This is a genomic window from Neorhizobium sp. T25_27 (genome assembly GCF_002968565.1).
Classification (GTDB): Bacteria; Pseudomonadota; Alphaproteobacteria; order Rhizobiales; family Rhizobiaceae; genus Neorhizobium; species Neorhizobium tomejilense.
Genome location: NZ_PVBJ01000013.1, coordinates 55,686 through 169,649, shown reverse-complemented (window position 1 = coordinate 169,649; position 113,964 = coordinate 55,686). Strand labels below are relative to the sequence as shown.

At 61.9% G+C, this 113,964-nt stretch carries 108 protein-coding genes (1 of these 108 cut by a window edge); 72 read left to right on the top strand and 36 right to left on the bottom strand.

All coding sequences use genetic code 11. The features are described from left to right. Both C5J24_RS27735 and C5J24_RS27730 read left to right on the top strand, forming a co-directional pair. Positions 1-1,037, top strand: the 3' portion of a protein-coding gene (locus tag C5J24_RS27735) for an NADH:flavin oxidoreductase (RefSeq protein ID WP_105422576.1). Its footprint begins 1,000 nt before the window's first position; the window shows 1,037 of its 2,037 coding nt (coding positions 1,001-2,037); its start codon lies beyond the left edge, outside the window; the stop codon is at positions 1,035-1,037. 3 nt (positions 1,038-1,040) lie between these two features. Beyond that, a complete protein-coding gene (locus C5J24_RS27730) occupies positions 1,041-1,646 on the top strand; it encodes a dimethylsulfonioproprionate lyase family protein (protein WP_105422574.1) in 606 nt (201 codons plus the stop codon). A 50-nt stretch (positions 1,647-1,696) separates the two neighbouring features. On the opposite strand, the gene C5J24_RS27725 is transcribed toward C5J24_RS27730, so the two are convergent. Next, a complete protein-coding gene (locus C5J24_RS27725; RefSeq protein WP_105422572.1) occupies positions 1,697-2,782 on the bottom strand; it encodes a hybrid-cluster NAD(P)-dependent oxidoreductase in 1,086 nt (361 codons plus the stop codon). Beyond that, entirely contained in the window at positions 2,772-4,025 is a 1,254-nt protein-coding gene (locus C5J24_RS27720) for an SRPBCC family protein (RefSeq protein ID WP_105422570.1), read from the bottom strand. Before C5J24_RS27720 ends, C5J24_RS27725 begins: the two co-directional genes overlap by 11 nt. Before the next feature lie 110 nt (positions 4,026-4,135). Between C5J24_RS27720 and C5J24_RS27715 the strand changes: the two genes are divergently transcribed. Next, on the top strand, positions 4,136-5,023 hold the full coding sequence (locus C5J24_RS27715; protein ID WP_105422568.1) for a LysR substrate-binding domain-containing protein: 888 nt from the start codon (positions 4,136-4,138) through the stop codon (positions 5,021-5,023). 223 nt (positions 5,024-5,246) lie between these two features. Here the strand turns inward: C5J24_RS27715 and C5J24_RS27710 are convergent, their stop codons facing one another. After that, a complete protein-coding gene (locus C5J24_RS27710) occupies positions 5,247-6,155 on the bottom strand; it encodes an AraC family transcriptional regulator (protein WP_105404259.1) in 909 nt (302 codons plus the stop codon). Between the two features lie 202 nt (positions 6,156-6,357). On the opposite strand from C5J24_RS27710, the gene C5J24_RS27705 reads away from it, so the two are divergent. The 6 genes from C5J24_RS27705 to C5J24_RS27680 all read left to right on the top strand — a co-directional run bounded on the left by C5J24_RS27705 (position 6,358) and on the right by C5J24_RS27680 (position 15,380). Further along, positions 6,358-7,824, top strand: a complete 1,467-nt coding sequence (locus tag C5J24_RS27705) for an alpha-glucosidase/alpha-galactosidase (protein ID WP_105422566.1) — start codon at positions 6,358-6,360, stop codon at positions 7,822-7,824. A 122-nt stretch (positions 7,825-7,946) separates the two neighbouring features. Next, positions 7,947-10,034, top strand: a complete 2,088-nt coding sequence (locus C5J24_RS27700; RefSeq protein WP_105422564.1) for an ABC transporter substrate-binding protein — start codon at positions 7,947-7,949, stop codon at positions 10,032-10,034. 114 nt (positions 10,035-10,148) lie between these two features. After that, the gene (locus C5J24_RS27695) at positions 10,149-11,156 is read left to right on the top strand and encodes an ABC transporter permease (RefSeq protein WP_105422562.1); all 1,008 of its coding nucleotides are present in this window, start codon (positions 10,149-10,151) and stop codon (positions 11,154-11,156) included. Position 11,157: 1 nt separating this feature from the next. Beyond that, the gene (locus tag C5J24_RS27690) at positions 11,158-12,306 is read left to right on the top strand and encodes an ABC transporter permease (protein ID WP_105422560.1); all 1,149 of its coding nucleotides are present in this window, start codon (positions 11,158-11,160) and stop codon (positions 12,304-12,306) included. 10 nt (positions 12,307-12,316) lie between these two features. Beyond that, on the top strand, positions 12,317-13,984 hold the full coding sequence (locus C5J24_RS27685; protein WP_105422558.1) for an ABC transporter ATP-binding protein: 1,668 nt from the start codon (positions 12,317-12,319) through the stop codon (positions 13,982-13,984). A gap of 25 nt (positions 13,985-14,009) precedes the next feature. Then, on the top strand, positions 14,010-15,380 hold the full coding sequence (locus C5J24_RS27680; RefSeq protein WP_105422556.1) for an alpha-glucosidase/alpha-galactosidase: 1,371 nt from the start codon (positions 14,010-14,012) through the stop codon (positions 15,378-15,380). A gap of 145 nt (positions 15,381-15,525) precedes the next feature. Here C5J24_RS27680 and C5J24_RS27675 read toward each other — a convergent pair whose 3' ends face one another. Further along, positions 15,526-17,664 carry a TonB-dependent siderophore receptor gene (locus tag C5J24_RS27675; protein ID WP_105422554.1) on the bottom strand — a complete coding sequence of 713 codons (2,139 nt, stop codon included), beginning with the start codon at positions 17,662-17,664 and terminating at the stop codon, positions 15,526-15,528. A gap of 311 nt (positions 17,665-17,975) precedes the next feature. Here C5J24_RS27675 and C5J24_RS27670 point away from each other — a divergent pair, with 311 nt between their 5' ends. The 8 genes from C5J24_RS27670 (at position 17,976) to C5J24_RS27635 (ending at position 27,950) form a co-directional block, all read left to right on the top strand. Then, entirely contained in the window at positions 17,976-18,986 is a 1,011-nt protein-coding gene (locus C5J24_RS27670; RefSeq protein WP_205836980.1) for an iron-siderophore ABC transporter substrate-binding protein, read from the top strand. Then, entirely contained in the window at positions 18,983-20,026 is a 1,044-nt protein-coding gene (locus tag C5J24_RS27665; protein ID WP_172724167.1) for an iron ABC transporter permease, read from the top strand. Before C5J24_RS27670 ends, C5J24_RS27665 begins: the two co-directional genes overlap by 4 nt. Next, positions 20,023-21,063, top strand: coding sequence for an iron chelate uptake ABC transporter family permease subunit (locus C5J24_RS27660; protein ID WP_105422550.1), 1,041 nt, complete (start codon positions 20,023-20,025; stop codon positions 21,061-21,063). The genes C5J24_RS27665 and C5J24_RS27660 overlap by 4 nt, the downstream gene beginning before the upstream one ends. Further along, positions 21,060-21,896, top strand: coding sequence for an ABC transporter ATP-binding protein (locus C5J24_RS27655; RefSeq protein WP_105422548.1), 837 nt, complete (start codon positions 21,060-21,062; stop codon positions 21,894-21,896). Before C5J24_RS27660 ends, C5J24_RS27655 begins: the two co-directional genes overlap by 4 nt. After that, the gene (locus tag C5J24_RS27650; RefSeq protein ID WP_105422546.1) at positions 21,893-22,957 is read left to right on the top strand and encodes a DUF2218 domain-containing protein; all 1,065 of its coding nucleotides are present in this window, start codon (positions 21,893-21,895) and stop codon (positions 22,955-22,957) included. The genes C5J24_RS27655 and C5J24_RS27650 overlap by 4 nt, the downstream gene beginning before the upstream one ends. A 121-nt stretch (positions 22,958-23,078) precedes the next feature. Further along, the gene (locus C5J24_RS27645) at positions 23,079-24,599 is read left to right on the top strand and encodes an ATPase domain-containing protein (protein ID WP_105422544.1); all 1,521 of its coding nucleotides are present in this window, start codon (positions 23,079-23,081) and stop codon (positions 24,597-24,599) included. Further along, positions 24,586-26,274: an ATP-binding protein gene (locus C5J24_RS27640; RefSeq protein WP_105422542.1), complete on the top strand. Its 1,689-nt coding sequence runs from the start codon at positions 24,586-24,588 to the stop codon at positions 26,272-26,274. The genes C5J24_RS27645 and C5J24_RS27640 overlap by 14 nt, the downstream gene beginning before the upstream one ends. Positions 26,275-26,390: 116 nt before the next feature. Beyond that, entirely contained in the window at positions 26,391-27,950 is a 1,560-nt protein-coding gene (locus C5J24_RS27635) for a bifunctional diguanylate cyclase/phosphodiesterase (protein WP_105422539.1), read from the top strand. An 85-nt stretch (positions 27,951-28,035) separates the two neighbouring features. Here C5J24_RS27635 and C5J24_RS27630 read toward each other — a convergent pair whose 3' ends face one another. The 6 genes from C5J24_RS27630 to C5J24_RS27605 form a co-directional block, all read right to left on the bottom strand. Then, entirely contained in the window at positions 28,036-29,412 is a 1,377-nt protein-coding gene (locus tag C5J24_RS27630; protein ID WP_105422537.1) for an LLM class flavin-dependent oxidoreductase, read from the bottom strand. Positions 29,413-29,485: 73 nt separating this feature from the next. Further along, positions 29,486-30,235, bottom strand: coding sequence for an ABC transporter ATP-binding protein (locus C5J24_RS27625; RefSeq protein ID WP_105422535.1), 750 nt, complete (start codon positions 30,233-30,235; stop codon positions 29,486-29,488). Next, positions 30,211-31,092: an ABC transporter permease gene (locus C5J24_RS27620; RefSeq protein ID WP_105422533.1), complete on the bottom strand. Its 882-nt coding sequence runs from the start codon at positions 31,090-31,092 to the stop codon at positions 30,211-30,213. The genes C5J24_RS27625 and C5J24_RS27620 overlap by 25 nt, the downstream gene beginning before the upstream one ends. 33 nt (positions 31,093-31,125) lie before the next feature. After that, the gene (locus C5J24_RS27615; protein WP_105422531.1) at positions 31,126-32,151 is read right to left on the bottom strand and encodes an ABC transporter substrate-binding protein; all 1,026 of its coding nucleotides are present in this window, start codon (positions 32,149-32,151) and stop codon (positions 31,126-31,128) included. 187 nt (positions 32,152-32,338) lie between these two features. Then, positions 32,339-34,288 (bottom strand): adenylate/guanylate cyclase domain-containing protein, encoded by a 1,950-nt coding sequence (locus tag C5J24_RS27610; protein WP_105422529.1) that lies wholly within the window; start codon positions 34,286-34,288, stop codon positions 32,339-32,341. Next, the gene (locus C5J24_RS27605; protein ID WP_105422527.1) at positions 34,288-37,947 is read right to left on the bottom strand and encodes a FecR domain-containing protein; all 3,660 of its coding nucleotides are present in this window, start codon (positions 37,945-37,947) and stop codon (positions 34,288-34,290) included. Before C5J24_RS27605 ends, C5J24_RS27610 begins: the two co-directional genes overlap by 1 nt. A gap of 112 nt (positions 37,948-38,059) precedes the next feature. Here C5J24_RS27605 and C5J24_RS27600 point away from each other — a divergent pair, with 112 nt between their 5' ends. Then, complete coding sequence (locus tag C5J24_RS27600; protein ID WP_046605963.1) at positions 38,060-38,602, top strand: Pycsar system effector family protein; 543 nt, start codon at positions 38,060-38,062, stop codon at positions 38,600-38,602. A gap of 144 nt (positions 38,603-38,746) precedes the next feature. On the opposite strand, the gene C5J24_RS27595 is transcribed toward C5J24_RS27600, so the two are convergent. Then, entirely contained in the window at positions 38,747-39,643 is an 897-nt protein-coding gene (locus tag C5J24_RS27595; protein ID WP_105422525.1) for a helix-turn-helix domain-containing protein, read from the bottom strand. A 117-nt stretch (positions 39,644-39,760) separates the two neighbouring features. On the opposite strand from C5J24_RS27595, the gene pobA reads away from it, so the two are divergent. Continuing rightward, positions 39,761-40,933, top strand: a complete 1,173-nt coding sequence (pobA, locus tag C5J24_RS27590; RefSeq protein WP_105422523.1) for a 4-hydroxybenzoate 3-monooxygenase — start codon at positions 39,761-39,763, stop codon at positions 40,931-40,933. 63 nt (positions 40,934-40,996) lie between these two features. Here the strand turns inward: pobA and C5J24_RS27585 are convergent, their stop codons facing one another. Together C5J24_RS27585 and C5J24_RS27580 are read right to left on the bottom strand one after the other, a co-directional pair. After that, positions 40,997-41,245: a WGR domain-containing protein gene (locus tag C5J24_RS27585; protein WP_105422521.1), complete on the bottom strand. Its 249-nt coding sequence runs from the start codon at positions 41,243-41,245 to the stop codon at positions 40,997-40,999. A gap of 85 nt (positions 41,246-41,330) precedes the next feature. Continuing rightward, on the bottom strand, positions 41,331-42,086 hold the full coding sequence (locus tag C5J24_RS27580) for an IclR family transcriptional regulator (protein WP_105422520.1): 756 nt from the start codon (positions 42,084-42,086) through the stop codon (positions 41,331-41,333). Positions 42,087-42,290: 204 nt separating this feature from the next. Here C5J24_RS27580 and C5J24_RS27575 point away from each other — a divergent pair, with 204 nt between their 5' ends. The 4 genes from C5J24_RS27575 (at position 42,291) to C5J24_RS27560 (ending at position 45,550) form a co-directional block, all read left to right on the top strand. Further along, complete coding sequence (locus tag C5J24_RS27575; protein WP_046632417.1) at positions 42,291-43,013, top strand: 3-oxoacid CoA-transferase subunit A; 723 nt, start codon at positions 42,291-42,293, stop codon at positions 43,011-43,013. Continuing rightward, positions 43,010-43,699, top strand: coding sequence for a CoA transferase subunit B (locus C5J24_RS27570; protein ID WP_105422518.1), 690 nt, complete (start codon positions 43,010-43,012; stop codon positions 43,697-43,699). Before C5J24_RS27575 ends, C5J24_RS27570 begins: the two co-directional genes overlap by 4 nt. 11 nt (positions 43,700-43,710) lie before the next feature. Further along, positions 43,711-44,916 carry a 3-oxoadipyl-CoA thiolase gene (gene pcaF, locus C5J24_RS27565; protein ID WP_105422516.1) on the top strand — a complete coding sequence of 402 codons (1,206 nt, stop codon included), beginning with the start codon at positions 43,711-43,713 and terminating at the stop codon, positions 44,914-44,916. 166 nt (positions 44,917-45,082) lie between these two features. Further along, positions 45,083-45,550, top strand: coding sequence for a group III truncated hemoglobin (locus tag C5J24_RS27560; RefSeq protein ID WP_105422514.1), 468 nt, complete (start codon positions 45,083-45,085; stop codon positions 45,548-45,550). A gap of 21 nt (positions 45,551-45,571) precedes the next feature. Here C5J24_RS27560 and recX read toward each other — a convergent pair whose 3' ends face one another. Together recX and C5J24_RS27550 are read right to left on the bottom strand one after the other, a co-directional pair. Beyond that, entirely contained in the window at positions 45,572-46,126 is a 555-nt protein-coding gene (gene recX / locus C5J24_RS27555; RefSeq protein ID WP_105422512.1) for a recombination regulator RecX, read from the bottom strand. A 106-nt stretch (positions 46,127-46,232) separates the two neighbouring features. Continuing rightward, positions 46,233-46,955: a L,D-transpeptidase gene (locus C5J24_RS27550; RefSeq protein WP_105404352.1), complete on the bottom strand. Its 723-nt coding sequence runs from the start codon at positions 46,953-46,955 to the stop codon at positions 46,233-46,235. Between the two features lie 200 nt (positions 46,956-47,155). Here C5J24_RS27550 and C5J24_RS27545 point away from each other — a divergent pair, with 200 nt between their 5' ends. Then, complete coding sequence (locus tag C5J24_RS27545) at positions 47,156-47,524, top strand: hypothetical protein (protein ID WP_105422510.1); 369 nt, start codon at positions 47,156-47,158, stop codon at positions 47,522-47,524. A 15-nt stretch (positions 47,525-47,539) separates the two neighbouring features. Here the strand turns inward: C5J24_RS27545 and C5J24_RS27540 are convergent, their stop codons facing one another. Continuing rightward, positions 47,540-49,084 (bottom strand): S10 family peptidase, encoded by a 1,545-nt coding sequence (locus C5J24_RS27540; RefSeq protein ID WP_105422508.1) that lies wholly within the window; start codon positions 49,082-49,084, stop codon positions 47,540-47,542. Positions 49,085-49,344: 260 nt separating this feature from the next. Here C5J24_RS27540 and C5J24_RS27535 point away from each other — a divergent pair, with 260 nt between their 5' ends. The 6 genes from C5J24_RS27535 to C5J24_RS27510 all read left to right on the top strand — a co-directional run bounded on the left by C5J24_RS27535 (position 49,345) and on the right by C5J24_RS27510 (position 54,136). Next, positions 49,345-50,253 carry a DUF1403 family protein gene (locus C5J24_RS27535; protein ID WP_245446811.1) on the top strand — a complete coding sequence of 303 codons (909 nt, stop codon included), beginning with the start codon at positions 49,345-49,347 and terminating at the stop codon, positions 50,251-50,253. 2 nt (positions 50,254-50,255) lie between these two features. Beyond that, positions 50,256-50,900, top strand: coding sequence for an SMC-Scp complex subunit ScpB (locus C5J24_RS27530; RefSeq protein WP_105422504.1), 645 nt, complete (start codon positions 50,256-50,258; stop codon positions 50,898-50,900). Positions 50,901-50,975: 75 nt separating this feature from the next. Further along, complete coding sequence (locus C5J24_RS27525; RefSeq protein ID WP_046632432.1) at positions 50,976-51,344, top strand: antitoxin Xre/MbcA/ParS toxin-binding domain-containing protein; 369 nt, start codon at positions 50,976-50,978, stop codon at positions 51,342-51,344. Then, positions 51,337-51,840 (top strand): RES family NAD+ phosphorylase, encoded by a 504-nt coding sequence (locus C5J24_RS27520; protein WP_105422502.1) that lies wholly within the window; start codon positions 51,337-51,339, stop codon positions 51,838-51,840. Before C5J24_RS27525 ends, C5J24_RS27520 begins: the two co-directional genes overlap by 8 nt. Before the next feature lie 176 nt (positions 51,841-52,016). Continuing rightward, complete coding sequence (locus C5J24_RS27515; RefSeq protein WP_245446809.1) at positions 52,017-53,723, top strand: ATP-binding protein; 1,707 nt, start codon at positions 52,017-52,019, stop codon at positions 53,721-53,723. A gap of 11 nt (positions 53,724-53,734) precedes the next feature. Beyond that, positions 53,735-54,136 carry a response regulator transcription factor gene (locus C5J24_RS27510; RefSeq protein WP_037084919.1) on the top strand — a complete coding sequence of 134 codons (402 nt, stop codon included), beginning with the start codon at positions 53,735-53,737 and terminating at the stop codon, positions 54,134-54,136. 274 nt (positions 54,137-54,410) lie between these two features. Here C5J24_RS27510 and C5J24_RS27505 read toward each other — a convergent pair whose 3' ends face one another. Together C5J24_RS27505 and C5J24_RS27500 are read right to left on the bottom strand one after the other, a co-directional pair. Then, the gene (locus C5J24_RS27505; RefSeq protein ID WP_105404297.1) at positions 54,411-54,902 is read right to left on the bottom strand and encodes a MarR family winged helix-turn-helix transcriptional regulator; all 492 of its coding nucleotides are present in this window, start codon (positions 54,900-54,902) and stop codon (positions 54,411-54,413) included. 87 nt (positions 54,903-54,989) lie between these two features. Then, positions 54,990-55,796, bottom strand: coding sequence for an IclR family transcriptional regulator (locus tag C5J24_RS27500; RefSeq protein ID WP_172724166.1), 807 nt, complete (start codon positions 55,794-55,796; stop codon positions 54,990-54,992). A gap of 94 nt (positions 55,797-55,890) precedes the next feature. Here C5J24_RS27500 and C5J24_RS27495 point away from each other — a divergent pair, with 94 nt between their 5' ends. The 6 genes from C5J24_RS27495 (at position 55,891) to C5J24_RS27470 (ending at position 61,445) form a co-directional block, all read left to right on the top strand. After that, on the top strand, positions 55,891-56,256 hold the full coding sequence (locus C5J24_RS27495; RefSeq protein ID WP_046668926.1) for a Rieske 2Fe-2S domain-containing protein: 366 nt from the start codon (positions 55,891-55,893) through the stop codon (positions 56,254-56,256). Further along, positions 56,243-56,578 (top strand): hypothetical protein, encoded by a 336-nt coding sequence (locus tag C5J24_RS27490; RefSeq protein WP_105422496.1) that lies wholly within the window; start codon positions 56,243-56,245, stop codon positions 56,576-56,578. The genes C5J24_RS27495 and C5J24_RS27490 overlap by 14 nt, the downstream gene beginning before the upstream one ends. 36 nt (positions 56,579-56,614) lie before the next feature. Then, entirely contained in the window at positions 56,615-57,844 is a 1,230-nt protein-coding gene (locus C5J24_RS27485; protein ID WP_105404300.1) for an amidohydrolase family protein, read from the top strand. Positions 57,845-57,924: 80 nt separating this feature from the next. Beyond that, complete coding sequence (locus C5J24_RS27480) at positions 57,925-59,523, top strand: thiamine pyrophosphate-dependent enzyme (RefSeq protein ID WP_105422494.1); 1,599 nt, start codon at positions 57,925-57,927, stop codon at positions 59,521-59,523. Positions 59,524-59,631: 108 nt separating this feature from the next. Further along, positions 59,632-60,606: a 2-hydroxyacid dehydrogenase gene (locus C5J24_RS27475; RefSeq protein WP_205836979.1), complete on the top strand. Its 975-nt coding sequence runs from the start codon at positions 59,632-59,634 to the stop codon at positions 60,604-60,606. Positions 60,607-60,632: 26 nt separating this feature from the next. After that, entirely contained in the window at positions 60,633-61,445 is an 813-nt protein-coding gene (locus C5J24_RS27470) for a class II aldolase/adducin family protein (protein WP_105422493.1), read from the top strand. Positions 61,446-61,550: 105 nt separating this feature from the next. On the opposite strand, the gene C5J24_RS27465 is transcribed toward C5J24_RS27470, so the two are convergent. From C5J24_RS27465 to C5J24_RS27445, 5 genes are all read right to left on the bottom strand, one after another. After that, a complete protein-coding gene (locus C5J24_RS27465) occupies positions 61,551-62,534 on the bottom strand; it encodes a tripartite tricarboxylate transporter substrate binding protein (protein WP_080951282.1) in 984 nt (327 codons plus the stop codon). Between the two features lie 83 nt (positions 62,535-62,617). Beyond that, positions 62,618-63,595, bottom strand: coding sequence for a tripartite tricarboxylate transporter substrate binding protein (locus tag C5J24_RS27460; RefSeq protein WP_105422491.1), 978 nt, complete (start codon positions 63,593-63,595; stop codon positions 62,618-62,620). Between the two features lie 72 nt (positions 63,596-63,667). Continuing rightward, positions 63,668-64,651: a tripartite tricarboxylate transporter substrate binding protein gene (locus tag C5J24_RS27455; RefSeq protein ID WP_105422489.1), complete on the bottom strand. Its 984-nt coding sequence runs from the start codon at positions 64,649-64,651 to the stop codon at positions 63,668-63,670. Positions 64,652-64,687: 36 nt separating this feature from the next. Continuing rightward, positions 64,688-66,193 carry a tripartite tricarboxylate transporter permease gene (locus C5J24_RS27450; RefSeq protein ID WP_105404306.1) on the bottom strand — a complete coding sequence of 502 codons (1,506 nt, stop codon included), beginning with the start codon at positions 66,191-66,193 and terminating at the stop codon, positions 64,688-64,690. Between the two features lie 3 nt (positions 66,194-66,196). After that, the gene (locus C5J24_RS27445; RefSeq protein ID WP_172724165.1) at positions 66,197-66,643 is read right to left on the bottom strand and encodes a tripartite tricarboxylate transporter TctB family protein; all 447 of its coding nucleotides are present in this window, start codon (positions 66,641-66,643) and stop codon (positions 66,197-66,199) included. Positions 66,644-67,113: 470 nt separating this feature from the next. On the opposite strand from C5J24_RS27445, the gene C5J24_RS27440 reads away from it, so the two are divergent. Together C5J24_RS27440 and C5J24_RS27435 are read left to right on the top strand one after the other, a co-directional pair. Beyond that, complete coding sequence (locus tag C5J24_RS27440) at positions 67,114-68,334, top strand: FAD-dependent monooxygenase (protein ID WP_105422487.1); 1,221 nt, start codon at positions 67,114-67,116, stop codon at positions 68,332-68,334. A gap of 79 nt (positions 68,335-68,413) precedes the next feature. Then, a complete protein-coding gene (locus C5J24_RS27435; RefSeq protein ID WP_105422485.1) occupies positions 68,414-69,592 on the top strand; it encodes an alpha/beta hydrolase in 1,179 nt (392 codons plus the stop codon). Between the two features lie 326 nt (positions 69,593-69,918). On the opposite strand, the gene C5J24_RS27430 is transcribed toward C5J24_RS27435, so the two are convergent. Further along, a complete protein-coding gene (locus C5J24_RS27430) occupies positions 69,919-70,452 on the bottom strand; it encodes a VOC family protein (protein ID WP_105422483.1) in 534 nt (177 codons plus the stop codon). A 124-nt stretch (positions 70,453-70,576) separates the two neighbouring features. Here C5J24_RS27430 and C5J24_RS27425 point away from each other — a divergent pair, with 124 nt between their 5' ends. The 9 genes from C5J24_RS27425 to C5J24_RS27385 all read left to right on the top strand — a co-directional run bounded on the left by C5J24_RS27425 (position 70,577) and on the right by C5J24_RS27385 (position 80,550). Then, positions 70,577-71,368: a LuxR C-terminal-related transcriptional regulator gene (locus tag C5J24_RS27425; RefSeq protein WP_172724164.1), complete on the top strand. Its 792-nt coding sequence runs from the start codon at positions 70,577-70,579 to the stop codon at positions 71,366-71,368. A gap of 27 nt (positions 71,369-71,395) precedes the next feature. Beyond that, a complete protein-coding gene (locus tag C5J24_RS27420; protein WP_105422479.1) occupies positions 71,396-72,124 on the top strand; it encodes an SDR family oxidoreductase in 729 nt (242 codons plus the stop codon). 114 nt (positions 72,125-72,238) lie between these two features. Continuing rightward, the gene (locus C5J24_RS27415; protein WP_046599283.1) at positions 72,239-73,102 is read left to right on the top strand and encodes a p-hydroxycinnamoyl CoA hydratase/lyase; all 864 of its coding nucleotides are present in this window, start codon (positions 72,239-72,241) and stop codon (positions 73,100-73,102) included. A 12-nt stretch (positions 73,103-73,114) separates the two neighbouring features. Continuing rightward, positions 73,115-75,256 carry an acetate--CoA ligase family protein gene (locus C5J24_RS27410; RefSeq protein ID WP_205836978.1) on the top strand — a complete coding sequence of 714 codons (2,142 nt, stop codon included), beginning with the start codon at positions 73,115-73,117 and terminating at the stop codon, positions 75,254-75,256. A 188-nt stretch (positions 75,257-75,444) separates the two neighbouring features. Further along, positions 75,445-76,887 carry an NAD-dependent succinate-semialdehyde dehydrogenase gene (locus C5J24_RS27405; RefSeq protein ID WP_105422477.1) on the top strand — a complete coding sequence of 481 codons (1,443 nt, stop codon included), beginning with the start codon at positions 75,445-75,447 and terminating at the stop codon, positions 76,885-76,887. A 26-nt stretch (positions 76,888-76,913) separates the two neighbouring features. Further along, the gene (locus tag C5J24_RS27400; protein WP_105422475.1) at positions 76,914-77,756 is read left to right on the top strand and encodes a p-hydroxycinnamoyl CoA hydratase/lyase; all 843 of its coding nucleotides are present in this window, start codon (positions 76,914-76,916) and stop codon (positions 77,754-77,756) included. 197 nt (positions 77,757-77,953) lie between these two features. Further along, positions 77,954-79,111: an acyl-CoA dehydrogenase family protein gene (locus tag C5J24_RS27395; protein ID WP_105422473.1), complete on the top strand. Its 1,158-nt coding sequence runs from the start codon at positions 77,954-77,956 to the stop codon at positions 79,109-79,111. A gap of 10 nt (positions 79,112-79,121) precedes the next feature. Beyond that, positions 79,122-80,324: an acyl-CoA dehydrogenase family protein gene (locus C5J24_RS27390; protein WP_105404316.1), complete on the top strand. Its 1,203-nt coding sequence runs from the start codon at positions 79,122-79,124 to the stop codon at positions 80,322-80,324. Between the two features lie 67 nt (positions 80,325-80,391). Continuing rightward, positions 80,392-80,550, top strand: a complete 159-nt coding sequence (locus tag C5J24_RS27385) for a YqaE/Pmp3 family membrane protein (RefSeq protein WP_046605997.1) — start codon at positions 80,392-80,394, stop codon at positions 80,548-80,550. 47 nt (positions 80,551-80,597) lie between these two features. Here the strand turns inward: C5J24_RS27385 and C5J24_RS27380 are convergent, their stop codons facing one another. Then, positions 80,598-80,834 (bottom strand): hypothetical protein, encoded by a 237-nt coding sequence (locus C5J24_RS27380; RefSeq protein ID WP_007771449.1) that lies wholly within the window; start codon positions 80,832-80,834, stop codon positions 80,598-80,600. A gap of 153 nt (positions 80,835-80,987) precedes the next feature. Then, entirely contained in the window at positions 80,988-81,386 is a 399-nt protein-coding gene (locus tag C5J24_RS27375; protein ID WP_105422471.1) for a GFA family protein, read from the bottom strand. 206 nt (positions 81,387-81,592) lie between these two features. On the opposite strand from C5J24_RS27375, the gene C5J24_RS27370 reads away from it, so the two are divergent. The 3 genes from C5J24_RS27370 (at position 81,593) to C5J24_RS27360 (ending at position 83,788) form a co-directional block, all read left to right on the top strand. Then, positions 81,593-82,378 carry a DUF1194 domain-containing protein gene (locus C5J24_RS27370; protein WP_105404318.1) on the top strand — a complete coding sequence of 262 codons (786 nt, stop codon included), beginning with the start codon at positions 81,593-81,595 and terminating at the stop codon, positions 82,376-82,378. 176 nt (positions 82,379-82,554) lie between these two features. Further along, positions 82,555-83,364, top strand: coding sequence for a TIGR02587 family membrane protein (locus C5J24_RS27365; protein ID WP_371674844.1), 810 nt, complete (start codon positions 82,555-82,557; stop codon positions 83,362-83,364). Between the two features lie 13 nt (positions 83,365-83,377). After that, entirely contained in the window at positions 83,378-83,788 is a 411-nt protein-coding gene (locus C5J24_RS27360) for a TIGR02588 family protein (protein ID WP_105422467.1), read from the top strand. 13 nt (positions 83,789-83,801) lie between these two features. On the opposite strand, the gene C5J24_RS27355 is transcribed toward C5J24_RS27360, so the two are convergent. From C5J24_RS27355 to C5J24_RS27345, 3 genes are read right to left on the bottom strand one after another with little or no spacing between them, the layout of a single operon-like run. Beyond that, entirely contained in the window at positions 83,802-84,362 is a 561-nt protein-coding gene (locus C5J24_RS27355) for a putative glycolipid-binding domain-containing protein (protein WP_105422465.1), read from the bottom strand. A 37-nt stretch (positions 84,363-84,399) separates the two neighbouring features. Beyond that, the gene (locus tag C5J24_RS27350) at positions 84,400-85,107 is read right to left on the bottom strand and encodes a phosphatase PAP2 family protein (RefSeq protein WP_105422463.1); all 708 of its coding nucleotides are present in this window, start codon (positions 85,105-85,107) and stop codon (positions 84,400-84,402) included. Between the two features lie 19 nt (positions 85,108-85,126). After that, on the bottom strand, positions 85,127-85,954 hold the full coding sequence (locus tag C5J24_RS27345) for a DUF1206 domain-containing protein (RefSeq protein ID WP_105422461.1): 828 nt from the start codon (positions 85,952-85,954) through the stop codon (positions 85,127-85,129). Positions 85,955-86,224: 270 nt separating this feature from the next. Here C5J24_RS27345 and C5J24_RS27340 point away from each other — a divergent pair, with 270 nt between their 5' ends. Further along, on the top strand, positions 86,225-86,758 hold the full coding sequence (locus tag C5J24_RS27340; protein ID WP_105422459.1) for a DUF992 domain-containing protein: 534 nt from the start codon (positions 86,225-86,227) through the stop codon (positions 86,756-86,758). Between the two features lie 189 nt (positions 86,759-86,947). Then, the gene (locus tag C5J24_RS27335; protein ID WP_105404325.1) at positions 86,948-87,853 is read left to right on the top strand and encodes a S1C family serine protease; all 906 of its coding nucleotides are present in this window, start codon (positions 86,948-86,950) and stop codon (positions 87,851-87,853) included. Positions 87,854-87,899: 46 nt separating this feature from the next. Here the strand turns inward: C5J24_RS27335 and C5J24_RS27330 are convergent, their stop codons facing one another. Then, positions 87,900-89,156 (bottom strand): glycerate kinase, encoded by a 1,257-nt coding sequence (locus C5J24_RS27330; RefSeq protein ID WP_105422457.1) that lies wholly within the window; start codon positions 89,154-89,156, stop codon positions 87,900-87,902. A gap of 153 nt (positions 89,157-89,309) precedes the next feature. Here C5J24_RS27330 and C5J24_RS27325 point away from each other — a divergent pair, with 153 nt between their 5' ends. After that, positions 89,310-89,642 carry a hypothetical protein gene (locus C5J24_RS27325; RefSeq protein ID WP_046668891.1) on the top strand — a complete coding sequence of 111 codons (333 nt, stop codon included), beginning with the start codon at positions 89,310-89,312 and terminating at the stop codon, positions 89,640-89,642. Positions 89,643-89,739: 97 nt separating this feature from the next. Further along, on the top strand, positions 89,740-90,162 hold the full coding sequence (locus C5J24_RS27320) for a hypothetical protein (RefSeq protein ID WP_245437461.1): 423 nt from the start codon (positions 89,740-89,742) through the stop codon (positions 90,160-90,162). Here C5J24_RS27320 and pcaQ read toward each other — a convergent pair. Next, positions 90,146-91,072, bottom strand: coding sequence for a pca operon transcription factor PcaQ (gene pcaQ / locus C5J24_RS27315; protein WP_105404355.1), 927 nt, complete (start codon positions 91,070-91,072; stop codon positions 90,146-90,148). The two genes, C5J24_RS27320 and pcaQ, sit on opposite strands and share 17 nt — an antisense overlap. A gap of 93 nt (positions 91,073-91,165) precedes the next feature. Between pcaQ and pcaD the strand changes: the two genes are divergently transcribed. From pcaD to C5J24_RS27280, 7 genes are all read left to right on the top strand, one after another. After that, positions 91,166-91,960 carry a 3-oxoadipate enol-lactonase gene (gene pcaD / locus C5J24_RS27310; protein ID WP_105422598.1) on the top strand — a complete coding sequence of 265 codons (795 nt, stop codon included), beginning with the start codon at positions 91,166-91,168 and terminating at the stop codon, positions 91,958-91,960. 2 nt (positions 91,961-91,962) lie between these two features. Beyond that, positions 91,963-92,379 carry a 4-carboxymuconolactone decarboxylase gene (gene pcaC, locus C5J24_RS27305; protein WP_105422453.1) on the top strand — a complete coding sequence of 139 codons (417 nt, stop codon included), beginning with the start codon at positions 91,963-91,965 and terminating at the stop codon, positions 92,377-92,379. After that, positions 92,376-93,116 carry a protocatechuate 3,4-dioxygenase subunit beta gene (gene pcaH / locus C5J24_RS27300; protein WP_105422451.1) on the top strand — a complete coding sequence of 247 codons (741 nt, stop codon included), beginning with the start codon at positions 92,376-92,378 and terminating at the stop codon, positions 93,114-93,116. The genes pcaC and pcaH overlap by 4 nt, the downstream gene beginning before the upstream one ends. Position 93,117: 1 nt before the next feature. Next, a complete protein-coding gene (pcaG, locus tag C5J24_RS27295; protein WP_105422449.1) occupies positions 93,118-93,735 on the top strand; it encodes a protocatechuate 3,4-dioxygenase subunit alpha in 618 nt (205 codons plus the stop codon). 33 nt (positions 93,736-93,768) lie between these two features. Beyond that, positions 93,769-94,839 (top strand): 3-carboxy-cis,cis-muconate cycloisomerase, encoded by a 1,071-nt coding sequence (locus C5J24_RS27290; protein ID WP_105422448.1) that lies wholly within the window; start codon positions 93,769-93,771, stop codon positions 94,837-94,839. Positions 94,840-94,914: 75 nt separating this feature from the next. After that, positions 94,915-95,169 (top strand): type II toxin-antitoxin system Phd/YefM family antitoxin, encoded by a 255-nt coding sequence (locus C5J24_RS27285; RefSeq protein ID WP_105422446.1) that lies wholly within the window; start codon positions 94,915-94,917, stop codon positions 95,167-95,169. Next, the gene (locus C5J24_RS27280; protein WP_105422444.1) at positions 95,170-95,592 is read left to right on the top strand and encodes a type II toxin-antitoxin system VapC family toxin; all 423 of its coding nucleotides are present in this window, start codon (positions 95,170-95,172) and stop codon (positions 95,590-95,592) included. Positions 95,593-95,613: 21 nt separating this feature from the next. On the opposite strand, the gene C5J24_RS27275 is transcribed toward C5J24_RS27280, so the two are convergent. After that, complete coding sequence (locus C5J24_RS27275; RefSeq protein ID WP_105422442.1) at positions 95,614-95,994, bottom strand: VOC family protein; 381 nt, start codon at positions 95,992-95,994, stop codon at positions 95,614-95,616. A gap of 198 nt (positions 95,995-96,192) precedes the next feature. Here C5J24_RS27275 and C5J24_RS27270 point away from each other — a divergent pair, with 198 nt between their 5' ends. Together C5J24_RS27270 and C5J24_RS27265 are read left to right on the top strand one after the other, a co-directional pair. Beyond that, positions 96,193-98,004: a methyl-accepting chemotaxis protein gene (locus C5J24_RS27270; protein WP_105422596.1), complete on the top strand. Its 1,812-nt coding sequence runs from the start codon at positions 96,193-96,195 to the stop codon at positions 98,002-98,004. Positions 98,005-98,109: 105 nt separating this feature from the next. Further along, positions 98,110-98,616 (top strand): TIGR02444 family protein, encoded by a 507-nt coding sequence (locus C5J24_RS27265; RefSeq protein WP_105422440.1) that lies wholly within the window; start codon positions 98,110-98,112, stop codon positions 98,614-98,616. A 22-nt stretch (positions 98,617-98,638) separates the two neighbouring features. On the opposite strand, the gene C5J24_RS27260 is transcribed toward C5J24_RS27265, so the two are convergent. After that, positions 98,639-99,223: a UbiX family flavin prenyltransferase gene (locus tag C5J24_RS27260; protein WP_105422438.1), complete on the bottom strand. Its 585-nt coding sequence runs from the start codon at positions 99,221-99,223 to the stop codon at positions 98,639-98,641. Positions 99,224-99,640: 417 nt separating this feature from the next. On the opposite strand from C5J24_RS27260, the gene C5J24_RS27255 reads away from it, so the two are divergent. Then, positions 99,641-100,132, top strand: a complete 492-nt coding sequence (locus C5J24_RS27255) for a (2Fe-2S)-binding protein (RefSeq protein WP_041363791.1) — start codon at positions 99,641-99,643, stop codon at positions 100,130-100,132. A 17-nt stretch (positions 100,133-100,149) separates the two neighbouring features. Beyond that, positions 100,150-100,965, top strand: a complete 816-nt coding sequence (locus C5J24_RS27250) for a xanthine dehydrogenase family protein subunit M (protein WP_105422436.1) — start codon at positions 100,150-100,152, stop codon at positions 100,963-100,965. 90 nt (positions 100,966-101,055) lie between these two features. Here the strand turns inward: C5J24_RS27250 and C5J24_RS27245 are convergent, their stop codons facing one another. Continuing rightward, positions 101,056-101,556, bottom strand: a complete 501-nt coding sequence (locus tag C5J24_RS27245) for a MarR family winged helix-turn-helix transcriptional regulator (protein ID WP_105422434.1) — start codon at positions 101,554-101,556, stop codon at positions 101,056-101,058. A gap of 231 nt (positions 101,557-101,787) precedes the next feature. Further along, on the bottom strand, positions 101,788-103,185 hold the full coding sequence (locus tag C5J24_RS27240; protein WP_105422594.1) for an MFS transporter: 1,398 nt from the start codon (positions 103,183-103,185) through the stop codon (positions 101,788-101,790). Between the two features lie 129 nt (positions 103,186-103,314). Here C5J24_RS27240 and C5J24_RS27235 point away from each other — a divergent pair, with 129 nt between their 5' ends. Both C5J24_RS27235 and ggt read left to right on the top strand, forming a co-directional pair. Continuing rightward, positions 103,315-104,277 (top strand): LysR family transcriptional regulator, encoded by a 963-nt coding sequence (locus tag C5J24_RS27235; protein ID WP_105422432.1) that lies wholly within the window; start codon positions 103,315-103,317, stop codon positions 104,275-104,277. Positions 104,278-104,406: 129 nt separating this feature from the next. Further along, positions 104,407-105,999, top strand: coding sequence for a gamma-glutamyltransferase (ggt, locus tag C5J24_RS27230; protein ID WP_105422430.1), 1,593 nt, complete (start codon positions 104,407-104,409; stop codon positions 105,997-105,999). A 354-nt stretch (positions 106,000-106,353) separates the two neighbouring features. Here ggt and C5J24_RS27225 read toward each other — a convergent pair whose 3' ends face one another. Further along, positions 106,354-107,265 (bottom strand): helix-turn-helix domain-containing protein, encoded by a 912-nt coding sequence (locus tag C5J24_RS27225; protein WP_105422428.1) that lies wholly within the window; start codon positions 107,263-107,265, stop codon positions 106,354-106,356. 85 nt (positions 107,266-107,350) lie between these two features. Here C5J24_RS27225 and C5J24_RS27220 point away from each other — a divergent pair, with 85 nt between their 5' ends. From C5J24_RS27220 to C5J24_RS27200, 5 genes are all read left to right on the top strand, one after another. Then, the gene (locus tag C5J24_RS27220) at positions 107,351-108,625 is read left to right on the top strand and encodes an ABC transporter substrate-binding protein (protein WP_105422426.1); all 1,275 of its coding nucleotides are present in this window, start codon (positions 107,351-107,353) and stop codon (positions 108,623-108,625) included. Between the two features lie 62 nt (positions 108,626-108,687). Then, on the top strand, positions 108,688-109,548 hold the full coding sequence (locus tag C5J24_RS27215; protein ID WP_105404344.1) for a carbohydrate ABC transporter permease: 861 nt from the start codon (positions 108,688-108,690) through the stop codon (positions 109,546-109,548). After that, on the top strand, positions 109,545-110,381 hold the full coding sequence (locus C5J24_RS27210) for a carbohydrate ABC transporter permease (RefSeq protein ID WP_105422424.1): 837 nt from the start codon (positions 109,545-109,547) through the stop codon (positions 110,379-110,381). Before C5J24_RS27215 ends, C5J24_RS27210 begins: the two co-directional genes overlap by 4 nt. A 13-nt stretch (positions 110,382-110,394) precedes the next feature. Continuing rightward, positions 110,395-111,477 (top strand): ABC transporter ATP-binding protein, encoded by a 1,083-nt coding sequence (locus tag C5J24_RS27205; protein WP_105422422.1) that lies wholly within the window; start codon positions 110,395-110,397, stop codon positions 111,475-111,477. Between the two features lie 30 nt (positions 111,478-111,507). Continuing rightward, positions 111,508-113,517 carry an aldo/keto reductase gene (locus tag C5J24_RS27200; RefSeq protein WP_105422420.1) on the top strand — a complete coding sequence of 670 codons (2,010 nt, stop codon included), beginning with the start codon at positions 111,508-111,510 and terminating at the stop codon, positions 113,515-113,517. The last annotated feature ends 447 nt before the right edge of the window (positions 113,518-113,964 follow it).

Genomic DNA, 113,964 nt, shown 5'->3' with positions numbered 1-113,964 from the left:
TTATCGAAAAGCGTGAGGAGGACATACGCCCTTGCGTCGGCGCGAATTATTGTCTCGACCGCATCTACCAGGGCGGGATGGCCTTTTGCATCCACAATGCCGCGACGGGTCGCGAGCAGACCATGCCGCATACCATTGCAAAAGCAGACATCCGCAAGAAGGTCGTCATTGTCGGAGCCGGGCCGGCTGGCCTCGAGGCGGCGCGCGTGGCCGCCGAGCGGGGGCATGCGGTCGTGGTTTTCGAGGCGGCCAACAATCCTGGCGGACAGATCCGCCTCACCGCGCAGAGCGAACGCCGCCGCGAGATGATCAGCATCATCGACTGGCGGATGAGCCAATGTGAGAAGCTTGGTGTCACGTTCCATTTCAACAACTGGGCGGACGCCGATATGATCGCGGCTGAAGAGCCCGATGTGGTCATCATCGCAACTGGTGGATTGCCGCATACCGAAGTTCTATCGAAGGGAAATGAGCTCGTCGTCTCCTCCTGGGATATCATTTCGGGTGACGTCAAGCCGGGCACCAATGTGCTCATCTTCGACGATGCCGGCGACCATGCCGGCTTGCAGGCCGCGGAATTCATCGCCAAGACAGGCGCCAAGGTCGAGATCATGACGCCCGACCGTTCCTTCGCGCCGGAGGTCATGGCGATGAACCTTGTTCCCTACATGCGCTCGCTGCAGAAATTCGACGTGACCTTCACCGTCACCTACCGGTTGCAATCGGCCGAAAAGAGCGGCAACCAGATCATTGCCCATGTCGGCAGCGACTACGGCGGTGTTGAAAAGCAACGGACCGTCGACCAGATCGTCGTCAATCACGGTACGATTCCATTGGACGACCTTTATTTCGAGATGAGGCTCGGCTCGAGGAATCTCGGTGAAGTTTCCTACGACCAGCTGATTTCCGGCGTGCCGCAAACGGCCGAGCGCAATCCCGCTGGCACCTACCAGCTCTTTCGGATTGGCGACGCGGTCGCTGCTCGCAACACGCATGCAGCGATCTATGACGCATTGCGGCTTGCCAAGGATATTTGAGCAATGGCCCGCAGCGAAGCCTTGCAGGATTTTCTGAATGCCGCGTTCGTTGCGTTCGACCGGGTTGCCAAGGATTCACGGGCCCGGCAGTCACTCATGCAGATATTTGCGCACCTGCAAACATCGCGGCCGGAGCGGGTGAATATCGCAAAGCGGCTTCCGGTTTGTGGGTTTCATTTGCAGAGTGTCTTGGCTGCAAAGGCGGAGCAATCCTCGTTGAACATCTTGCTCCACCGCTTCGCCGCGCTGGAGACAAAGCTCGAATGGAACTGTCGCTCGACCTATGACAATTCGGCCAGTGCAAATTTCCCGATGAGCCACGCCAATACCATGATCGTCGGGCCGGGCGGCCTCGAGGACCGTTCGGACGTGTGGCTCGGCGCGACCCTGATTGCGCCGAACGTGCGGTATCCGGACCACGATCATGCACCGGAGGAAATCTATCTTGTCCTGTCGGATGGCGAATTCATGCAGGGCGATTCCGGTTGGTTCACGCCCGGCATGGGTGGCTCCTTTTACAATCCACCTGGAATCCGGCACGCGATGCGCTCGGGCGAGGGGCCTCTCTTCGCATTCTGGGCACTTTTACCCGACCAGCGGAAACACTGAGGCAAGGCGATCGATCGTTTCTCCGGTCATCCCTGTAATTGTTTTAAGTCCTACCGATCGACCACGAGGTCACTGAGTGGCTTCGAACAGCACGGCAGGAATAACCCGGCGTCGATCTCTCGCTGGCGGATCCCGCCATTGTGGTTCATGTCGACGGATCCGGACACCAGTTTTGATTTGCAGGTGCCACACACTCCGTTTGAACATGAAGAGGGGAGTTTCACGCCAGCTTTTTTCGCGCAGGACAGGATGGTCTGCTCGCCTGAAACATCGATTTTACGGACCTGCTTGGCAAACTCCACCGTGAACGTTCGCGTGGCTGTTTCTAGGACAACCGGAAGGTCGATGTCGTCGATGACGGCAGCGTCGAAGCTTTCCTCGATATAACGGGACGACGGAACGCCGAGCTCTGCGGCAATCACGCGGGCAGCAGCCATGAATGGGGCTGGGCCGCAGCACATGATGACACGCTCTGCAATGTCAGGTACGGCCAGCTTCATGTAGTCTGCCGAGATGCGCCCGGTAAGGCCAGGCCAATGGGCTTCGCCGGCGGTGATCTCAGGTAGGAAATGCAGGCGGAGCTGCTTTCCTTTATTCGCCAGGCAGGCGAGCTCTTCCCGAAAGATCAGGTCTTTGGGGCTTCGCGCAGCATGCATGAATACGACGTCGATGGGCTCAAAGGTATCCGCCAGTTCGCGGACGATCGACATGACTGGCGTGATCCCCGACCCGCCAGACAGAAGCAGCAGTTTCTTGGCATTGGGCCGGATGAAATGTCCGAGCGGTCCATTGCCCTTCATCGTTGAGCCAGCTGTGACATTGTCATGAAACCAGTTGGAAATCTTACCGCCAGGCACGTGTTTCACGGTGACTGAAAACGCGTTGGCACGCTGCGGCGAGGAGGATATGCTGTAGCAGCGGCTTTCGGGCTCGGCGTCAATCTCGAGATCGAACAGGAAATACTGGCCGGCCTTGAAGGCGAACTTTTTCCCAAGCGAAGACGCGAACGTGAATGTTTTTACATCGTGCGTTTCCTGGTGGACGTCGATGCAAACCAGATCCTCGTCCAAATCCCGGTCCCAGAATTCAGTGTTCTCGATCTGATCGACAGCTGCGAAGGCGCTCCTAGTATCCATGCGCACGCATCCGATCGATGTACCAAGAGGCGAACTTGTCGAGATTCGTCTCTGAGAATGGCGAATAGGGGCCGGGCACATAGGCAGGGTCTTCGACACCGGCATGGGAGCGGGCGACGAGTTCTGCGTCCTGATCCGTGGTCGCCACCCAGACGTTCGTCAACTTCTCAAGATCGTAGTGCACGCCCTCGACGGCGTCCTTGTGAACGAGCCACTTCGTGCGCACCAGCGTCTTGTCGGGCGAAATTGGAATGACTATTGCCACGATGGCGTGGTCACCCATGAAGTGGTTCCAGCTGTTATGGCCCCACAGATGCACATCACCAAGATCCTTGCGGGTCATCGTTCCCAGAAGTTTGGATGAGGCCGCCGTGGCGTCTGGGGTTTGGGATTCGCCCGCACCAGAAATGATAAGGCGCTGCGTCCTGAAATTTGTCTCGCAATCGACGAGTTGTTCGATGGCGGCGGATGGATAGCCGTCTGCTGTCCACTGAAGTGTGCGCTCTTCGTAAAGCGCAAGATGTTCTTCGGCCTGCGCCCTGTCCTCCGGGCTGAGTGTCTCGGGATCGAAACCGAAATCCAGATCGACAAACGAGACGCAAAGCTCCGGGTGGTTTGCCGAACAATGGTAACACTCACGATTGTTCTCCATCGTCAGCTTCCAGTTGCCGTGTTCGATCACATCGGTTTCAAATGCGACTATGGAATTGCGAATATCGTAGGGTGCCAGGCGCTCGGTCATCGCCAACTCGAGGCGAGCAATATCCTTCGGCGGATTGTCGGCAAGGCAGACATAGATGAGGCCGCCGATCGACTTGAAGGTCACAGGCTTCAGGCTATGGCATTTTTTGTCGAAGTTCTTGCCCATATGGGGTGCATAGCTCAATTCCCCGCTGAGTTCGTATGTCCAGGTGTGATAGGGACAGACCAGCTTCGAGACGATCGTCTTGCCGGGATTGAGGAGGCGCGAGCCCCTGTGGCGACAGACGTTATGCACGACGCGGATTTCGCCGTCATCGTCGCGCAGCAGGATCAGGCTGGTTTTGCCGATGTCGATAACCGCAGCGTCGCCGGGCTCGGGCACGTCGCATTCAAGTCCGACGCAGATCCAGTGCCGACGAAAGAAGACGTCGACATCGGCTTCGAACACGTCTGACCGGGTATACAGGCCGGCTGGAAGAGCATGCCCGTCGGCACGCGCGTCCAAAAGTGAAGAGATCGAGGACGCAAGTTTGTTCAGCATGAAGAACCTCTTTGCCTGCTTTCAGGCAAGGTGCGCTTGCCATGCAATCGGTTCAACGGCATAAATTGTTACGTTGGCATAATGAAAAGTAATGGATTGAGGGCGGGAGCATGCAGTTTCGTAGACGACTCCCATCCTTGACCGCGCTGCTGATGCTTGAAGCAGTTTTGCGCAGAAAGAGCTTTACTGCGGCCGCGACCGAACTTGGCGTCACACAGGCGGCCGTAAGCAGGCAGATTGCTTTGCTTGAGGAAGAACTGGGGCAGCCAATGTTCGTGCGAAAACATCGCGCGATCGAACCTACGCCTGCCTGTCGCATTCTGGGGGCGTCGCTGGCGCAGAGCCTTGCCAATATTGCGGAGACGGTCGAGGCGATCAAAACATCCGGCCAGGATGTCGTCACGATCGGCGCGACGATCGCGTTTTCGTCTTTCTGGCTGCTTCCGCGTCTGGCCGACTTCCGTTCCCAAAACCCTGGTATCCAGGTGCGTGTTGTATCCCAGGATGAAAAAATCGATCTCGATAGTGGTGAGATAAACATCGCCATTCGTTATGGAATACCGCCGTTTAACGATGGGACGGTCATTGCTTCAAAAGACGATTTCATAACGCCCGTGTGTTCGCCCGATTATCTCAAACGCAGACAACCAGGCCCTCTATCATCGGCAGACGAGTATATCGAAACTCACAGTTCCGACCCGTTGTGGTTTTCGTGGGCCCAATGGCTTGACCAGATCGGAGCCTCCTTCGATCTCAAGCCATCCCTGAGATTCAGCCATTATACCGAAACGATATTCGCTGCGTGTAATGGCCAGGGAGTCGCACTCGGCTGGGGCGCCCTCGTTCAGGCTTTTCTTGATGCCGGAACGTTGGTCGCGCTGCATGATCTGACGTACAAGGCTGACGGGCGATATAATATCCTGCTGCCACTCAAGGCGCGACGAACGATTGCCAATGACAGAGCCGTTGCCTGGCTCACGGCAGCACTGCACGCATAACCAGCAGTATTGGCACCCGGACCAGTTCCCATGTCGTTCGAGACTCCCATAGGTAGGGTTTTACGCTCTCACCAGCAACGGATGAGATCGGCCCGGCTATCCTCGATCCAGGTCAGCAGCGGCGCCCAGTTGTCCTTGAACTGCGATTTCTCCGAGGGCTTTGAGGCGCCCGGACGGCCTGGTATCCGAAGCTCTCCTACGAGGCGGAAAAATAGGTCGTCGGTCACCGCCGCAGCGTGGTGTCAGCGCCCCTGCCGACGCTCGCATACATGCCGGTCGTGCGGAATTCGGTGGGGTTGGTGCCGTAGGCACGGCGAAAGACCTTGGAGAAGTAGTTGGCGTCCCGGAAGCCGGAGCGGATTGCCACCTCCTTCACCGGCATGCTGTCGGTCTTGGTCAAAAGCTTGATGGCGCGCTCCAGGCGTTTTTGCAGAACGAACTCGGCCGGAGGAACGCCTTCGCTGGCGGCGAAGATGCGCGAGAAATGCGCTCGGCTGAGACCCGCGACCTTGGCCAGCTCCTCGACCGGCAGCGGATGTTCGAGATTGCTCACGATGTGGCCGATGACATGCTGCATCGTCCGGTATTCTTCGCTGAAGATGGGATGCGAACCGAAGACGTCGTCATAGAGCGCCATGGCCGCTTCGTAGGCGATGGCCGATGCGCGGCCCGGGGTCTCCGCGCCATCGATGAGACGCAGGCTGCAATCGGCCAGATGCTCGATGGTGCGCGGCTGCAGCTTGAGGATCGGGCCTGTCACCGCGAGAACGGCGCGGTGAATGCGAAGCGCTTCGTCGCCATTCATCGAGATCCAGAAGAACTCCCATCGGCCGCCATCCTCCAGCCAATAGCGATGGTTATGCGGGACGAGAACCAACAGGGTTTCGCCCTCCTTCACCCGCAGCTCCCGGTTGTCGTATCTGAGGTTGCCGGCGCCGCCGATCGTGTGCTGAAGCACAGTGAACGGCGTTTGGCCGCGCTTGCGCCCATCCCAATCATAGGTTGCATCCGTGCGGATTTCATAGCCCGTGCTGGTCGGCATCGTGTGCAAAGTCTGTCGGCCCCGCGGCAACGAAACGGTCCGCATGACCGGCCCCCGCTCGATTAATTCCTGCAGCATAGAATTACCCATGAAAGCATAATCCTTCTCTGGCGGCCCCGCCGAATTTGCGCATAATCTGCCCCCGAGAGAGAGGACACCGCCAGCATCGAGGAGCGGCGGGGAGGGGAATAGGCCGGATTTCTGGCCTTTTTTGCCGCAGTGCGCAAGCCCGGCGGCTATTCTTCTTCCCATCCCCCGGCGCCGGTATTTTCATCGCATCGAGGTTGAAATCATGAGCTTCAAAATCGCTATCATTGGCGCAGGCAGCGTCGGCTTCACGAAAAAGCTGTTCACCGACATCCTGTGCGTTCCGGAATTCAGGGATATCGAATTCGCGCTCACGGACATCAACGAGCATAACCTCCAGATGATCAAGGCGATCCTCGACAAGATCGTCGAATCCAACCGGCTGCCGACCAGGGTGACGGCAACCACCAGCCGTCGCGAGGCGCTGACGAGTGCTCGCTACATCATCAGTTGCGTTCGCGTCGGCGGCCTGGAAGCGTATGCCGACGATATCCGCATCCCGCTGAAATACGGTATCGACCAGTGCGTCGGGGATACGATCTGCGCCGGCGGCATTCTCTACGGCCAGCGCAACATCCCGGTGATCCTCGATTTCTGCAAGGACATCCGCGAGGTCGCCGAACCCGGTGCGAAATTCCTGAACTACGCAAACCCGATGGCGATGAACACTTGGGCTGCGATCGAATACGGGAAGGTCGATACCGTCGGGCTCTGCCATGGCGTCCAGCACGGCGCAGAACAGATCGCCGATGTTCTCGGCGCCAAATCCCGCTCGGATCTCGACTATATCTGCTCGGGCATCAACCATCAGACCTGGTTCATCGATCTGCGCCTCAACGGCCGAAAGATCGGCAAGGACGAACTCGTCGCCGCCTTTGAGGCGCACCCGGTTTTCTCCCAGCAGGAAAAGCTGCGTATCGACGTCCTGAAGCGCTTCGGCGTGTATTCTACGGAGAGCAACGGCCACCTGTCCGAATACCTGCCCTGGTATCGCAAGCGGCCGGAAGAGATCACCAGGTGGATCGACATGTCCGACTGGATCCACGGCGAGACCGGCGGCTACCTCCGGCACTCGACGGAAACCCGCAACTGGTTCGAAACGGAATTCCCGCAGTTCCTCGCCTCGGCCGAAAAGCCGATCGATCCATCCAAGCGCTCGAACGAGCATGCGAGCCATATTCTCGAAGCGCTTGAAACCAACCGCGTCTATCGCGGCCACTTCAACGTCAAGAACAACGGCGTCATCACCAACCTGCCGGCCGACGCGATTATCGAGTCGCCGGGTTTCGTCGACCGCTTCGGTATCAATATGGTCTCCGGCATCACGATCCCGGAAGCCTGTGCCGCGACCTGCATCGCCTCGATCAACGTGCAGCGCATGTCGGTGCACGCAGCCATCAGCGGCGATCTCGACCTCCTGAAGCTGGCGGTCCTGCACGACCCCTTGGTCGGCGCCATCTCAACTCCGGAGGAAGTCTGGCAGATGGTCGATGAGATGGTTGTCGCCCAGGCCGGTTGGTTGCCGCAATATGCCGATGCCATTCCTGCGGCCAAAGAGCGGCTGGCAAAATCGACAGTGAAGACCCGCGACTGGGCCGGGGCGGCGCGCCGCAATGTCCGCTCGATCGACGAGTTGCGCGCCGAAAAGGCGGCGCTCAAGCAGGCTGTCTGAGATTTCGGGAGGACGGGTGGCGATCGGGCTCCGGGAGGGAGCCTGTCGCCGCAAGCCCGCATCCGGATCGTTTGAGGAGAACCGGGGCATTGCAAAGTGCTCCGCAACAGGAGGGAGAAACGATGACAAATTTCCGCAACCTTGGCCGTCTTGCCGGACTGGCGCTGAGCGTCTCGGTCTCGGCTTTGAGCGCCTATGCCTCAGAACCCACTGCTCCGCCCGTTCCGGCGCAGTTCCCGGCGGAAGGCAAGATCAAATACGTGTCCAGGGATTCCATTGAAGAGTTCAAGGCACTGCCCACCTATCATGAGCCCGACTGGGTCACGAAGAAGTTCGTCGCCAGCGGCAAGCTGCCGCCCGTCAAGGACCGCCTGCCCAAGGTGCCGCTTGTCTTCAAGACGGAGAACATGGTGGATGGCCCCGGCGTCTACGGCGATACCCTGCGGCATGTCATCGGCGGTCGGCCTGAAGGCTGGAACTATGGTGCCGGCCAGACCCAGGGATGGGGTGGCATCGATATCGGCCTGTCCGAGTGCCTCACGCGCACCGCGCCGCTCTTCCAGGTTGAAGCCAAGGATACCGAGCCGTTGCCGAACCTTGCCAGGAGCTGGGACTGGTCGGAGGACGGCCATAAGCTGACCATGCATCTGGTCGAAGGCGCGAAATGGTCCGACGGCGTCCCCTTCAATGCGGACGACATCATGTTTTACTGGGAAGACGAGGTCATCGACCCGAATGTCTCGCCGCTCGGCGGCGGCGCATCGCCTGAAGCGTTCGGACAAGGGACAACACTCAAGAGGCTCGATGACCATACCGTCGAATGGACCTTCAAGGAGGCTTTCCCCAAACAATATCTCTATACGATGGCCTATCCGGGCTTCTGCCCGGGCCCGTCGCATATCCTGAAGCCGCAGCATCCGAAATATTCGAAAAACACCTACGATCAGTTCAAGAATGCGTTCCCGCCGGAATTCGCGAACATGCCGGTGATGGGCGGCTGGGTGCCGGTCGAATACCGTCCCGACGACATCATCGTGATGCGCCGCAATCCATACTACTGGAAAGTCGACGAGAAGGGCAATCAACTCCCTTATCTCAACGAACTGCATTACAAGCTGTCGACCTGGGCCGACCGTGACGTGCAGGCCGTCGCCGGATCCGGCGACATTTCAAACCTCGAGCAGCCGGAAAATTTCGTGGCATCGCTGAAGCGCGCCGCTGAGAAGACCGCCCCGGCCCGTCTTGCCTTCGGCCCACGCCTGATTGGCTACAACATGCGCCTGAACCTCTCCGGCAACGGCTGGGGTGAGCCGGACGCACGCGGCCAGGCCGTTCGCGAGCTGAACCGCAACGAGGATTTCCGCAAGGCGATCACCATGGGCCTCGACCGCAAGGCGATCGGCGATTCGCTGGTCAAGGGTCCGTTCACGGCGATCTATCCGGGCGGCCTGTCCTCGGGCACCAGCTTCTACGACCGCAATTCCGTGGTCTATTATCCCTTCGACCTGAATGGCGCCAAGGCACTGCTGGCCAAAGCGGGCCTCAAGGATACCGACGGCGACGGTTTCGTGAATTTCCCCACAGGGACCGCAGGCGGCAAGGATGTCGAGATCGTGCTTCTGGTCAACAACGGCTACGCGACGGACAAGAGCCTCGCGGAAGGCGTCATCGGCCAGATGGAAAAGCTCGGGGTCAAGGTCATCCTCAATGCGCTCGATGGTCCGAAGCGCGACGACGCTCACTATAGCGGCCGTTTCGACTGGCTGATCCAGCGCAACATGCCGGAACTCGCCTCCGTGGTTCAAAACACCGAGCAGCTTGCGCCTGTCGGTCCGCGCACGAGCTGGCACCACCGCGCCGGCAAGGACGGCAAACTCGACCTGATGCCCTACGAAGAAAAGCTGGTGGCTATCGTCACCAAATTCCAGACCAGCCAGGACAACAACCAGCGCGTCGACCTGATGAAGCAGTACCAGAAGGTCGCAACCGAGAATGTCGATACGGTCGGATTGACGGAATATCCGGGTGCGCTGATCATCAACAAGCGCTTCTCGAACGTGCCGGAAGGAACTCCGATCTTCATGTTCAACTGGGCCGAGGACTCCGTCATCCGCGAGCGCCTGTGGGTCGCTGCCGACAAGCAGGGCAAATATGAGCTGTTCCCCGAACAGCTGCCCGGCAAACCGGGCGAAAAGGGCCCGATCAACTAAGAGCTCCCCCTCCCAACCAAGAACTCCGGCCGCGCGTGAAGCGCGGCCGGGCAAGATCAACAAGCCGGCCGCACCGACAGGCGCGACAGGCGGCAAGGAGAAGCGAACCGTCCGATGTTACGATTCCTGCTCGTGCGCATAGCGTCCGCGATTCCCGTCCTGCTCATTCTGAGCATCGTGACCTTCGCGATCATCCAGGCGCCGCCGGGTGACTATGCCGATTACATCCGCTCGCAGCTGATCAACCAGAGCGGCGCGTCCTTCGCACAAGCCGACGAACAGGCTCGGGCCTACCGCATTGCCCACGGCCTCGATCAACCGATGGTCATCCAGTATTTCACCTGGATCAAGGGCATCGTCACACAGGGCGATTTCGGCTACAGCATGTTCTACAACAAACCGGTAGCAGACGTCGTCGGCGAACGCCTGCCGCGCACGCTGCTGCTGGCGCTGGTCTGCCACATCCTTGCCTCTTTGCTCGGCATCGGATTCGGCATCTGGGCGGCAACCCGACAATATTCCTGGATCGACAGCCTGCTCTCCGGCATCTCATTTCTCGGCATGACGGTGCCGCGCTTCCTGATGGCGCTGATCATCGTCTACCTCCTGGTCTTCCAGCTCAACGTTTCTGAAATAGGCAGCTTCTTCTCGCCGCAATATGGCGGGGCACCGTGGTCCTGGGCGAAATTCGTCGACCTCGTCAAACACGTCTGGCCGGTCGTCGCCATCGCCACCTTCGGCGGGCTCGCCTACAACATGCGCGTCATGCGCGGCAATCTGCTCGATACGCTGAACGCCCAGTATGTCGAGACGGCAAAGGCCAAAGGGCTTTCGGGCGGTGCGGTCGTGATGCGTCATGCCGTGCCCAATGCCCTGCATCCACTCGTCATGTATCAGGGCGTCGTGCTTCCCTACATGCTGACCGGCGAGATCGAGACGGCGATCATCTTTTCGCTTCCCACCGTCGGGCCGGCGATTGTCGGCTCGATGGCCGTCGGCGACGTCTATGTGACGGCGACCTTCATGATGGTGCTTTCGGCCACGCTCATTGTCGGCAACATCATCGCCGACATGCTGCTGGCCATGCTGGACCCGCGCGTCCGTGCCTATGGAGGGGCCTGATATGCTCGCCTTCGACTCCTCTTCGCCACGGCCCCACGAGCAGATGTCCCTCGAACAGACGGCCACGAACGCGCCGCGAGGCAATGAAAGCTACACGGCGCTGGTCTGGCGCCGGCTGCGGCGCTCCTGGACCGGAATGATCGGCCTCATCCTCGTCGGATTGTTGCTCGTTATGGCGATCTTTGCGGAGTTCTTCGCGCCGATGGATCCGAAGGCGACGGACGTGGGCTTTGCTCCGCCGCAGATAATGAGCTTCCACGACAAGGACGGCAACATCGTCTTCCAGCCGCGCGTCTATGGACAGACCGAATCCGGGGAGCTCGACCCCGTGACCTTCCAGCCCGTCGTCGGTCCCGACTACGACAACCCGAACCTTCTCGGCTTCTTCGTGGCGGGCGCCGAGTACCGGCTGTTCGGACTGATCCCGACGAACCGCCATTTCTTCGGTTCCACCACCGGCCAGCCGGTGCATTTCCTCGGCACCGACAAGTTCGGCCGCGACGTGCTGTCGCGCGCCATCATCGGCTCGCGGATTTCGCTGACGATCGCGCTCACCGTCGTTTTCATCGTCACGGTGATCGGCACCACGGTCGGCATGGTATCGGGCTATTTCGGCGGTTCCTTCGATACCTGGGTGCAGCGCTTCGTCGAAGTCGTCCTCGCCTTTCCGCAGCTGCCGCTCTATCTGGCACTGACCTCGCTGATCCCGGTGACGGCGCCGACCAATGTTTTCCTCGGCTTCGTTGTCGTCGTGATGTCGGCGCTCGGCTGGGCGCAGATGTCGCGCGAGGTGCGCGGCAAGACGCTGGCGCTGGCCCGCATCGATTATGTTCGGGCGGCCATGGCCGTCGGGGCGAGCGACCGGCGGATCATCTTCCAGCATATCTTTCCGAACGTCATGAGCCACGTGATCGTCGCTGTCACGCTGCATATCCCGAGCGTCGTGCTGCTCGAATCCTTCCTCGGCTTCCTCGGTTTCGCCGTGAAGCCGCCGCTGATCTCCTGGGGACTGATGCTGCAGGACACGGCAAACTACTCCGTGATCGGCACCTATCCCTGGATCCTGGCGCCGGTCGGTTTCGTGCTCATCACAGTTTTTGCGTTCAATGCGCTCGGCGACGGGCTGCGCGACGCAGTCGATCCTTATTGAGGTGGTCCAGATGGCTCTCGCACTTGCCAACAGCTTCGCCCCGCCCATCCGCCTCGACCATGCCGGCCGCACGGAAGAGCCGATCATCGATGCCCGCAACGTCGCCGTGAGCTTCAAGGTCGAGCACGGCACGGTGGAGGCCGTGAAGGATATTTCCTTCCAGCTCTACCGCGGCGAGACGATCGCCATCGTCGGCGAATCCGGATCGGGCAAGTCGGTAACCGCACGCACCGTCATGGGGCTGCTGTCGAAGCGCGCCGTGGTGTCGCCGCAATCGACGGTCGCCTATGAGGGCGCCAATATCCTGAAATTCTCCGAGCGTGAGCGCCGCAAGCTGCGCGGCGATCGTATCTCGATGATCTTCCAGGAGCCGATGAGCTCGCTGAACCCGATCTACACGATCGGCAGCCAGATCATCGAAGCCATCCGCGTGCATCGCCGAATGAGCCGGAAACAGGCTGAGGCCCGCGCGCTTGAACTGCTGAGGCACGTGCAGATTCCTGACCCGGAAGCCCGCCTGCGGCAATATCCGCATCAGCTTTCCGGCGGCCAGCGCCAGCGGGTGATGATCGCCATGGCGCTGTCGAACACTCCGGACGTGCTGATCGCCGACGAGCCGACGACGGCACTCGACGTTACCGTGCAGGCGCAGATCCTCAACCTGATCCGCAACCTTCAGAAGGAATTGCGGATGGCGGTGATCCTGATCACCCACGACCTGACCGTCGTGCGGCAGTTCTCGGATTATGTCTATGTCATGCAGCACGGCGAGATGTGCGAGCACAATACGACCGAAAAGCTCTTCGCCAGTCCGCAGCATGCCTATACCAGGCACCTGCTCGCCTCCGAGCCCCGCGGCCAGGTCAATCCGCTGCCGGAGGGCTGCGACGTCATTCTCGATGCCAAAGGCGTGCGCGTCTCCTTCATGCTGCGCCATGGCACCTTCTTGAAGCCGGAACTGAAGGAGCTTGTTGCGGTCGACAGCCTCGATCTGACGCTTCGCCGCCACGAAACGCTTGGAATCGTCGGCGAGTCCGGTTCGGGCAAGACAACGTTCGGCCAGGCGCTGCTGCGGCTGAACGACACCGACAGCGGCGAGATCTATTTCGACCGGCAGCCGATCCACGGCCGTTCGCGCGTCGAAATGCGGCCGTTGCGCTCGCGCATGCAGGTGGTCTTCCAGGATCCGTTCTCGTCGCTCAATCCGCGCATGACAATCGGCCAGATCATCGAGGAGGGGCTTGTCGTCAACAGGCTCGGGGCGACGAAGGCCGACCGGCTCGACCGCGTGCGCGAGGCGCTCATCGCAGCTGGCATGCCGGGCAACATCCTGTCGCGCTTCCCGCACGAGTTTTCGGGCGGCCAGCGGCAGCGTATCGCCATTGCCCGCGCCATCGCGCTCGAGCCTGAATTCATCCTGCTCGACGAACCGACCTCGGCTCTCGATCTCTCGGTTCAGGCGCAGATCATCGAGCTCTTGCGCAAGCTGCAGGACGAACGCGGCCTCAGCTACCTTTTCATCTCGCACGATCTGAAGGTCGTGCGTGCCCTCTGCCACCGGGTCATCGTCATGCAGCACGGCAAGATCATGGAAGAAGGGCCTGTCGACGAAGTTCTATCCCACCCCAAGACCGCCTACACCGAACGGCTCGTCAAGGCCGCTTTCGAGGTAGCATAATGATTGTCGAATGCCGGAGGTTGTAATGGCACGAAATCCCAGGATCGCATTTATCGGAGCAGGCTCGACCGTTTTCATGAAGAACATCATCGGCGACGTCCTGCAGCGCCCGGCGCTGTCGGGCGCCACCTTCGCCCTGATGGACATCAATCCGCAGCGTCTCGAAGAAAGCGCGATCGTCGTCAACAAGCTGATTTCAACACTCGGCGCCAAGGCGAAGGCCGAGACCTATTCCGACCAGCGCCAGGCGCTGGCGGGTGCGGACTTCGTCGTTGTCGCCTTCCAGATCGGCGGTTACGAACCCTGCACGGTCACCGATTTCGAGATCCCCAAGAAGTTCGGCCTGCGTCAGACGATCGCCGACACGCTCGGCATCGGCGGCATCATGCGCGGCCTGCGCACCGTGCCGCATCTGTGGAAGATCTGTGAGGACATGCTCGCCGTTTGCCCCGAGGCGATCATGCTGCAATACGTCAACCCGATGGCGATCAACATCTGGGCGATTTCGGAGAAATATCCCACGATCAAGCAGGTCGGCCTCTGCCACTCGGTGCAGGGCACGGCAATGGAATTGGCGCATGACCTCGACATTCCCTACGAGGAAATCCGCTACCGCTCGGCCGGCATCAACCACATGGCCTTCTATCTGGAGTTCGAGCATCGCCAGGCGGATGGATCCTACAAGAAGCTCTATCCGGATCTGGTCCGTGCCTACCGCGAAGGTCGCGCGCCCAAGTCCGGCTGGAACCCGCGCTGCCCGAACAAGGTGCGTTACGAGATGCTGACCCGCCTCGGCTATTTCGTCACCGAGAGCTCGGAGCATTTCGCCGAGTACACGCCTTACTTCATCAAGGAAGGCCGCGAGGACCTGATCGAGAAATTCGGCATCCCTCTCGACGAATATCCGAAGCGCTGCATCGAGCAGATCGCCCGTTGGAAGGGGCAGGCGGAAGCCTATCGTTCGGCCGACAAGATCGAGGTCGCGCAGTCGAAGGAGTATGCCTCGTCGATCATCAATTCGGTCTGGACCGGCGAACCCTCCGTCATCTACGGCAACGTGCGCAACAATGGCTGCATCACGTCGCTGCCCGGCAATTGCGCAGTCGAGGTTCCCTGCCTGGTCGACGCGTCGGGTATTCAGCCGACCTTCATCGGCGACCTGCCGCCGCAGCTCACGGCACTGATCCGCACCAACATCAACGTCCAGGAGTTGACGGTTCAGGCATTGATGACCGAGAACCGCGAGCACATCTACCATGCTGCGATGATGGACCCGCACACGGCGGCAGAACTGGATCTCGACCAGATCTGGGCGATGACAGACGAACTGCTCGCCGCTCACGGCGACTGGCTGCCGGCCTGGGCCCGCACCGGCCGCAAGGATCAGGCCGCCTGACCAACTCTCCCGGTCTTGCGCCTCAAGAAGTCTCGCGGCCGTGCCGCGGGACTTCTTGCCCTTCATCCAAAGCGGTCTTGGCTGCAGATCGCCGGTGTACCGAAATGTTGTCCCGACCGGCGAAATTGCGGATGGGACGGGAGGATCACCAGGTCTGGCGCAGCGTTGCATAGATTGCGCGGCCGGGATTGTACCAGTCGGCGCCGAAACCACCATTGGCCACGTGCTTTTCGTCGAACAGATTGCTGACGTTGAGCTGGAACGTCGTGTTTTCCTGGATCTTGTAGGTGAATGCCGCATCGAAAACGACGTTCGGGTCCGACTTCACCGTGTTGGCGTTGTTGACGAAATACGAACTCATGTAGCGCGCGCCGAGCCCAAACGTCATGTCGCCGCGTGGCCCATTCCCCTCCAGCGTGTAGTTGACCCAGGCCGAAGCCGTGTGTTCCGGCACCATGGCAAGACGGTTGCCTTCATTGGCGCCCGCGTTTTTGACGATCTCGGTATCAATATAGGAATAGGCGGCGGTCAGGCTGAGGTTGTCCGTCACCTCAGCCTTGGCTTCGAAGTCCACCCCGCGGGACTTGACCTTGCCAACCGGCGTTGCCACGGGCGGGGCGCCGATGTTGAGTGTGATGTTTTCCTTGGTCAGATCGTAGACCGCGATGCTGAACAACGCCGGAATCTCGGATGGCCGATATTTCACGCCGACCTCCCACTGTTCGCCACGCTCAGGCTCCAGGCCAATCGTGGCCGGGACAGCCGACTCGGCGTAGCTTATATAGGTGGCGATTTCGTCGGTTATCTTATAGCTGAGCGCCGCCCGTTTCGTAAACTCGCTGACATCGGCCCGGGTGATGGGATTGGCTGGAGCAACAGCAAGGTTGTTCGTCTGTTCGAGATCGAGCCAGTCGTTTCGCAGCCCCACTGTCGCGGTCAGTTTTTCCCAGAAGGTTAGTTCTTGTTGAAAATAGATCGCCTTGGTCTTCTGGTCGTTGACCAGGCTCTGATAGAGTGGGACCGAGGAAGGCCGCCCAGTATAGACCGGATTTGTATAGTCGATGTCCGGTGCGTCGCCGTAGTAATTGTTGGTTGTGCCGTGATAATCGTTATATTCGACGCCAAACAGGCTGCGACTGTCCACATTCTCAAAGCTGGCGTCATATTGCAGGTGGGCGTCGATAACGAAGTTTTCGGACGTCGAGTCGTTTGCGAAGAAGTCCCGGTCCACGATTGTCGTGCCGGCCGCCGGTGCTGCCGCTACATAAGCATAGCCGAAATTACTCCTGGTGTTGCTGTATCGCGCGCTTGAGTTGAACGTCAGGCCGGAGCCGAAGTCATGGTCGAACATGACGCTGAGCGTATTGCGGTTCACATCGCGATAATTGTAGTCCGGTTCGCCCAGGAACAGGCTTCGGTCGAAGTCCGAGCCCACAGGGTGCCCGCCGCCTCCGGGTACTCCCTGGCGGTCCAGATGATCATAAACGATGGACAGGCTGGTGTCGCCACTCGGGCGCCAGGTCAGTCCGCCCATAATGAAGTTTTCGTCGTCCTGAGAATAGTCGTATTCTTCCTCGGCTCGTTTGAATTTGCCGGTCAGGCGATAGGACAACGTGTCGTCCTCGGTAATGTTGTCACCGAAGTCGAAGCCCGTTTCGGCGTGGTCGAAGGAGCCGCCCGTGACGTAGGCTTCGCCGAAACGCTCGCTCTTCGGCCGTTTGGTGACAAAGTTTACCGAACCGCCGGGGTCGGAGACGCCAAAGCCAGTTGAGTTGGCGCCTTTGAGCACTTCCACGCGCTCAAAGGCGTAGGCTTCTTCCCGAAGTCCCCCGAACGGCCGGCCGATGAGTAGTCCATCGCGGTACATGTAGGCGTCGAAGCCGCGGATCTTGAAATAGTCGAAGCGGTCGTCGGAGCCGTAGAAGTCGGCGGTGACACCTGCCGTGTATTGCAAGACCTCCTCAACGCTGCTTGCACCACGCTCCTGGATTTCCTTGGATGTGATGACGGAGACGGAGGCGGGCGTGTCCAGAATATCGGTCACCATCTTGCCGCCCCCGGTCGTCTTCGTCGCGACGATCGACTTCGAATCGTTGTCGGTGTCGAGGCCGGTGCCGCTGCCCTGGATGACGATCGGTGCGAGTGTCGTATCGGCGTTTAAATTTTCCTGGCCAAGCACGACGGTCGGCGTGAAGGCGACAAGCGCCGTGCAAGCCAGAAGGGCCGCATTCCGATAGCGGATAAGGGCCGGTCTCGAGCGAGCGCTTGTTCTTTTGTTGTCCATATTCACGTTCCAGAAGTTGATTCGACGAGAGATCGCCGAGACTGATGCCAGGTCTGGGGGAACCATCCCGAATGACATCCCGCGGCCCGCCCGGGAGTGGTCCTCCCGGTCATGCGGCCGCAATGGCTTGGTCTGACATGCCCCGAGACGGCTATTAACTTGAGCATGTTTGTCCAGTATTGTAAATTCTCCGCGCTTTGTAGGATCCCACGGAAATCTCAGTGGTCTTGTCGGTGCAGGTCTGGAGGGTGGTTGACGGGGCTGCCTTAACCTGAAAGTGGAAGTCTACTTAAAGTCTGCGGAGTTTGACGATGCTGCGGTTATTGCTTTCGGCCGTAAAAATGGCGGCGATATGCATTTGGATTGTTACGCTCGGCATCGCCGGGGCAGGCGCCCGGGCGGCCGAAGGAACGACCTATCCCGTCACCATCAAACATGCGTTCGGCACGACGATCATTCCCCAAAAGCCTGCGCGGGTAGCGACCGTCGCCTGGGCAAACCATGAAGTGCCGCTGGCGCTCGGTGTCGTGCCCGTCGGCTTTGCCAGGGCCAATTTCGGCGACGACGACGGCGATGGGGTATTGCCTTGGGTCGCCGAGAGGCTGGCAGCGCTCCATGCCACCAAGCCTGTGCTTTTCGATGAAGGGGACGGCATCGATTTCGAGGCGGTCGCCGCCACCAGGCCCGATGTGATCCTGGCCTCCTATTCCGGCTTGAGCCAATCGGATTACGACACGCTCAGCCAGATCGCCCCGGTCGTCGCCTATCCCGAGGCGCCTTGGTCGACCGACTGGCGTGACATGATCCGCTTGAACAGCGCCGGGATGGGCATGGCCCCGCAAGGCGACGCGTTGATCGCCAGGATCGAAGCCGACATCGCCAAGGTGGTTGGCGGGCATCCCGAGCTCCGGGGTAAATCGGCGATGTTCATTACCCATCTCGATGCGACTGACCTGAGCACCGTCAACTTCTATACGGCGAACGATACCCGGGTGAGGTTCTTCGAGGATCTTGGTTTGAAGTCTCCCAGAAGCGTCGTCGAGGCTTCGAAGTCCGGAAAATTCGCAGGCTCTGTCAGCGCCGAGCGTATCGATGTCTTCGACGACGTCGATATCGTCGTCACCTATGGGAACCAGAAACTGCTCGATGCGCTGGCGGCCAACCCCTTGATGTCCAGAATGCCGGCCGTGGACAAGGGCGCCCTCGTCATGCTGGGCCGCAACCCGATCGGCACGGCGGCAAATCCGACACCGCTTTCGATTTCATGGGTCTTGAAGGACTATGTGGATCTGCTTGCGGAAGCGGCCAGAAAGTCCAAATGACGGCCGGCAACATACGTTCGTTCTCTCGGCCGCTCGTCTCTCGACGCTCGAACCGGACCCGCGGCCTCTGGCTGGCCGGATTGGTCGCGGCCCTTTCCGCCCTCTGTGCGCTCTCGGTCACGGTCGGCACCCGTGAAGTGGCCTGGAGCGATGTCGTGGCGGCGCTCGCGGGGCAGGTCGACAGCATCGGCCAGGCAGCGGTGAGCGTGCGTATCCCGAGGACGGTACTTGCCGTACTTGCCGGAGCCGCGCTCGGACTTGCCGGGGCGATCATGCAAGGCGTGACCCGCAATCCTCTCGCCGATCCGGGCATTCTCGGCGTCAATATGGGTGCGTCGCTGGCCGTCGTGACCGGCGTCGCCTTGTTCGATATGTCCTCCGCGCACGCCTATATCTGGGCCGCGATCCTCGGAGCGGGGTGTTCGGCAGTTTTCGTCTATACGATAGGATCGCTCGGGCGCGGCGGGGCAACCCCGTTGAAGCTGGCGCTGGCGGGAGCCGCAACGTCGGTTGCCTTCTCCTCCATGGTGATCGCCCTGGTGCTGCCGCGCGCCGATATCGCGGGCGGCATCCGCTCCTGGCAGATCGGCGGCGTGAGCGGAGCGACCTTTGAGCGCATTGGCCCGGTGCTGCCGTTTCTCGCCATCGGTTTCGCGGTCAGCCTTCTGTCGGCGCGAAAGCTGAACTCGCTGGCTTTGGGCGACGATGTCGCGGCAGGACTGGGGGAGCGCGTCGCCGTGGCCCGCGCCGTCGCCGCATTCGGCGCCATCTTGCTGTGCGGGGCGACAACGGCAGTTTGCGGCCCGATCGGCTTTCTTGGATTGGTCGTGCCGCATGCCTGCCGTCTGCTGGTCGGGATCGATCACCGGTGGTTGCTGCCGTTTTCCGCGCTTGGCGGCGCTTGCCTGCTGCTGGCGGCAGATGTCGTCGGCCGTATCGTCACCAGGCCAGCCGAGATCGAGGTCGGAATCATCACGGCCCTCGTCGGGGCGCCGTTCTTCATCTGGATCGTCAGACGGCAGCGGGTTCGAGAACTGTGACAGTGTTTTCCCCAACCATTGATCTCATCGCCCAAAATTGCCGCCGCCGAGCGCGCCGGCACGGTCTCTTGACCGTCATTCTGCTGGCTATCGTGGTCACCCTCTTTGCGGTGACCTTGTCGCTCGGCCAGTCCTTCACGCCGCCCGGTGACGTCATGCGCGTCCTGCTCGGGGAGGATGTCGCAGGCGCCACCTTTACAGTCGGCAAGCTGCGGCTGCCGCGCTCAGTCCTTTCGGTCCTCGCCGGACTGGCCTTTGGGCTCGGCGGCGTCACGTTCCAGCTCATGTTGCGCAATCCCCTTGCCAGCCCAGACATCATCGGGATCACCTCGGGCGCAAGTGCTGCGGCCGTGTTCGCCATCGTCGTCCTCTCCTTGAGCGGGCCGATCGTCTCGGTCCTGGCGGTTGGCGCAGGCCTCGGCGTGGCGTTGCTGGTCTACGCCCTGTCATTCCGCAGCGGAGTGGCCGGGACGCGGCTCATCCTCGTCGGCATCGGTATCTCGGCCATGCTGGAAAGCGTCGTCGCCTATATCCTCTCCAGCGCTCCGGCCTGGAACCTGCAGGAGGCCATGCGCTGGCTGACCGGCAGCGTCAACGGCGCGCAGCTCGGCCAGGCGCTTCCGCTTCTTCTGGCACTGGCGACGTTCGGTGGGCTGCTGCTCAGCCGGGCACGCGACCTGGAGGCGCTTCGCCTGGGCGATGACATGGCTGCGGCCCTGGGGGTCAAGGTGGCGAGGACCCGCATGCTGGTGATCGTTGCAGCCGTCGGCATGATTGCATCCGCGACGGCGGTGACGGGGCCGGTTGCCTTTGTGGCTTTCCTGTCAGGGCCGATCGCCTCCCGGGTCGTCGGACGCAACGGATCGTTGCTGATACCGGCGGCGTTGATCGGAGCGATACTTGTGCTGGGCGGCGATTATGTCGGTCAATTCCTTTTGCCTGGCCGTTATCCGGTGGGTGTGGTGACCGGAGCACTGGGGGCGCCCTATCTGATCTACCAGATCGTGCGCGCCAACCGGATGGGAGGTTCGCTATGACCGTTCGTTCCACTCACTCTCTTACCGCCTGCGAGCTTTCGGCCGGATATAACCATGCCGAAATCCTGCACGCGCTCGATCTTGCCATTCCGCCCGGTAGGATTACCGCAATCGTCGGCGCCAATGCCTGCGGCAAGTCCACGCTGTTGCGCACCATGTCGCGGCTCATCTCGCCCAGCCACGGGCATGTGTTGCTGGACGGCAAATCGATCCACCGTATCCCCTCCCGGGAACTGGCTCGAACATTGGGTCTACTTCCTCAGTCGCCGATCGCGCCGGAGGGAATTACCGTCGCAGACCTGGTCAGCCGGGGGCGGCATCCGCATCAAAGCCTGTTTTCGCGCTGGACGCGCAAGGACGACGAAGCCGTCGAGAGCGCGCTCGCGGCGACCAAGACCGTCGAACTTGCCGAACGGCCGGTGGACGAGCTTTCGGGCGGGCAGCGCCAGCGTGTCTGGATCGCCATGGCTCTGGCGCAACAGACGGATGTTCTGCTGCTGGACGAACCGACGACGTTTCTCGACATCAATCACCAGGTCGAAGTTCTCGATCTGCTGACCGATCTCAACCACGCACGGGGAACCACCGTCGTCATGGTCCTCCACGACCTCAATCTCGCGGCGCGCTACGCGGACTACCTCGTCGCGATAGCCGAGGGATCCGTGCATGTCGCAGGCAGTCCCGAGGACGTGCTGACGGAAGAGAACGTGCGGCAGGTCTTCGGGCTCGAGAGCCGCGTCATTACCGACCCGACATCGGGCCGGCCGATCATGCTGCCGATCGGCCGTCATCGGATGGCGGAGGAGCAAGATCTAAAGGAGAATCGGTCATGAATGCAGTTCAGTCGCTCAAATTGTCCGGCGTCGCACTGCCAAGGGATCCCGAACGCATGCTCGACGAAATCTGCGAGCACTTCATCGAGCATGCCGACGTGCAGCGGAGCAAGGACCACGCCCTGCTGAAGAGCAAGAACAGCACGACGAGCATTCGGCTGGCAGGCAGCAAGCTTCTGATCGAACTGGCATGCGAGTCGCAAGCGGCGTTGCAGCTGAATCAGACGATGATTGCAGAGCACCTGTTCTATTTTGCAGGAGAGGATCCTCTTGAATTGACGTGGTCGGAGCATTCGTCCCTCGCGGTGCTGCCGAATATCCACGAGGTGACGGTCGTTTCGGCGGAGGATGTGACCCCTCACATGCGGCGCGTGAAGTTTGCCTGCGCCGATGTCGCGCCGTTCGTCGGCGGCGACATGCACGTTCGCCTTCTGGTCCCCCCGAAGGGCAGGCCGCCGGTATGGCCGGGAATCCGCCAAGACGGCCGCGTCGCATGGCCCGAGGGAGAAGACGAGATTCTGGTTCGCATATACACGATCCGCTCTGTCGACATCGAACGCCGGGAATTGTGGATCGACTTCCTGCAACATCCATCGTCCCCTGTCGCGACACCTGGAGCCGACGTCGCCCGCGACGTGCAGCCCGGAGAAAAGGTAGCGCTTCTCGGGCCCGGCGGCGGCAGTCTGCCGGCAGCACAGTCCATTCTTCTGGTCGGCGACGAAAGCGCTCTTCCCGCCATCGCCCGGATCGCGGCCGAAGTGGCGCCGGGCACCCGGATGCAGGCGATCATCGAAGTGCTGGATGAGGCGGAGGAACAGCGGCTTCCGTCAGCGGGTTGGTTGGATGTCCGCTGGCTGCATCGGCGGAGCTATCCGGCAGGCGCGAAAGGCATTCTCGCCGAGGAAGCCAAGAAGGCGGTCGCCTCCATCGAGGACGGTACCTTCGTCTGGGTCGCCTGCGAAAAGGAGGACGTGCGCTCGATCCGCGCCTTCCTGAAAAGCCGCGGGCACGACAAAAAGATGATGTATGTGGCCTGGTACTGGGAACAACATTCCGCCTGATGCTTTGTTGGGCGGGCAAGCCTTTCGAAAGCCGTCCGGCATGCCGTCGGTGGCCCTCTTGAGGCTTGTCGGCCGCAATCTATATGATCTTGTTCAAGGGTTTCCACTGCAAAGGTTGAACATGGCAGAACGGTTTGAAGAGGCGGAGTTTATCGACCCTCCGCGTATCTCGAGCGGCGTGCCCGGTCTCGATACCATCCTCGACGGGGGCCTCGATGAAAACCGGCTTTATCTCTACGAGGGCCGGCCTGGGACGGGCAAGACCACGATCGCCCTGCAATTTCTGCTCGAAGGTGTCCGCCAGGGTGAGCCGGTGCTTTACATCACCCTTTCCGAGACGGAACGCGAGCTGCAGCTTGTGGCCTCCCGTCACGGCTGGTCGCTCAAGGGTATCGAGGTATTCGAACTCGTCCCTCCGGAAACCACGCTCGATCCCGACCGTGAACTGACGGTCTTCCATCCGGCGGAAATGGAGCTCAACGAGACGACGAAGCTCATTCTCGATCGCGTCTCCGAACTCAACCCGAGGCGCGTGGTCATCGACAGTCTTTCCGAGTTGCGCCTCCTCGCTCACAGTCCGCTGCGTTACCGGCGCCAGGTCCTGGCGCTGAAGCACTTCTTCGCCAGCCGGCAGTGCACCGTCATTCTTCTTGACGATCTGTCGTCTCAACAGAATGACCTGCAACTCCATTCTATTTCCCATGGGGTTGTGCTGCTGGAGCAGCTTGCCATCGACTTCGGCGCCGAACGGCGCCGCATGCGGGTCGTCAAGATGCGTGGCATCAAGTTCCGCGGCGGCTACCATGATTTTACGATCGAGAAGGGCGGTCTCCACATTTTTCCCCGCCTCATCGCTGCGGAGCATCATCAGGCCTTCGACGACGAGTTCACCTCCAGTGGGAACAAGGAAATCGACGACATGTTGGGCGGCGGGCTGGAGCGGGGTACCAATGTCCTGTTCCTGGGTGCTGCCGGAGTGGGAAAGTCGTCGCTTGCCCTGACCTATGCCTTGGCGGCGGCGAACCGCGGCGAACATGCCGTCATTTATGCCTTCGACGAGGGGCGTGGAACGCTGCAGGCTCGGGCCAGGAATTTGGGTTTCGATCTTCAAACCCACCTGGACAGCGGGCTGATCCGGTTGCAGCAGATCGATCCTGCAGAACTTTCCCCGGGGGAATTCACCGCCAACGTCCAGAAAAGCGTGGAGATCGACGGTGCGCGCGTCGTCGTCATCGACAGTTTGAATGGTTACATGAATGCGATGCCGGACGAACGTTTTCTGGTCCTGCAGATGCACGAACTGCTGACCTACCTTGGCCAGCGTGGTGTGCTGACCATCCTTGTCCTTGCCCAGCATGGGCTCGTGGGCCCGCTCGAGGCTCCGCTCGACTTGAGTTATCTCAGCGATTCCGTCGTCATGCTGCGGTATTTCGAAGTGCAGGGCACCGTGCGCCGAGCGATATCCGTCGTGAAAAAGCGAAGCGGCAGGCACGAGCACAGCGTGCGCGAGTTCAGCCTGTCCGACAATGGCATCAAGCTCGGACCACCAACCCTGGAGTTCACCGGCGTGCTGGCCGGCTCGCCGTATTTTTCAGCCGCTCCTGTAACGAGTTCAGCAGACGGAAATAATGGCGCAAGGTGAAGACCGACTGGAACCGGTTATTGTCTTTGCACCGGTCGGCAGGGACGCGGCCGCTTCGGTCGGCTTGCTCAGCCGGAGCGGCATAGCGGCAAAGACCTGCGGCGATCTTCAAAGCCTTGTGGCAGCGCTGCAGGCCGGTGCTGCAGCCGCGTTTATTGCTGAAGAAGCCCTGTTTGGAAAAGACGCGAGCCTCCTGTTCAAATGGGTTGCGGACCAGCCGCCGTGGTCGGATCTTCCCTTCATCCTGCTGACCAGCCGCCAGGAGCAGACCGGTATCGAGACGTGGCGGCAGAGGCTGATCAACTCTTTGCGCAACGTGGCGCTTCTGGAGCGGCCGGTCCAGGCCCAGACCCTGGTCAGCACGATACAATCGGCACTTCGCGCGCGAGCCCGGCAGTTGGAGTTGCGTGGGCTGCTGGCGGAGCGCGAGCAGGCCGCGCAGGAACTGGAGAAGCAGGTCGTTTTGCGGACCCAGGAGCTCAAGGCCGCCAATGAGGCCCTGCGCGACCAGATGACGGTGCGTGCGCATGTCGAGGAAAAGCTTCGGCAGGCTCAGAAGATCGAAGCGATCGGTCAGTTGACCGGCGGCGTCGCTCACGATTTCAACAATCTGCTGATGGTCATTTCCGGAGGTCTGGAAATGCTCGACCGCCAGACGGACCCGGCCAGGCGCAAACGGTTGATGGACGGGATGCGTCAAGCCGCCGAACGCGGATCCGGCCTGACACGGCAGCTTCTGGCTTTTTCCCGGCGTCAGGAACTGCAGCCGCAGACAATCGATCTGGCCCGCCAGATCGGAGGGATGCGCGAACTGCTCGACCGCAGCCTGAGGGGCGATGTCCATGTGACGCTCGAATTCCCACCCGGCCTTTGGCCGGTCGAGGTTGACGCAAGCGAGCTGGAACTTGTTGTTCTCAATCTCGCGGTCAACGCCCGCGACGCGATGCCGAGAGGCGGCACGATCGAAATCCGCGCGGAAAATGTTCCGCTCCTGGATCAAAGCGGTTCCGGCAAAGACTTCGTCCGCCTTTCCGTCAGCGACAACGGCTCCGGAATGACGCGCGAGGTGCAGGCGCGCGTGTTCGAACCGTTCTTTACCACGAAGGATATCGGCAAGGGGTCCGGCCTTGGCCTTGCGCAGGTTCACGGTTTCGCCCAGCAATCCGGCGGCAGGATAGAGATCGAAAGCGAAGTCGGCCGAGGGACGAAAATAATCCTGATGTTGCCCCGTTCCTCGAAGGAGCCAGGCCCGGATCAGCACCACCTGGTCGATCTGCACGTCGCGCGCCGCCGTCCAGCGTCGGCGGGCAGCATTCTGCTGGTTGAAGACGACGACGAAGTCGCGGCTCTTGTCAGAGAGATGCTGGAAGATCTCGGTTTTCAGGTCGTGCGGGCTGCAACAGCCGCCGCCGCTCTGGGCGCTCTGGCTAACGGGCGGCGGATCGACTTGGTATTCTCGGACATCATGATGCCCGGAGGAATGAACGGCGTGGAGCTGGCAAAGGAAATTCGCTCGCGCCGCATGGACCTGCCGATCCTGTTGACGAGCGGATATTCCGAAGCCGCCAAGCAAGCGGCAGAGGTGCAAGGCATCAAGATCCTTCGCAAGCCCTACCAACTGGCCGAGCTGTCAGAGGCGCTCAGAGGCGCAATAGCCCGGCACGACCTCAATTGATGCCGCCGGACCCGTAATTCTTTCGGCCGTCGTTTCGGCTGTAAAGCGCTCCCGTACAACTCTGAATAACAAATCCTTTAATCATTTATCCTAGGATCGCCGGGTTGGAGGGGTAGATGAAGGATTTTCTGGAAAGCAAGGCCGGCAGACAGCTGGCGGAGGTAGCGGCAGTCGCGATGCTGCTGCTCGTCGGTTGTATAGCCTATGACGATCTGCTGCTGAGGCTGGTTCAGTCGGTCAGTGCGGGAAAAACCCACCTCATCATCATCGGCCTGATCGTTGCCGGTCTCGCGAGCTTTGCCTATTCGGTGCTGCGCATTCTCGACATGCGCAATGAAATGATGAGCCGCCGGAAGGCCTTCGATGCGGCTGACCATATCGCCACGCACGATCATCTGACGAAACTTCCCAACCGCTATGCCTTCGACAGGTTCGTCCTGTCGCACCCGGATGAAAGGCAGCAGGAAACGGACGAGGATAACGGGCCGCAGACCGCAACGGTGTTTTCGATAGATCTCGACGGCTTCAAGAAGGTCAATGACCTTCTTGGCCACCAGGGGGGCGATATCCTGTTGAAGGAGGTGTCGCGGCGCATCTGCGCATTGGCTGAATACGAATGCGTCTTCCGTTTCGGCGGCGACGAGTTCGTCGCCGTGGCTCGCAACCTCTCGCCGGAAAAGGAGGAGCTCTTCGCGCAGCTGCTCATCCATTCAGTTTCCCGGCCGGTCCGGATCGGGACCCTGCTGACGGAGGTCGGTGCCAGCGTCGGTTATGCGCGCCTGCCGGACCACGGTAGCTCGCTCGAGGAAGTCTGCCACCGGTCGGACGTCGCGCTGTACGAGGCGAAGAGCCGGGGTCACAATCAATATTCCCTGTTCCAGCCCGAGATGCAGGAGAAGGTCTCCGAGCGGGCCAAGCTCGAAGGCGACCTTCGCCGCGCCATCGACGAGGGCAAGATCGACCCGTTCTACCAGCCGCTGATCAATCTCAGAACGGGGGAGATCTGCGGTTTCGAAGCGCTTGCCCGGTGGAACAAGGACGGCGTATTCGTCTCACCGCAGCATTTCATTGCCGTGGCCGAAGAGACCGGGCTCATTACCACCCTCTTCGAGCAGCTTCTGTCGAAAGCCTGCCGCGATGCGCAGCTTTGGCCGGGAACATTGTCGCTCTCCTTCAACGTCTCGCCTGTCCAGATGGAAGATAGGTTACTCGTAAGCCGTGTTCTCCACATCCTGCAGCAGACCGGCCTGCAGGCGTCGAGGCTGGAAATCGAGATCACCGAAAACGCCCTGATCGACGACCCGGACCTTGCCGCCGCAACGATCGAGCAATTCCACGCCGCCGGCATCCAGGTGGCGCTCGATGATTTCGGAACCGGATATTCAAGCCTGGCGCAGTTGGCGCGCTTCAAGTTCGACAAGATCAAGATCGACAAAAGTTTTGTGTCGAGCTTCACCCATAACGACAAGAACGCCAAAATCATCGACGCCGTGCTTGGCCTAAGCCGCAGTCTCAACCTCAAGACCACCGTCGAAGGGATCGAGGAGAACGCCCAGCTCGCCTACTTCCTTGGCCAGGGCTGCGATATCGGTCAGGGCTATATCTTCGGCAAGGCTATGCCGCAATCGGAAGTGATCGGTTTCGTCAACGACCGCAAGCGGGCACTGAGCGCCTGAAGAGACCAACCAGAGGCCCTGGCCGAGAAGTAATGGCGGTGTCGCCATCCATCTTCACGGCCAGGAGATTTAATGTGGCGCGGAGCTATACGGCTGCCCGTGCCTCCGGCTCAAGCTGTGACCGAAGCACGAAGCCGTTCTGCGGCCGCTTGAGACCGAGGTTCTCCCGCAGGGTGGTTCCTTCATATTCATGCCGGAAAAGGCCACGCTTGCGCAGGATCGGCACGACCTGATCGACGAAGTCAGTCAATCCGGCGGGCAGGATCGGCGGCATGATGTTGAAGGCGTCGGCAGCGCCGTTCTCGAACCATTGCTGCATCGCGTCGGCAATCTGCTCCGGGGTGCCGATCACCGTGCGATGGCCGCGGGCGGTCGCAACGGCCAGATAGAACTGGCGCAGCGTCAGGTTGTTTCGCGATACCAGATCGGTGACCAGCTTGAGGCGGCTCTTGTTGAGTTCCGTATCCTGCGGCAGAGGCGGAGCGGGATCGTCCAGCGAATAGCCGGAAAGGTCGACGCCCTTGTAGTGGCGGGCGAGGATGTTCCAGGCGATGGAGGGATGAACGAGCGACTGGATATAGTCGTAGTTCTCCTGTGCTTGCCTTTCGGTGCCGCCGAGAACGGGGAATATGCCGGGACTGATCAAGAGGTCGTCCTGGCTGCGCCCGTAGCGGGAAAGCCGTCCCTTGACGTTGGAATAGAATTCCTGGGCGTCCTCGAGCGTCTGGTTGGCGGTGAAGATCATCTCGGCGGTTCGGGCGGCCAGTTCTCGGCCGGGTTCCGATGCGCCGGCCTGGACGATGACGGGATAGCCCTGCACGGGACGGCCGACATTGAGCGGACCGGTGACCGAGAAGAACTGGCCCTTGTGGTCGACCAGATGCACCTTGTCCGGGTCGAGATAGACGCCGCTTTCCTTGTCGCGGATGAAGGCATCGTCCTCGTAGCTATCCCACAGCCCTTTCACCAGGTCGACGAATTCTTCGGCGCGCGCGTAGCGGTCGGCATGGGCGGGATGGCCCGGGATGGAGAAGTTCTTGGAAACGTCCGCGCCCGTCGTCACCACATTCCAGGCCGCCCGACCCTTGGAGATATAGTCGAGCGAGGCGAATTTGCGCGCCAGAAGATAGGGGTCTTCATAGGTGGTGGATGCGGTGGCGACGAAGCCGATATGGCTGGTGGCCTGCGACAGGGCGGCCCACAGGGTCACGGGTTCGAAGTGGGCGCCCTGCGAGGAACGGCGAAGCGCCTCCGGATCTTTGGCGCGCTCCCAGCCGGCCGGGCTGTCGGCCACGAAGACCAGATCGAACTTGCCCCGTTCCGCCGTCTGCGCCAGCTCGCGGTAGTGATCGATATTCAGGCCAGCGTCGGCCTGCGAAGCCGGATGGCGCCAGGCTGCCACATGATGGCCGGTCGCCATGATGAAGGCCCCAAGCCGCATTTGTCTCTTCTGTTTACTCATTGACGTATCCCCCGTTCGAGGCGTTGAGATTGAACTGAACCTTGCTGGTCACGATGACAAGTTCCGTTGGATTTCAGGCGGCGCGCCGTCCGGGAGTTTCCACCCCGAGCCGGCTCAAAAGCTGGGTGCGGATTTTTGCAAAGCGCGGATCACCGTGATCGCGCGGCGTCGGCAGATCGATCCGCAGGTCCTCGATCAGATGACCTTCGTCGAGAACCAGTATCCGGTCGGCAAGCGAGATTGCCTCGTCGACGTCATGGGTGACGAGCAACACGGCTGGCCGATGCCTTGCGCACAATTCCCGCAGCAGGTCGTGCATCTTCAGCCGCGTCAGTGCGTCGAGGGCGCCGAACGGCTCGTCGGCGAGAAGCAGGGACGGCTGGCGGACCAGCGAGCGAGCAAGAGCGACCCTCTGCTGCTCGCCGCCCGAGAGCTGGTTTGGCCAGGCCGCCTCGCGCCCCTCAAGGCCTACCTCGGCCAGTGCCTTTCTGCCTGCTTCCTGCCCGGCAGCCCCCGGCAGGCCGAGCGTGACGTTCTGGATGACTGTGCGCCAGGGCAGAAGACGGGCATCCTGGAAAACCACCGAAAGATTGTCCGGTGTTTCCAGCGTGCCGGTTCCCTCGACATCGTGATCGAGGTCGGCGAGCGCCTTGAGGAAAGTGCTTTTGCCGGAGCCGCTCCTGCCGAGCAGGGCAACGAATTCCCCTTCGGCGATATCGAGATCCACGCGATCCAGGATCGTCTTGGTGGCGAACCGGCGCATGAGGTTGCGGACATGCACGGTTCTGGATGCGGATTTCAGTTGGCTAGAGTGCGGCGCCATGAGAGGACCCTCCGTTCGAGCAGGCGGACGAGACCGTCCGAGACGAGGCCGAGCATCACGTAGACGACCAGGCCGACGAGAATGACATCGGTTTGCCCATAGTTGCGGGCGAGTTCGATCATGTAGCCGAGCCCGCTGGTGGCGTTGATCTGCTCGACCACGACAAGGGAAACCCAGCAGAGCGTGACGGCAAACCGCAGGCCCAGGAGAAAGCCGGGCAATGCGCCGGGCAGCACTACCTGGAAGATGAAGTCCTTCTGGCTCATGCGCAGGGTCTCGGCCAGCTCGACATAGCGGCTGTCGATGCTGCGCAGGGCATTATGGGTGTGGATGTAGATGGGTATGATCACGGCAAGGGCGATCGTCGTGACCTTCATGCCCTCGCCGATGCCGAACCACAGGATCAGCAGGGGGATCAGAGCCAGCGTCGGGATGGCGCGCTTGATCTGGACGGGACCGTCGATCAGCGCTTCGCCGATCCGCGAAAGGCCGGCGGTGACGGCAAGGATCGTGCCGATGACCAGACCGATGCTGAGCCCAAGCAGGGCACGCGTCGCCGACGTCACAAAATTGTCCTGCAGCCGCCCCTGTTCGATCAGCCTTCCAAAAGCCTCGATGACCGTCCATGGGGCGGACAGGATCCGGGGGTCGATCCACCCGAATGCCGAGCCTGCCACCCAGAGCAGCACCAGCAATGCGGGCCCGATCTGCAGTCCGAAGGGTATTGCCGGTCCCGGTCCCAGTCTCCGGCGGCTCCGGGACGTGACGGGTCTCGCCACGGCTGGAACGGTAAATGCACTTTCACGGCTGGACGTCCGGGATGATTTCGCCTCATCCGCATCCCAAATGGTTGCCATGCTTCAGATCTCCTCTTGGATGATGCGGGGGGATTACTGGCTCTTCGCCAAGGCGGCGGAGGCGGTCTTTTCGAACCGGTTGTCGAAGATCTTTTCCACGTCGAAGGGCTTGTAGCCGAGCTCCGCCGCCAGCAGATTGATCGTCTCCTGGTGGCGCTTTTTGACCTCGCTCCAATCTCCCGAAACAACCTGCTCCCCAGTCAGCTTGACGAGATATTCGCCGTCATCCTGGCTCAGACCCTGCTGCCCGACGTAATATGTCTTGATCCAGATCTCCGGGTTCTTGTTCACCCACTCGGTGGCACGTGCCCAAAGCCCGACATATTCGGCAAGAGCCGCCGCCTTTGCCGGATCGTCCAGCACCCATTGCGGCGCATAGAGATGACCCGGATCATCGCGCAGTCCGTGTTCGACAAGCGTGGCGCCATCGGAACCGTATTGCGCGATATAGCGCCTTATATAGACGCCCCCGAGCGGTGCGACATCGACCTGTTTGCTGGCCAGCGCCTTCGGATAGACGTCGCCGGTGCTTGGCAGTTCTACCAGCGTGACGTCGCTTTTCTTGAGGCCCGCGGCATGGAGTGCGCGAAGGACGAGTGCTCCCTGGGCCTGGCCCGGGCTGAACGCGATGCGTTTGCCGCGGAAATCGGCCAGCGTCTTGATGCCGGCGCCTGGCGCCACGCCGAAGCGATAGATGGGATTGGCAATCGGGTCGCGGCGTTCGCGATAGGCGATGTTGCGAACGGGCAGGTTGTTCCAGTTGGCGAAGATCGAGGGAATTTCCGCAACCGATCCGACGTCGAGCGCCTTGGCGCGGAATGCTTCCGACGTCTGCGGGCCGCCACTGATATTTGCCCATTTGACTTCGAACGACAGCTCCTTGATCAAGCCTGAGACTTCCAGCGCCTTTTGCGTCACCGGATCCCCGACCGTCAGGACCGTCCCCGGCGGCACCTTCGGAAGAAGGGGCGCGTTCGTCTGGGCCGCGACCACCCCGCCCATGGTGCCGAAGGCAAGCAGGCCGAACAGCACGGTTCTCATTGTCTTCACCAATGTCATCGTTGATTTTCCCCTTGTCGTTGCAGGACACGAAAGTCGATGCACGGAAGGGTGAGATATTTTCTACAAAAGAAATAGACTATTTAATTTAAGAATGCGCCGGATAGTGAAATATCGTCCCAACATGTCGATCATCGACATGAGGACCGACGACCTTGATGCGGCATCCCGATTTCTTGCTCTGAGGCTAAAGCGCCTGCCCGTGGTACGCCGAGAGCGCCGGCACATCACGCATGAGCCTCTGGGCCAGAGACCGCTGGAGAGCGATATCACCGCGGTAGCGTGCCTGAAGAAATTGCGCATGGACCTCGCGCGCCGTGTCGGGACTTTCCCGAAGCGCCGTGGCGACGGGAACCTCTTCCGTCTTGCCCTTGACCCTAATACGGTCGAGTTCGAAGACCGCGAACGTTTCGCCCACGGCCTGTGCGGTCCGTTCACCCAATAGCAACGGCACCCCGTAAGCCTTCGACGCGCCTTCAAGTCTCGCTGCCAGATTGACAGCGTCCCCGAGTGCGGAATAGTCGAAACGGCTCGTCGAGCCCATGTTGCCGACCACGCATTCGCCGGTATTGATGCCGATCCCGATCGCCAGCGGATAATAGGTCCGTCCCGTCGCCTCCGCTTCGGCCCTCAGATCGTCGTTCAGCGCCTGCATCGAGTCGAGCATATCAAGCGCGGCTGATACCGCATGGACCGCGTGCGACGGGTCGTCGAGCGGTGCATTCCAGAAGGCCATCAGGCAGTCACCGATGTACTTGTCGATCGTGCCGCCATGTGAAAGCACGATGTCGGACAGCGGCGTCAGCAGCCGGTTGATCAACATCGTCAATTGTTGGGGATCATCCTTGAGCTGTTCGGCGATGGTGGTGAAGCCCCGCACATCGCAGAACAGGATCGAAAGCTCGCGTGTCTCGCCGCCGAGCTTCAGTTTGGATGGATCGCGGGCGAGTTGATCGACCAGTGCGGGTGCCAGATATTGCGAGAAAGCCCGCGTGATCTGCCGGCGGTTCTTCCGCTCCTGGGCATAATCGAGCGTCGCCTGCGCTGCGGCCATGCCGGCAAAGGCGAGCGACGACGCTATAGGGGACAGGAAGATGCGACCGAAGCGCAAGCTGACATAGCTGCCGACGAACAGTACGACAATCGCCACCGCGCCGAGTGCGACCGTGCGCCAGCCGGTACCCTTCCAGACAAGAACGGAGGCCGCCACGACTGCGGTTAGCAGCAGCAGTTGTTTCATCGGGCCACTGGCTTCGGTGATGGACCTCTTGAGCCGCAGGTTGTCGAGAATGGTCGCCTGAATCTCGGCGCCGGCCGTCAGCTTGCCGTTGTGAACCGTATAGGAGGTCGGAAAGGCGTCGGCCCCGCCGTTGTCGATCGACGGCGAATTTTGCAGGCTCAACCCGACAATGGCGATCCGGCCCTTGAATATCCCTGGCGGCAGGAAGTTTTCGGGATCGAGGGCCTGGTAATAGGACACCGTCGGATAGGTGCGGGGACCGCCGAAAACTTGAACCAGGCTTCCCGGCTCAGGCAAGTCCGCCTTGATGCCCGCAGTTGTCGCGACCATGGCGGCAAAACCGTCCAGATAGTCCGGTATCTCGCGCAGCACGCCGTCCCGGTGCAGGCCGACCGAGGCGATACCGGTCGGCGCCTGCCTATCGGAAAACATCTGCAGCGGTATGACCCGGATGAACTGGTCGGCCTGATCCGAGGTCACGAGCGTCTCGTCGCCCGCCAACACCACGTCGGGCCCAAGTGCTTCGGCGAGTGCTTCGTCCTCGGCCGGCGCCGACGGTTCGGAAAAGATGATGTCGAGGGCGATCACTTTGGCGCCCGCTGCGCGAAGCTGGGTGATCAATCTCGCATGCAGGCTGCGCGGCCACGGCCACTGCATGTTGATCTCCGCCAGCGACGGCTCATCGATCGCCACGATGATCGGTCCATCCTCGGCAAGCGGCTCCGCCCCGACGGTCGAGAGGTAATCGAAAGCTCGATAGTCAATCAGCGGCCAGCCGGGCAGGCGGGCGATGAGTGCCGCCGCCCCGAAGAAAAATGCGGCGAGAACGGCTACCTGAATGCTGCGCGACGAGAAAAAGCCCCGGGCCGAAAAGGAGAAGCCGCGCCCGCCGTCCATCAGAACCGAACTTTGAGCGTGCCTCGGAAGGACCGGCCCCAACCGGGTGTGCCGGTGCTCACTTCGATGTCTTCGTCCAGGAGATTGTAGGCGGTGAGATCCAGCTCGAAACGCTTGTCGAAGGGTTCCCAGGTCAGGCTGGCGTCCAGGGTCCAGTAGTCGTCAAGTTTGATCCCGGCTTCATCGACACGATCGCCCACGTAGTTCGCGGCAAGCGTTGCCTTCACATTCGCTTCGTTGACCCAGGTGAGCGCCACCTGTCCTCCCCATTCCGGTATGAAAGGCAGGGGGCCGCCAAAGGTCGCGGATGCGGGATCGCGGTCTTCGGAATCGGTATATGCAACCGTGGATGAGAGGCCGAAGCCATGGTCGAGCAAAAGATTGGCGCTAAGGCTACCGCGATCGATGCGTCCTTCGGAGGTGGTAAAAGGTATGGCGGAAAGCGGAATACCGATCTGCGGATTTTTCACGTCCTCATGTTGGAATTCCAATGCGGTGAAGAAGTCCGGCGTCCATTCCGCGTCCCACCGAAGCGCTACGGTATTGGTGTAACCCTCAGGGTCAGTCGAGATCTGGTTCGGCTGAATACCGACAATCCCAATCGGCGAGAGCGTCGGCGTGGAAACATCCACGCTGCTGCGTATAAATCCTGCACGCAGCCATTGTTCACTCGCAGGCGACCAAGCAATGCCGATACGCGGATCGAGACGTTGGACATCCACGCCGTCGCCTGAAAGGAGAGTCCCGAAGAGACCATATTCGGCCTTGAGATCGGGATTGATTTCATGGAGCAGGTCGACGTAAACGCGACCAACCCCAATGCGACTGGATGACGAAGCACTTGCTGCACCTGATAGGAGGTCAAATGTGTCTTGCGACTGGTCGCTATCGAGCCATCCGGCCTCAACGCCATACCTCCAGGTGAAATTTCCTGTGCCGACCGTGTGATTGAGCGCGGCGATATAGCTATCCTGCTCAAACTGGCTTGTCGCACTGAGAATCTCGAAGGGGGTACCAAACAGATCAAGCACTTCAGTCCGGTGGCTTCGACTGTCCATGCGGTTAAACAGCAGCGCGGCGTTGATGACGTTTTCGTATTCAACGGTATGGCTCCAGCCGATGCCGCCATTTGTTAGTCGGTTCGTATTCGAGTGCTGAATGGTGTCCGGAACTGAAGCCACGCCAATAACGAAAAGCCGCTGGAAAGCGAATTTGGAGTCTCGCTCCGCAGTATTGTAATAAAGGACAAGTCGATCATGCGCTGTCGGGCTGGCCGTCAGGTAACCATTGGCTCCAATGATCTTGTTTTCCGTATTAAGATCCGTGAACGCACCAATATCACGGCTGTCCGGCTCTCGCTGCCACTGCAAATTCCCATAGAAGCTGATCGGGAACGGCAGGTTGCTATACCCCTGGACCTCTCCCTCCCCAATATAGTCCAGTTCGCCGCCTGCGGTATTGATCCCCCCGCCGATCGAACCTTCGAAGAACGGTCGTCTCATAATGTTGGCGGAGCGCGAGCGGCCGGAGATGATATGCGGTTCGAGCATCAGGCCTTGCAGGAAGGACGAGAAAGCCTGCCCGTTTGGCGTGTTTGTGATGACGTCGTCGCCGTAGAAGTAGTTGTTGACGAACGGATTTGCGCTGCCGCGGATGCTCTGGTCGATATAGGCGGTGCCGGCGAAGGGATCGAAGGCCGCATCGCTGTAATATTCGCCCCAGGCATTCATGCCTTGCAGACGGAACGCGTCGTTCAGCGTCGACCCCGCCTGCTGGTTGGCGCCGAGCGAGGTGAAATCGCCGCCGCGGGCCTTTGAGCGCCGCAGATATTCCTGCGCGTTGCGAATGGCGCCTTCCGAGTCGTAATTGTCGATCGCAACTGCGGTGCGCAGGGCGGAAATCACCGGATCATTGTCATCGAGCCGCTCGGCATTTTCCGTCGCCTGCTCGGCCGGTACCCGGTCGCCCTTTTCATAATTCGCAGCCGCCAGCAGCAGCTGCGCCTGCGAATATCCGGGATTGGCAACGCTTGCTGCGAGCAGATCATCGACCGCCTTGTCCAGCTCGCCCGTCTGCAGATAGTACCGACCGCGCGCGACAAGCGCCGTGTCGAAGCCAGGATCGATGGCAAGCGCCATGTCGATTTCCCGCTTGGCATCCTCGATCCGGCCGATATCGAGATAAAAGAGCGCCAGGTTGGAATGACTGAGCGGATCCTGCGGATCGAGCTCTATCGACTTCTTGAACGCGGCTTCGGCCTCGCGATTGGCGCTCCGCGCCGCGTGGATGTTGCCGATCGCGTTCCAGGTCGTTGAGCCCCCGGGCGCGACCTTGATGGCCGCTTCGAGATCGGCGAGGGCGCCCTGGTAATCACCCTTGAAGCCGGCCCGGAAATGCGAGCGCGCCTCGAGCGCCGTCGGCTCGGCGGGATCAATCGACAGGGACCGGTTGAGCGCCTCTTCCGCCTGGGTGCGATCGTTCAGCAGAATGGCAAGCCAGCCGCGATATGCCGGCAGTTCCGGATCGTCCGGATATTGGCGTTCCGCCTCCTGGAGAACCTTTATGGCCGCGCCCAGATCCTGCAGGAAGCCAAGCGCATAGGCGCGCAGAAATGCGCCGTCCGATCCCCCCACCTGTGGTGGCAGTGCCTCGGCCCGGTTGGGATCGGCAAGCGCGCGGGCATAGTAGCCGCCGTAGAGTGCGATACCCCGCCGTTTCGGGTCGAGCCCGCGCTGCGCCTTCTCGAACAGTTTGGCGGCCTCCGCATAGCGGGTCTCGCTTGCGGCAAGGACCGCCTCGATCAGCGTCACGCGGGCCTGCTGCGCGGCGGAAAGCGGCCGGCCCTTGAGATTTGCGAGCGTCTGTCGCGCCCGCTGCCGGCCCTCGAGCGAAAGCTGGGCTTCGGCAAGCGCGACCCAATCCTCCGCGCTGCGGCGCTCGGGGGGGATGCCGGAGATACGATCGGCGTTGCGGCGCATCTCGGCGACGGGCTGTGCAGACGCCGGCATCCGCTCGAATGCCTCACGTGGCGGCAGGAAGAACAGCATCTGCTCACGGTCGTCGGAATCGACAATCACGATCTTGCGCGGCGCCTGGCCGATAGAAGCAACGGCTCCTTCGCCCTGCCGCACCTCGACGCTGCCCTGTGGATTGCTCAGCTGGACGACGCCCTCGAGAACGTTGAGCGAGGTTTGGTCGTCTTTGACCGTCATCGTCCAGTCGGTGCCGCGGATCGCCGCTGCCGCCGCCGGCGTCTCGACCCGTACGCCAGGCCCACCGCGTTCCGCGCGTGCCCAGATAGTGCCGGACTGAAGCTCCAGCACGGTGTCGGCACTGGTGCTTGCGGTGATCTGCTTGACGACGAGCGAGGAATTGCGGCCGAGCCGGACCTGCGTCCGGTCGGAAAACAGGATCGCCAGCTGGCCGGTCGCGTTGGTGCGCAGCACGTCGCCGGTGAGAAGGTCCTGCTTCAGGTCGACGAACTGCCAGCTGGACACGTCGATAAAGCGGACTTCCTCGCCCACCTTGCGGGCAATGACCGCGCCGGCAGCCGGCCCCGACCGTTGGACGGGCTCTGCCGCTGCCGGGGACATCAGTCCGCCAGCAAGTATAGGCAGCGCGACTGCTGCAACATAAAACCGATTGAACGCCCCCAACATACCTCACAACTGCTTAGAAACACGGCAAGTGTCAAGATGACCTTTAGCAATGCCATTGCTTTTCGGCTGGACTGTATTAACAGGGAAACAGTTCCGAACGAGGGAAAACAAGTTGAGCGACTTCGAAAGCGCACCGACCGAGATGCTCGAAATGCCGATGGCGTCCGGCGAGATCACCGAGGAATACTTCAACCATGTTCGGAAAATCAACGACGTATTCTACGATCAGATCAAGATATCCGATCAGAAGGCCGCATATATCTTTACCTTCATGCTCGCCTTTTTGATCTCGTCGAGCGAGGGGCGAGGGGTATTCACCTTGGCGCGTTATACCGATGGCGCGTGGGCCGCGGTGGTTGTTTCGGCTTTGCTCGCCGTCGCTTCGGTGTCGTCTATTCTCTCCGCGATCCTTGTCGTGCTGCCGCGGCGCGTGGAGAAATCCACCTCGCTTTTCTGGGGGACATGGCCGCAGCACAGAGCAATATTCGAGCATGCGGCGCAGCGTAGCGATGTAGGTTATCTCTTCAAGGAATACCTGGACAATGCCGATGTGCTGTCCCTGATCGCCCGGCAGAAATACCGCTGCGTCTCCTATGCCTTCCGCGGGCTGATGTTCACGGTCGTTGCCTACGTCCTGCTTCTTCTGGTGACCTGACGCGGGGCCAGACGTGCCTCGATAGGCTGCCTGGCATTTCCGGTTGTGAAGGCGGTGCCATAGGCGCCGCCGGCATTCCGACGACATTTGCGCGAATGGATGAACTTCAGCTCAACGTCGGCATCGAAGACGGGCTCGTCGCTCCTAGAAAGTCGCCTTGTCCAGCGACTGGATTTCTCGCAGGCGCCAAGCGCGGGGCGTTTCCCCCGTCTGCTTCACGAAGAAACGCGAGAAGTAGGCGGGATCGGCAAAGCCGAGGCGATGGCCGACCTCCTGCACGGAGGCGAGCGAGAAGACGAGCTCGCGCTTGGACTCTTCGATCAGTTTGGCGGTGAGCAGGTCGTGCGCCGTGCAGCCCGCCATCGACCGGACAATGCGGTTGAGATGCGTCAGCGAGATGCCAAGTTCGCCCGCATAAAAGGATATCGGCTTGTGCGACCGGAAATGCTGCTGAATGAGGCCGTTCAGCATGTCCATCCGCCGTTCGCTTTCGTTCGCGGGGAGTTGGTTGAGGTTGTCGGCGTGAGAGATGCGCGCGGTCAGCCTCAGGGCGAGCTTTACATAGGAAGCCAGAAGTTCGTTGCGTCCGTTGTTGCGGTGATCAAATTCCTCGCCAATTCGTTTAAGCGTTTGCACCACGTAGGCGGCGTCGGCATTCAGCGGATCGAGCGGGGTAAGGTGCGGTGTCGCGAGCCATTCGCCGAAGCGGCTGCGTTCCCCCGGCTGGTGGCCGAGATGGGAGCTCAGGATGGTGATGACTAGGCCCTCGATATCGCGGGAGAAGCGGAAGCCGTGACTGAGGCCGGGAGGGACGGCGATTATCGCCGGTGGCCGGATGGGATGCGTTTCGCTGCCGAAGGTCGCGTCGCCTGACCCCGCCTCGATGTACAGTATCTGAAAGAATGCCTCATGCCGATGAAGGCGGATTTCCCAATGGTGGCGGCTGCTTCTCGACCTGATGGTTTCGCAATGCAGCCAGAAATCATGCCGCTTGCCCGGATCCTCTCCGTATAGCTGGTAGATCGGTATGTGCCTGTTCATCGGGTATCTCCGGCCGCGATGTTCGGTTTGTCCAATTTTTTGGCTCGAATGTCCATTGTCGCCGATGGGGAAGCCGAGCACAATTTGCCAAAACGAAAATACTCGGGAGGGAGATGCTTGAGAACGCAGGTTGCCATTATCGGCTCCGGACCGTCGGGTCTCTTGCTCGGCCAGCTTCTGACGGGAGCCGGTATCGACAACATCATCCTTGATCGTGTCGGCAAGGACTACATCCTCGGGCGGGTCCGTGCCGGCGTGCTGGAGGAAGGCACGGTAGGGCTGATCGATCAGGCCGGAGCCGGAGCGAGGCTTCACGCCGAAGGCCTGCCCCACACGGGGTTCTCGCTCGCCTTCGACGGCCGCGACCACCGGATCGACCTCCGCGGCCTGACCGGCGGCAAGCGCGTCATGGTCTATGGTCAGACGGAAGTGACCCGCGACCTGATGGAGCGTCGCGAGGCAAGCGGAGCCCGGACGATCTACGAAGCCGCCAATGTCACGCCCCATGATTTTGACACCGGCTCCCCCTTCGTCACCTACGAAAAAGACGGCGGCACCCATCGCATCGACTGCGATTTCATCGCCGGCTGCGACGGTTTTCACGGACCGAGCCGCAACGCCGTGCCGAAAAGCGCAATCCGTGTTTTCGAAAAGATCTATCCGTTCGGCTGGCTCGGTATCCTGGCGGAGGTCGCCCCCGTCAGCGATGAGCTGATCTATGCAAACCATCCTCGGGGTTTCGCGCTTTGTTCGATGCGATCGGCGACCCGCAGCCGCTACTATATCCAATGCGCCCTTGATGAGAAGATCGAGGACTGGAGCGACGACCGGTTCTGGGACGAACTTCGCCGCCGCCTGCCTGCGCATCATGCCGAAGCGCTGATCACCGCGCCGTCCTTCGAGAAGTCGATCGCACCGTTGCGCTCGTTCGTTGCCGAGCCGATGCGGTTCGGCAGCATGTTCCTCGTCGGCGATGCAGCTCATATCGTGCCGCCGACGGGAGCCAAGGGGTTGAACCTGGCTGCAAGCGATGTCCACTACCTCTTTGCCGGGCTCAGGGAGCACTATCGGGACGGCTCCGACGCCGGCATCGACGCCTATTCCGAGAAGGCGCTTGCGCGCGTATGGAAAGCGGTGCGCTTCTCGTGGTGGATGACGACGATGATGCATCGTTTTCCAGACACGGGCGAATTCGACCAGAGGATCCAGGAAGCCGAGCTGGACTATCTGACCCATTCGCGGGCAGCTTCGACGGCGCTTGCGGAAAACTATGTTGGCCTGCCCCTCTGACGCTGCATCGATCGGCCACGGATCGGCAATGCCATAACCGTGGCTGCCCGAAATGGAGAGTTGTCAGCCGGCCCCCGCTTTCTGCTGATAACCCCGTTTCACCTTGCTGCGGACAAGTGCGAAAAACCGGCGCTCCGCTTCCTGCCGCGAGCCGAACAGATCGATGCGGAAACGGCCCTTGGTGCCGATGCGGCCCCAGTTGCGGGTGAGCGCCGCGCCGTCGAAAAGATCGGGCTCGACGGTGAGCACGTAGAAGCGGGCCATGTTTCGGGCGGGGTCGCGGCGGGTGAGGAGAAGCGGTTCGCTGGTCATGCCTGCAGAATCGCAAGTCCGGATTCCGCCGTCCAACGACATGATTGAATCGATCCGGCCTCATCGATTCACGGCGCTGATAGGTTCAGCGCAGCAGGGATTTCAAAAGCCTTGCAACGCCCTTCAGCGGTTCCAGATAACGCTCGGCCATTTCAACCGCAGGGACGCTTGCCGCCGGTGCGCCGATATTGATCGCGGCGACCACCCGGCCGCGGTCGTTTTCCAGCGGCACCGCGATCGAGCAGAGACCGAGCTCCAGTTCCTGGTCGATGACCGCGAAACCCTGTTCGCGAACGCGGGCGAACTCCTCCATCAGCCGGACAGGATCGGTGAGGGTGCGAGGGGTGAAGGGTCTCAGGTTGCTCTGTTTCAGGAGCGCCAGGCTCTCGCTATCGGGCATGGCCGCCAGCAGGACGCGGCCCATCGAGGCGCAATAGGCGGGGAGGCGGCTGCCGGGCATCAGGTTGATCGACATCACCCGCTTTTGCGAAGCGCGGGCGATATAAACGACCTCGGTGCCGTCGAGCACGCTTGCGGATGCGCTCTGGTGAACCTCCTCGGCGAGCTTGTCGAGAAAAGGCTGGACGATGTGGGGCAGGGGGGTGGCGGAGAGATAGGCATGGCCAAGCCGCAGAATCTTCGGTGTCAGCACGAAGAATTTTCCATCATAATCAGCATAACCGAGTTCGGCCAAGGTCAGCAGGCAGCGGCGGGCCGTTGCCCGGTCGAGCCCGGTCGCCTTTGCCACGTCCGCGATCGCCAGCCGCGGCGTGGTTTCGCCAAAAGCCTCGATCACCTTCAGGCCTCGCGCGAAGCCGCTGACGAAATCCGTTTCCTGCATGGTCTTCCCTGTGCCCGGTGTCGATGCAATGTGAGGCCATGAGGATGTGCACGCTCCGCATCGCCAGTTCGCACAATATGTGCGATATATGAACAAAGGTCAATTACCGCACATATTTCTTGCTGTCCCTGCCGTGCTGATCTATCTGTTTTCCAGGAGGCACGGCGGGCACGTTCGCCGGGTATAGCGAAGGAGATATCCCGTATGGACAAGACAATCGGGAGCACGGCGGAAGCCGTCTCCGAGATCAGTGATGGCGCGACCATCATGATCGGCGGTTTTGGCGGATCAGGCGCCCCGATCGAGCTGATCCATGCCCTGATCGACAAGGGGATCAAGGACTTAACCGTCATCAACAACAATGCCGGCAACGGCCGCATCGGCATTGCCGCGATGATCGACGCGGGCATGGTCAGGAAGATGATCTGCTCGTTTCCGAAGTCGTCGGATCCGCGCGCCTTTACCGACCGTTATCTCGCAGGCCAGATCGAGCTTGAACTCGTGCCGCAGGGCACGCTTGCCGAGCGCATCCGCGCCGGCGGCGCCGGCATTCCGGCCTTCTACACACCGACCGCCTACGGCACCGAACTTGCCAACGGCAAGGTGATCGCCGAGTTCGACGGCCGCCACTACGTGCAGGAGCGCTGGCTGAAGGCGGATTTCGCCATCGTCAAGGCGCAGCTCGGCGATCCACTGGGCAACCTCACCTACAACAAGGCCGGCCGCAACTTTAACCCGCTGATGTGCATGGCCGCGGCCAAGACGATCGTGCAGGTCTCGAAGATCGTGCCGCCTGGCGGCATCGATCCCGAACATGTCGTAACACCCGGCATCTTCATCGACCGCGTCGTCGAGGTCGCCAACCCGCAGCAGGAAGAAGAGCTCATCCGCGCCGGAGTGGCCTACGCCCCAGGAGCCCAGGCATGACCATCGACACCCGAGAAGACATCAAGCTTTCCAACGCCCAGATCGCCTGGCGCGCCGCCCAGGACATAAAGGACGGTGCCTATGTGAACCTCGGCATCGGTTTTCCGGAAATGGTCGCCCGGTACCAGCCGCCCGGCCGCGAGGCGATCTTCCACACCGAAAACGGCATCCTCAATTTCGGCGAAGCGCCTGCCGAAGGCGAGGAGGACTGGGACCTGATCAACGCCGGCAAGAAGGCCGTGACGCTGAAGCCGGGCGCTGCCTTCTTCCACCATGCCGACAGCTTTGCCATGGTGCGTGGCGGTCATCTCGACGTCGCCATATTGGGCGCGCTCCAGGTGGCCCAGAACGGCGACCTCGCCAACTGGCGTGTCGGCACCAAGGGAGTGCCGGCCGTCGGCGGCGCCATGGATCTGGTGCATGGCGCCAAGCAGGTCTGCGTCATCACCGAACACGTCACCAAGAACGGCGACCCGAAATTAGTTGAAGCTTGTACCTTTCCGCTGACTGGCGTTGCCTGTATCACTCGGGTCTATACGAGCCACGCCGTCATCGACATCGTCGAAAAGCATTTCGTCCTGCGCGAAAAGCTGGCCGGCATGACAGTCGAGGAACTGCAGGCCATGACCGGCGCCCGCCTCCATATCGATGGACCGGTTGCCGATCTCGTCGTGCCGAAACTGTGAGAGAGAAAATCATGACCGAAGCCTATATCTGCGATTATATCCGCACTCCGATCGGCCGTTTCGGCGGCTCGCTCTCCGCTGTCCGCGCCGACGACCTCGGCGCCATCCCCCTGAAAGCGTTGATGGAACGTAACGCTTCCGTCGACTGGGAGGCGGTTGCCGACGTCATCTACGGCTGCGCCAACCAGGCCGGCGAAGACAACCGCAACGTCGCCCGCATGTCGGCGCTGCTTGCCGGCCTGCCGGTCTCGCTCGGCGGCACTACCATGAACCGGCTGTGCGGTTCGGGCATGGATGCGGTCATCACCGCCGCCCGCGCCATCAAGGCCGGCGAGGCCGAACTGATGATAGCCGGCGGCGTCGAAAGCATGTCCAGGGCGCCCTTCGTGATGCCGAAGGCCGACACTGCGTTCTCGCGCAATGCCGAGATCTACGACACCACGATCGGCTGGCGTTTCGTCAACCCGCTGATGAAGAAGCAATATGGCGTCGATTCCATGCCGGAAACCGGCGATAACGTGGCGATCGACTACAAGGTTTCCCGTGAGGACCAGGACGCGTTTGCCGTCCGCAGCCAGGCAAAGGCCTCGGCAGCTCAGGAGAACGGTCGTCTTGCCAAGGAAATCACCTCGGTGACCATCCCGCAGCGGAAGGGCGATCCGGTGGTCGTTTCGAAGGACGAACATCCGCGTGCAACCAACATGGAAGCGCTTGCCAAGCTCAGGGTACTGAACAAGATCGAGGGCGCGACGGTGACTGCCGGCAACGCCTCCGGCGTCAACGACGGCGCCGCGGCCCTGATCATCGCTTCGGAGGCGGCGGCGAAGAAGTACGGATTGACGCCGATCGCCCGCATCATGGGCGGCGCCACTGCCGGCGTTCCGCCACGCATCATGGGCATCGGCCCGGCGCCGGCCACCCAGAAGCTCTGCGCCCGTCTCGGCATCTCGCCGAAGGATTTCGACGTGATCGAGCTCAATGAAGCCTTTGCGAGCCAAGGCATCGCGGTCCTGCGCGAACTCGGCCTCCCGAAAGACGCCGAATACATCAATCCGAACGGCGGCGCGATCGCGCTCGGCCACCCGCTCGGCATGTCCGGCGCCCGCATCTCCGGCACCGCAGCGCTCGAACTGTCGCTCGGCAAGGGCAGATACGCACTCGCCACGATGTGCATCGGCGTCGGGCAGGGGATCGCGGTGGCTTTGGAACGCGTTTAACACCCGTTCCACCTGCTGTCATGAATCGACGCTGGGCGCGCAAATTTGACATTGCCGCCCATTTTCGCCTGACACATCGTCGCAACCGGGCATCAAGCCTTGGGTCCCGCATCCGCTGAGCCTATATAAAGCGGGCCGCAAATGCGGCGGAACCCAAGGTTTTGAGATGAGCGACGAATTGCAGGGACGCGCGGCACATATCGCGGCGATCCGGGAACGCGCGGAAGCGGAAATGAAGGCGATCGGCATCGACGACGCCTTCATCGGCACGTTGGTCGATACGTTTTACGGCCGCATACTGGAGCATCCGGAACTAGGCCCCGTGTTCGACGCACGGCTTTCCGGACGCTGGCCGGAGCATATGGCGAAAATGAAGAGCTTCTGGTCCTCCGTCGCCTTCCGCAACGGTGCCTATGGCGGAAAGCCGGTCCAGGCGCATGCAGGCGTCGCCAACATGAGCCCTGAGCTTTTCCCGAAATGGCTGGAGCTGTTTGCCGCGACCCTGGACGACATCGCTCCGAGCCCGGAGGCGAAAGCCTGGTTCATGGCAACGGCGGACCGGATCGCGCGAAGCCTGACGCTGTCTCTCTTCTACAATCCGGCGCTTGACGACCCGGCGCTCAAACAGGCCTGACAAGCTGCAGGTCGATCCAACCTAGAGGTCGCGGCCCGCATCCAGTGCTTCCTCGGCCTCATCGATCGACATCTCGAAGATCCTCTTGCCGATATCGAAGCTGAAACCTGCCCTGGCGAAGGCGGAAAACTCCTTGACCTTGCGTTTTTCGTCGAGCTCGCTCTTGCGGAACGGCCCGAAGGCGCGTTTGCGGGCCAGGATGAGGGCCGCGTGGAAATCATCCGCCTCGGCAATGGCGGCCGCGACGGTGCTGCTGGCCACGCCCTTCTGCGACAGCTTCTGGGCAATGGCCCGCCTGGACCTGCCGCCGCGCATGCCCGAGCGGGTGCTCATTTCGGCAAAGGCGGCATCATCCAGCGCCTTGTTGTCATAGGCGAATTTAACGGCGAATTCGGCAAGCGCCCTGACCTGGGTCTCACCGATATCCTCGAATTTCTCACGTGCCTTGCGCGCTATGGCGTCGAAGAGCTGCTTTTCCGTGTGCATGCGCCGGTTTATGCGATAGATCGTCGAATTGCGCGCCCAGGAGAGCATGCGCGGCGTCGGCGCATCGGATTGCGGCGTCTCGTCGTCCAGATTCAGTTTAAGCCTCCGACCGCTTTTACCGCCGCTTCCTGCAAGGCAGCGCCGGACTTCTTACATCATGCCGCCGTGGCGAAACAACATCATCGCGGCAGCCGCATCAGACGGTGGGAACGGCCTTCAGCACATCCTGATGCACGACGATCCGGGCGTGATAGGGGACGCGCGTATAGAGGTCCATGACGTCCTGGTTGACCAGGCGCACGCAGCCCGACGACGTCGCCTTGCCGATCGAGGCCCATTCCGGCGAGCCATGCAGGCGGTAGAGCGTATCCTGGCCATTCTGGAAGATGTAGAGCGCCCGCGCACCAAGCGGGTTCTTGATACCCGGATCCATGCCGCCGTTCTCGATGGAGAACTTCTTGAGGCTCGGCTGGCGCGCGACCATTTCGTTTGGCGGTTTCCAGCGCGGCCAGGGCTGGCGCCAGTGGATGACGCCTTCACCCTGCCAGGCAAAACCGTCCTTGCCAATGCCGACGCCGTAGCGCATCGCGGTGCCGCCGGGTTCGACTACGTAGAGGAAACGGCCGGGCGTATCGACGACCACCGTGCCCGGCAGTTCGCCGGTCGGATCGACCACGCGCTGGCGATAATATTTCGGGTCGATCTGCTTGTAGGGGATTGCCGGCAACAAGTGGCCGCTGTCCTCGACGGCGGCGTATCGGGCCTGCAGCTCCGCTTCGCTCGGGGGCTCGATCGGACGGCGGGCCATTTCCGGGACCGGAGCCCGTTCAGCGGTGGTGGCGCAGCCGGCAAGCGTCGCGGTCATCGAGACGGAGCCTATCACGAAGGCGCGCCGCGACATCTGGTATTCGCTGGTCATGGACCGAAGGATCTTTCTGAAAATCAACGTATGTGAGCTAGTAGCGGTTTCCAGCCCAGACCAGCAAGGCGCGACGCATTCACATCACGGTGACCTTTCCGTCATCGGCCGAGAACGGCGGGTCAGCTAAAATTCGAGCTGTTTCGGGAACGTCACCTTCATTGCCTGCATGCCAATAAGCCGCAACCGGAGGTTATTTCATGCGCAAATCGCTCAAGTCGATCACCCTCGCCGCCCTGCTGTTCGCATCGGCGCCCCCTGCCTGGTCTCAGTCGACTCATATGCCCCCAAACCTTCCGCAGCGACCTGAAGGTTACATCAACCTGCAATCGAGTATCAGCGTCGGTCTGCCCTATAACGACGGCGCGCCGGTTGAATCCCAGATCGAAACGGCGCAACGGATGATCTATAGCCTCGCCGCGAAACAATGCGAACTCGTGCTCTCGACGATCGCCAGCGACTGCAAGATGAGCAATCTCAGCAACAACCTCAATTCGCAGCGCCTTCAGCGCGACAATGCGCAGATCACGGTGACGGCTCAGATCACCATGATCGTGAAGCTGAAATGATGGATCGGGCAATCCTCAATCCGTTGCCCTGGCCTCGTAAAACGCCCTGACGTCGCCTGCAAAACTCCTGCGCGAATCCGGCTTGGTGTAGAACATGTGCCCGCCGCGATAGACCTTGAGTTCGGCGCGGCCGGCAGCAAGTTCGGGCGGCAGGTGGTCGATGACGTAGCGGCTGGCGCCGTAAGGTGTCAGCGCGTCGCTGTAGCCATGGGCGATCATCAGCTTGAAGGACGGGATGACCGAAAGCAGGTCGCGGATATCGGTGCTGGCGCTGGCGAGCGAGCGCGAATCCCCGCCATGGCTGCCGTTCCACTCCCAGCGGCGGTTCACCTCCTCGTTCAACAGCGAATAGGTCATTTCGGTCGCAACGCCGAGTTCGTTGCGGGCATAGGCGGCAAAGGTGGCGCCATAGGCGCGCGTGTAACCTTCGAGGATCGGATCGTCGTTGCGGGTCGAGGATTCTTCCGGATAGGCATCCGGCACCCCATAGGAGGCGTCGTAGGGGCTGACGATCTTTCCCGGTCCTCCCATCTGCTTGGCATAGACATCGCCGACGAAACCGCGAGTTCGGGCGACGACGTCCCTTGGAATGCCGGTGAGTTCGGACACCCGACCGTAAAACGCTTCGGCTGCCTGGCCGGTGGGGGAGGGGCCGGCCAGTCCGACGAGATAGTCGCCGCTCGCGAAACGCTCGGCATCGGCAAGCTTTTCCGGCGTGAACTGGTTGCGGCGCTCCAGCTCGGCTGCGGCGAGCGAAGGAAGCTGCAGCGCGGCACTCAAGGGATCGTCGGAATTGGCGAGGAACCGGCCTTCGACCAGTGGCGACAGCATGATGATGCCCGAAGCCAGCATCCCCTGACTATTCTTCAAAGACACGGCGACCTTGGCAGCTCGAAAACCGCCGTAACTCTCGCCGAGCAGGTATTTCGGCGCATCGAGCCGGTTGTTCTTCTGGACGTAGAGCGCGATCGCCTTGGACAGGCTGTCGGCATCCTGCCGCACGCCGTAATAGGCGCCGGCCGCATCATTGCTGGCGGCGCGGCTCCAGCCGGTACCGATCGGATCGATCAGCACGAGATCGGTAAACGCGAGCCAGCTTTCGGGATTGTCCTTCAGCCGGGGCGTCGTGCCGTTGTCGCCGGTCGTGCCGAATTCCAGGATCTTCGGGCCGACCAGGCCGAGATGCAGATAGGCGGAGGCAGCGCCCGGTCCGCCGTTGAAGGCGAAGGTGAGCGGCCGGCCGGGTTCCCGGTTTTTGGCGACATAGGCGGTGTAGAAGATCTTCGCCGAGCGGTTGCCGTCCTGCCCGAAGAGATCGAGCGTGCCGGCCGTGGCGGTATAGGGAAGATCGCCGGAAGGCGACTTGAAGACATGTTCGGTGGTGGAATCGGCCGGAATCAGGCTGAATATGCCGCCACCGGCACCTTGCTCCGCCTGGCGACCGCGCTCGCGGTTCTCGTCACCGCCGCGCGGCTGTTGCGCCCAGGCCGGTCCCGAAAGCACCGGCGCTGAAAGGGCGAGGACTATGGCGAGAGATGCAATCAACCGATGAAACGTCAAAACTGAAATCCTCCTTGGCCAGCCGCACCCTATGTAGGGCGGCGCGCCGATCCGCAAAACTCAACTCCTATTGATCGACGGGGCAGGGGCCTTCGGCTCGCCAATTTTCAATTTTTCTTAGCGGCGCCCTGCAGATAACGGTGCAAATCCGCGGCCGGCGGTGCGGATTTCCACGCGAACGGTGGTCACAAGCGCACATAAAATTTACGCTCGCGCCCATGATTCCCAAGGCCGTATCACCGAAGACGTCGTTTCAGCCCATGCCGGCAGCTCGCTGGGCAAGTCCCCAGACCTTTGCCGCAGACACCGCGGATGCGGCATTCATGGCGGGTGGGGCACTTTATCCGCTCGACCAGATCGTCCGGGCCGAACCGGACTGGGCCGGCGCCTGGCGGCAGCGGCTGGCGCTGAAATGCGCGGCAGCGGCCGTTCGGCTTGCAGGGCGTTCGGAAGACGAGGCGGGGCTGCGCGATGCCTGGCTGTTGCGCAAGCCGGGAGACGATCCCGGTCCGGCCGGGCAGATCCTTTCGGCCTGGAAGCGGCTTGGCTCGCGTTCGGCCGCGCTCGATGCAGAGGTGCTGCAGGCGACAGCCGGCATGCTTGGCATCAAATGGGACGAGCCGCTGGCAACGCTCGCGCAGGTTTTTGACGACCTCGGCCTCACCGGATCAGCTGCGCCGTTCGCGGCTGGGGCGATCATCCGCGAGACGCACGCCATCCGTCCCGACGCCGAAGCGCTCGGCTGGTGGCTGGCCGATCTCCTTCTGGCGCAGAAGCTGCGCTGGCCCGTGCCCGTGCCGCTGTTGATGAGCCAGCGCTTTTCTTCGGTGTTCCGCGCCGAGGGCGGGCGCGGCCGCATCCGGCCCGGCGAAGAAGGGTTCGACCGGGCGATCTGCCTGGCCCTGGTGCATGCCGCGACCGAAGCCGGCCGGCTGGCGGCAGAGATTGCCCGGCGCGCCGAGCGGCTTGCCCTCGTCACGCCAAAGCTGCGTGCAAAAGGGGCGGAGGACGGGCTGCGCCTGCTGCTCTGCGATGACGCCGTTTCCGGCTCCCTGCAGACACCGAACCTTTCCCGTTTCGCGTCGCGCCGGCTGTTCGAGCGGCTGCAGCAGCTGGAAGCGGTGCGCGAGCTTTCCGGCCGCCCCACCTTCCGCATCTACGGGCTCTGAGCATGGCGAAGCGTGCGCGGCAAATCGTCATCGACAAGGAACTTCTCCACCTGACGCAGGAGGAGCGGCATCGCCAATGGGCGGCGCGGGTGGAGGCGGTGATCTTTGCCTCTTCCGAGCCCGTCACCCGGAAAGCGCTGGAGCGCGTCGTCGGAGAGGACTGCGATATCGAAGCGATCATCGTGGAGATTCGGGAGGCACTCGAGGGCCGGCCTTATGAACTCGTCGCGGTCGCCGGCGGCTGGCAGCATCGCACCCGGCCGGAATTTGCGGATGTCATCCATGCTTCCGGCGCCGCAAACGCGCCTCCGGCAGATCTGACCGATCACCAGGCCTTGGTGCTGATGACGATCGGTTACTTCCAGCCGGTGACGCGCGCCGAAATCTCGAAGATTTTCGGGCGCGAGGTAAGCCGCGATACGATCGCAACGCTCCGGCAGCTCGGCTTCCTCGCCTCCGGCCCGCGCAGTCCGACGCCCGGTGCGCCCTATACCTATATCACCACGCCGGCATTCCTCACCGCCTTCGGCTTCGACACGCTGCGCGACCTGCCGGATACGGAAATGCTGGAGGACGCCGGGCTGCTGAGCCGCACGCTGCCGGTCGACGATTTCGTCGAGCCGGAACTGGAAGACGACGACGACTAGCAGCAGTGCTTGAAATGTGCGGAGATTGAGCTCATATTGAGCAGCAGATGATCAAAACCGGATCAGGACTTTCTCATGGCTCATGCTTTTGAAATCGGCGCCGCCGCTTTCCGTGAACCTCAGTCCGCGCTTCTGTCGGCGCGGCGGGTGTCGGATCTTCTCGGCCTGACGCATGCGGAACTGGCGAAACTGATCGGCGTCGCCCGCAACACGCTGACGGCCAAAAGCGGCGCCCGCAAGGTCGACATGGCGCTCTCCCCGGTCGTGCGCATTCTGGCGATGGCGAGCGAGATGGCCGGCGACGAAAATCGCGCCGCGATCTGGTTCAAGCACCAGCCGATCCCCGGCTGGGCCGGCAAGACTGCTTACGACCTCGTCGGCGAGGGCAAGGCCGACAAGGTGCTCGCCTATCTGGAGGCGGTGCGCTCCGGCGTTTATGCCTGAATCGACAATCCTCTGGCGTGCCTATGTGCCGCGCTGGGCGCATGCGCCGCTTTCCGGTGACGGCGCTGCCCGTTTCGGCGGTCGCTGGAACCCGGTCGGCGCAGCGACCATCTATGCCGCACGCGAGCTTTCCACCGCCTGGGCGGAGTACAACCAGGGTTTCGTCCAGCATCCGGCCCTGATCGCCCAGCTTCGACTGGACGGCGCGCGGCTCGCGGATCTGACCAGCCTAGAGGTTCTGGCCGGTCTTGGCATCGGCGAGGCGATCCACCGCTGCGAATGGCGCGATGATCTCGACGCCGGGCGGGTGCCGCCAACGCATCTCCTCAGAGAGAGGCTGCTCCAGGAGGGCCACGACGGCGTCGTCTATCCATCCTTCATGTCGCCGGGCGGAACCTGTGTCGCCCTCTGGCACTGGAACGGCAAGGACCAGCCGAAGCTCACGATCACGGACCCCGACGGTCGGCTGCCGAAAAGCCCGGCTTCCTGGCTATAGTTGGGAAAAGCGACGTAGTTTCTTCCCCGTAGCGTCGGTTCGACCAGCAGGACGACCACAGCCACTCAATGTCACACCCACAGCTGTATGGAAAATGCTCCGTTCAACCTTGGCATTTAAAATTTAGCGGAATGTAATGTTTTGGATGCATGATGGGCCGAGAGAAAGCGGTGCCCATGCAGCAGAACATCCGTATCACATCGCACGTCACAATCGTGCTGACATTGCTGACAGCCCTGACAGCGCTGCTTCTCGCCGGCTTCATGTGGCTTGCCTCGGCCAAGGTGGATGACCTCGCCTTGATCCGCCAGAAGGGTTACGTCGAGCAGGGCCTCGACGAGCAGGTGAAAGCCGTACAGCATGAACTGGAAAGCGTCACGGTGTGGAACGACGCGGTCCTGCTTGTTGCCAGGGACGATCACCCATGGATTGCCGAGAATATCGGCACATGGATGCACAAATATTTCAGCCATGACCGCACCTACGTGTTCAACGAGCGGGACGAACTGGCCTTCGCCATGCGGGACGGCGAGGATATTGCGGCCCTGACCTTCCTCGACGATGAAAAGGCTGCGTCGGCCGTGCGGGAAAGTGTCCGTGCGGTGCTCCACAAACGGATCGCACCGGGCGATTCCAATCCCCCGGTGCTCGCCGAGATTTTCGCGGAGAAGATCCTCTCGATCGCCGGCCGGCCCGCCGTCGTCAGCGCGAGACCGATCGTCCCGAGCAGCGACGAGGTCTTGCTCGAGGCCGGCAAGGAGTTCATCGCGGTTGCAGTCAGGTTTCTGGATGCCAGCGCGGTCGAAAAAATTGCTCGTTACGCGCGGCTCGAAACGCTGCATTTTACCACCGACGCGGCCGAATCGACTGCGGCCATTCCGGTCATGGCCACTGCCGGCCAGACGCTCGGATATATGGCATGGAATCCCATCCGGCCGGGCCTGATGCTCATCGAGCAGATCGCTCCGGTCGGCATTGCCGGCATCATCGTGGCGATGGGCGTGGTGATCTTCCTGGGCCTCGGCCTGCGCAAGACAACCCTCGACCTGTCCGAGAGCCGTCTGGCGCTGATGCGCCACCGCGACCAGCTCGAAGAGAGCGTCAGGCTCCGGACGGCGGAGATCGAGCGCCAGCGGGAGGAACTCGACAGGCTCCTGGCGCAGGAGCGGCATGTGAATGCCCTGCAGCGTCAGTTCGTCACCATGGCGTCCCATGAGTTCCGCACGCCGCTTGCCATTATCGATGCCGCGGCACAGCGCCTGTCGCGCACCAAAACCAATCAGAAGCCCGAATATGTGGAAGAAAAGTCGGCCCAGATCCGCTCCGCCGTGCTGCGTATGGTGGACCTGATGGAGAGCATCCTGTCGGCGGGCCGGCTGGAGACCGGCAAGACGACGCTGAAGCCGGAGCGCCTCTCGCTGGCGGAAATCATCGAAGCCTGCTGTGCCCGACAGATGGATGTTCGCAAATCCCACACGATTCACCGGGACCTTTCGCATCTGCCGCAGGCGATCCTTGCCGACCGCACCACGATCGAACAGGTCTTCACCAACCTGCTTTCGAATGCCGTCAAATATGCCCCCCACGCGCCGGACATCCATATCCGGACCTCGACGAAGAACGGCATGTCCTATGTGTCGATCCAGGATGCCGGCATCGGCATGGATGCCGAAGACCTGCCGAAGCTTTTCCAGCCCTATTACCGGGCCCGCAGCGCGACCGGCATCGCCGGCACGGGCATCGGCCTCAATCTCGTCAAGCAGATCGTCGATCTGCATGGCGGTTCGATCTCCGTCGAAAGCGTGCTCGGCCGGGGAACAACATTCACGGTGGCGCTCCCGAACAAGGGACCGCTCGCAAATCTCATCAAACGTGCAGCTTAGGGAATAGCAGGATGATTACCGTACTATGCATCGACGACGAAGCGGATATCCGCCAGCTCATCGTCGAGGAACTGGCGGACGCCGGATTTGCAACTCTGGAGGCGGCCAACGGGCAGGAGGGTCTCGAAGCCATCCTGGCGTATTGGCCGGACATCGTCATCTGCGACATTTCGATGCCCGTCATGGACGGTCATCAGCTCCTGGCAGAAATCCAGATGAACCATGCCGAGCTTTTCAACATCCCCTTCATCCTTCTGTCGGCCTTGACTGACAAGGACAATGTGTTGACGGGCCTGCGGGCAGGGGCGGCGGACTATCTGACCAAACCGATCGATTTCGATCTTCTGCTGGCAAAGCTCGCCGGCTGCATCGCCCGCCTCGAAAACGACCGGGCCGTCGGCCGGGCGCTCTGATTTCATGGCAAGGCGGCGTGAGCAATCTACAGTGGGCGTCGTGCCTATCGATGCACCGCTGTAGGTCCCGCCGTGATTTCGGGTTGCGACGATTTTCCGGACGAGGCTCGCGGCCCGAGTTCGAGCTGGGTGCGAGCCTCTAACCGTCATCATGGCGGCTGTGGGAACCTAAGAACCGACCCCTATGGCGCCGTCAAATCAACGTTTTGTAAACCATCGACGCCAAAGGCTGGCGCGGTGGTGACGAAGAAGTTTCGCCGGAGGCGAGGTTTTGTCACTCACCCTTGGAGGGTTCGTCGCGTTCGCGAAGATTGCGGGCGACGAGGCGACAGAGGTCGCGGAGTTGCTGGTAGCTCTCTTGCGGCAGGAACGAAAACACTTCGCGCTCGACGGCGTCGGCGGCTGCATCGCAGGCCTTGATCATCCGCTTGCCTTCGGTCGTCAGGCTCATGCGCAGGATGCGGCGGTTGGCCGGATCTTCCTTGCGGGTGATGAGATTGCGGCGCTGCAGCCCGCCGATCAGCTCGTTCATCGTCTGCGGTGTCACGAAGAAGCGACGCGACAGTTCGGCCGAGGAAAGGCCGTCGCGGCTGCCGATCACGCTCAGCACCGTATATTGGATGCCGGTCATCTGCAGCGCCGACAGCGCCGCCTCGAGCCGGCTGCGCACGGCATGATTTGCCTGGTTCAGGAAGTAGATTGCCCGGGGCTGCTGCATCACCCAGTCGCTGGTGCTTGCTTCTTCGGGCTTCATGTCTTCAGCCATCACGATGCGGCGACCTTCTTCAAAACGGTTATATGAGCGGGGTAGCGGAGAAAATGCAGCCGCACAAGCCGGGTTGGACGAAACCCCTCAACTTACTGAGGCGCCGAGCCGGAGCGACAGCGACCTTGCGGCACGCAACGTGGCGGTCAGCGGCGGGCCGGAAGGCGCGATATCGAAACCATCCTGGCGGCCGAGCACGGTGATGACCGCCTTCAGGTGTGCGCGGTGATCGAAGACGGGAGCGGCAACGGCTGAGAAATCCGGAACGGTGGACGGCAGCGTTGCGGCATAACCTTGACGGCGGACATCCGTGAGTTCGGTTATGAAACGCGCGGCCGAGGCCTCCGCTTCGCCATCCTGTTGCATCATGGCGCGCAGGTGGTGTTCCCATTCGACGTTCGGCAGGTTGGCCATGAAGACCCGGCCGGTCGCGGTCGGCCAGAGGCGTACAAGCGATCCGACCTTGATCTCGTAGACGCTGTCGGAGCGGCCCTCGATCTTGTCGACCACGACAGGCGCATCGCCGTTCCACACCGCCAGGGTCACCGTCTCGCCGAGTTCGGCGGCAAGCTGCGAGATTGACGCACGCGCAAGGCTGAGGAAGTCGGTGCGCGAAAGCGAGGCAAGCCCGAGCTGCAGCGCCGAATCGCCGAGATCGTAAAGGCCGGACAGCCGGTCCTGAGCGGCAAAACCGGTGCGCACCAGGCTGACAAGATAACCATGCGCCATGCTGGGCGTCATCCCGGCAGCCGCTGCGATATCGTTCAGCCGCAGCGCGCGGCCGGCATGCTGGATCGCGGTCAGCACCTTCAGGCCCTTTTCAAGCGACTGGATACCGGCGCCCTTTGTTTCCGGCCCCTTGCCTGCCGCCTTCTGTATTACCGCCGCGTCCATGACCTCTCCGCTTGACGTCCTCATTCATCTTTATACAATATAACTGAATGATTTCAAGAATATTGAAATCGACGCGAAGGATAAGGAGGAGACCTTGGCGGAATATCTGGTTTGTTCGGAGGATGAGATCGCCGATGGCGGCCGCAAGGTCGTCGCCTGCGGGGAGCGGGAAATCGGCATTTTTCGGGTAAAAGGCGCTCTGCATGCTTGGCACAACATGTGCCCGCATCGTCAGGGCCCGATCTGTCAGGGACGCATCTATCCTCAAGTCATCGAGCCCGTCGATGAAAGACAGGAGGTGCGGACGCTTCAATACAATGAAGAGAACATGCACGTCGCCTGTCCGTGGCATGGCTGGGAATTCAACCTGGAGACCGGTCGCAACGCCGGGCCGGCCAAATACCGCCTTCACCGAGCCGAACTGGCGATCCGGGAGGGGCAGGTCTATGTCGTCCTCTGAGCCCACATTACGCAACGACCCCTATGGCTGGATCGAGGACGCCACCGCCGAGATCGAGAAGGCGACCGCCGAACTGCTGGAAAACGGCGAGGCATCGCGCGTCTCGGATGAAGCAGTCGCCCGGATGATGACGGCGGCGATCCGGCTTTACGTCGCCAAGAGCGACGGCGAGGAACGTACCTTCCGGCCGCTGACCGGCACCCGCGACGAAACGGTGACCGCCACCGAGGCGCTCTCCACCGTTTCCGAAATCCTGCGCGCCCTGCATCTCGGGCCGATGGAACTGGCGCTCTGGTACCGGCGCCGGCCGGACGAACTCTGAGGCATAAATCCACTCTTTCGCCTGAGGAGAGCGAACATGGATATTTCCAACAAGGATCGCGCCCGCGAATTGCCGGTGCAGCAGATCGATGTCTTCACCGATACGCGCGACATCCTCGCGCATGCCAACAAGGCGGCCAGGAAGCGCGGTTTCGAGGACTGGCTGATCTGCGACGTGGACGCCCACCACACCGAGACGATTTCCTGGCACGAACTGGTGCAATATATCGAGGACCCGGTCATCCGCCACCAGGCGATGCTCTTCCACGACGAGAAGATGGGCACCGCCTCCTACGGTTTGAACGGCGACATGGGCCTCAAATACCAGGATGTCGGCGGCCGCATTCCGCACCAGGCGGGCATCCGCGAAAAGGTCGATGACGGGGTGCATCGCGATGTCACCCTCTCGCGCCGGGCGATGAGCGCGCTCGGCGTCGACTATATGGTGCTGTTCCCGACGCCGATGCTGACGCTCGGGCTGCATCCGCAGCCGGAAATGGAAGTCTATCTCGGCCGCGCCTATAACCGCTGGCTGATCGACAAGGTGCTCTCCAAGGACGACCGGCTGAAGACGCTTGCCTACCTGCCGTTCAACGTGCCCAAGGAAGCGGAACGCACCATCGAGGAATTCGCCGGCCAGCCGGGTGTCATCGGCTTCTGCGTGCCGTCCACCCGCCATAAGCCGGTGCACCACAACGACTATATGCGCGTCTATGCGATGCTCGAGGAGCGCAACCTGCCGATCGCCTTCCATGCCGCCTATCACTGGCAGGACCAGTCGCTGTCGACCATCAACCGGTTCCTCGGCATGCATGCGCTTGGCTTCGTCTGGTGCAATATGGTGCACATGACCAACTGGATCCTGAACGGCATTCCGGAGCGTTTTCCCAAACTGAAAAGCATCTGGGTGGAAAGCGGGCTCGCCTGGATCCCCTTCCTGATGCAGCGGCTCGACGACCAGTACCTGATGCGGCCGTCGGAAGCGCCGCAGCTGAAAAAGCTGCCGAGCGATTACATGCGGGAAAACTGCTGGTACACGACCCAGCCGATGGAAACGGTGAACATGAAGGCGCTGCAGCTGACGCTGGAGATGATCAACGCCGAGAGCCAGCTCCTGTTTGCATCCGACTGGCCGCATTTCGATTTCGACCTGCCGCAGGAGATCTACGACCTGCCGTTCCTGAGCGAACAGGCGAAGCGGAATATTCTCGGGCTGAACGCGGCGAAGTTGTTCAATCTGGACCCGACGCCGCGTAAGACTTTGTAGGCGGGGAGGGTGTGTGGAGCCCCTCAGCACCGCGGCAGTTTTTCATGGTCTTCCACTTCGTCTAACAAGGACATTCCAACATGACCATCACCGGAGGCGATTCCATCGTCGCTTCACTGCGCGCCCACGATGTGGATACCGTCTTCGGCATACCAGGCGCCCAGCTCTACGGCCTGTTCGACGCCTTCCAGCGCGACGGCATGCGGGTGATCACGCCGCGGCACGAGCAGACATGCGCCTATATGGCCTTCGGTTACGCCCGAGCCTCGGGCAATCCCGGTGTCTATTCCGTCGTGCCCGGCCCGGGCGTGCTCAACACGGGCGCTGCGCTGCTGACCGCGTGGGGCTGCAACGAGCCGGTTCTGTGCCTGACCGGGCAGGTACCGACCGCGTTTCTCGGCAAGGGCCGCGGCCACCTGCACGAGATGCGCGACCAGCGCGCCGTTCTCGCCGGCATCGCCAAGTCTGCCGAACGCGCCGACAAGGCAGCGGACGTTTCCGTCGCAATCGCCCATGCGTTTCGCGAGATGCGCTCCCTGAAGCCCGGCCCGGCAACGGTTGAAATGCCCTGGGAACAGTTCGTGGCGGAGGGCGAATTCGAGATTGCCCGGCCGCTCGAAAATCATCCGGATCCGATAGCCGATGTAGCGGTCGGCGAGGCGGCGGCGGCGATCGGCCGGGCGGAACGGCCGATGATCTTCGTCGGGCCCGGCGCCTTCGAGGCCCGTGATGAGGTGCTGCGGCTTGCGGAAATGCTGCATGCGCCGGTGGTCGGCTTTCGTTCCGGACGCGGCGTGGTCTCCAACCGCCACGAACTCGGCCTCACCATCGCCGAGGCGCGAAAGCTGTGGCCGGCGGTCGATTGCGTCATCGGCATCGGCACCCGGCTCGAGGTGCCGAGCTGGCGTTGGAAGCCGAGAGCCGAAGTGCCGGTGGTGCGGCTGGAAATCGACGCGGAGGAGCTGATCCGCACGCCGGAGGCCCTCGGCGTGCTCGGCCGAGCAAAGACCTCCCTCACGGCGCTGCTTGCCGAACTCAAGCCGCCGATGCCTTCCGACGACTGGCAGGAAGCGATCCGAGAGGCGCGCGCGCAAACGGCGCAAGCCATCCAGGAAGTCTCGCCGCATTACGGATATCTGCAGGCGATCCGCGCTGCCCTTCCCGACGACGGCATCCTCGTCGAGGAGGTCTGCCAGTCCGGTTTCGCCTCCTGGTACTGTTATCCGGTCTACGAACCACGCACCTTCATCTCGACCGGCTTCCAGGGCACGCTCGGCTTCGGCTTTCCGACCGCACTTGGCGTCAAGATTGCCCGGCCGGACGTGCCGGTGGTGTCGATCGCCGGCGATGGCGGTTTCATGTTCGCGGCGCAGGAACTGGCGACCGCCGCGCAGTATGGCATCGACGTCATCACCGTTGTCTTCAACAATTCCGCCTTCGGCAACGTGAAGCGCGACCAGAGCGAAGCTTTCGGGGGGCGACTGATCGGCTCGGAACTGAAGAACCCGGATTTCGGCAAGCTCGCCGCCGCCTTCCATGTGGATTTCGCCCGAGTGAGCGCTCCGGAGGATCTCCGCACGGCAATCGATACCGCGATTGCGCGCGGCGGCCCGTGGCTGATCGAAGTGCCGCTGTCGCTCGAAAGCGAAGTGAGCCCCTGGAAATTCATCCACGGGTAATCCGTCGATGACGAATTCCGTTCTACATGGACGAAAAGGCCTATCGTCATGGCAGGGAGCCGTATAAAGTCGGCTCCAAGATTTCGATCCGGGGAGGGCATCGTTTCCGTGACATCAGAGAAGAAAACCATCCGTATCGTTGTGCTGACGGCGGTTCTGCCGGCTTCGGTGGTCTCGACGCTCGAAGGCATGGGCGGGCGGCAAATGTCGCTCGCGGACGTCGCCGCAGGCGGCGAGATGCCGGGCGTGCAGGTGCTGGTCACCGATCCAGGCGTCGGCGCCAACGCGGATATTCTCGCAAAATTCCCCAACCTGAAGCTGGTCGCCTGTTACGGCATCGGCATCGACTCGATCCATATGCCGACCGTCAAGTCGCGTGGCATCGGCATTTGCAACACGCCGGGCCTGCTGACGGAGGATGTCGCCGATCTCGCCATGGCGCTGATGCTGGCCTCCGCCCGCGATATCGTGCCCCAGACCCAATATGTCCGCGACGGCCGATGGACGACGATCGCGGCAAAAGTCCCGCTCGGCCGCTCGCTCAAGAACAAGGCAATCGGCATTGTCGGGCTCGGCAATATCGGCGCAGCGATTGCGGAACGGGCCGCCGCTTTCCGGATGCGGGTTTCGTATCATGGGCCGCGGCGGAAACCTGTCCCTTATACCTACATGCCGGATCTCGTCGCGATGGCGAAGGAGAGCGATTTCCTCGTCGTCGCCAGCCGCGGCGGCGACGACACCAGGAAAATCGTCAACCGCGACGTGCTGGAGGCCCTCGGACCTCAGGGCACGCTGGTCAACGTCTCGCGCGGTTCGATCGTCGACGAGGCGGCGCTGGTGGAGGCGCTCAGGACCGGCAAGCTCGGCTTTGCGGCACTGGACGTATTTGCCAACGAGCCGAGGGTTTCGGAAAAGCTGCTGTGGATGCCGAATGTCATCATGACGCCGCACCAGGGCAGCGCGACTGCGGAAACCCGCCTCGCCATGGCCCTTTTGCTGGTCGAGAATGTCAACGCGTTTTTCAAGGGAACGCCGCTGCCGACGCCGGTGGTCCCGATCGCGATCTGGGCTTTTGAACTCTAGCTTTTGAACTCTGGGGAGGACGTCACATGGCATTTCAACGTCACGTCATCGGACTGGCAGGGCAGGACCAGCCCGGCGAGGTTATCACCGAATTCGACCGCGCCTCGGTCACCGACGAGGAATGGGCCGTCCGCGTCGATCTCGCCGCCGCCTATCGTCTCGCGGCACTCTACGGCTGGGACGACCTCATCTACACCCATATCTCGGCCCGCGTGCCGGGCACCGAAAACCACTTCCTGATCAATCCGTTCGGGATGGCCTTCGACGAGATCAAGGCGAGCAACCTCGTCAAGATCGACCACGAGGCGAAGATCATCGGCAAGTCGGACTATCCGGTGAACGGCGCCGGTTTCGTCATCCACCACGCCGTGCACAAGGCGCGCCACGAGCTCAACTGTGTCATGCACCTGCATACCGAGGCGGGCATGGCGCTTTCCATGCTCGATTGCGGCTTGCTGCCGCTCTCCCAGCATTCGATGTTCTTCTACAACCGCATCGGCTATCACGGCTACGAGGGCCTGGCCCTCAACATGGAAGAGCAGGACAGGCTGATCCACGATCTCGGCCCGCACAAGAACATGATCCTCAAGAACCACGGCACGCTGACATCGGGCGAAAGTGTCGGCGAGGCGTTCGTGTGGACCTTCTGGCTGGAGAAAGCCGCCCGCGCCCAGCTCGCCGCCATGGCCGCCCAGCCGCAGGGTCTCACCGTTCCGGCCGAGAAGATCGCCGAGCTGACCGCGCATATGTACGAGATGTCGCCGGCAAAGCCGGGACTGAAGGAATGGCCGGCGATGCTGCGCAAGCTGGATCGGATCGATCCGAGCTATCGGGCCTGACATCTGATACGACCGCTTGCCGGGAACTGGCGGGCTTTCCTCCTATTCTCCGCAACGAAAAAAGCCGGCGTTTCCACCGGCTTTTTTTATCTGTTTCAGCAAGTCTTACTGCTGCGGGATCTGGGCGATCGCGACGTAGTCCTTCCACTCCGCGATCGTCTTGATCATCAGAGCCTGGGCTTCGGCAGGAGTAGAGATGTAGGCGTCGCCGCCCTGGTCGGCCAGGAACTTCTGGGTTTCCGGCTGCTGCAGAACGGTGTTGAACCAGCCGTTGATCTTGGTGGTGATGTCTTCCGGCGTGCCCTTGGCAACCATGGCACCCCACCAGCCGAGCTGGTCGACGTCAAAGCCCTGTTCCTTCAGGGTCGGAATGTTCGGAGCGCCCTTCATGCGTTCCGGCGAGCCGACGCCGAGAAGACGGAAGCGGCCTTCGCGCTGCTGGGCGAGGGCAAAGACCGGATCGTAGGAGCCGAAGTCCATTGCGCCGCTGGTCATGTCGTTAAGCGAGTCGGCGGCAGTCTTGTACTGGACCGAAACGGTCTCGAGGCCGGCTTTCTGCTTGTAGACTTCGGCCATGACCTTGCCCGAAGTGGCGTTGACGGCATAGGAGCCACCGTCGCCCTTTTCCTTCATCGCGGCGGTCAGTTCCTTCAGGTCCTTGTAGGGCGCGTCCTTGGCGACGGCGATCATGAAGGCCTGCTTGTTGATGGTGGCGATCGTCATCAGGTCCTTGCCGACGTCGATGGGCGGCTTCTTCATGATCCACATGTTGCCGGCGATCGAGTTGCCGGAATGGACGAAGATCGTGTAGCCGTCCGGCTTGGAGCGCGACGTGTATTCAGCGGCGATGTTGCTGAGCGCGCCCGGCTTGTTTTCGACGATGATCGTGGCGCCGGCGACCTTGGACACCTTGTCCGCGAAATAGCGGACGAGAACGTCGGCGCCGGAGCCGGCCGGGAAGGCGCAGACGAAGGTGATCGTCTGCTCCGGATAAGCGGCCTGGGCGGGCGTAACGTTTGCAATCTGTGCGACCGCCAGCATCGCCATGGCGGCGGTGGCTTGTGCGATCTTCTTAAGCCATTTTGTCACTTTTCATCTCCTATGGCGGTTCGTAAGGGTCCCTGCGAAAGAACCTGCCGCACTATGGCGAGAGGGTCTTTCGAATCGGTTGATTAATTCTGCGGAATCTTGGCCATGGCCACATACGTCTTCCACTCCTCGACGGTCTTGGCGAGCAGTGCCTGACCCTCGTCCGGAGTGCCGACATAGACGTCACCGCCGAATTTCGCGAGGAAGGCGACGGTATCGGGCTGGGCCAGGACTTCGTTGAACAGCGCGTTGATCTTGTCGACCACCGGCTTCGGCGTCGCCTTCGGAACGAAGGAGCCCCACCAGCCGAGCTGGTCGATGTCGTAGCCCTGTTCCTTGGCGGTCGGGATGTTGGGCAGCGACTTCAGCCGGATCGGCGAACCGGTCGCAAGGATCCGGACACGCTTCTCGTTGGCCTGCGACAGGGAGAAAACCGGATCGTGGACGCCGTAGTCGAGAGAGCCGCTCAGCATGTCGTTGAGCGAATCCTTGGCGTCCTTGAACGAGACTTCGACCGGATCGACGCCAGCGACCTGCTTGTAGATTTCGCCGAGAACCTTGCCGGATGTCGCAGCCGTTGCGTAGCTGGCGTTGTTGCCCTTTTCCTTCAGCACCTTGGTCAGCTCCTTCATGTCCTTGATCGGGCTGTCGTAAGCCACGACGAACATGAAGGCCTGCTTGTTGATGAAGGAGGTGGTCTGCAGCTCCTTGACGACGTCGATCGGCGGCGCCTTGAACAGCGACATGTTGGCCGCCGTCGAGGTGCCGGAATGGACGTAGATCGAATATCCGTCCGGCTTGGCGCGGGCGGTGTACATGGCGGCGATGTTGCCGGCGGCCCCCGGCTTGTTTTCGACGATCACCGTCTGGCCGGCGACCTTGGCGAACTTGTCGGCAAAGAAGCGGACCAGGACGTCGGCGCCGGAGCCGGCCGGGAAGGCGCAGACGAACGTGATCTGGCCATTCGGATAAGCACCCTGCGCGAACGCACCAAAGGGCGCGAGCGTGGCGGCCGCGGCAGTCGCCATCATCAGGTTTCTGCGTGAGATTTCAGTGGTCATCGGTACAAGTTCCTCCCTTGAACGCCCCAGTCATTCCCGTAGCAAGCTTCCGTCAAGCCCGTTGAACAAGCCTCAGTTTTGCGGGATCTTCGCCAGCGCCACATAGGCACGCCACTCCTCGACGGTCTTTGCAAGAAGCTCGTCGACCTCCTTCGGCGTACCTTTGTAGACGTCCCCACCGAACTTGTTCAGGAAGGCTTCCGTTTCCGGCTGGTCAAGCACGTCCCGGAACAGTGCGTTCAGCTTCAGAACGACATCGTCCGGCGTCTTGGCCGGCACGAACACACCCCACCATCCAAGCTGGTCGACATTGAGGCCATATTCCTTGATGGCCGGAATCTCGGGCGTCGATTTCATGCGCTGCGGCGAGCCGACCGCGAGCAACCGCAGGCGCCCCTCGCGCTGCTGGCTGAGCGCGAAGACCGGGTCGAGTGCCGCGAAATCCAGCTGACCGCTGGTGATGTCGTTCAGGGAATCCGGGCCGGTCTTGTAGGCGACTTCGGTCGCCGAGACGCCTGCCAGCTGCAGGTAGACTTCGGCGAGAACCTTGCCCGAGGTCGCGGTCGAGCCATAGGTGGCGTCGCCGGCCTTGGCCTTCAGGTGCTCGGTGAGCTGCTTCATGTCCTTGATCGGGCTATCTGCGGCGACCGCGATCATGAAGGGCTGCTTGTTGATGAACTGGACCCCTCGCAGCGCCTTGGTGACGTCGATCGCGGGTTTCTTGAACAGCGACATGTTGGCCGCGGTCGAGGTGCCCGAATGGACGTAGACGGTATAGCCGTCCGGCTTGGCGCGGCTGACATATTCGGCGGCGATATTGCCGTTGGCGCCCGGCTTGTTCTCGACGATCACCGTCTGCTTTGAAACGGCCGCCACCTTTTCGGAGAAGAAGCGGACGAGAATATCGGCGCCGCTTCCGGCCGGAAAGGCGCATACGAAGGTGATCGTACCATTGGGATAGCTGGATTGTGCGAACGAGACACCGGGGAGAACGGCGGCCATCGTGGCCGCCGCAATCAGGGTGCGTCTTGTCAGTTTCAAATGTTGTTCAGTCATTGGCTCTTCCTCCAAAAAACCGTTGCAGAACGTCCGTTATTCCTCCTGGAACGCCTCCTCGCGTGTCTTTCGGAACTGCGGGAAGATGATCAGGCAAAGCATCAGGACCGTCGCCACGAGAAGCGTGGCCGAGATCGGACGGTCGATGAATATCGTCGGATCGCCGCGCGAGATGACCAGCGAACGGCGCAGGTTTTCCTCCATCAGCGGGCCGAGAATGAAGCCGAGCACCATGGGCGCGGGCTCGCAGCCGAGCTTGAAGAGGATGTAGCCGAAGACCGTGAAGACGATCATCAGAACCATCATGAACGGCTCGGTGCTCGTCGAGTAGACACCGATCGCGCAAAACAGCAGGATCGCCGGGTAGAGCAGGCGGTAGGGAACCGACAGAAGCTTCACCCAGATGCCGATCATCGGCAGGTTGATGACGACGAGCATCAGGTTGCCGATCCACATCGAGGCGACCATGCCCCAGAAGAGGTCCGGACGGGTGGTCATGACCGCCGCACCCGGCTGGATGCCCTGGATGATCATCGCGCCCATCATGATCGCCATGATCGGGTTCGACGGAATGCCGAGCGTCAGGAGCGGGATGAACGAGGTCTGGGCGGCAGCGTTGTTGGCCGCTTCCGGACCCGCGACGCCTTCGACCGCCCCGGTGCCGAACTTGCGCGGGTTCTTCGAGATCTTCTTTTCGAGCGTATAGCTGGCGAAGGAGGCAAGAACCGCGCCGCCGCCCGGCAGGATGCCGAGGAGCGAGCCGAGGCCCGTGCCGCGGAGGGCTGCCGGATAGGCTTCCTTGAATTCCTTCTTGGTCGGCCACATGTCGCGCATGCGGGTGCTGATCGCTTCGCGCGGCGGCGGCGGGTTCTCGAGGTTGCGGATGATTTCCACGATGCCGAAGAGGCCGAGAACCAGCGGCAGGAAGTCGATGCCCTCCCACAGGCCTGAAAGGCCGAAGGTATAGCGGGTAAGACCCGTGTTGATGTCGGTGCCAACGAGGCCGAGCAGCAGGCCTATCAAGACCATGGCAACGGCCTTCAGGACCGAACCGTGCGCCAGAACGATCGCCATGGTGAGACCGAGCAGCATCAACGCGAAATAATCCGGCGAATTGAACTGCTGGGCGATCGAGGCGAGCGGTGGACCGAAGGCGGCGATGAAGACGGTGCCGATCGTGCCGGCGAAGAACGAGCCGAGAGCGGCGATCGCGAGTGCCGCACCCGCGCGGCCCTTGCGGGCCATCTGATGTCCCTCGATACAGGTCACCACCGAGGAAGCTTCACCCGGCATGTTGACCAGGATCGAGGTGGTGGAGCCGCCATATTGTGCCCCGTAATAGATGCCGGCCAGCATGATCAGCGACGAAAGCGGATCGAGCCCGAACGTGATCGGCAGCAGGATCGCCAGCGCGGGAATGGGTCCGATGCCTGGAAGAACGCCGATCAGCGTGCCGAGCACGACGCCGATCAGACAGAACATCAGGTTCTCGAGCGAGCCTGCAGCCATGAAGCCGGTTGCGAGGTGTTCAAAGACTTCCATGGATTACCTGCCCCACCAGACGGGCATTGGCTGCCCAAGCGCGTATACGAAGATGATAACGACGAACGCCGCCGTGGTGACCGCGAAGACGACGGTCTCGACAGGTTTGACGTCGCGCCGTGCATAGGCAGCGAACATGATCAACAGGATCGAGGAGATCACCGCGCCGATTTCAGCGATCAGGATGCCGAAGGCGGCAATCGCCAGCAGGATGAAGACGATCGGGCGGAGCTGGATGCGTTCGATGGCCGGACCTTCGATCGCCAGCGACTTTACCGTGACGATCAGCCCGATCAGTGCGATCAGGCCGCAAATGATCATCGGGAAATAGCCAGGGCCCATGTTGCGGGCGGAACCGAAGGTGAGGTCCGACCCGACATAGAGGCCGACCGCGCCGAAAAGGATGAACAAGATGCCCGCGCCGAAATCCTGCGGACTTTTGATGACCATGGTTTCCTCCCTGAAAACCCGACTATGAGAACCGGTCTGGCTCCCCTTGGGCGCCGGCCAAACCGTCATTATGCATGTTCCTCGGGCCGCGCCTCGAATTCGCAGCCCTGAATTCGTCTATAGGCAACTAGATTTGACTATATACAAGAGTATTTCTCTTGTCAGTCAATCGAATTCCGTAGTCTCCCCTGTCGATCAGATACCACAGCCGCCCACCGTTTTCGATCCTATCGAATTTATATCAGGAAGCCAGATATCCCAGGTGTAATTTCGTGACATCCTTTCCTGTTTTTGATCTGTGGATTGAAACTTTCAATTGCAGCCGCCGTCTCCCAAGGGCTTGTCCGAAAGCTCCGGCGGGCAGATATGAAATTGGTTTTGAACAAAGTCAATTATACTTTATCAAAAATAGTTGACAGGCGCATGCGCGTCGGGAGAGATTGTCCGTCAGAATTTCAAAGGATAAAAAAATGAAGATTTCTGTCGTGGGAGGAGGGATTGGCGGGCTGACGGCGGCATTGTCGCTGCTCCGCCAGGGGTTTGACGTCGATGTGTACGAACAGGCGGTCGAGCTGAAAGAAGTCGGCGCCGGCGTTCAGGTCAGCGCCAACGGCACGCGGGTTCTGTTTTCGCTCGGGCTCGAAGAAGACATCATGTCGATCGCCTCACAGGCGCAGGGCAAGGAGATTCGTCTCTGGAACACCGGGCAGGCCTGGAAACTGTTCGACCTCGGCCCGCTTTCTATCGAGCGCTATGGCTTCCCCTATATCACCATCCACCGCAACGACCTGCACCAGACGCTGGCAGCCGGCGTGCGCCGCATCAAGCCCGATGCGATCAAGCTGTCCAAGAAATGCGTCGGGATAACCCAGGACGACAAGGGCGCGACCATCACCTTCGCCGACGGCACCACCGCCACTTCGGATATCGTCGTCGGCGCCGATGGGGTGCACTCGAAGATCCGCGAGACGCTGTTCGGTCGAGACGACCCGAAATTCACCGGCATCGTCGCCTGGCGCGGCGTCATCCCGGTCGAGCGCCTGCCGGAACGCATGCTGCGGCCGGTCGGCACCAACTGGATCGGTCCTGGCGGCCACGTCATCCAGTACCTTCTGCGCGGCGGCAAGCTGATGAATTACGTCTCGGTCGTCGAGCGCGCCGACTGGCAGGTCGAATCCTGGTCGGTCGCGGGCACCGTGGAAGAGTGCCTTGCCGACTATGAAGGCTGGCACGAAGACATCCACACGATGATCAAGGCAATCGACGTGCCCTACAAATGGGCGCTGATGCTGCGGCCGCCGATGGACGACTGGACCCGCGGCCGTGTGACGCTGCTCGGAGACGCGTGCCATCCGACATTGCCGTTCCTTGCCCAGGGCGCGGTGATGGCGATCGAGGACGGTTTCGTGCTCGCCCGTGCGCTTGCCGAGAACAATGGCAACTACGAAGCGGCCTTCGCCGGTTACGAGGCGGCCCGCGTTGAGCGCACCGGCAAGATCGTCCGCGGCGCCGAAGGCAATCTCAGCCGCTTCCACAATGCCGCATTGAAGGATCCGAAGCTCGCCGAGGACTACGTCAATGCCGAATGGCAGGAAGACAAGGTCAAGCAGCGATACGAATGGCTGTTTACCTACGACGCCACCTCGGTGCCGGTCGTGGCGGGAACCAGGTCGCCGGAAGCGGCCGCCTGAGGCCGCGATCACATTCATTCTCGAAAGCCCGTTCGCTGGTTTGCCGGCCGAGCGGGCGAAGCATAACGGGTAGGACATCATGACCACCAAGGCGGACTGGCAGCGAATCCCGCTGATCGTCTCCTTTCCGGAGACCGCGAAATACACCGAGACCTACGGCTTTGCCGGCAATTCCGGCAGGGTCAATCTCGAGGGCCAGCTTCTGCGTGGCACCGGTGCGCCGTCGAAGACGGTCTATGTCTTCATGCACCCAACCTCGACGCTCCAGCTCCTGCCGATGCCGACCGCGCTTGCCGATGCCGGCCTGCACGTGCTTTGCGCCGCCAGCCGTTATCCGAAGAACGACACCGCTCTCATCATGGAAAAGGTGGCGATCGACCTCGGCAAGTGGCTCGATCATGCCCGTGGCGAGCTCGGTTACGAGAAGGTGGTGCTGGTCGGCTGGTCGGGCGGCGGGTCGCTGTCGCTGTTCTACCAGGCGCAGGCCGAGAACCCGACGATCACCCATACGCCGGCCGGCGACGAGGTCAACCTTGTCGAAGCGGGGCTCAAGCCCGCAGACGGCGTGATCTTCATCGCCGCTCACCTGTCGCGTGCCGAAACGCTGACCGAATGGCTCGATCCGTCGGTTCTCGACGAACTCGACCCGGATCTCCGCGACCCGGAATTCGATATCTATTCGCCGGACTGCCCGCACCAGCCACCCTATTCGGCGGAATTCATCCAGCGCTTCCGGGCCGCCCAGGTCGCCCGCAACCGCAAGATCACCCATTGGGCGCTCGACATGCTGGCGGAGCTGAAGCGCCGCGGTTCGTTCGAGCAGGAGCGCGCCTTCATCGTCCACCGCACCATGTGCGACGTGCGCTGGTTCGACGGCACCATCGACCCGAATGACCGGCCGATCGGCAAGAGCTATATGGGTGATCCGCGCACCGTCAATGTCGGGCCGGTCGGGCTTGCCCGCTTCACGACGCTGCGTTCGTGGCTTTCCCAGTGGAGCTACGACCTGTCGAATGCCAAGGGGCCGATGAACGCGGCGCTGATCAAGCGCTCGCCGGTGCTGCAGATCGAGAACAATGCCGACGAGGCTGTCCCGGCGACCCACAATCCGACAATCCGGGCAGCCCTCGCCACCGAGAACAAGGAATACATGACGATCCCGCACGCGACCCACTATTACCTCGGCCAGCCGGAACTCTTAAAAGCCTGCATCGACCGGGTGATCGACTGGAGCAAGCGGCAGGGTCTGCTGGCATGAAACCAGTCCGGCGTTCGTCGGGAGCGGGCTCCGGACCATCGGGAGGTTTGACCGTGAGCTTCAAAGAAAAGCACCACCATCCAGGCTGGATCGGTGGTGCCTCTGTTTCTTCCGCATATGCCTTGCAAACAAGGCGATCATACCTGGCTGCGCACCCCCTCATCCGCCTGCCGACACCTTCTCCCCGCTGGGGAGAAGGTGTATGCCGCAGCGTCTCGGATATCCTCTCCCCTCGGGGAGAGGGCCACCGAGCGGAGCGGAGGTGGGGTGAGGGGGACAGTCCTCGTCAGAGGACTGCTTTCTCTCTCAAAGGCAGGGGCCAGGCCTCAGACCGCAGCCGATTTCCTGGCGATCATGCCGGCCTTCTTCTGAACCCATCCCTTCATCGCGTCATGAGCTTCCGAAGCGGCCTGTTCCAGATAGCCGGGCTCTTCTGTGCGTGCGGTGATTTCCAGGCGCAGGCCGTTCGGGTCGAAGAAGTAGATCGAGTTGATGAACTCGTGGTCGATGACATCGGTCGTCTTCACGCCGGCATCCTGCAACCGCTTCTTGAACTTCAGGACCTCCTCGACGGAATCGACCTCCATCGCGAAGTGCTGGACCCAGTCCGGCGTGTTCGGCGAGGGAAGCGGCATGATGTTTTCGCCGAGGTCGAAGAAGGCCATGTAGGAGCCGTCGCCCATTTCGAAGAAGAAATGCGCGTAGGGCTTTTCTTCGCCCGTCGACGGCACCTTGTCGGCGGTCATGCAGTTGACCAGCGGCAGGCCAAGCAGGTCCTCGTAGAACTTGCGGGTCTCCTCGCCATCGCGGCAAGGGTAGGAAAAGTGATAGAGTTTGCGAAGCTTTGGTGCGTCAACCATGGTGGTTCCTCCATATCCAGGCTTGTTGCATTGGCCGTGATGGTAGGCCTTTGCCGACCCTCCCATGTCCACCTTGCAGGTGGACATGCTCACCAGAGATCTGTTCTCGACCCTGGAGGCGTCAATGCCTGCGCTTGATGGAGACAACGTGACCGTCATGGCTGCCCTCATGGACGAGGTCGGCGAGCCCGGCTTCCCCGAAAAATTGCTGGAGACGCTGCGCGGTATCGCCGGCACCGATTTCTGTTCCGCCTTCCAGGCCGAGGAAGACGGATCGCTCACCTATCTCTTCGCCTGCGGTTATCACTCGACCATCCCGGGTTTTGCCGAGCGCGCCTCGCTCGACTATGCCCGCCGCTACTGGCTGCGCGACCGGGTGACCCGCCAGATGCTGAACGCAGGCCCCGGACTTGCCAAGGTGCAGGTCATCCGCCAGGCCTGGAATGGCATCCGCGACCCCGAATACCGCCGCGACTGTTACGAGCGCGCCCATGTGCTCGAACGCCTGACCATCTATCACTCGGAGGAACCGCGGATCTTCGCCAGTCTCTATCGCACCCGCGAAAGCGGTCCGTTCCCGCTCTCCGCGGTCGAACGGCTGGAGTCCTCCGCGCCGCTCTTGATGGCCATGGTCGTCAAGCATGTGCGGCTCCAGGGCAGGCCGCAGACGGCGCCGCTGCATCCGCCACAGCAGGAGATCGCCGGGCGGCTGCTGCAGGCAGGATTTGCGCTTTCGGGCCGTGAGGCAGAGGTTTCCGCCGGCCTGCTGCTCGGCCGCACACATCGGGAAATTTCCGAAAAAGTCGGGCTCGCGCTTTCGAGCATCGTCACCTACCGTCAGCGCGCCTATCGCAAGCTGGGGGTCAGCGACCGGCGCGGGCTCGAGGCGCTTTATGAAGGAATTTCGCGCGTCTAACGCAACAATTCGAGGAGGAATTTTCAGATGATTTCGATCAAGGACCGTATTGCCATCGTTACTGGCGCCAGCTCGGGCATCGGCTGGGGCATCGCCAAGGCGATTGCCGCTGAGGGCGCCGTCACCGTGCTTGCCGCCCGCAGCGCCGACAAGCTTGAAAAACTGGCGGCCGAGATCGAGGCCGAAGGCGGCCGCGCGTTCGTCGTGCCGACCGACGTCACCGACGACGCGCAGGTCGAAAAGCTGTTCGCCACGGTGAAGGAAAAATACGGCCGGCTCGACATCCTGATCAACAATGCCGGCATCGCCGACCATACGCCGGTCGAAAAGCTCACCAACGAGCGCTGGCACGAGGTGATCGGGGCAAACCTGCACTCGGTCTTCTATTGCAGCCGCGCCGCCTTCCTCATCATGCAGGAACAGAAGCGCGGCCGGATCATCAACATGGGCAGCCTGTCGTCGAAGGTTCCGCGCGGCCATACCGCCGCCTATACGGCGAGCAAGTTCGCGCTAGAGGGCCTTACCCGTTCGCTCGCCGTCGACGGCCGCGAGCACGGCATTGCGGTCTCGATGGTACATCCGGGCTCGACGGTCAGCTCGCTGGTTCCCGGCATCACCGACAAGGTCCGGCCCGCAACCATGATGCCTCTCGATGTGGCGCGGATCGTCGTGCTGATGGCGACGCTGCCGGACGACGTGAACCTTTACGAAAGCATCATCCTGCCGGTCGAAATGCCATTTCTCGGCCGTGGTTAAGCATCGGTTCAGCACGACATCAAACGGCTTTCTTTTCGCCAGGCCTGAGATTGAAAGCCGCTTGACGCATATTCGGGTCCCTGATATCCATTTCCCCAGTAGGGAGAATTTGCTATGGAAAACCAGACCGAATCCGCCGCCGCCGGCCAGAATAATGGCAAGTGGGGCGAATATGTTACCGTGGATTTCGACGAGGGCATCGCCTGGGTGACGCTCAACCGTCCGAAGCAGCGCAATGCCATCAACCCGGGCATCGTCTGGGAAATGAACGCGATCATGGACGCGCTGGAAGAAGACGACCGCTGCAAGGTGATGGTTGTCACCGGCGCCGGCGAATCCTTCTCGGCCGGCATGGACCTCAAGGAATATTTCCGCGCCACCGACAAGGTGCCGCCGATCCAGCGCGAACGCCTGTTCCGGGCGAATGCCGCATGGCAGTGGCGCCGGATGATGTATTTCCCGAAGCCGACCATCTCCATGGTCAACGGCTGGTGTTTCGGCGGTGCCTTCCAGTTCCTGGTCGGCTGCGACCTTGCCATCGCCTCGGAAGACGCCATCTTCGGCCTTTCTGAAATCAACTGGGGCATCATCCCGGCCGGCATCGTCACCAAATCGGTGCTGGAGACGATGAGCTTCCGCGACGCGATGTATTACATCATGACCGGGGAAACCTTCACCGGCCAGCAGGCTGCCGACATGAAGCTGGTCAACAAGGCCGTTTCGCCGGACGAGTTGAAGGCCGAGACCCGCAAGCTCGCCATGACGCTGATCGGCAAGAACCCCTTCGTGCTGCGCCAGGCCAAGACCGCATGCCGTTTTACCCGCGATCTCACCTGGGAACAGGCCGGCGAATACCTGATGGCGAAGTCCGACCAGACGGAACTCCGCGACCCGGAAAACGGCCGCAATACCGGCATGAGTCAGTTCCTGGACGAGAAATCCTTCCGCCCGGGCCTCGGTGCCTACCGTCGCGACTAAGAAGTGGCTCCCATGGCTGATACGATGACCACAGCTCCCAAGACGCTCGATCCGGCCAAGCCGTTCGATCTCGACCGTCTGCTGCGCCCACGATCGATCGCGATCGTGGGCGCGTCGCCGGATCCCGCTTCGATCGGCGGCGGCGTGCTCGCCAATCTCGAACTCTTCAAATATGCAGGCGATCTGCATCTCGTCAGCCGTTCGCGCGATGAGATCAATGGCCGCGCCTGCGTGAAGACCATCGCCGACCTGCCAAAGGGCGTCGATGTGGTGATCCTCATCGTGCCGCAGGTGGCGATCAAGGACTCGGTTCTTGCCTGCGTCGAGCGGGATGTGGCGGGCGTCATCGTCTATTCTTCCGGTTTCGCCGAAGCCGGCGAGGAGGGCCGCCGACAGCAGGACGAGCTTGCCGAAATCTGCCGCAAGGCGGGCATGGCGATGCTCGGACCGAACTGCATGGGCTATACCAATTATGTCGACGGCATTCCGCTGACTTTCGAGCCGGTCGACCTGCGCGGCGTCGGCGAGCGCTCGCGCGTCGCCATCGTCGCCCAGAGCGGCGCGACGGCGGCCAATATCCGCTTCGCCATGCATTCGCGGGAAATCGCGGTCTCCTACGTCATCGCCACCGGCAACGAGCCCGTGATCGCCGCCGAGGACCTGGTCGGCTGGCTGATCGAGGACAAGGACAACGCCGTCGTCGCGGTCTATGTCGAACAGGTCAAGAACCCCCAAAAGTTCCTCGCCGTGGCGCGGCGCGCCCGCGAGCTCGGCAAGCCGATCGTCATGCTGCATCCGGGCTCCAGCGAGCGCGGCAAGCAGGCGGCGCAATCGCATACCGGGGCGCTTGCCGGCGACCATGCGCTGATGCAGACGGCCGTGCGCAACGAGGCCGTCGCACTGGTCGAGACCACCGACGAGCTGTTCGACGTCACCGCCATCCTGGCGCGTTATCCGTCGCCGCCGCCGGGCGAGGCGGGCATCGTCACCAATTCCGGCGCCATCCGCGGCCTCTGCTTCGATTTCTGCGAGCGCGTCGGCCTGCCGATCGCAACGCTGTCGGACGAGGTGCATGCCGAGCTTGCGACGCAAGTGCCGCCTTACGTCCATGTCGACAACCCGTTCGACATCGGCACGACCGGCTTCTCCAATCCAGGTATTTTCGGAACGTCCACGGCATCCATGCTGAAGGATCCGAATGTGGGCATCGTATTCCTGTCGCACGCGGGCGGCTCACCGCCGATGCAGATCAAGAAGTCGGACGCCATCATCCCGGTCGCCGCGACCGCGACGAAGCCCGTCATCCTCAACATTGTCGGCGATGACTATCCGCTCGACCCGACCTTCATGAAGGCGGTGCGCGACAGCGGTATCCCATTCTTCCGCTCGCCAGAACGCGCCATGCGCGCCATGGCAGTGGTGATGAACTATGCGGCTGCGCTCGCCGCCACCAAGGACCGGGCGCCGGAAGGCGAACGGATCGCCAAACTGCCACCTTCCGGTCTCGTGGTCGAGTATGAAGGCAAGCGTATCCTTGCCGATCTCGGCATCCACATCCCGAAGGGCGCTTTGGCCAAATCCGCCGACGAAGCCGCGACGATCGCAGCCGATGTCGGTTATCCGGTGGTCATGAAGGCGCAGGCGGCCGAACTCGCCCACAAGAGCGATGTCGGCGGCGTCATCGTCAATATCGCCGACGAGCCGGCGCTGCGGGCGGCGCATGAAAAGATGTATGCCAGCATTGCCAGGCACAAGCCGGGCCTTGAGCTCGACGGCGTGCTGATCGAGGGCATGGCGCGCCAGGGCCTCGAAATGGTGGTCGGCGCCAAGCGCGATCCGCAATGGGGTCCGGTCGTACTGGTCGGCCTCGGCGGCGTCTGGATCGAGGCTCTCGCCGATGCCCGCCTGCTGCCGGACGATATCAGCCGCGAGCGGGCGATCGCCGAAATCCGCAAGCTGAAGGCTTCGAAGCTGCTGGGCGCCTTCCGTGGCCACCCGGCGCGCGATGTCGAGGCGATCGCCGACGTGGTCGTCAAGCTCGGCGCGCTGATGCGCTCACAGCCTCAGATCGTCGAGGTCGATATCAACCCGCTCGTTGTCTATGGCGAGGGGGACGGGGCTTTGGCTCTCGACGCGCTATTCGTGGTGCAGTGAGGATTGGGGGATTTCCCCCTCATCCGCCTGCCGGCACCTTCTCCCCAAGGGGAGAAGGTGAATTGCCGCAATGTCTCAGATCCTCCTCTCCCCAGCGGGGAGAGGCTGGCCGAGCGAAGCGGAGGCCGGGTGGGGGGGGGTGCTACGCCCACTGTTTTATTTTGGCAGTCACGAGGGAGGAAACCGTGATGCAGACCCAATCCTATGGTGAATTGAAGCTGTTTGTGGATGGCGAGTGGCTCGGCGCGGAAGGCCGGATGACGGAAGACGTCATCAATCCGGCAACCGGCGAGCCGATCGGCGCCCTGCCGCATGCAACCGCGGCGGACCTCGAGCGAGCCGTGGCAGCCGCCACCCGTGAATTCAAGGCCTGGAAGGCAACGACCGCCTTCGACCGCGCCAAGATCATCCGCAAGGCAGCCGACATCCTGCGCGAACGGGCCAATGAAATCGGCCGGCGCATGGTGCTCGACCAGGGCAAGCCGCTCGCCGAGGCGATCCCGGAAGTTCATATCTCGGCCGACATTCTCGACTGGACCGCCGACGAGGGCCGCCGCACTTATGGCCGCATCGTGCCGTCGCGCGTGCCCGGCGCCCGCTGGATGGTCACGAGAGAGCCAGTCGGCCCGGTCGCCGGCTTCACGCCCTGGAATTTTCCGGGCGTCATCCCGGCGCGAAAAATTTCGGCCGCGCTCGCCACCGGCTGCACCATGGTCATCAAGCCCTCGGAAGAGACACCCTCGACCGTGCTCGAGATCGCCCGCGCGCTGCAGGATGCCGGCCTGCCGAACGGCGTGCTGAACGTCGTGCACGGCAAGCCGGCGGAGGTCTCCGAACACCTGATCGCTTCGGACGGCATCCGCAAGATCACCTTCACCGGCTCGACCGCCGTCGGCCAGCATCTCGCAGTCCTCGCCGCGAAAGCCGGCGTCAAGCGTGCCACGATGGAACTCGGCGGCCATGCCCCCGTGCTGATCTTCGAGGATGCCGATATCGACCACGCCATCCGCGTCATGGTGCACGCGAAATACCGCAATGCCGGCCAGGTCTGCATCTCGCCGACCCGGTTCTACGTCCATGACAGCGTCCACGACAAGTTCGTCGACGGCTTTGCCAAGGCGGCGTCGGCCCTCAAGGTCGGCGACGGCCTCGACCCGTCGAGCCAGATGGGGCCGCTCGCCAACAGCCGCCGTGTGCCGGCGATGGAACGCATGGTCGCCGATGCCGTGCAGCGCGGCGCCAAGGTGAAAGCCGGCGGCGAGCGCGGCAGCAATCGCGGCTATTTCTTTCAGCCGACCGTGCTGTCCGACGTGCCGCAGGACGCGATCATCATGAATGACGAGCCCTTCGGTCCGGTCGCCGTCACCGCCCGCTTCACCTCCTTCGACGAGGTGATCGAACAGGCCAACCGGCTGCCCTACGGGCTTGCCTCCTATGCCTTCACCCGGTCCAGCCAGACGGCGGCGATGGTCAGCGACGCGCTCGAGGCCGGCATGGTCGGCATCAACAACAACTTCATCTCGATGGCCGAAACGCCGTTCGGCGGCGTCAAGCAGAGCGGTTACGGCTCCGAAGGCGGCACCGAGGGCATGGACGCCTATCTCGTCACCAAAATGACCAGCCTGTCGTAAGGCTCCGGGATCTTTAGGAGAATATGATGACCATAGAAGCAAGCGATCTGGGCGGAGAGAACGTCAAGGTCGAATTCGAAAACGGCATTGCCTGGGTGAAGCTAAACCGCCCGGACAAGCGCAACGCCATGAGCGTCGGTCTTGCCGAAGACATGATCCGGGTGCTCGACGCGCTTGAAATCGACGACCGCGCCGGCGTGATCATCCTCACCGGCGAGGGCGAAGCCTTTTCCGCCGGCATGGACCTCAAGGACTTCTTCCGCGCCACCGACGGTGTGTCGGACGTCAAGCGCATGCGCGCCTACCGCTCCACCCGTGCATGGCAATGGCGCCTGCTGATGCACTACGCCAAGCCGACCATCGCCATGGTCAACGGCTGGTGCTTTGGCGGTGCCTTCACCCCGCTGATCTGCTGCGACCTGGCGGTCGCCTCCGAAGATGCGGTGTTCGGCCTTTCGGAAATCAACTGGGGCGTCATCCCCGGCGGCGTCGTCTCCAAGGCGATCTCGACGCTGATGAACGACCGCAAGGCGATGTATTACGTCATGACCGGCGAAAAGTTCGGCGGCAAGATGGCCGAACAGCTCGGCCTGGTGAACGAGGCGGTGCCGGCCGAACGCTTACGCGAACGCACCGTCGAGATCGCCCGCGTGCTCCTCGAAAAGAACCCGACCGTGCTCCGCCAGGCCCGCATGGCCTATAAGTATGTGCGCGAGATGACCTGGGAGGAGTCGGCGGAATATTTGACCGCCAAGGCCGACCAGACGACGTTCGTCGACCCGGAAAAGGGCCGCGAAAAGGGACTGTCGCAGTTCCTCGACACCAAGACCTATCGGCCGGGGCATGGGGCGTATACGCGCGAGGAGTAGTCTACACCTCCTTTGAGGAAGGCCGTTGCCAGACCCCCTCATCCGCCTGCCGGCACCTTCTCCCCGAGGGAGAAGGTGGATTGCTCCAATGCCTCCGATCTTCCTCTCCCCTCGGGGAGAGGGTGGCCGAGCGTAGCGGAGGCCGGGTGAGGGGGGCGGCACCCGCTGCCTCCAAGACTAAAACGCGAGACCCAGTCATGGACCTGAACTATTCGGACGAGCAGCTTCTGTTGAAGGAAAGCGCCGAGCGGTTCCTGAAGGATCGCTACGACTTCGAGAAGCGCAACAAAATCATCGCCTCGGAGACCGGTTTCGATGCCGGCATCTGGTCCGAGATGGCCGATCTCGGCTGGTTGGCGCTGCCGTTTGCCGAAGAGAATGGTGGGCTTGGTGGCGGCGCGGTGGAAGTCTCGCTGATCATGGAAGCGATCGGCCGCGCTTTGGTGGTGGAGCCTTATCTTGCATCTATCATTCTCGCCGGCGGGCTGGTCGAAAAGCTTGGTTCCGAAGACCAAAAAGCCGAGATTCTCGGCGGCCTGTTTGCCGGCACATCGCGCCCGGCGCTGGCGCATACGGAGCGCCAGACCGGTTTCGACCTCGGCAATATCGCCGCAACCGCGACCCGCAGCGGCGAGAGCTATCTTATCTCCGGCGAAAAGCCGCTGGTTCACGGCGGCGCCTTTGCGGATATCTTTCTGGTCTCGGCCAAGCTTGACGGGGCAGTAAAATTGTTCGCCGTACCTGCGGATGCTGCGGGCCTGACGCGGACCGAGGTGAAACTCGTCGATGGCAGCCGCGCCAGCGATCTCGTTCTCGACAACGTTTCCCTACCCGCGTCGGCGTTATTTAGTGCTGAGGCCGATACGCTCGCCGAAATCGAAGCGGCTTACGACCGCGTCAATGCGGCGCTCGCCTCGGAAGCGGTCGGCATCATGGATGCGCTGATGGATGCGACCGTTGCCTATACCAAGGAGCGCGTGCAGTTCGGCAAGCCGCTCGCCGCGTTCCAGGCACTTCAGCACCGCATGGCCGAGATGGCGGTGAAATGCCAGGAAGCCCGCGGTTCGGCATTGCTCGCCACGCTCTCCGTCGATGCGCCGCGCGCGATGCGCATCCGCGGCGTCTCCGGCGCCCGTGCGAAGATCGGCAAGGTCTCCCGCTCTGTCGCGCAGGAGGCGATCCAGCTGCATGGCGCCATGGGTTTTTCGGAAGAGATGCCGATCGGCGCCTGGTTCCGCCGGCTTTACGCGATCGAAAACACCTTTGGCACCACCGCGGACCACCTGAAGCGCTATGGCGAGATCATCCGCGATCCTGCCACGCTCTCCGGCAGCTTGCTGCGCGAACCCGTCTGAGGAGAGTTCCATGGATCTGTTGATGACGGAAGAAGAGGTTCGGTTCCGCGACGAGGTTCGGACTTTCTTGGACACTCATCTGGACGAGGGCCTGAAGCGCGCAGAGCGGCTGAACCCCAGCTTCCTTGCCGACCCCGCTATCGGCCTCGAATGGCAGGCGAAGCTCAACGACAAGGGCTGGGCCGCCCCATCCTGGCCGAAGCAATATGGCGGCACCGGCTGGTCGCTCGCCGAGCGCTACATTCTCGACCAGGAATGCGAACGCGCCGGCGAGCCGCATTTCCGCGGCGCCTCAATCAAGATGATCGCGCCGGTCATCATGCGCTACGGCAACGACGAGCAGAAAAACTTCTACCTGCCGCGCATCCTGAGTGGCGAGGATCTCTGGGCGCAGGGCTATTCCGAACCCGGCTCCGGCTCCGACCTTGCCTCGCTGAAGACCCGGGCGGTGCTCGACGGCGACCACTACATCGTCAACGGCTCAAAGATCTGGTCGACGCTGGCGCATCATGCCACGCGGATGTTCGCGCTGGTACGCACCGCCGACACGGGCAAGAAACAGGAAGGCATCACCTTCATCCTGATCGACCTGAAATCGCCCGGCGTCACCATCCGGCCGATCCGCTCGATCTGCGGCACGCATGAGTTCAACCAGGTCTTCTTCGACGACGTGAAAGTGCCGGTCTCCGACCGCATCGGCGAGGAAGGCGAGGGCTGGGACATCGCAAAATACCTGCTCGAATTCGAGCGGGGCGGCGCCTTCGCCGGCGGAGTCTTGCGGGCCATGCTGACGCGCCTGCACCGGCTCGCTTCCGAGCCACTGCCGGACGGGCGAACGATGATCGACGATCCGCTGTTCATGGCACGCCTTGCCGAGATCGCCACGGATGTGGACGCCAACGACATGCTGGAGCTTTCCGCCATGTCCAAGGTGCAGGCCGGCGGCAATCCGGGGTCGGTGCCGTCTTCGACGATGAAGATCGAGCGCAGCCGCATCCGCCAGTCGATCGCCGAACTCGCGGCCTCGATCCTTGGCCCAAATGCGTTACGCTTTGAAGAGCATCGGCCGCTGCACGAGTTGCCGGAGGAAAGTGAGATCGACGAGGAGCGCAAGGTTGCCTCCGCCGTCTATTTCAATTCCCGCTCCCAGAGCATTTTCGGCGGCAGCAACGAGATTCAGCTGGAGATCATCGCAAAGACGCTGCTGAGATGAGCGTCTTCTGAAACCATATCCCATCCAGCGCGTTACCGGCCGAACCGATCAACCCGGAGAACGCCCGTTGGATATCATCCGCATTCTGCTCGCCTTCATCCTGCCGCCGCTGGGGGTGTTCCTGCAGGTGGGGCTCGGCCTGCATTTCTGGCTGAACATCCTGCTCACTCTCTGCGGCTGGCTGCCCGGCATCGTGCATGCGCTGTGGGTGATCCTCAAGAAATAACCGGATCGAACCCGCGTCGCCTGTGAAAGAAGCAGCCGGCTCGGGGGCTAGGCAGCGATATCGGCGATTTCGCCCGATTGCCAGAGGATACGCGGATCGGACATGTCGCCGCTTTCCATGTCGACCTGAACCGAATAGGCCGCGACCCCGACGAAGCGGTCGGCCATGGCGCGGGCGATCTTCTCGGCCGAAGCGGCGTTCGAGGCTACGCGCATCTCGCCAGGCGTCACGTTGCCCCGGACTTTCTTGAACGGCAGCACGATGAATTTTTCTGACCTGGACATGGGGTTTCCTTCTTTGCGCCACTCTGTCGATATGCGCGCTGCGAAGTCAACAGCGGCCATCGGAAATAGCCCTGTCCCCCAAGTTGACACGAGTTTGCGCTACCCGAATAGCGGCTCCGTTGGAGCGGGTCCGCGCTGGCCGGTCGGGAATAGCTATTCTCTATGGCCGCGATATTGCGGCAGGTCGTCGGTGATCTCGTGCCACGGCGCCTTGGACGCGACGAAGATATGGTGCGTCGGCCGGATTGTCGGGGCGTCGACCAGCGTGCCCATTGCCACATGCACCCAGGCAGCCTCCCGCACCAGCGAGTAGAGAAGCGAACCACAGGCCCTGCAATGGGCGTTGTGGGTATCGACGTCGCCGAAGATCAGCAAACCGTCGTCGCCTTTCACCATGGCAAACTTCTGCCGCTCGATGCCCGCTAAGGGCTTGAAAGCCGAGCCGGTGGTGCGGCGGCAATCGGAGCAATGGCAATTGGCGGCATAAACGAAAGCGTCTTCCACTTCATAGGCGACTGCGCCGCAATAACATTTGCCGTTTAACCTCGTCATCGCCTGATCCCGTCCAGATACCAGTTGATAGGGGCAGCTCCAGACCAAGGCCGAAGCAGCAGCATCTCCGTGGCAGATTACGCGGGGTGCCCACGGAATAAAGTCCCATCACCGAAAGTTGAAGGCAGGCTCGCGGAGGAGAGTCGCCCTCGGTCGCCTCTGTGTTACAGTTTTAAGAAATCGATAACGCAGTGATTGGATTGGCAATGCTTACAACACTCGCGATGCTCATGAGCCTTTCCGCCGCTGCCACCGCCCCCATGGTCGCGCAGCAAAAGGGAGGCGAAGTCGATGTGGAACTGGTCCTCGCGGTCGATACGTCCCGCTCCATGGACTACGAGGAAGTCCGCGTCCAGCGCGAGGGATATCTCGAGGCGCTCAAGCACAAGGAATTCATCGCGGCGGTGAAGACGGGGCTGAACGGCCGCATCGCCATCAGCTATTTCGAATGGGCCGGTGACGTGGTGCCGGATTCAATCATCGATTGGACAATCATCGAAAACGAGCAGGATGCGATTAATTTTGCCGCCAAGCTCGAGGCCCGGCCCATCAATACCCAGCGCCGCACTTCGATTTCCGCCGCAATCACCCAAGGCGCAACGATGATCGTCGCCAATTCGTATCGTGGCACGCGTCAGGTGATCGACATTTCTGGCGACGGGCCGAACAATTCCGGCAATCCGGTCGTGCCAGTCCGTGGCAAGGCCCTGGAAGCCGGCATCATCATCAACGGGCTGGCGATCATGCTGAGGCCCTCCGGCGCACCAGGCGGGCTCGACAAATATTATGGCGACTGCGTCATCGGCGGACCTGGCTCCTTCGTGCTACCGGTTCACAAGATCGAGGATTTCGCCGTCGCCGTCCGCCGCAAGCTGGTCCTGGAGATCAGCGGGCTCACGCCGCCGGCAACCGTACAGAAGGTGGCGGGCAACCAGCCCTCCAGCGACTGTCTGGTCGGCGAGAAGCAATGGCAGGATCTGTTCGATCGGTGATGCCTTGCCCCGGGTTCTCGTCCGGGTGGAACATTTCATCCGATTTCAGAGTTTCCTTCCGCTTATCGCAAGACGGGAGGGAGCCGGCATTGAACGGGGCCAGGGCGGAACGGGGCAATGACGCGGGCGGAAGCCGAAGTTTTCTGATCGGTCTCGGACGTGGCGCGGCCGGCGCCATGCTGTTCGGTATCCCGATGCTGATGACAATGGAGCTCTGGCAGCTCGGCTTCTACATCGAACGCTGGCGCCTGTTGCTGCTGCTGATCGTCAATATTCCGCTTCTCATATTGCTCGCCCACCGGATCGGTTTCGAGCGCACCTCCACCCTGGCGGAAGCCTGCCGCGACGCCACCATCGCGTATGGCCTCGGCATCGTCATAGGTGCGGCGGTTCTCATCATGCTCGGGGATATCAAGCCCCACATGCCGCCCTCCGAAATGCTCGGCAAGATCGCCATACAGTCCGTGCCGGCAAGCATCGGCGCGCTGCTCGGCCGCTCCCAGCTCGGCGGACAGTCGGGGAATGATGAACACGAGGACGATGGGGAGGAGGACGAGGAGCAAGGCGGTGGCGCAGTGCCCGACGAAATTTCCACCAGCTACAGCCGCGAACTGTTCCTGATGGCGGTCGGCGCCCTCTTTCTCAACCTCAACGTCGCGCCGACGGAAGAAATCATCCTGATCGCCTACAAGATGACGCCCTGGCACGCGCTCGTCACCATCGGCCTATCGATCGCCATCATGCACGGGTTCGTCTATGCGGTCGCCTTCAAGGGCACCCATGAAATTTCGAAGGAAACGCCATGGTGGCACGCCTTCTTCCGCTTCACTCTGCCAGGCTACTTGGTCGCCATGCTGATCAGCTTCTATGTGCTGTGGACCTTCGGCCGGCTCGACGATACGGCGTCGACGCAGATGCTGATGTCGGCGATCGTCCTGAGCTTCCCCGGCGCAATCGGGGCCGCCGCCGCCCGCCTCATCCTGTAACGCGTGAACCTCGATGACGACCACAGCCAACAAACGCCACACCGAAGTCAAGGAGCCGCACTGGATCGAATGGGCGACCGGCATGGTTTCGGCGCTCGTCGTTGTCGCCACCATCGCCTGGGTCGCCTACCAGGCATGGACGCACGACGACATGCAACCGGAATTCTCAATCGCCATCACCGAGAGGCGCCAGACCGAAGGCGGCTACCGTGTCGCCTTCGATATCGCCAACAAGGCGACGGCGACGGCTGCCGCCGTTACCGTACGGGGCGAGATCCTGGATGGCGGCAACCTTGTCGAGGATGCAGACGTCACCTTCGACTACGTGCCGGCGGAATCCAAATCCTCCGGCGCCATCCTGTTTTCCCAAGATCCCGGCACCCGCGAGGTGCGGGTCCGGGCGGTCGGGTATATCGACCCGTGAGGGATCATGGATATCACCCCGGCGTCACCCGTTCGAACAGGTGTTCGTAGGACAAAACCAGCCCGTCGCCGTCGATGACAAGGTCCGCTTCGAAACCTGCCGAAAGGCCGAGGTCGACGTAGCGCACGCGGCCCGGACCCTGGCGGTCGTAGCGCTGGCTCGATCGCGCCACCGTGAGCGCTGGACCATCGATGAATGCCGTATCCAAACTCAGGCTGGCTCCCTTTTCCTCAGCGGTCCTGCGGATCGGGAACGTGTTGCAGAATGGTGTGACCGACAGGTCCGGCTCCTCCGCGCCAAAGAGATCCGGCCGGGCCATGTCGTTCACCCGCCAGCCCTTGCCGACGCGTTCCAGGTGCAGCAGGCCGTAGCCTTGCGCATTCCATCGTTCGACCGTGACCGATTGAGCACGCCAGCCCGGATCGAGCCGCCAGCGATGATCGAGGCGAAAGCCGCCGGCTTCGAGGCAGATGACCGTCGATGTCGCGGTGACGACGTCCGGTTCGACCGAAAGCTCCAGCCTTTCAAATCCTTCAATATCGGTCCGGCACCAGAAAAGTATGGATGTGCTCATGCCAGAAGCTCCTCCCAAAGGTGTCCAAATTACCGGATTACTCCGGCACCGCCGAAATATAGCGTCTTGCGATCATCCAGCACGCCAGTGCCCAGGTTGCGCCGGCGCACCAGCCGCCGAGGACGTCGGTCGGGTAGTGGACGCCGAGATAGACACGGCTGAAACCGATGATGAATGTCAGGAAGATCGCCGCACTGATCAGGAAGATCCGCGTCGAGCGATAGGGCTGGGCGCGCGACAGCAGCGCTCCGAGCGTCAGGTAGGTAACGGCCGACAGCATCGCATGGCCGCTCGGAAAACTGAGGTCTCCGACTTCGACCAGATGCGGCACGATATCCGGCCTCGGTCGTGCCACGCCGAGCTTCAGCAACGAACTCAAAAGCCAGCCGCCAGCGATCGACAGGAACATGAAGAGCGCGATCGCCTTTTGCCGCGACAGCAGGAGGAAGGCCGTCCCCATCACGGTCATCAGGGTCAGCACGGTAACCCCGCCGAGCGCCGTGATGTCTCCCATGGCATGATTGAGCCAATAGGGGCCGAGCGGCGTCGCAAGATCTGCGGCATTGCGCAGGGCGAGAAGGATCTTTTCGTCGAAGGCATGGGTCTCGCCCTCCAGAACCTCGTCGGTCAAGCGGAAGAAGACGAATAGCCCGCCTGCCAGAAAGGCGATCATCATCAGGCCGATCGGCTCGAACGTCATGACCCTTTCGACCACTCTGCGTGTCACGCGCTGATGGAATGCCATCCAAACTCCTTGCTCAATGTCAGTTCACGGCCGACCGCATCGCGCGGAGCGGCCGATCCATCGAAGGCGGCTGCACGATCCTGTACCGGGCCTCGATCAATCCGTAGAGGCCGAACGCGAAAAGCCCGATGGCCGCCAATCCATAGAGAATAGCCCCGAATGGAAGCTGGCGCACCCATGCGAGCGCATCCGCCAGGCCGCCAGCCTGGTTCGGATCGACAGCGAAGGCCGCATAGATGAAGAACCCGCCGATAATGAGGAATATGACGCCGCGCGCCAGAAGGCCGTAGGCGCAGATGCCATTGAGGACGGCTCGCTGCTCGAATCCGCTTTCGAAAAAGCGAAGATACCCGCGTTTGATGCCCTTGGCCGCCTGGGCGCAGCCGGCACCGATGATCGCAAGGCCGACGCCTGCGACAAGATAGCGACCGAACGGCTGCTGCATCAGCCACGCGGTCCAGCTTTCGCGAGCTCCGGACGATCCTGCGCCGAAGCCGAGAAGCAGGGCCTGCCCGACCGCGTAAAAGGCGAGACCGGTATAGGTCGCGGCGCTGACGAGAAGACCCGCCCTGACCAGATACCCTTTCGCATTGTGCTGATGGCGGTCGGTGTTGAGGATCGATTGCGCCACTCGCCAGAGGATGAAGCCGATCAGGCCTATGCCGATCAAGCCGAGCCAGATCTGGCCGAAAGGCTGTTCCAATACGATCTGCAGCGCGGAATTGGAATCCGGCTCTCCACCGCCGAGCGTCGAGAGCGACGCCATGCCGGCGATCAGGACGTATACGATCCCCCTGGTCGCATACCCGGACCTCGCCAGCCATTCCAGTTTTCTATCCTTGTCCATCCCGATCTCCGCGAAAGATCGACAGGAACGTGTCTGGGTGGCCGCGGTTCCGGAAGATCGCCGCTGCCCCCGTTTCGCTTCCCGGCCAATTCCGCGAAACGCTGACGCAGGGGCGGCGGGATGGAGCCACCTCTCGCTTGGAACAATTCGGTGATAATTCGTGTGCAGCGCACGTGGGATCATTCTTCCGCCACATGCGTTTCCCAACGCTACCAAACCCGCTCGGATGAGTCTCAACAAGGGCGGCTGAATAATTAAAGGAGTACAGGGATGAAGAAGATTGTTGCCGTGGCGCTCGCCGCTTTGCCGGTCGTAACCAGCGCCGGAGCCGCCTTTTCCGCCGATGTGATTGCCCGCCGGGATCGTGTCCCGGTTTATGAAGAGCAGGACCTGCGCGGCGGTGTTCGCATCGGTTATCTCGATTGCTCGATCGGCGGCGGTGTCGGTTACGTGCTTGGTTCCGCCAAGGAAGCCGATTGCGTCTTTACGACGGCGATCGGCAGCGAGCCGCTCGACCGTTATACCGGCGTGGTGCGCAAGATGGGTGTCGATCTCGGCTTCACGACCCGTTCGCGGCTGATCTGGGCCGTCTTCGCCCCGACCGCGGGTTATCACCACGGTTCGCTCGGCGGCCTCTATCAGGGCGCGACCGCTGAGGCCACCGTCGGTGCCGGCATTGGCGCCAACATCCTCGTCGGCGGTACCGCTGGTTCCATCCACCTGCAGACGGTGAGCGTTACCGGCCAGCTCGGCCTCAACGTCGCCGCAACCGGCACCTCGGTCACGCTGACGCCAGCGGGCTGAGCATTCCACGCTTCCCCTTCCCGGAAACGGGGAGGGGACCCCATGAGGTAGACACTTTGCAAGCATGCAGTTCTCGCCGGCCTCTTGCTCCACGCCGTCCACATTCATACCTTAAAGGGACGGTATGGTTGGCCTTTGCAGACCCTTGCGGGGTTCCGGACCGCGTATTGCCTCATCAGGATTTGCATCATGGATCTCGAGAAAAGTTTACGGTCGGTCGTGGCCGTGCGTGCTTCCATCCCGGACAACGCCTTTACGGCCAATACTCTCGGCACCCGCCGGGAAGGTAGCGGCGTGGTGATCCGCGAAAACGGATTGGTGCTGACGATCGGTTACCTGATCACCGAAGCAGAAGACGTCTGGCTGACACGCCAGGACGGTCGCGTCGTGCCGGCCCATGCGCTGGCCTATGATCAGGAAAGCGGCTTCGGCCTCGTGCAGGCCATGGCGCCGCTGGATCTGCCGGCGCTTCAGATCGGCGATTCCGCTACCGCGACGCTCGGCGATCCGGTCATCTTCGCCGATGGCGAAGGAGAGTATGTGCGTAGCAATATCGTCGCCAAGCAGGAATTCGCCGGATATTGGGAATATCTGCTGGATGAGGCGATCTTCATCGCACCTGCCCACCCCTCCTGGGGCGGAGCGGCGCTGATCGATACGGAAGGCAAGCTGCTAGGGGTCGGATCGCTGCGCCTGCAGATGAGCCGCGGCGGCGAGATCGCCGACATCAACATGGTCGTGCCGGTCAACCTTCTGAAGCCTATCCTCGACGATCTCCTCAATCGCGGCGAATTCAACCGCCCGCCACGCCCCTGGCTCGGCGCCATGTCGGCGGAAAGCAATGGCGAAGTGGTGGTCATGAGCGTCACCGAAAACGGTCCGGCTGCAAAGGCGGGCCTGAAGCGCGGCGACGTGATTTCGGAAATCCGCGACGGCGAGGTCGACGGGCTCGCGGACTTCTATCGCAAGATCTGGGACAGCGGGCCGCCCGGCGCCGAAATCCCGATGCGGATCCTGCGTGATGGAAGGGAGGCCTGGCTCAGAGTGAAGTCGGCGGACCGGAATGATTTCTTGAGGAAACCGCAGCTGCAGTAAGTGCCGCAATTGGGCGGGAGAGGGCTGCAAGGCCGGCTTCAAGCGGCTATCTCAACAAGATCGCCCGGAAATCATTCACATTGGTGCCGGTTGGGCCCGTTTCGAATATGTCGCCGATCGCGGCAAATCCTGAAAAGCTGTCATTGCCGTCGAGCAGTTTCCGCCCGTCGAGACCCGCGGCCCCCAGGCGTCTCGCCGTCGTGCCGTCCGCGAAAGCACCGGCATTGGTTTCCGATCCGTCGATGCCATCCGTATCGGCGGCCAGTGCGGTGACATCGTGGCCGTCGATCGCCAGCGCCAAGGCCAGCGCGAATTCGCCGTTGCGGCCGCCCTTGCCGCCTTTCGCCCGCAGCGTCACCGTGGTCTCCCCGCCGGACAGCAGAACCGCCGGCTTTGCGAACGGCCGACCGCGGAGCGACACCTCGCGCGCAAGGGCTGCATGCACCAGCGCCACGTCGCGCGCTTCACCTTCCACGGAGTCGGAGAGGATATAAGGCGTCACCCCATGGGCGCGGGCGACCTCGGCGGCGGCCTCCAGCGAGACGCCGGCAGAAGCGATGACGAAATGCTCGTGGCGGGCAAAGACCGGATCGTCCGGTTCCGGTGCGTTGGCGGCTGCCGAGTTCAGATGCGCGATCATCGCCGCAGGCAGCTTCAGTTTATATTGTTCAACGATAGCGAGCGCATCCTGGCGCGTAGTGGCATCCGGAATAGTTGGGCCGGAGGCGACGAAGGCGGGGTTGTCGCCGGGAATATCCGAGACGATCAGACTGACGACGCGGGCCTTGGTTGCTGCCGCAAGCCTGCCGCCCTTGATGGTCGACAGATGTTTGCGAACAACATTCATGGCCGAGATCGGCGCGCCCGAGGCAAGCAGCATCTCGTTTAACGCAATCTCGTCCTCCAGCGTCAAGCCTTCCGGCGGCGCGGGTAGCAGGGCGGAGCCGCCGCCGCAGACCAGCGCGATGACGAGGTCGTTTTCGGAGAGGCCACGGATCGTCTCGACCAACCGTCTTGCGCCGGCAAGGCCGGCGGCATCCGGTACCGGATGCGACGCCTCGACGATCTCGATCCATTTCGTTTCGCAGCCATAACCGTATCGGGTGACGACCACGCCGGTCAGCGGTCCGGTCCAGACGCTTTCGAGCGCTGCGGCCATCTGGGCCGCACCCTTGCCGGCTCCGATGACGACGGTTCGTCCGTTTGCCGGCGGGGCGGGCAGGTGCTTCACGATGCCGGTCAGCGGATCGGCAGCCTTCACGGCAGCATGAAACAGCGCCTCCAGCAGTTCCCGATCCGTCATCGCTTTTCCTCCGCGTCTCCGCCACCCGGGCTCTTTCGATCACGGCAGTCAACAGCCGTCAACCGGGCTTGATCACCCACCGGCCTTTCGAACGGAACAAAGCAAGCGAGTGTCGGTTGTCCCACGGGCTCACCAAAACGAAGGAGCGAGAATATGGGTGAACATCTGAAAGAAGCGGGTTACCCAGGCCAGATCGACATCGGCGGCGACAGGTCTCCCGTGACTTACAAACTGAAGGCCAGCAAGGAAGATGACGGCGCGTTCCACGTGGCGGTGAGCCTCAGCGCCCCGCGCGACTGGCTGCTGAAACATGGTTTCCGCAAGGAGGCCACGCTGGTGCGCCAGGGCGGTGCTGAAACGCCGGTGCATTTTGAGGAAACGCTCAATGTCGCCGACAATATCTCGGTGACGCTGCGCGCCGACGACGCGGTAATAGCCTCGATGGACGAATTGCGCCGGACGTTTCCGGAGTTACGAGCGACTTAAATTCGTAGTTCTCTGTTTGCGCGAAACTACCGCAGCGTATAATCGCAGGCCCGGCCGATCGTTTGGCCGGGCATTTTGCGGTTGAGGCGGCGAGATCTTGGAGACAATTGAAAAGACAGCCCGATCCTGCGGCACCTGCACGCTCTGTTGCCGGCTTCCCGAAATCGCGGCGCTGGACAAACCGCCGGACGCCTGGTGCCGGCACTGTTCGGAAGGGCAGGGCTGCGCAATCTATACCGATCGACCTCAGCTCTGCCGCGATTTCCTCTGTCTGTGGATGACGGATCCGGGTGTTCCAGAGGCCTGGCAGCCGCTGACATCGAAGATGCTCGTCTATGAGCAGGGGCCGCAGCTGACCGTACTGGTCGATCCGGACCATCCGGATGCCTGGAAACAGGCGCCTTTTCTTTCCGATCTCGATAATTGGGCTAGAGCCGCGCAGGCGCGCGGCCACTACGTCATCCTGTTTTGCGGCGACGACGTGACGAAGATAGAGCCGGGCGTCACCGCGCCGGCATGATCTCCGCAGCGGCCTGGCGGATGGTCTGCATCAGGATCGACAGCGGTGTGGAGGGGTTGGCGTCGGCGCGGATGGTGAGGCCGACCGGGCCGCGTGTCTCGCTGGTATCGATCGGCAGCGTCGCCAGAACCCCATCCTCGATATCTGCGGCGACCACACCCGTCGAGATGATCCAGATCGCGTCGCTCGACCGCACGAAGGCACGGCCGAAGGCATCCGAGACGGTTTCCACCTGGGTCGGCAGGCTGGCGACGCCGTTGGCGATCAGGAACTGTTCGACCGAGGGCCGGATGATCGAGCCACGGGTCGGCATCAGCACCGGATAGTCGGCCAAGCCCTCGAATATCGATCGCTTGGCATCGAGCAGTGGATGGCCGGCGCGGACGGTGAAGACGACCTGTTCCGAATAGAGATGTTCGAAGGACAGGCCGGTCATCTTTTCGGGCAAAGCCAGACGGCCCACCACGAGGTCGAGCTCGCCAACCCGGAGCTGCTCCATCAAAACGGCATTATCTCCGGTCACGATCTTGACGCGGCTGCCGGTCTTTTCGGCGAGGAAGAGCGTCATGGCGCGCGGCATCACGCGGGTGGAAACGGTCGGAAGCGCGCCGATCCGGACCGGCGGCGCGGAATCGAACAGTTCCTGCGAGACGGAATCCACGCCCTGCCGGAGTGCCGTCAGTGCCGCACCCGCATGGCGCAGGAACACCTCGCCATAACGGGTGATGCGGATGCCGCGACCGTCGCGCTCGAACATGGCGACACCCAGCGCCTCTTCGAGCTCGCGGATGGTCTTGGTGACGGCCGGCTGGCTGACATGCAGAATTTCGGCCGCCTTGACCACGCTTTTCTGGCGCGCGACCTCGACGAATGTATGCAAGTGCCGAAACTTGACTCGGGAATTGATCAAGATCAAATAACCCTGTGGTTAGGAGATCATGCTGAAATATCATTTTACCTAACCGGAAACTAGTGCAATCTATCAATGCGGGAGGAGGCGCTGATGCAGTTTGTACACATCAACGACATTGTGATCCATTACGACATCCAGCGCGCGGGCGACGGAAAGCCAGTCGTCGTGTTCATCAATTCGCTTGGAACCGACAGCCGCATCTGGCATCACGAACTGCCCAAGCTTGCCGAGGATTATACGGTCCTCACCTATGACAAGCGCGGCCATGGGCTGTCCGGCCTTGGCAATCCGCCCTATTCAATCGCCGACCATGCGGCCGATCTTGCCGGCCTGCTCGACCACCTGCAACTCAGCCAGGTCATCATCTGCGGCCTTTCGGTTGGCGGGCTGATCGCCCAAAGCCTCTATGCCACCCGCCCGGACCTCGTGAAGGCGCTGATCTTCTCCAACACCGCGCACAAGATCGGCTCCGCCGAGTCCTGGGCGGCGCGCATTGCCGCCGTCGAGCAGAACGGCATCGGCAGCATTCTCGACGCGATCATGGAGCGCTGGTTCACAGCGCCGTTCCGCAAGCCGGACAATGCCGCCTACCAGGCTTATTGCAACATGCTGGTGCGCCAGCCGACCTTGGGGTACAGCGGCACCTGCGCCGCGATCCGCGATGCGGATTTCACCGAGGCCGCCAAAAAGATCGCCGTGCCGGCGCTCTGTATCGTCGGCCGCGAGGACGGCTCGACACCGCCCGAACTCGTCAAGTCGTTTGCCGAACTGATTCCCGGCGCACGTTACGAAATCATCGAGGGTGCGGCGCATATTCCCTGCGTCGAGGCGCCCGCTGCCCATGCCGCGCTGATCCGCGGCTTCATCGAACAGCTCGAGGAATAGACATGGCCGATCCTTCCGCGCCATCGGAACGTTATGCTCAAGGTATGAAGACCCGCCGTTCGGTGCTGGGCGATGCCCATGTGGACCGCGCCCAGGCGAACCAGACGCCGTTCGACGGGCCCTTCCAGGAAATGATCACCGAAGGCGCTTGGGGCACGGTCTGGTCGCGCCCGAACTGGACGAAGCGCGAGCGCTCGATGGTGACGATCGCGCTTCTGGCGGCACTCGGCCACCACGACGAAGTCGCCATGCATATCCGCGCAACCGCCAATACGGGTGCGACAAAGGACGATATCTGCGAAGCTTTGATGCATGTGGCAATCTACGCCGGCGTTCCGGCCGCCAACCATGCCTTCAAGATCGCCAAAGCCACTTATGCCGAAATGGACGCGGACAAGGCCGCGGGAGAGCAAAAATGAAGAACACACCCCCAGAAACCACACCCTTTTTCGCCCGTGACCGGGAATGGCATCCGCCGGCATTCACGCCGGGCTACAAGACTTCGGTGCTGCGCTCGCCGCAGCGTGCGCTGATTTCGCTGGAAGGCACCAAGAGCGAGATCACCGGCCCGGTCTTCGGCCACAACATCCTCGGCGAGTTCGACAACGACCTGATCGTCAACTATGCCAAGCCGGGCGAAATGGCGCTCGGCGAACGCATCCTCGTCTACGGTCGCGTCATCGACGAGCGCGGCCGCGGCGTTCCCGGCGCGCTGGTGGAATTCTGGCAGGCCAATGCCGGCGGCCGTTACCGTCACAAGAAGGAAACCTATCTCGCTCCGCTCGACCCGAATTTCGGTGGCTTCGGCCGCACGATCACCGACGAGGACGGCGGCTACGTCTTCAAGACCATCAAGCCCGGTCCCTATCCATGGCCGAACGGCGTCAATGACTGGCGCCCGGCGCATATCCACTTCTCGGTCTTCGGCCATGGCTTTGCCCAGCGCCTGATCACCCAGATGTATTTCGAGGGCGATCCGATGATCTGGATTTGTCCCATCGTGAAGACCATTCCGAACGAGAACGCGATCAAGGGCCTGATCGCCGCGCTCGACATGCAGAACACCATCCCGCACGACATGCGTGCCTACAAATTCGATATCGTCCTGCGCGGCCGTCGCTCGACATTCTTCGAGAACCGTAAAGAGGGCAACTGAGATGGTCCAGCCGCTCACTTACTTCAAGGAATCCGCTTCGCAGACTGCGGGTCCGTATGTCCATATCGGCTGCACGCCGAACTTTTCCGGCATTACCGGCGTCTACGATACCGATCTCGGCTCCGGCCCGATGGTCAACGACCAGACCCGCGGTGAGCGCGTCACCATCCGCGGCTTCATCTATGACGGCACGATGACGCCGCTCAAGGATGCTATGATCGAGATCTGGCAGGCGGATGCCGACGGCTTTTATAATAGCCCGTCGGAAACGCGCGGCAAGGCCGACCCGAACTTCTTCGGCTGGGCCCGTCAGCCGGGCGACATGGCGACCGGCGAATTCGCCTTCGAAACGATCAAGCCCGGCAAGGTGCCGTTCCGCGACGGCCGCCTGATGGCACCGCACGTCACCTTCTGGGTCGTCGCCCGCGGCATCAATCTCGGCCTCAACACCCGCATGTACTTCTCCGACGAGGAAGAGGCCAATGCAGCGGATCCGATCCTGTCGCGCATCGAGCACCGGGTTCGGGTTCCCACCCTGATCGGCAAGCGTGACGGTAATACCGTCACCTTCAACATCTATCTTCAGGGCGAAAACGAAACCATATTCTTCGATATCTGACATTGAAGAATCAGGGTCCGCCCGGGAGTAGATATGAGCGTTTCGGCTTTCGAGCATCCATTCCTGTCCGGTCTCGTCGGTGACGACGAGACCGGACAGCTGTTTTCGGTCAAAGCCGAGATCGACGCCATGCTGGCCTTCGAAACGGGCCTCGCCAAGGCCGAGGCCTCCTGCGGCATCATCCCGGCCGGGGCTGCGGAGCGCATTGCCGCAGCCTTGCAGACATTTCAGCCTGACATGGCTGGCTTGCGAAACGGCACCGCGCGCGACGGCGTCGTTGTCGCCGAACTCGTCAAGCAGCTTCGCGATGCCGTCAAACAGCAGGCGGGCGGCGGCGAGGCCGCCAAGCACGTGCATTTCGGGGCGACCAGCCAGGATGTCATCGACACGGCGCTCATGATCCGCCTGAAGCAGGCCTGCTCTCTGTTCATCGAGCGGCTCGCCGCCCTCGAGAAGGCTTTCGATGACATCGACCGGGCATTCGGCAGCCGGAGGCTGATGGGCCATACCCGCATGCAGGCGGCGATCCCGATCACCGTTTCGGACCGTATCCGTGCCTGGAAGGAACCGTTGACCCGGCATCGCCAGCGGCTGGACTCGTTTTCCGAGACCGGTTTTGCCGTGCAGTTCGGCGGGGCCGCCGGCAGCCTCGAAAAATTCGGCGACAAGGCAGCCGAGGTGCGCAAGGCGCTGGCCTGGGAACTGTTCCTGACCGACGCGCCGCAATGGCAGAGCCAGCGTGACCGGCTGGCGGAGTTCGCAAACATCCTCACAATGATTTCCGGCTCGCTCGGCAAGCTCGGCCAGGACGTGGCGCTGCTCGCGCTGATGGGCGGCGAAATGGAACTCGCCGGCGGCGGCGGCTCCTCCGCCATGGCCCATAAGCAGAACCCGGTTGCTGCCGAGGTGCTGGTATCCCTCGCGCGCTTCAACGCGGTCCAGCTTTCCGGCATGCAGCAATCGATGGTGCATGAGCAGGAACGCTCAGGTGCGGCCTGGACGCTAGAATGGCTGATCCTGCCTTCCATGGTGATAGCGACCAGCGCTTCACTGCGGCTCGCGGCGGAACTTGCCGGCAACGTGAAGTCGCTGGGCAAGGGCTGACGGCATCTGCATTGAAGGACGGGCAATTCTAGTATATTTTCGAAGAAAGATACTAGACATGCTCCGGAGGTCTCGATGACCCTTTCATACATGACCAGTGCCACCTTCAACCAGAACCCGAGCAAGGCCCGGCAGGCGGCGAACGAGAATCCGTTGGTCATCACCGATCACGGCAAGCCGACGCATGTGCTTGTCAGCTACGAGGAATTCGAGGCCAACTGGAAGAAGCGGAAGAGCCTCTACGACGCTTTGCGTGATACCCAAGGTACGGTCGATCAGGATTTCGACCCTCCGCGCCTGAGTTTCGAGGGGCGCGAGGTTGAGTTCTGAATGGCCTTCCTGCTGGATACCAATGTCATTTCGTGCTCGAAGCGGCCGGAAAAGCAAGCGCCTGCCTTTCAGGCTTTCATGCGGAAGTTCAGCATAGACAACGCGTTTCTGTCAGTGATCACCATCATGGAGATTCGTTTCGGCGTCCGACTGGAGCAAAGCCGAAACGCTGTTTTCTCGACCGAACTGGAACGCTGGCTGACCGAGGATGTGCTGGTGAATTTCAGCGACCGCATTCTTCCCTTCGACACGGCGGTTGCCCTTCGCACCGGCGCCTTTCCCACTCCCAACAAGCGGCCGTCACCGGATGCAATGATAGCCGCGACAGCGCTGCATCACGGACTGACCGTCGTCACCCGCAACATCTCGGATTTCGAGCCGCTCGGCGTGCCCTGCCTCAATCCCTGGACTTTTCAAGGCTGAACCGGCCAGGCTTGTGCCGCATCACTCCGTGATCTCGACAGGATTGCCGTCGGGATCCGAGATCACCGCCTCGTAAAACCCGTCGCCGGTCATGCGGGCCGGGGAGACGAGGATGCCCATGGCCGCCGCCTTGGTCGCCATCTCGTCGACCGTCTGCCGGCTGCCGAGCGAAATCGCCATATGTGCGTAACCGGCGCGCTCCCGCGGCGCTTCCGGCGCAATCCACGGGCCGCTCATGATCTCGATCGTCGCGCCTTCGGAAAGGGTGAGAAATTTCGAGGAGAAGCCTGCACGCCGACGGCTCTCATAGAGTGGGCTGGCGGTGGCGCCGAACATATCCTCAAAGAACGCGACGAGCCTGTCGAGTTCCGTTGTCCAAAGCGCGACATGCGCAAGTTTCATAATCCATCTCCCTCATGCAGCTCCCGAACCGTCGCCGCCTGTCTCTCGTCAAACGCGGTCTCAGGTCCGAGCGAAAAGACGCATCTTTGCCATCCCTGGTAGTGCCGTTAAACATATCCTCAGCATTTTCCGCAATCCTTAATCATAGCGGGCCAACAGGATTTGGCCATGACCTCCAATGCAGCAATGGATCTTCCGATGACCATTAAATTGAAGCTTGTCGCCAGCGTCGTCGGCCTCGCGCTCGCACTTGCCGCAACCACGACCGTCGCCTTCATCGGAATGGATACGCTGTCGGCACGCACGCGCTCAATCGTCGAGGATCGGCTCGAGCCCGTGGCGCATATCAAGACGGTCTCCGACGCCTATGCGGTCACCATCGTCGACACCGCCCACAAGACGCGCAGCGGTGCGTTCAGCTGGGAACTGGGCGAGCAGACAGTCCGCGCAGCGCTCGTCACCGCCGACCGCGACTGGGCGGCCTATCAGGCAACCCACCTGACCGACCAGGAAAAAAGCCTCGTCCAGCGTTATCTCGGTGCTCGTACGGAAACCACAAAGGCGGTCGAAGAGCTTCTGGCGATCATGGGCAAGCGTGATCAGGCGGCCCTCGATACCTATGTGACGAAGCGGCTCTACCCGGCGATTGAGCCGCTCGCCGAACCGCTAAACGCTTTGACCAAGCTGCAGCTCGATGTCGCCCACAAGAGTTTCGAGGATGGGTTGGACGACAAGGCCGCTCTCTCGGTTTGGATGACCGTGATCGGCGTGATTTCGCTGATCGTGGTCGGCTTCTCGATCCGGGTCGTGCTGTCAGGCGTCGTCGGCCCGCTGCAACGCCTGCAGGATTGCATGCGGCGCCTCGCGGGTGGCGAACTGACGCTGACCATCTTCGGCATGGACCGCAAGGACGAGATCGGCGGGATGGCGGCGGCAGTGGAGATTTTCCGCCAGGCGGCTATCGGCAACAAGCGGCTGGAAGACGAGGCGCTCGAAGCCCGCAACCGGTCGGAAGGGGAACGCGTCGCCGCGCAGGAACAGGCCGAAGCCGACGCGTCCCAACGGCTCCGCGTCGCGACATCCGGCCTTGGCGGCGGCCTGCGCCGGCTCGCCGCAGGCGATCTCTCCTTCCAGCTTGACGAGACCTTCTCGGCGGACTTCGAAGCTCTGCGCCACGACTTCAACACCTCGATCGCCCAACTCGCCAGCACGTTGACGCAGATCGCTGGCAGCGCCGAGGCGATCGATGGCGGAACCCAGGAAATCAGCCAGTCCGCATCCGATCTGTCGCGCCGCTCGGAGCAGCAGGCCGCTTCGCTCGAAGAGACAGCCGCGGCACTCGATCAGATCACCGCGAATGTCAGCTCCGCATCCAAGAAGGTCGATGAGACCCGGAAGATCGCAGCGGAGGCCAATTCGTCTGCCGCCCGTTCCGGAGAAGTTGTCGCCAACGCCGTCGAGGCAATGCGCCGCATCGAGGAAAGCTCCAACCAGATCTCCAACATCATCGGGGTCATCGACGAGATCGCCTTCCAGACCAATCTGCTTGCGCTGAACGCCGGCGTCGAGGCGGCCCGGGCCGGTGAGGCTGGCAAGGGTTTTGCGGTCGTAGCGCAGGAAGTGCGCGAGCTCGCCCAACGTTCGGCGAATGCGGCGAAGGAAATCAAGGCGCTGATCCAGAACTCGACCGTCGAAGTCGGCCACGGCGTGAAATATGTCCGCGATGCCGGCGAATCCCTGAAGTCGATCGAGGGCTATATCGTCACCATCAACAGCCATGTGGACGATATCGCCCGCTCGGCCCGCGAACAGTCGACCGGCCTTTCCGAGATCAATTCGGCCGTCAACCAGATGGACCAGGTGACCCAGCAGAACGCCGCAATGGTCGAGGAGACGACGGCTGCGAGCTCCGGCCTCGCTGACGAGGCCTCGAAACTGCGCCAGATGGTCGGCCAGTTCCAGCTCGGCGCCGGCTCGCCCCAAGCCGGGCGGCGTCGCCGCGCCGCCTGAGGGACTGCCGGTGAGGTTCCTCACGCCGACAGGTAAAATCCCCATCGAGACTTGCCTGTTTTGCAGCCGAACTGATAAGTCGTGAAAAGGCGATGGAGGGGCTGCATGGCTGCGGAGACCGGGCAGGGACTTTGGGACTTCGCGTTGCGGCTTTATGGTGCGCCCGGTGTCGGCGAAGCCTGCCTGCTGCTTCAGGACGAAAGCAACGTCGACGTGCCGGTGCTGTTGTTCTCCGCCTGGCTGGCAAAAAATTCCGTGGCGCTTTCACCAACCGAGATTGTCCGCATCGACGGCCTCGTCGCCGACTGGCGCAATGAGGTGATCGAACCACTGCGCGCCGTTCGCCGACGATTGAAGAGCGGGCCGAATCCGGCACCCACCCCAGAGACGGAAACCCTGCGAAACGGGGTGAAGGGTGTCGAGCTCAGTTCGGAAAAGATCGAGCTGGCGGTGCTGGAGGCCGAAGGGCAGGCGCTGATGAGAGCCGATGGTTCAACTGGCGATGCAACTGGCAACCTCGGAAATGTCGTGAGGTTTTTCCGTGGAGCGGAGCCGGACGAGAAGACCGCCACGGCGCTTGCCATGATCGAAAACGCGCTCGCGGCCCTTTAGGGTCGACATCCGGAGCACGAAATCAGTGTTGGCCGGGTGAGCCAGGGCCGTCCTTCCAGCGCTTGACCATCGGCAGGTGGATGTCGAAGAGATCGAGCGCCCGGCCGACCGTCTGGGTCACCATCTCGTCCAGTGAGTTGGGCTTCGAATAGAAGGCCGGCACCGGCGGCATGACGATTGCGCCGTTGCGGGTCGCCTGGTCCATCAGCGCGATATGGCCGGCATGCAGCGGCGTCTCGCGAAACAACAGCACGACACGCCGGCGTTCCTTTAGGCAGACGTCGGCTGCGCGCACGATCAGCTCGTCATTGTAGCAGTTGGCGATGCCGCTCAGCGTCTTCACCGAACAGGGTGCGACAAGCATGCCGGCAGTGCGGAACGAGCCGGAGGAGAGCGCCGCGCCGATATCCTTGTGATTATAGAGCACATCGGCCAGGCTCTTGATCTCGTCGGCAGTCATGTCGATTTCGTCGATCGCAGTGCGAAAAGCAGAGGGCGAGATCACCGCATGGGTCTCGATATCCTCGATATCCTTCAAAAGCTGCAGGGCGCGAACGCCATAAACGACACCGGATGCTCCGGTGATGGCGATGATGATGCGGCGCATGGGACTTTTCCCTGAACAATCTACCGCGACGCCTTAGCGCCACTTTCCGATGGGCGCAATGCGGCGATCGTCGGATTGCTCGCATGTGTTCGGCCGCGGCCGCCCGGCGGTCTGATTCCATGGCAAAAACTCGCCGGCGAGTTCTTCGAAAAGCTTGCGACGCGAGCCGTGATGGTTGATCATGTGGCCGATGCCGAAGTAGCAGAGGCTATTGCGACGGCGGCTGTTGCCGCGCCAGTCATGTCAGCTGCGCCATCGGTACCTATTTCCCCTGCGGCTCCCGAAGCTGCCGGACCGTCTGTTGCGCGTGCAGCAACGGCCGGGCGGCATTTCAGCCGTATGCCCCATATCGCGGCGGCATCGTCGCTGTCATTGCCATCGCGGCTCTCGCCGCCCGATTTTTAACAGGAGGGGCTCATGTCCCGCATCACCATCACCGTCAACGGCACGCCCCAGACGCGCGAGGTCGAAGACCGGACGCTGCTCGTGCAGTTCATCCGCGAACATCTCGGCCTCACCGGCACCCATGTCGGCTGCGACACCACCCAGTGCGGCGCCTGTACGATCCATCTCGACGGCGTGGCCGTGAAGAGCTGTACGGTGCTTGCCGTCGCCGCCGACGGTTCGAAGGTGACGACGATCGAGGGGTTGGCCGAAGGCGGCAAGCTGCATGACGTGCAGCAGGCTTTCCGCGAACATCACGGCCTGCAGTGCGGTTATTGCACGCCGGGCATGATCATGGCCTCGGTGGACATGATCCGCCGCCATGACGGCATGCTCGACGAGCATACCGTCCGCCACGAACTCGAAGGCAATATCTGCCGTTGCACCGGCTACCACAACATCGTCAAGGCAGTGCTGGACGCTGCCGAGAAGCATCGCGCGGCGCACGCCGTCGCGGCCGAATAAGCGGGGAGGCTCACGCCATGTACGCAACGACCTACCACAAGCCGAAGACCCTTGCCGAAGCCGTCGAACTCTACGCCAATTCCGACGAGCCCTCCTATCTCTCCGGCGGCCACACGCTGATCCCGACGCTGAAGAGCCGGCTTGCCGCGCCCGCGCATCTGATCGACGTGCGCAGCATTCCGGAGCTTTCCGGGATCGAAGTCACCGCCGAGAGGGTGATCATCGGCTCGGCGACCAAACATGCCGTCGTCGCCGCTTCCAAGGAAATCAAGACCGCCATCCCGGCGCTTTCAGGCCTTGCCGGCTCGATCGGCGACGTTCAGGTGCGCCATATGGGCACGATCGGCGGCTCGACCGCCAATAACGACCCCGCCGCCGACTATCCCGCCGCCGTGCTGGCGCTCGATGCCATCGTCCATACCGACCGCCGCGAAATCCCGGCCACCGACTATTTCCAGGGCCTCTACACGACCGCATTGGAGCCAGGCGAAATTCTCGTCCGCGTCGAGTTCAAGATCCCGGATATCGCCGGTTACGCGAAATTCCGCAATCCGGCCTCGCGCTATGCGATGGCTGCTTCCTTCGTGGCCAAACATCGCGACGGCCATATCCGCGTGGCGATCACCGGCGCCGGCAACGAGGGGGTGTTCCGCTGGACCGAGGCCGAGGCGTTGCTGACCGGGAACTTTTCGGCCGAAGCGCTGGATGGGCTGACGATGGACCCGTCGCGGATGATGGGCGACATGCACGCGCCGGCCGACTACCGCGCCCATCTCGTCGCCGTCATGACCCGCCGCGCGGTGCAGAACCTCGGCGGCACGCATATCCTCTGAGAGCAGATGCTTTGACATCGAAATGGCCGGCGGGACAACTCGCCGGTCAGAAACCGTCGCGGCAGGCCGCGCAACCGAAATATGCTATCTTCAACAATCCTGGGGCATGCCGAATGTCGCGGCGATCCGGCCGAGTACGGCGATCAGAACCGCCTTGTCCTTGCCGGCGATCTCGTCAAGGCGACGGTCGTAGACAACGGCGATCGCGTGCAACTGCTTTTGCATCCCGCGGCCATTTTCGGTGAGCCGGACGCTGTAGCTGCGTTGATCGTCGGGGTTCGGCCGCCGTTCGATCAGTCCGCGGTGGGACAATGCCTTGAGGCTGGACGTGAGTGTCGAGCGGTCGCGGCCACAGATGCGGCTGAGCTCTGACGGCGTCATGCTCTCCCGTTCGGCAAGTACCGTCAGCAGCGAATACCATCCGGGCTTCAAATCCGCCTTGCCCGCCGCCCTGGCAAACGCCTGGAAGGAGGTCTCCTGCGCCACCCGGAGATGATAACCGATCAGATTCTGGAACATGGCCGGGACAAGCATCTCGCCTTCCGCGGATGGCGCATGCGTGTCCGGCCGCGTCGATGTTTCCATCGCCATTTTGCATTCCTCCCCAAATGGAAACTAGTCGGAATGGGGGAGTGCAGCAAGATAGTTTGATATCAAATTACCTTGCTTTGACCGATTGTCCGACAAAGGCGGGCGGACTGCAAGCGAAGCGATGGACATGCGCCTGGCGCGGGACGATCTGCGACCGGGCCGGGGGGATCCAAAAGAAAACCCGCGCCAGGCAGTGGCGCGGGGGAGCGGGATTAAGATCGATGGGCAGATCTATTCGGCGGCCTGGTATCGATCGACGGCTGGAGAAGGTTTCGGCCCAAGCGCGGCGATCAGGGTGATCAGCACCGCGAGCGTCGCGACGAATGCGACAGCCGCGGAATAGGGTTCCCAGCCGAAGCTCGGAGCGCCGCTGAACACGGCAGACGTTGCCGCCAGCACCACCCCGCCGCCGATCTGGAAGGCGGCGAAGAACATGCCGGAGGCAAGGCCCGACTTGTCTTCCTCGATATCGGCCAGCGCCGCGACCTGGATGGACGGGAAGGTCATGGCATAACCGAGGCCGAGCGGGATCTGCGACAGTATGACGAGCAGGATCGGGTCGATATGGCCGACCGACAGGACCCAGAAGATGTAGCTGATCGCCTGCAGCCCGACGCCCGCCGTCATGAAGCCGGTCGTCCCGCGGTTCTGGGCAAGCGTCGCGAAACGAGGTGCGAGGAACATCACGAAGGCGCCGGCGCCGGCAAAGCAGAAGCCGGTGGCAAAGGCCGACCAGCCATAGACGTCCTGGTAATAGAGCGTCGCGGTGAACTGGAAGCCGATATAGGCGCCCTGGTAGAGAAAGCCGACGATATTGGCATGGGTGAGCCTGGCGCGGCGGAACATCGCCAGCGGCACCATCGGGTCCTTGTGGCGGGCTTCGATGGCGAGGAAGGCAATGATCAGCACGATTGCCGCCACCAGCGAGCCCCAGGTGAAGACATCGGCCCAGCCGGCCGAGGCCGCATTGGTGATGCCGAACACGAAAAGCAGCAGACCGGGAGTGATGGTGATTGCGCCGGCCCAGTCGAAGCCGGGACGCGGCCCGGTGCGGCGCGCGTCGAGCGGCAAGGCTATCGGCGCGAGAAGCAGGGTCAGGATCGCGACCGGTGCGCCCATCACCAGCGTTGCCCGCCAGCTGATCAGCGTCGCGGCCCCGCCGAGCACCATGCCGAGCACGAAACCGGCGGCTCCGGTGGAGGCGAAGAGCCCAAGCGCCTTGGCGCGCTGCGGACCTTCGCCGAAGACTGCCAGCAGAAGTGCCAGCGCTGCGGGTGCCGTGAAGGCTGCAGCAATGCCCTTGATAAGCCGGGCCGCGATCAGCGTCGGCCCGCTATCGACGAACCCACCGCCAATGCTGGCCGCCGCAAAGACCGCCAGCGACCAGAGGAAGACGCGGCGATGGCCGAAAATGTCGGCCACCCGGCCGCCGAGCAGCAGGAAGCCGCCGTAACCGAGCACATAGGCGCTGACCGCCCATTGCAGGGAGGTGGCTTGCATGCCGAGCTCGGCCTGGATGGCTGGCAGTGCGACGCCGATTGTGGAGACATCCATCGCGTCGAGAAAATTGGCGGTGCAGAGCAGCAGCAATGCAAGCCCCGCAGCCCCTCGGAATTGAGGATTGCTCATGGGATTGTAATCCTTGTTCATGCTGCCCCCGGAGCGGGGAGGTCGAACCGGGCCGGCAGAGGAACGAGAAAGTGTCCATCTTCGTGACCTATTGCAAATTGATAATTGCCATGTCAGGTATTGCTGACAATGATGAGTGATGCGACCCTTCGAAAGTTCGACCTCAACCTGCTTCTGGCATTTGCGGTGCTGATGCAGGAACGCAACGTCAGTCGCGCCGCCGAGCGGCTGCTACTCGGACAACCGGGCCTGTCGGCGGCCTTGAAGCGGTTGCGCGAAGCGCTGGACGACGACCTGTTCGTACGTGTCGGGCGTGGCCTGCAGCCGACGCCCCGGGCGTTGGCGATCGCACCTGTGATCGAGGACGCGCTTTCGAACATCGAACGGGCGATCCGGCCGCCTGCCGCGTTCAATCCCAAAAGCTGGGAAGGCGAGTTCCGCGTCGGCATGTGCGACAATCTCGAATCGGCTTTCTTTGGCCCGCTCGCCGCCCGTCTGCGGCAGCTCTCGCCCGGATCGCGGCTGATCGGCGTCGCCTCGGAACGGCGTGACGTTTCGCGCATGCTCGATGACGGCGCCTTCGATTTCAGCGTCGCAGTGCATGGCGAGCCGCCCTCCTGGCACGTCCGCGCGCCGCTCTTCACCCAGTCGTCCGTCTGCATCTACGACCCCGCGCAGATCAAGCTCAAGGCGCCGCTCGGTCTTGACGCCTATGCCGATGCGCCACATGTCGCCGTCTCCTTCGAGGGCAATTCCTCGACCAGCATCGACGTGGCACTCGCCGGTCACGGTAAAACCCGCAATGTCGTGGCGACGGTACCGCGTTTCTCGGCGCTGCCGACGGCGCTACGGGCCATGCCGGCCATCGCCACCATTCCGGAATCGATCGCCCGCTGCATGGCGCAGCTCCACAATCTAGCGATCGACCTGCCGCCGATCGACCTGCCGGCCGAGCCCGTGAGCATGCTTTACCGACGCGTCGACCATGCCGACAGCCGTGCCTCATGGTTCCGCACCCTCTTCGTGGAGGTCGCCGGCGCGGCGCTCGAAGCTTCCGGCTGCAAGATGGGAATTTCGCGGATCGCGGCTTGAGCCCGGCAAGCGGCCGGCTTTCGGAAATCAAGACATGACGGCTTGATGCCGGGCGCCCGGCATGGTCTGTTGAGGAAAATGCTGTGCCGCGACAGGGCCTTGAATCCGATTTTTCATTGATGAGGTGATATGAGAGATTTCGAATTACCCGGCCGTTCGCTCGCTGTCGGCCGCACTGCGATGGCCGCCACCTCCCAGCCGCTGGCGACGCTCACCGCCATCGACATCCTGCGGAATGGCGGCAATGCCGTCGATGCGGCGGTTGCCGCCTGCGCCGTGCAGTGCGTCGTCGAAGCCGGCTCGACCGGCATCGGCGGCGATTGTTTCGCTCTTCTCTCGCTCGGCGGCACGGACAAGGTGCTGGCCTATAATGGGTCAGGCAGGGCACCGGCTGCCGCAACCGTCGAACATCTCCGTTCGCTTGGCGTCACCAGCCTCACCCGCACCTCGCCGCACACCATCACCGTGCCGGGGGCGGTGGATGCCTGGACGCGGCTGGTAACCGATCATGGCCGCATGAAGATGGCCGATATTCTCGCCCCGGCCGTCAAGCTGGCGCGCGACGGCTATGTTCTGCCTCCGCGCACGGCACACGACCTTGCCGCCCAGGCGGAGATCCTGAAGGCCGATCCGGCTGCGAGCCGCGTCTTCCTCGTCGACGGCAACGCGCCGCCGGCGGGGTCGGTCCAGTATCAGAAGCAACTTGCCGATACGCTCGAAGCCATCGGCCGGGAGGGCAGGGACGCTTTCTATCGTGGCCCGATCGCGGAAGGCATGGTGAGCTACCTGAACGGCATCGGCGCGCTGCACACGCTCGAAGATTTCGCCAATGCCAAGGGCGAATACGTGACGCCGATCAAGACGACGTTCCGTGGCCACGAAATCCACGAATGCCCGCCCAACGGCCAGGGCATCATCGCGCTGATGATCCTCAATATCCTGTCGCATTTTCCGGGCAAGGGCGATCCGCTGGCGCCTGAGCGCCTGCATGTCGAGGTCGAGGCGACGCGCCTGGCCTATGCGGCGCGCAACCGTTTTCTCGCCGATCCGGCCAAGGTCGGCGTGCCGGTCGATTACCTGCTATCGGAGCAGCTTGCCAGGCAGTTGGCCGGCATGATCGATCCCGACAAGGCGATCACGGACCTGCCGCCGTTCGACGAGGTGCCGCACAAGGACACGATCTATCTCTCCGTCGTCGACAGCGACCGCAATGCCATCAGCTTCATCAACTCGATCTTCTTCGTTTACGGCAGCGGCCACATGGATCCGAAGAGCGGGGTGATGTTCCACAATCGGGGCCTCAGCTTTTCGCTCGCTCCGGACCATCCGAACGCAATCGCGCCGGGCAAGCGGCCGATGCATACGATCATCCCCGGCATGGTGACGAAGGACGGCCGTGCCGTCATGCCCTTCGGTGTCATGGGCGGCCAATACCAGGCCATGGGCCACGCCCATTTCCTCTCAAAAGTCTTCGATTACGGCATGGACCTGCAGAGCGCCATCGACCTGCCGCGACTCTTCCCGCTGCCCGGGACCAATCAGGTCGAGATGGAAGCCCGGCTGCGCAACACGATCGGCCCGGAGTTCACCAAGCGTGGCTTCGAGGTGAAGGCGCCGGAATCGGCGATCGGCGGCGCCCAGGCGATCTGGATCGACTGGGAAACAGGCGTGCTGAAAGGCGGCTCCGACCCCCGCAAGGACGGCATGGCTCTCGGCATTTGAGCTGTCCGTTCAATTTGGTAGGTGACCCTGCCCAGCGAAATGACATTGTCGGCGCGGCAAAGCTCGGCCTTGGCCCCGGCGGGCATATGCGGAGCAATGGCGCAATCAATGGCTCCCGTATCACGGCCTGCCATCCTGTCCTCCGGAAACGACCGCGCTGCACCGACTGCGGATCGTCCTGTAGGCCCGTTCGAATCCTCGACCTTGAGGATGGTAGCCCTTCATCACACGCGAAGACGAAGACAGCACCGGGCAGCATGATGGACATTCGACGACTTAGCTATTCCTGCAGCGCTGCGATGATGCCACCACCGTTCGATAATGTTGGGTCTCTGCCCGAGACGGTATTCCCGCTTAGGACATTGCGTGGGCGGCAAAGCGGCTATCCCGCCGGAAATCGGAGGGCGACATGCCCGAAATATGCCGGAAGGATTTGTTGAACGCGCTGAGCGAGCCGAAGCCGCTGTCCATTGCGACCTGCAGCACATTGGCTCCGTCCTGCATCAGAAGCGCCTGAGCACGGGAAAGCCGCAAGAGGTTGACGTATTTGCCGAGCGTCATTCCGGTCGACCTTCGGAAAATGTTCATCGCATATTTCGGATGAAGATCGGCGGCGCGGGCGATGTCGATCGTGTCGATATCCTGCATGAAATTGGCAGCGATGAAATCGCACATGCGTGCGACGCTTTTGGCCGACTGAGCATAGGGCTGGTCAGGAGCGCTTGGCTCTACTCCGCGCGGAGCCTCGGGGATCAGGTTATAGGAATCGAGGACGATCCGCTCGATCCGAAGCAGCAACTCATCCACGGCATGTTGCCGTTTGGCCGGACTGCCGGAGCTCACGTATTCGAACCAGCGCGCGAAGTTCTCCTTGTCCGCCGCATCGGTGGCCGTCGTCAGCAATGTTGCGCCATGCATGAGCTTGCTCGAGAGGTCCCCCGGCAGCCGCAAGCGAAAGAAATGCACCAGCGGAAGATGCGCGCCGGCATAGAAGGAATCGTCTGAGGATTCCTCCATCCGGTGCGGCTGCCCGCCCCAGAAGAGGCACATCTGGCCGGCGGTCAGCCGGACGTCATGCTCGCCCATACGATAGCGGACCGTGCCACGGATCACGTAATTCACCTCCACCTGCGCGTGCCAGTGCGGCATCAGCATGATCGGCGGGTGGTTGAAAAACATCTGCAAGGCAGTCGGCAGGCCTTCTATGCTGCTTGCGCCCGGGTGGTAGATCGCTTTGCTGACTACCTTACTTTCCGCCAAATCCATGTTCCCTTTTTCGGAGACAGATGTTTCGCAGGCGATAATTTAGGCACGTTCCGAAGGGACAGCAATTGGAAAAGGGAGGTTTTCAATGCGCTTCAAACTCGCAGGCCCGGCGGCCGCGGTCGTATTGCTTGCATCAAGTGCGGCGTTCGCAGAGTCCGGCCAAATCACCATCTGGAGCTGGAACGTCGCGGCCTCGTCTCTCAAGGCGACGCTCGAAGGATTCAATAAGAAATATCCCGACATCAAGGTCACGGTGGAGGATCTCGGCAACGACCAGGTCTACGACAAGACGCTCGCAGCCTGCGCGGCGGGAGGCGAAGGCCTGCCGGATATTGTCTCGGTCGAAAATTTTGAAGCGGAAGTCTTCTGGAACCGCTTCCCCGAGTGTTTCGCCGACCTCAGCGAGGTTGGCTATACGCCAGAAATCCAGGCGCTCTTCCCCGAATTCAAGCGGACCGAGCTTGAATTGAACGGCGTTCCCTACGCCGTGCCGTGGGATTCCGGACCGGTCGCCGTCTTCTATCGCCGCGACTTTTATGAAAAGGCCGGCGTCGATCCGGCATCGATCAAGACCTGGGACGACTTCATTGCCGCCGGAAAGAAGGTTATGGCTGCCAATCCGGGAACCGTGATGGCTCAAGCCGATTTCAACGGTGACAGCGAATGGTTCCGCATGATCTCCAACGAGCAAAGTTGCGGCTATTTCTCGACCGATGGCCAATCCATCACCATCAATCAACCAGCCTGCGTTGCGACGCTTGAGAAGATTAAGGAGATGAAGGATGCGGGTCTGATCACGGCCGCGATCTGGGACGAAAAAATCCAGTCCAATACCGCAGGCAAGGCCGCCAGCCAGATGTATGGCGCGTGGTTTGAAGGTTCGATCCGCTCCAACTCACCTAATCTTGCGGGTAAATGGGGCGTCTTCCGGATGCCCAGCCTGACGGCCGACGGCCCTCGCGCAGCCAATCTCGGTGGATCGTCCCTGGCCCTTAGCGCCGCTTCCGAGAACAAGGAAGCCGCCTGGAAATTCATTGAATATGCCCTGACCACCAATGAGGGCCAGGTCACGATGCTGAAAGCGTTCGGCCTCGTTCCGTCGCTTCTATCGGCGGTGCAGGATCCGTTCGTGAAGGAGCCGCAACCCTATTGGGGCGGCCAGGCCGTCTGGTCGGATATCCTTGTCACTCTGCCGCAGATCGTTCCAAGTCGGGGCACGGCCTTCCAGAGCGATGCGGACGCGATCTATCAGGCGACGCAGACGAAGTATTTCGCCGGCGGTTATCCGAATGCGAAGGCTGCTCTCGATGACGCGGCGAAGCAGATTGCGACAGCCACCGGCCTGCCCGTTACGCAATGAGAATGCCGGGCGGCGTCAGGCCGCCCGATATCCCGCTTGGCAATCCCTGACAGGAGAACGAGATGCTTTCGAGGAATAGGGCGGCCTATGCCTTCCTTGCCCCCTACCTTTTGATCTTCGTCACTTTTTGGCTCTGGCCGATCATAAACTCGCTGCTGATCTCGTTCCAGAACACGCGAGTTAATCCGTGGAGGTTCAGCCTCTCGGCAAATTGGGGGCGGCTGTTCGGTGATCCGGCCTTCTACAACGCGCTCTACAATACGCTGATCATTCTGGTGATCCAGGTTCCTGTGATGATCGCGCTCGCCACCGTCATGGCGGTTCTTCTCGATTCCCCGCTTTTGAAGGCACGACCGCTCTACAGGTTCGCCTTCTTTGCGCCGGTCGTCGTTGGTGAGGTGGCCTATGCCGCGGTCTTCAGGCTGATGTTCAGCGCCGATTTCGGCATCATCAACAAGCTGATCACCTCGGTCGGATTGTCCCCCGTCTCGTGGTTCGACAATGCCAATGCGGCGATGGCGCTGGTGATCATCGCGATCACCTGGCGATGGGCAGGGTACAACGCCATCATCCTCCTCGCCGGCCTGCAATCCATCCCCGACGATGTCTACGAAGCAGCGACGCTCGACCGGGTGAGCAAGTTCCAGCAATTCCTTCATATCACCTTGCCGCTCTTGAAGCCGATCATCAGTTTCTGCGTCGTGCTTTCGGTCATCGGCACCATGCAGCTCTTTACAGAACCCTTCCTGATCACCAATCGCGGCGGGCCCGGCGGAGGAACCGAAACACTGGGTCTGCTGCTTTACCGCCAGGGTTTCACCTCGCTTAATTTCGGTTACGCCTCGGCAATCGCCTACACGATCGCCGGTCTGGCGGTTGCGATCTCTCTGCTCAACCTCATGCTAGGAGGCGAGAAGAAATGAAATCGAAATCCCGCTCGCTGCTGGTGCAGAAAATCGCGCTGCACATGGTTTTGACGCCGCTTGCGATTGTCTGGCTCTTCCCGCTCTGGATGATGGTCGTCTTCTCGACCATGCCGGACCACGGTATCTTCAGCCCCGAAATCGTGCTCTGGCCCTCGGCGGAATTCGCCGCCAACTTCCGCAATCTCCAGGCGGACACGAATTTTATCCGGGCGATGTCCATCTCGATCACCGTCGCGATCATCTACACGACCTTGTCGGTCATGTTGACGTCCATGGCAGGCTGGGCGCTGGCGCGTTACCGTTTTGCCGGCCGCGCCATCGTGGTCGCGATCATTCTCGGGACGATTACACTGCCTTTCGCTGTGGTCGTCATTCCGCAGTTCATCATGGTCGCGCGTGAGTTCAGGCTCGCCAATACCTGGATCGCATTGATCGTCCCGCCGCTGTTCAACTCGCTCGGCGTCCTGTTCATGCGGCAGGCTTTTTCGATGATGCCCGGTGAGCTCTTTGACGCAGCGAGGGTGGAAGGCGTCAGGGAATGGCGGATCTTTCTGCACATCGCCCTGCCATTGGCGCGCCCGACGATGGCAGCGCTTGCGATCATCCTGTTCCTGTCCTCCTGGAACAACTACCTCTGGCCGCTCCTGATCAATTCGCGGCCGAACATGATGACGGCGCCGGTGGCACTTGGAACCCTGGTCGGCCTCACCAGGGTCTCCTGGGGCGGCATCATGGTCGGCGCGGTGCTGCTGACAGCCCCGGTGCTCGTCGTCTTCGTTTTCCTGCAGCGCCACTTCATCGCCGGGATTTCGGCCGGTGCCGTCAAATAGTCGGGGAGGGATCATGGCGAAAATCAAACTCGAAAATGTCGTTAAGAGCTTCGGGGCCTATCAGGTGGTTCACGGAGCAAACCTGGAGATCGAGGACGGCGAGTTCACCGTCTTCGTCGGGCCGTCCGGATGCGGGAAATCGACCCTGCTGCGCATGATCGCCGGCCTTGAGGATATCTCCGCGGGCACCATCAGCATCGGTGGAAAAGTGGTCAATGACACCGAACCCTCGGATCGCGGCATCGCGATGGTCTTTCAGTCCTATGCGCTCTATCCCCACATGACCGTCCGGCGGAACCTCTCCTTCGGCTTGGAGATGAACGGCAACCCGAAAGCCGACACCGCCCGCCGTGTCGCGCTCGCTGCGAACATATTGCAGATCAACGAGCTGATGGGCCGGCGTCCTGCCCAGCTTTCGGGTGGCCAACGCCAGCGTGTCGCCATCGGACGGGCGATTGTTCGCGAGCCGCAGGTATTCCTTTTCGACGAGCCGCTTTCGAACCTCGATGCGGAGCTCCGCGTCCAGATGCGGGTCGAGATTTCCAAGCTGCACAAGCAGCTTGGAACGACGATGATCTACGTGACCCACGATCAGACCGAGGCCATGACGCTTGCAGACAAGATCGTCGTGTTGCGGGCAGGACATATCGAGCAGGTGGGAGCGCCGCTGGATCTCTATGACGATCCGGCCAACCAGTTTGTCGCAGGCTTTGTCGGCTCGCCGAAGATGAACTTCCTGAAGGCGGAAGTGGTGGAAAAGACGCCGGACGGAGCGGTCGTGGCCCTCTCGTCCGACCGGAATGTCCGGTTCGCGTTCCCGCTTTCAGCCCAGATTGGCATGGGAGCAACGGTCACGCTCGGCATCCGTCCCGAGCATTTTACCCCGCCAAGCGGGGGTGATGCGGATCTGACCGTGGCCGTCGAAGTGGCCGAACATCTCGGCAACACCAGCTACGTCCACGCAAGCCTTGCCGGTGAGACAGTCGTCATCGAGCAACCTGAAAACCGCCACGGGGGCGCCCGCCGGCATCTTACCGTGGGCGTGCCGACGAGCCGCGTCTTTCTTTTCGATCAAACGGGCAATCGCCTCCGCTAAGCAATTTCAAAGAGGATCAAAGGAAAAATCATGACTGCAGAGAACCATGTCCGTTGGGGGATCATCGGTCCGGGCACCATTGCACGTGCATTCGCCGAAGGTATCGCGCATTCGCAGACCGGCCGGCTCGCCGCCATCGCCACCCGCAATCCGGACAAGCCCGGGCTTTCAGAAGCCTTTCCGGGAGCGCGGATCGTCGCAGGTTACGACGCGCTGCTCAGGGATCCCGAGATTGACGCAGTCTATGTCGCGGTCCCCCATGTCGGACATGCGGAATGGGCGATCAAGTCGATTCGCGCCGGCAAACATGTGCTGGTCGAAAAACCGATGGCGCTTTCTGCGTTCGACGCCGACCTGATCTTCCATGAAGCGAAGAAGGCCAAGGTCTTTGCCGGCGAGGGTTATATGTATCGTCTTCATCCGCAGACGGCTCGGCTTGTCGAACTGGTCAAGAGCGGGATCATCGGAGACATCAGGATCATCCGCTCGAGCTTTGGCTTCAACATGGGAAGCTTCAGGCCGGAGCACCGGCTCTTCAATGGCGACATGGCGGGCGGCGGTATCCTGGACGTCGGAGGCTATCCCGTATCCATGGCCCGGCTGATTGCCGGAGCCGTTGACGGCATGGACTTCACGGAGCCCAAGACCGTGGCCGGGGCAGCCCACCTTGGCCAATCCGGCGTCGACGAATGGGCCTCCGCTCTCCTCAAGTTCGAAAACGGCATCGTCGCCGAGGTTTCCTGCTCAATCATGGCGCAGCAGGACAATGTGCTTCGCATCATCGGTTCCAAGGGACGGATCGAAGTGAAGGACTTCTGGTTCGCCTCGGGCCGCCAGGGCGGCGTCGGACGGATCGAGATCATCAAGGGCGATGAGCGCGAAACCATCGAACTTGAGGAGAAACGATACCTCTATTCCTTCGAGGTCGATGCGGTCGGAGAGGCGATCCGCGGGGGGCGTGGTGAATTTTCCCGGCCGGGAATGAGCGCGGCGGACTCGCTCGGCAATCTGCGCGTTCTTGACCAATGGCGCGCCTCGGTTGGCCTGGAATACGCTGTCGAAACGGCTGTCAGGCGTTCCACCAACATAACCGGCGGCAGAGTGCGTCTCGGTAGCGGCATTCCGAAGCGGCAGATTCCGGGCGTCGCCAAGGAGGCTTCGGCGATCAGCCTCGGATTCGAGTTCTTCCCGAATTTCGCCGCGGCGTCATTGACCATGGACGCCTTTTACGAGGCGGGAGGCAATGTATTCGATACCGCCTATGTCTACGGCGCCGGCAAGACAGAGAAAATTTTCGGCGACTGGCACACCAGCCGGCAGGTGCCGCGCGAAGAATTTATCCTGATCGGCAAGGGCGCCCACTCGCCGCTTTGTTATCCCGACGTCATCGCCAGGCAACTGGATCAATCGCTTGACAGACTGAAGACCGACTATCTCGACGTCTATTTCATGCACCGGGACAATCCCGACATACCGGTTGGCGAATTCGTCGACGCGATGGATGCGGAAGTGAGGCGGGGCAGGATCCGCGGCATTTTCGGCGGGTCGAACTGGGGTCGCGAGCGGATGGACGAGGCGATCGCCTATGCCCGGAAGAATGGGAAGACGGCGCCAGGGGCGCTTTCCAACAATTTTTCGCTCGCCGAGATGCTCGACCCGATTTGGGCAGGATGTGTCGCCGCATCTGACGATGGTTGGAAGGCATGGCTGACGGAAAAGCAGATGCCGAACTTCGCCTGGTCAAGCCAGGGAAGGGGGTTCTTCACGAACAGGGCCGGACGCGACAAGCAAGACGACGAAGAACTGGTACGGGTCTGGTATTCGGAGCGGAACTTCGAACGCCGTGACCGGGCCATCGAACTTGCCGGAAAACTCGGTCGCCACCCCATCCATGTGGCATTGGCCTATGTCATCGCACAGCCATTTCCCCTCATACCGCTGATAGGGCCGCGAACCGTAGGTGAGCTTGCGGACAGTCTCTCGGCGCTCGATATCCGGCTCTCGCCGGAGCAGGTCAGTTGGCTGGAGAGTGGTTTATAGGGCTCGCGGTCCTGGAATTCGGCCGAGAAAGGTGGACGATCCCGTCCGGCTCCGAATCAATTCCTGTGTCATTTCAGCAGCCGGCTGCGAAAGACATCCCCGCTCGGTCACCGCCTTTCCCGTCGCGGCTATCGTGATCGGGTCATCGAGCAGGGGCCGGGTCGCGAACCGGTCTCCTCAAACGGGGCGCATCCGGCGCTCGATAGCGGCCGTTTAAGGCAGGGCAACGATCGGAAGCTCAATGGGGCCGCCGCAGCATCGGGACGAGCGTCGGCGACGACCCGACCTGCATCGCGCCGGATGCAACCTGGCCAGCACGGGAAGCGCAATGCCGCGGAGTTTCTCTACCGGCATCATCGATCAGCAAGGAGCGAAAAGCCGGTGGTACAACGGCTGTGATTACACCGCTGCAAAGAGAGGCTGCTCCGTGCAGCAGGACAAACGTTA

Coding starts and splice junctions, on each gene's coding strand:
- C5J24_RS27730 (WP_105422574.1), top strand. CDS start 1,041: ATGGCCCGCAGCGAAGCCTTGCAGGATTTTCTGAATGCCGCGTTCGTT.
- C5J24_RS27725 (WP_105422572.1), bottom strand. CDS start 2,782: ATGGATACTAGGAGCGCCTTCGCAGCTGTCGATCAGATCGAGAACACT.
- C5J24_RS27720 (WP_105422570.1), bottom strand. CDS start 4,025: ATGCTGAACAAACTTGCGTCCTCGATCTCTTCACTTTTGGACGCGCGT.
- C5J24_RS27715 (WP_105422568.1), top strand. CDS start 4,136: ATGCAGTTTCGTAGACGACTCCCATCCTTGACCGCGCTGCTGATGCTT.
- C5J24_RS27710 (WP_105404259.1), bottom strand. CDS start 6,155: ATGGGTAATTCTATGCTGCAGGAATTAATCGAGCGGGGGCCGGTCATG.
- C5J24_RS27705 (WP_105422566.1), top strand. CDS start 6,358: ATGAGCTTCAAAATCGCTATCATTGGCGCAGGCAGCGTCGGCTTCACG.
- C5J24_RS27700 (WP_105422564.1), top strand. CDS start 7,947: ATGACAAATTTCCGCAACCTTGGCCGTCTTGCCGGACTGGCGCTGAGC.
- C5J24_RS27695 (WP_105422562.1), top strand. CDS start 10,149: ATGTTACGATTCCTGCTCGTGCGCATAGCGTCCGCGATTCCCGTCCTG.
- C5J24_RS27690 (WP_105422560.1), top strand. CDS start 11,158: ATGCTCGCCTTCGACTCCTCTTCGCCACGGCCCCACGAGCAGATGTCC.
- C5J24_RS27685 (WP_105422558.1), top strand. CDS start 12,317: ATGGCTCTCGCACTTGCCAACAGCTTCGCCCCGCCCATCCGCCTCGAC.
- C5J24_RS27680 (WP_105422556.1), top strand. CDS start 14,010: ATGGCACGAAATCCCAGGATCGCATTTATCGGAGCAGGCTCGACCGTT.
- C5J24_RS27675 (WP_105422554.1), bottom strand. CDS start 17,664: ATGGACAACAAAAGAACAAGCGCTCGCTCGAGACCGGCCCTTATCCGC.
- C5J24_RS27670 (WP_205836980.1), top strand. CDS start 17,976: ATGCTGCGGTTATTGCTTTCGGCCGTAAAAATGGCGGCGATATGCATT.
- C5J24_RS27665 (WP_172724167.1), top strand. CDS start 18,983: ATGACGGCCGGCAACATACGTTCGTTCTCTCGGCCGCTCGTCTCTCGA.
- C5J24_RS27655 (WP_105422548.1), top strand. CDS start 21,060: ATGACCGTTCGTTCCACTCACTCTCTTACCGCCTGCGAGCTTTCGGCC.
- C5J24_RS27650 (WP_105422546.1), top strand. CDS start 21,893: ATGAATGCAGTTCAGTCGCTCAAATTGTCCGGCGTCGCACTGCCAAGG.
- C5J24_RS27645 (WP_105422544.1), top strand. CDS start 23,079: ATGGCAGAACGGTTTGAAGAGGCGGAGTTTATCGACCCTCCGCGTATC.
- C5J24_RS27640 (WP_105422542.1), top strand. CDS start 24,586: ATGGCGCAAGGTGAAGACCGACTGGAACCGGTTATTGTCTTTGCACCG.
- C5J24_RS27635 (WP_105422539.1), top strand. CDS start 26,391: ATGAAGGATTTTCTGGAAAGCAAGGCCGGCAGACAGCTGGCGGAGGTA.
- C5J24_RS27630 (WP_105422537.1), bottom strand. CDS start 29,412: ATGAGTAAACAGAAGAGACAAATGCGGCTTGGGGCCTTCATCATGGCG.
- C5J24_RS27625 (WP_105422535.1), bottom strand. CDS start 30,235: ATGGCGCCGCACTCTAGCCAACTGAAATCCGCATCCAGAACCGTGCAT.
- C5J24_RS27620 (WP_105422533.1), bottom strand. CDS start 31,092: ATGGCAACCATTTGGGATGCGGATGAGGCGAAATCATCCCGGACGTCC.
- C5J24_RS27615 (WP_105422531.1), bottom strand. CDS start 32,151: ATGACATTGGTGAAGACAATGAGAACCGTGCTGTTCGGCCTGCTTGCC.
- C5J24_RS27610 (WP_105422529.1), bottom strand. CDS start 34,288: ATGGACGGCGGGCGCGGCTTCTCCTTTTCGGCCCGGGGCTTTTTCTCG.
- C5J24_RS27605 (WP_105422527.1), bottom strand. CDS start 37,947: ATGTTGGGGGCGTTCAATCGGTTTTATGTTGCAGCAGTCGCGCTGCCT.
- C5J24_RS27595 (WP_105422525.1), bottom strand. CDS start 39,643: ATGAACAGGCACATACCGATCTACCAGCTATACGGAGAGGATCCGGGC.
- C5J24_RS27585 (WP_105422521.1), bottom strand. CDS start 41,245: ATGACCAGCGAACCGCTTCTCCTCACCCGCCGCGACCCCGCCCGAAAC.
- C5J24_RS27580 (WP_105422520.1), bottom strand. CDS start 42,086: ATGCAGGAAACGGATTTCGTCAGCGGCTTCGCGCGAGGCCTGAAGGTG.
- C5J24_RS27575 (WP_046632417.1), top strand. CDS start 42,291: ATGGACAAGACAATCGGGAGCACGGCGGAAGCCGTCTCCGAGATCAGT.
- C5J24_RS27570 (WP_105422518.1), top strand. CDS start 43,010: ATGACCATCGACACCCGAGAAGACATCAAGCTTTCCAACGCCCAGATC.
- pcaF (WP_105422516.1), top strand. CDS start 43,711: ATGACCGAAGCCTATATCTGCGATTATATCCGCACTCCGATCGGCCGT.
- C5J24_RS27560 (WP_105422514.1), top strand. CDS start 45,083: ATGAGCGACGAATTGCAGGGACGCGCGGCACATATCGCGGCGATCCGG.
- C5J24_RS27550 (WP_105404352.1), bottom strand. CDS start 46,955: ATGACCAGCGAATACCAGATGTCGCGGCGCGCCTTCGTGATAGGCTCC.
- C5J24_RS27545 (WP_105422510.1), top strand. CDS start 47,156: ATGCGCAAATCGCTCAAGTCGATCACCCTCGCCGCCCTGCTGTTCGCA.
- C5J24_RS27535 (WP_245446811.1), top strand. CDS start 49,345: ATGCCGGCAGCTCGCTGGGCAAGTCCCCAGACCTTTGCCGCAGACACC.
- C5J24_RS27530 (WP_105422504.1), top strand. CDS start 50,256: ATGGCGAAGCGTGCGCGGCAAATCGTCATCGACAAGGAACTTCTCCAC.
- C5J24_RS27525 (WP_046632432.1), top strand. CDS start 50,976: ATGGCTCATGCTTTTGAAATCGGCGCCGCCGCTTTCCGTGAACCTCAG.
- C5J24_RS27520 (WP_105422502.1), top strand. CDS start 51,337: ATGCCTGAATCGACAATCCTCTGGCGTGCCTATGTGCCGCGCTGGGCG.
- C5J24_RS27515 (WP_245446809.1), top strand. CDS start 52,017: ATGCAGCAGAACATCCGTATCACATCGCACGTCACAATCGTGCTGACA.
- C5J24_RS27510 (WP_037084919.1), top strand. CDS start 53,735: ATGATTACCGTACTATGCATCGACGACGAAGCGGATATCCGCCAGCTC.
- C5J24_RS27505 (WP_105404297.1), bottom strand. CDS start 54,902: ATGGCTGAAGACATGAAGCCCGAAGAAGCAAGCACCAGCGACTGGGTG.
- C5J24_RS27500 (WP_172724166.1), bottom strand. CDS start 55,796: ATGGACGCGGCGGTAATACAGAAGGCGGCAGGCAAGGGGCCGGAAACA.
- C5J24_RS27490 (WP_105422496.1), top strand. CDS start 56,243: ATGTCGTCCTCTGAGCCCACATTACGCAACGACCCCTATGGCTGGATC.
- C5J24_RS27485 (WP_105404300.1), top strand. CDS start 56,615: ATGGATATTTCCAACAAGGATCGCGCCCGCGAATTGCCGGTGCAGCAG.
- C5J24_RS27480 (WP_105422494.1), top strand. CDS start 57,925: ATGACCATCACCGGAGGCGATTCCATCGTCGCTTCACTGCGCGCCCAC.
- C5J24_RS27470 (WP_105422493.1), top strand. CDS start 60,633: ATGGCATTTCAACGTCACGTCATCGGACTGGCAGGGCAGGACCAGCCC.
- C5J24_RS27460 (WP_105422491.1), bottom strand. CDS start 63,595: ATGACCACTGAAATCTCACGCAGAAACCTGATGATGGCGACTGCCGCG.
- C5J24_RS27455 (WP_105422489.1), bottom strand. CDS start 64,651: ATGACTGAACAACATTTGAAACTGACAAGACGCACCCTGATTGCGGCG.
- C5J24_RS27450 (WP_105404306.1), bottom strand. CDS start 66,193: ATGGAAGTCTTTGAACACCTCGCAACCGGCTTCATGGCTGCAGGCTCG.
- C5J24_RS27445 (WP_172724165.1), bottom strand. CDS start 66,643: ATGGTCATCAAAAGTCCGCAGGATTTCGGCGCGGGCATCTTGTTCATC.
- C5J24_RS27440 (WP_105422487.1), top strand. CDS start 67,114: ATGAAGATTTCTGTCGTGGGAGGAGGGATTGGCGGGCTGACGGCGGCA.
- C5J24_RS27435 (WP_105422485.1), top strand. CDS start 68,414: ATGACCACCAAGGCGGACTGGCAGCGAATCCCGCTGATCGTCTCCTTT.
- C5J24_RS27430 (WP_105422483.1), bottom strand. CDS start 70,452: ATGGTTGACGCACCAAAGCTTCGCAAACTCTATCACTTTTCCTACCCT.
- C5J24_RS27425 (WP_172724164.1), top strand. CDS start 70,577: ATGCCTGCGCTTGATGGAGACAACGTGACCGTCATGGCTGCCCTCATG.
- C5J24_RS27420 (WP_105422479.1), top strand. CDS start 71,396: ATGATTTCGATCAAGGACCGTATTGCCATCGTTACTGGCGCCAGCTCG.
- C5J24_RS27415 (WP_046599283.1), top strand. CDS start 72,239: ATGGAAAACCAGACCGAATCCGCCGCCGCCGGCCAGAATAATGGCAAG.
- C5J24_RS27410 (WP_205836978.1), top strand. CDS start 73,115: ATGGCTGATACGATGACCACAGCTCCCAAGACGCTCGATCCGGCCAAG.
- C5J24_RS27405 (WP_105422477.1), top strand. CDS start 75,445: ATGCAGACCCAATCCTATGGTGAATTGAAGCTGTTTGTGGATGGCGAG.
- C5J24_RS27400 (WP_105422475.1), top strand. CDS start 76,914: ATGACCATAGAAGCAAGCGATCTGGGCGGAGAGAACGTCAAGGTCGAA.
- C5J24_RS27395 (WP_105422473.1), top strand. CDS start 77,954: ATGGACCTGAACTATTCGGACGAGCAGCTTCTGTTGAAGGAAAGCGCC.
- C5J24_RS27390 (WP_105404316.1), top strand. CDS start 79,122: ATGGATCTGTTGATGACGGAAGAAGAGGTTCGGTTCCGCGACGAGGTT.
- C5J24_RS27380 (WP_007771449.1), bottom strand. CDS start 80,834: ATGTCCAGGTCAGAAAAATTCATCGTGCTGCCGTTCAAGAAAGTCCGG.
- C5J24_RS27375 (WP_105422471.1), bottom strand. CDS start 81,386: ATGACGAGGTTAAACGGCAAATGTTATTGCGGCGCAGTCGCCTATGAA.
- C5J24_RS27370 (WP_105404318.1), top strand. CDS start 81,593: ATGCTTACAACACTCGCGATGCTCATGAGCCTTTCCGCCGCTGCCACC.
- C5J24_RS27365 (WP_371674844.1), top strand. CDS start 82,555: ATGCTGTTCGGTATCCCGATGCTGATGACAATGGAGCTCTGGCAGCTC.
- C5J24_RS27360 (WP_105422467.1), top strand. CDS start 83,378: ATGACGACCACAGCCAACAAACGCCACACCGAAGTCAAGGAGCCGCAC.
- C5J24_RS27355 (WP_105422465.1), bottom strand. CDS start 84,362: ATGAGCACATCCATACTTTTCTGGTGCCGGACCGATATTGAAGGATTT.
- C5J24_RS27350 (WP_105422463.1), bottom strand. CDS start 85,107: ATGGCATTCCATCAGCGCGTGACACGCAGAGTGGTCGAAAGGGTCATG.
- C5J24_RS27345 (WP_105422461.1), bottom strand. CDS start 85,954: ATGGACAAGGATAGAAAACTGGAATGGCTGGCGAGGTCCGGGTATGCG.
- C5J24_RS27340 (WP_105422459.1), top strand. CDS start 86,225: ATGAAGAAGATTGTTGCCGTGGCGCTCGCCGCTTTGCCGGTCGTAACC.
- C5J24_RS27335 (WP_105404325.1), top strand. CDS start 86,948: ATGGATCTCGAGAAAAGTTTACGGTCGGTCGTGGCCGTGCGTGCTTCC.
- C5J24_RS27330 (WP_105422457.1), bottom strand. CDS start 89,156: ATGACGGATCGGGAACTGCTGGAGGCGCTGTTTCATGCTGCCGTGAAG.
- C5J24_RS27325 (WP_046668891.1), top strand. CDS start 89,310: ATGGGTGAACATCTGAAAGAAGCGGGTTACCCAGGCCAGATCGACATC.
- pcaD (WP_105422598.1), top strand. CDS start 91,166: ATGCAGTTTGTACACATCAACGACATTGTGATCCATTACGACATCCAG.
- pcaC (WP_105422453.1), top strand. CDS start 91,963: ATGGCCGATCCTTCCGCGCCATCGGAACGTTATGCTCAAGGTATGAAG.
- pcaH (WP_105422451.1), top strand. CDS start 92,376: ATGAAGAACACACCCCCAGAAACCACACCCTTTTTCGCCCGTGACCGG.
- pcaG (WP_105422449.1), top strand. CDS start 93,118: ATGGTCCAGCCGCTCACTTACTTCAAGGAATCCGCTTCGCAGACTGCG.
- C5J24_RS27290 (WP_105422448.1), top strand. CDS start 93,769: ATGAGCGTTTCGGCTTTCGAGCATCCATTCCTGTCCGGTCTCGTCGGT.
- C5J24_RS27285 (WP_105422446.1), top strand. CDS start 94,915: ATGACCCTTTCATACATGACCAGTGCCACCTTCAACCAGAACCCGAGC.
- C5J24_RS27280 (WP_105422444.1), top strand. CDS start 95,170: ATGGCCTTCCTGCTGGATACCAATGTCATTTCGTGCTCGAAGCGGCCG.
- C5J24_RS27275 (WP_105422442.1), bottom strand. CDS start 95,994: ATGAAACTTGCGCATGTCGCGCTTTGGACAACGGAACTCGACAGGCTC.
- C5J24_RS27270 (WP_105422596.1), top strand. CDS start 96,193: ATGACCATTAAATTGAAGCTTGTCGCCAGCGTCGTCGGCCTCGCGCTC.
- C5J24_RS27265 (WP_105422440.1), top strand. CDS start 98,110: ATGGCTGCGGAGACCGGGCAGGGACTTTGGGACTTCGCGTTGCGGCTT.
- C5J24_RS27260 (WP_105422438.1), bottom strand. CDS start 99,223: ATGCGCCGCATCATCATCGCCATCACCGGAGCATCCGGTGTCGTTTAT.
- C5J24_RS27255 (WP_041363791.1), top strand. CDS start 99,641: ATGTCCCGCATCACCATCACCGTCAACGGCACGCCCCAGACGCGCGAG.
- C5J24_RS27250 (WP_105422436.1), top strand. CDS start 100,150: ATGTACGCAACGACCTACCACAAGCCGAAGACCCTTGCCGAAGCCGTC.
- C5J24_RS27245 (WP_105422434.1), bottom strand. CDS start 101,556: ATGGCGATGGAAACATCGACGCGGCCGGACACGCATGCGCCATCCGCG.
- C5J24_RS27240 (WP_105422594.1), bottom strand. CDS start 103,185: ATGAGCAATCCTCAATTCCGAGGGGCTGCGGGGCTTGCATTGCTGCTG.
- C5J24_RS27235 (WP_105422432.1), top strand. CDS start 103,315: ATGATGAGTGATGCGACCCTTCGAAAGTTCGACCTCAACCTGCTTCTG.
- ggt (WP_105422430.1), top strand. CDS start 104,407: ATGAGAGATTTCGAATTACCCGGCCGTTCGCTCGCTGTCGGCCGCACT.
- C5J24_RS27225 (WP_105422428.1), bottom strand. CDS start 107,265: ATGGATTTGGCGGAAAGTAAGGTAGTCAGCAAAGCGATCTACCACCCG.
- C5J24_RS27220 (WP_105422426.1), top strand. CDS start 107,351: ATGCGCTTCAAACTCGCAGGCCCGGCGGCCGCGGTCGTATTGCTTGCA.
- C5J24_RS27215 (WP_105404344.1), top strand. CDS start 108,688: ATGCTTTCGAGGAATAGGGCGGCCTATGCCTTCCTTGCCCCCTACCTT.
- C5J24_RS27210 (WP_105422424.1), top strand. CDS start 109,545: ATGAAATCGAAATCCCGCTCGCTGCTGGTGCAGAAAATCGCGCTGCAC.
- C5J24_RS27205 (WP_105422422.1), top strand. CDS start 110,395: ATGGCGAAAATCAAACTCGAAAATGTCGTTAAGAGCTTCGGGGCCTAT.
- C5J24_RS27200 (WP_105422420.1), top strand. CDS start 111,508: ATGACTGCAGAGAACCATGTCCGTTGGGGGATCATCGGTCCGGGCACC.